The sequence below is a fragment of the Streptomyces sp. NPDC037389 genome (assembly GCF_040636475.1).
Taxonomy (GTDB): domain Bacteria; phylum Actinomycetota; class Actinomycetes; order Streptomycetales; family Streptomycetaceae; genus Streptomyces; species Streptomyces hesseae.
In genome coordinates this window covers 429,595-544,937 of record NZ_JBEZUS010000002.1, presented here as the reverse complement: position 1 = coordinate 544,937, position 115,343 = coordinate 429,595, and the positions used below count along the sequence as shown (strand labels likewise).

Sequence of the window (115,343 nt, the reverse complement as noted above, 5' to 3'; positions counted from 1 at the left end):
GCTCGCGCGGGTAAGGTCAGCCCCTGTGAGTGGACGAACGACAGCGCTGACACCGCCGGCCGACGCACGGCCTCCGGTGCGGCACCCCGAAGCCCCCGCGCCCGGAGAGATCATCGGGTCGCACTACGAACACTGCTTCGGTTGCGGCGGCGGTCAGCCGCACGGGCTGCACCTGGAGACGCGCGCCGGCGAGGGCGTGAGCGTCACCGCCGAGTTCCGCGTCAGGGAGGCCCACCAGGGCGCCCCCGGCCTGGCCCACGGCGGTGTGCTGGCCACGGCCCTGGACGAGACCCTGGGCTCGCTGGGCTGGCTGCTGCGCACCATCGCGGTGACCGGACGGCTGGAGACGGACTTCACGCGTCCGGTGCCGGTCGGCACCGTGCTGCACCTGACGGCCGAGGCCGTCGCGGTGCACGGCCGCAAGATCTACTGCACGGCCACCGGCCGCATCGGCGGCCCGGAGGGCCCGGTCGCGGTACAGGCGGACGCGGTGTTCATCGAGGTCAAGGTCGACCACTTCATCGAGAACGGCCGCAAGCAGGAGATCCAGGCCGCCCTCGCCGATCCCGACCAGGTGAAGGTCGCCCGAGCCTTTGAGGTGAACCCGTGAGCGTCGTGCCCCGTCCGCAGCTGGACGTCCTGATCCGCAGGGTCGACCCCGAGGTGCCCGTTCCCTCGTACGGGCACCCCGGTGACGCGGGCTGCGACCTCGTCACCACCGAGGCCGCCGAGCTCGCCCCCGGCGAGCGCGCGGTGCTGCCCACCGGCATCTCCATCGCGCTGCCCGACGGCTACGCGGCGTTCGTCCACCCCCGGTCGGGCCTGGCGGCCCGCTGCGGGGTGTCCATGGTCAATGCCCCGGGCACCATCGATGCCGGGTACCGTGGAGAGATCAAGGTGATTGTGGTCAATCTGGACCCGCGCGAGAGCGTCCGGTTCGAGAGGTTCGACCGCATCGCCCAATTGGTTGTCCAGCAGGTCGAGAAGGTCCGCTTCCACGAGGTGGCGGAGCTTCCCGGCTCGGCGCGGGCCGAAGGGGGCTTCGGGTCCACCGGTGGCCACGCTGCCGTGGGGAATGGATTCGCTTCGGTCGCCTGCGACCGGGAAGGACAGTGACGTGTTCGGTCGTCGCCGCAAGCGCAGCGAGGACGTTGTCGATCGTATCGACGACGTGGCCTCCGAGGAGTTGACTGAGGACTCCCGGGCCGCAGAGGCCACCGCGGCCGAGAGCCGGATCCGGCTGGAGCCGGGGCCGCGCCCCGACGGTCCGTGGGACGCCTCCGAGGCCGGGGACCCCGCCGAGGGCCGGGTGGACCTGGGCGGACTGTTCGTGCCCGGCGTCGAGGGCATGGAGCTGAGGGTCGAGGTCGCCGGTGACGCCATCGTCGCCGCGACCGTGGTGCTGCGCGACAGCGCCGTCCAGCTCCAGGCGTTCGCCGCCCCCAAGCGCGAGGGCATCTGGGGCGAGGTCCGCGATGAGATCGCGGCCGGCATCACCCAGCAGGGCGGTGTCGTGGACGAGGTCGAGGGGCCGCTCGGCTGGGAGCTGCGGGCCCAGGTGCCCGTGGCGCTGCCGGACGGCACCCAGGGCGTCCAGCTCGTCCGTTTCATCGGCTGTGACGGTCCGCGCTGGTTCCTGCGCGGTGTGATCTCCGGCCAGGGCGCGGTGCAGCCGCAGACCGCCGGGCTGCTGGAGCAGGTCTTCCGGGACACCGTCGTGGTGCGCGGGGAGTCCCCGATGGCGCCGCGCGACCCGATCGTCCTGAAGCTGCCCGACGACGCGCAGATGGTGGCCGAGGGGCTCCAGCAGCAGGAGGAGCCGGGCTCCCGCTTCGCGGGCGGCGTGGACCGCCTCCAGCGCGGCCCGGAGATCTCCGAGATCCGCTGACGCCGAGGGCTTCGTCCGGCCGCCGGGCGGCCGGAACATGCCGTTTCGCTGGGCCGGAACCCGTAATACGGGTTCCGGCCCAGTGGCGTTTCCGGAGCGTTTTCGCAGGTCCACGAGGCCTGCGTATGGATCTCGTCAAGGGGGCGCTAATGGCCGTAAGGGAGGCGTCAACGGAAGCGCTACCGGGCGGTAGTGGAGGTTTCCTCTAGAGGTCCGTTCTCCCGAACCTCTCTAGGAGCACACGATGGCCGATGTGGCCTTCGTCGTCACCACCGTCGCGGTCTTCGTGCTGGTGGCTCTCGTCGCCAAGGGGGTGACGAAGCTGTGACCGCCGAGAACATCGTCGGCCTCGTCGTGGCCGTCGCCCTGCTGGGCTACCTGATCCTCGCCCTCGTTTTCCCGGAGAGGTTCTGAGCACAGACATGAGTCCCGTCCTCTCCGGAATTCTTCAGCTCGTCGCGCTCATCGGCGCGCTGGCCCTGGTCTACGTCCCGCTCGGCGACTACATGGCCCGCGTCTACAGCTCCGAGAAGCACCTGCGCGCCGAGAAATGGATCTACCGCCTGATCGGCGCCGACCCCGACGCGGAAATGCGCTGGCCCGCCTATCTGCGCGGCATTCTCGCCTTCTCCGCGGTCAGCGTCCTCTTCCTCTACCTGCTCCAGCGGGTCCAGGGCGTACTGCCCGAGTCCCTCTCGCTGGGCTTCACCGCGATCAGCCCGGACCAGGCGTTCAACACCGCCGCTTCGTTCGTGGCCAACACCAACTGGCAGTCGTACTCCGGTGAGCAGGCCATGGGCCACGCCGTGCAGACGCTCGGCCTCGCGGTGCAGAACTTCGTCTCCGCCGCCGTCGGCATGGCCGTCGCCGTCGCCCTCGTCCGGGGCTTCGCCCGCTCCCGCACCGGCGAGCTGGGCAACTTCTGGGCCGACCTGGTGCGCGGCACGATCCGCGTCCTGATCCCCCTCTCGGTGGTCGGCGCGCTGATCCTCGTCGCGTGCGGCGCCATCCAGAACTTCGCCGGCATCCACGACATCGGGCAGCTCGCGGGCGGTACTCAGCAGGTCAACGGCGGCGCCGTGGCCTCGCAGGAGGTCATCAAGGAGCTCGGCACCAACGGCGGCGGCTACTTCAACGCCAACTCCGCCCACCCGTTCGAGAACCCCAACGCCTTCACCAACCTCTTCGAGGCGTTCCTGATCCTCATCATCCCCTTCGCGCTGACCCGCACCTTCGGCAAGCTCGTCGGCAACGTCAAGCAGGGCTACGCGATCCTGGCGACGATGGGCGTCATCTGGCTCGGCTTCACCGCGCTGATGATGTGGACCGAGTACGCGCACCACGGCGCGGCGCTCCAGGCCGCCGGCGGCGCGATGGAGGGTAAGGAGCAGCGCTTCGGCGTCGGCGCCTCCGCGATCTTCGCGACCACGACCACGCTCACCTCGACCGGTGCCGTGGACTCCTTCCACTCCTCCTTCACCGGCCTCGGCGGCGGCATCACCCTGCTGGGCATGATGCTCGGCGAGATCGCCCCCGGCGGCGTCGGCTCCGGCCTCTACGGCATGCTCGTGATGGCGATCATCGCGGTCTTCATCGCGGGCCTGATGGTGGGCCGTACGCCCGAGTACCTCGGCAAGAAGATCGGCACCCGTGAGATCAAGCTCGCCGCGTGCTACATCCTCATCACCCCGACCCTGGTCCTCGGCTTCACCGCGCTGTCCATGGCGCTGGCCTCGCCGCCGGAGTCGATCCTCAACACCGCGGGCAACTCGGTGCACAACAGCGGCGCCCACGGCTTCTCCGAGGTCCTCTACGCCTTCACCTCCGGCGCCAACAACAACGGATCCGCCTTCGCCGGCCTCAACGCGAACACGCCCTGGTACAACACCACGATCGGCCTCGCGATGCTGCTCGGGCGCTTCCTGCCGATGGTCTTCGTCCTGGCGCTGGCCGGCTCGCTCGCCGAGCAGAAGCCCGTCCCCGAGACCGCGGGAACCCTGCGCACCGAGAAGCCGCTCTTCGCGGGCCTGCTCGTCGGCGCGATCCTCATCATCACCGGCTTGACCTACTTCCCGGCCCTGGCCCTTGGCCCGATGGCGGAGGGACTCTCATGAGCACGACCACCCCTGTCCGTACCGAATCCGAGGACCCCAAGGACGTCCACCCGCACGGCGACCAGGAGGCCGGCCGGGTCTCCGGCGGGCTCTTCGACCCCGCCCAGCTGGTCAAGTCCCTGCCGGACGCCTTCCGCAAGCTCGACCCCCGGGTCATGGTCAAGTCCCCGGTCATGTTCGTGGTCGAGGTCGGCTCGGTGGTCACCACCGGCCTGGCGCTGAAGAACCCGGGCGACTGGTTCGGCTGGACGATCACGATCTGGCTGTGGCTGACCGTTCTGTTCGCCAACCTCGCCGAGGCCGTCGCCGAGGGCCGCGGCAAGGCCCAGGCCGACACCCTGCGCAAGGCCAAGACCGACACGGTCGCGCGCCGGATGACCGGCGACGGCGGCGAGGAGTCGGTGCCCGGCACCGAGCTGCGCGTGGGCGACCTGGTCGTCTGCGAGGCGGGCGACATCATCCCGGGCGACGGGGACGTCGTCGAGGGCGTGGCCTCCGTCGACGAGTCGGCCATCACCGGCGAGTCGGCCCCCGTCATCCGGGAGTCCGGCGGCGACCGCTCGGCCGTCACCGGCGGTACGAAGGTCCTCTCCGACCGCATCGTCATCAAGATCACGACCAAGCCGGGCGAGACCTTCATCGACCGGATGATCAACCTGGTCGAGGGTGCCGCCCGCCAGAAGACGCCGAACGAGATAGCCCTCAACATCCTGCTGGCCTCGCTCACCATCGTCTTCCTGCTCGCCGTCGTCACCCTCCAGCCCTTCGCGATCTACGCGGGCGCCGAGCAGACGATGATCGTGCTGGCCGCCCTGCTCGTCTGCCTCATCCCGACGACCATCGGCGCGCTGCTCTCCGCGATCGGCATCGCCGGCATGGACCGGCTCGTCCAGCGCAACGTCCTGGCGATGTCCGGGCGCGCGGTGGAGGCCGCGGGCGACGTCTCGACGCTGCTGCTCGACAAGACGGGCACCATCACCTACGGCAACCGCCAGGCCGCCGAGTTCGTGCCCGTCAAGGGCACCATGGCCGCCGAGGTGGCCGACGCCGCCCAGCTCTCCTCGCTGTCCGACGAGACGCCCGAGGGCCGCTCGATCGTCGTCCTCGCCAAGGAGAAGTACGGCCTGCGCGAGCGCCACGAGGGCGAGCTCGTCGGCGCCGAGTGGATCCCCTTCACCGCCCAGACCCGGATGTCCGGTGTGGACGTCGACGGCCGCAAGGTCCGCAAGGGCGCGACCGGTTCGGTCGTGGCCTGGGTCGAGGAACGCGGCGGCACCGTCGCCGAGGACGCCACCAAGCTCACCGACGACATCTCGCAGGCCGGCGGCACCCCGCTGCTCGTCGCGGTCGAGGACGACAAGGGCCCCCGCGTCCTGGGCGTCATCCACCTGAAGGACGTCGTCAAGGAGGGCATGCGCGAGCGGTTCGACGAGCTGCGCGCCATGGGCATCAGGACTGTCATGATCACGGGTGACAACCCGCTGACGGCGAGGGCGATCGCGGAGGAGGCGGGAGTCGACGACTTCCTGGCCGAGGCCACGCCCGAGGACAAGATGGCGCTCATCAAGCGCGAGCAGGCCGGCGGCAAGCTCGTGGCCATGACCGGCGACGGCACCAACGACGCCCCGGCGCTCGCCCAGGCCGACGTGGGCGTGGCCATGAACACCGGCACCTCCGCCGCCAAGGAGGCCGGGAACATGGTGGACCTGGACTCCAACCCGACCAAGCTCATCGAGATCGTCGAGATCGGCAAGCAGCTGCTGATCACCCGTGGCGCGCTGACCACCTTCTCCATCGCCAACGACGTGGCGAAGTACTTCGCGATCATCCCCGCGATGTTCGCCGTCGCCTACCCCGGCCTCGACAAGCTCAACATCATGAGCCTGGCGTCGCCGAAGTCCGCGATCCTGTCGGCCGTCATCTTCAACGCGCTGATCATCGTGGCCCTGGTGCCGCTCGCCCTCAAGGGCGTGCGCTACCGCCCGATGAGCGCGGACGCCATGCTCCGCCGCAACCTGCTGATCTACGGACTGGGCGGCCTGATCTCCCCGTTCATCGGCATCAAGATCATCGACCTGCTCATCTCCCTCATCCCTGGCATCGGGTGACGTCATGAACAACTCCGTACAGAACACGCTCCGGCTGGTCGGCGCCGGGCTCCGCGCCCTGCTCGTCCTCACGGTGGTCTGCGGTGTGATCTACCCGCTCGTCGTCACCGGCATCGCCCAGGCGGCCTTCAACGACAAGGCCAACGGCTCCGAGATCAAGGTCGACGGCAAGTCCGTGGGCTCCGAGCTGCTCGGCCAGAGCTTCAACCTCGCGGACAAGAAGGACAAGGACGGCAACCCCCTGCCGGACCCCAAGTACTTCCAGCCCCGCCCCTCGGCGGCCGGTCCCAACACCGAGAACACCCGGTACAAGCTGCTGGTCTCCGGCGCCTCGAACCTCGCCGCCGACAGCAAGGTACTGCTCTCCTCCGTCGAGCAGCGCCGCGCGGACGTCGCCGCCTTCAATGGCGCCTCCCCGGCCTCGGTGCCGGTGGACGCCCTGACGGCCTCCGCCTCCGGCGTCGACCCGCACATCTCCCCGGACTACGCCCGGCTCCAGGCCAAGCGCGTGGCGAAGGCCAACGGGCTGCCGGAGGCCGAGGTCGAGAAGCTGGTCGAGGACCACGTGGACGGCCGGATCCTCGGCTTCATGGGTGAGGAGCACGTCAATGTGCTCCAGCTCAACGTGGCCCTGAAGGAGCTCGCCAAGGGCTGAACCCCCTTCCGGTGAGCCGTGTCCGGCACCGACGGCCCGGCCCCCTTGTCACCTCGCGCGTCCGCGGTGACCGGGGGCCGGGCCGTTCGCCGTTCGGATGCCTGTCCGTGACGTCCCATCGGCCCAGTGGCCGTCGTCAGCCCAGTGGCTGTTATCAGCCCGGTGGCCGTCGTCAGCCCGCCACCGGCTCCGCCCGGACCCGTGCCGTGGCGACGGTCAGGCAGTCGTCGGCGAAGGTGAACTCGGCGTCGACGTAGTGTCCTTCGAGCACATCGGGCATCCAGTGCCCGGCGTCGTCCCACATGGCCCCCAGCGGCAGCGCGCGCACCGGGTACCAGGCGGGCGCGATCTCGTCGCACTCGCGCGGGGTGCCGGTGGCGGTGCCGGTGACGAAGACGGTCACCTCCTGGTCGTGCTCCGGGCGGGCCGGGAAGCGGAAGACGAGCTTCGCCGCCGGTCGCAGCGCCGACTCGGGCGCGACCAGCGAGGACTCCTCCCGCAGTTCGCGCACCGCGGCCCGTGCCGGGCTCTCCCCGGCCTCCACGTGGCCGCCGAGGCCCACGATGTTGCCCGTGCCGAAGCCCCGCTTCTTCCGGCCGAGCAGGACCTCCCGTTCACCGTCGGCGGCGGTCCGGGTCACCAGGCACAGGCACATCGGTGTCAGGGTCATGCCCCGCATCATGGCGCACTCCCGGGCGGCACGGCCCGCGTTCGCCCCATCCATACGCGGGGCCGGCCCGCGCGTCGAAGGGAAAACGCGCGGCGTCACGGGCCGCGGCAGGGCACTGTAGGGGCGTGGCTTCCTTACCTCAGCAGTCCCATGTCGCGTCGCCCGCACCGCACATGGTCGTGTGCGGTGACGACGGCCTGGCGCCCCGGCTCGCGGCGGAGCTGTCCGGTGTGCACGGCGAGCGGGTCGTCCTGGTGCTGCCGCCCGCCCGCGACGACCGGCGTCGCCCCGTGGCGGTGGCGGGGCGGGCCGCCGCGCTCTTCGGACGGGTGACGGGCGCGGTCGGACGGGGCGTGAACGGCCCCAACGGCTCGCCGGGCCCCAACGGTTCGTCCGGCGCCAACAGGGCGACCGGGTCCAGCAGGGCGACCGGCCTCAACCGGGCAGCCGGGCCCGACGGTTCGTCCGGTGGGCCGGTACGGGTCGTTGAGGCCGCCGAGCCCGACGACGAGGCGCTGACGGAGGCCGGTGTCGAACGAGCCGTCGCACTGGCGCTCGTCTATGACGACGACGAGACGAACGTCAACGCCGCGATGCGCGCCCGGCGGCTCAACCCCCGGCTGCGGCTGGTCATCCGGCTCTACAACCGCCGCCTCGGCCAGTACCTGGAGGAGCTCCTCGACCAGGCCGCCCTCATGGGCGACGCGGACGCCGGGACCACCACGGTGCTCTCCGACGCCGACACCGCCGCCCCGGCGCTGGTGGCCGCCGCCGTGACGGGCACCAGCAAGGCCATCGAGGCGGGGGACCTGCTGCTGCGGGCCGTGGAACGGCCCGCGCCGCCCTCCGGGCAGGGCGGGGACGACGCCGGGGCCGGGACGGTCACCCTCGCCCTGCTCTCGGACGGCGACGGGCCGGTGCTGCTGCCCGACGAGCGGCAGGTGGCGCGGGCCGGACGGCGGGGGCGCGTCGTGCTGGAGACCGTGCGGTACGCGGCGCCGCCGCCGCCGTCCTCGCGGTTCGCGGCGGCGCGCAGCCTGCCGCTGGGTTCGTTCTTCTCCCCGCGGCTGCGCTGGGCGCTGGTGGGGCTGGCGGCGGCCGTGTGCGGGCTGGCGGTCGCGTCGTGGCTGGTGACGGGGGAGGCGCCGGTGCACGCGGCGTATCTGTCCCTCCTGGACCTCTTCGCCATCAACGACCCGGCCATCGGGCAGCCCATGGGGCGGCAGATCCTCCAGCTGCTGTCCGGGCTGCTGGGGCTGTTGCTGCTGCCGCTGCTGGTGGCGGCGGCCCTGGAGGGCCTGGGTACGTTCCGGTCCGCCTCGGCGCTGCCGCGGCCGCCGCGTGGGCTGTCCGGGCATGTGGTGCTGCTGGGGCTCGGCAAGATCGGGGCGCGGGTGCTGGCCCGGCTGCGGGAGCTCGGCATCCCGGTGGTCTGTGTGGAGCGCGACCCACAGGCTCGGGGCGTCGCCCTGGCCCGCTCGCTCCGGGTCCCCACGATCATCGGTGACATCACCGAGGAGGGCGTCCTGGAAGCGGCCAAGATCGCCGACAGCCGCACCCTGCTGGCGCTGACCAGTAGCGACATCACAAACCTGGAAGCCGTTCTGTACGCGCGAGGCGTCAAACCCGACCTTCGAGTGGTCATGCGGCTGTACGACGACCGCTTCGCCGGCGCGGTCTACCGCACCCTGCGGGACTCCCACCCCCAGGCGCTGACCCGCAGCCGCAGCGTTTCCTCCCTGGCGGCCCCGGCCTTCGCGGGCGCGATGATGGGCCGTCGGATCCTGGGGGCGGTCCCCGTCGAGCGGAAAGTCGTACTCATCGCCGCCGTGGAGGTCGAGGGCCACGCCGCGCTCGAGGGCCGTACGGCGGGGGAGGCGTTCCGCCCCGGCGCCTGGCGGGTCCTCGCCCTGTGCGGCCCGGAGGCGACGCCGCGCTGGGACCCGCCGCCCGGGCATGTCCTGGGCCCCGGGGACCGGGTGATCGTGGCCGCGACCCGGGAGGGACTGGCGGACCTGCTGGGCCGCCGGTCCCGCTCCCGTACGGACGCCGACGGCGGCCGGACCGGCTGACCCGCCGGCTCACCACACGTCGCCCGGCCGCCAGTCGCAGACGAGCTCGCCGTCCAGATCCGGCCCCGGCGCGGCCACCGGAAGGACATAGACGCTCCCGGCCTCCTCCGGGATGCGCCGCATCCCCGACGGGGCGAGGACCGACAGCGGGCCCCGCCACTGGTGCCAGCCCCGGCCCGTGTACAGCCGAGCCGCCACCTCCGAGGCGCCGAGGGCGCCCAGCTCGTACGCGCCCCGCAGCAGCACCCCCTCCAGCGCCGCCATCACCGCCGACGCGAGGCCCTCGCGGCGGCGGTCCGCGCGCACGGCCACGGCCTCGACATAGCCCGTGCGCAGCGCGCGCCCGCCGTGCAGCAGCCGGCGCTGCACCAGCGAGCCGTGGGCGAGGAGGACGCCGTCCTCCCACACCATGGCGTGGATGCCGCCCACCGCGTGGTCCCAGTCGTCGTCCGTGAAGCGGTCGCCGAACGCGTCGTCCAGCAGGGCCCGGATCGTGGCCAGTTCGGCGGCGGTGAGGTCGGAGGTGTGCGCGGTGCGCGGCTCGGGCATGGTGGAGGCCTCCTCGCGTCGGCGGGGACGGAGCGTCGGTGTGTGGGGGTCCCCGCCGCGTCATTGTCGCCGGGCGCCGGCGGCGGCGCACCGGATTTCCCCGCCCCCGGCCGCCGCCAAGCCTCCGACCTGCGGGCGGACGGTTACGGTCCGACGCGTCAGGACTGCGTCAATACCTGCCGCCCGACCGGCTACCGCCCGAAATGTCCAAAACCCTGGTCGTAAGGTCGGGGATACGCGGCAGCCTGCACACCGCCGTGACTCGTGAAAGACAATAGGGGCCATGGGACGCGGCAACCTCCGGATCTACCTCGGCGCGGCACCGGGCGTCGGCAAGACCTACGCGATGCTCTCCGAGGCGCATCGCCGGGTGGAGCGTGGCACGGACGTCGTGGTCGGTTTCGTGGAGCACCACAACCGTCCGCGCACCGAGGTCATGCTCCACGGCCTGGAGGAGGTGCCCCGGCGCGACCTCGTCTACCGGGACTCGCGCTTCACCGAGATGGACGTGGACGCGATCCTCGCCCGCCGCCCGGCCGTCGCCCTCGTGGACGAGCTCGCCCACACCAACGTCCCCGGCTCCCGCAACACCAAGCGCTGGCAGGACGTCGAGGAGCTGCTCCAGGCCGGCATCGACGTGGTCTCCACCGTCAACATCCAGCACCTGGAGTCGCTGGGCGATGTGGTCGAGTCGATAACGGGCGTCCGTCAGCGCGAGACCGTCCCCGACGAGGTCGTGCGCCGCGCGGGCCAGATAGAGCTGGTCGACATGTCGCCGCAGGCCCTGCGCCGCCGCATGGCGCACGGCAACATCTACAAACCCGACAAGGTCGACGCGGCCCTCTCCAACTACTTCCGCCCCGGCAATCTGACCGCCCTGCGCGAGCTGGCCCTGCTGTGGACGGCCGACCGGGTCGACGAATACCTGCGGCAGTACCGCACCGAGCACGACGTCTCGACCATCTGGCACGCCCGTGAGCGCATCGTCGTCGGCCTCACCGGCGGCCCCGAGGGCCGTACGCTCATCCGCCGCGCCTCCCGCATGGCGGCCAAGGGCTCCGGCAGCGAGATCCTCGCGGTGTACATCGCCCGCAGCGACGGACTGACCTCGGCCTCCCCCAAGGAGCTGGCGGTCCAGCGCACCCTGGTCGAGGACCTGGGCGGCACCTTCCACCACGTCATAGGGGACGACGTCCCGGCCTCGCTGCTGGAGTTCGCGCGCGGGGTGAACGCCACCCAGATCGTGCTCGGCTCCAGCCGCCGCAAGACCTGGCAGTACATCTTCGGGCCCGGCGTGGGCGCGACCGTCGCCCGGGACTCCGGCCCCGACCTCGACGTCCACATCGTCACCCACGGCGAGGTCGCCAAGGGCCGCGGCCTGCCCGTGGCCCGCGGCGCCCGGCTCGGCCGGGGGCGGATCGTGGCCGGCTGGCTGGTCGGCGTGGCCGGCCCGGCACTGCTCAGCCTGCTGCTGACGCAGGTCGTCCCGGAGCTCGGGCTCGCCAACGACATGCTGCTGTTCCTGTGCACGACGGTCGGCGCGGCCCTGCTGGGAGGCATGTTCCCGGCGCTGGCGTCGGCGGCCTTCGGCTCCCTCCTGCTCAACTACTACTTCGTCCCTCCCGTCCACCGGCTGACGATCACCGACAGCAGGAACATCGTCGCCATCACGATCTTCGTCTTCGTGGCGATCTCCGTGGCGTCCGTCGTCGACGTCGCCGCCCGCCGCACCCACCAGGCCGCGCGGCTGCGCGCGGAATCGGAGATCCTCTCCTTCCTCGCCGGCAGCGTCCTGCGCGGCGAGACGAGCCTGGACGCCCTGCTGGAGCGGGTCCGCGAGACCTTCGGCATGGAGTCGGTGGCGCTGCTGGAGCGCGCCAGCGAGGTCGACCCCTGGACCTGCGCGAGCAGCGTCGTCACCAACAATGGCAAGCCCCTGCTGCGCCCCGAGGACGCCGACGTCGACATGCCCGTCGGCGACAACATGGCCCTCGCGCTCTCCGGCCGGGTGCTGCCCGCCGAGGACCGCCGGGTGCTGGCCGCCTTCGCCGCGCAGGCCGCGGTCGTCCTGGACCGGCAGCGGCTGGTGGACCGGGCGGAGGAGGCCCGGGCGCTCGCCGAGGGCAACCGCATCCGCACGGCCCTGCTGGCCGCCGTCAGCCACGACCTGCGTACCCCGCTGGCCGGCATCAAGGCGTCCGTCACCTCGCTGCGCTCCGACGACGTCGCCTGGTCGGAGGAGGACGAGGCCGAGCTGCTGGCCGGCATCGAGGACGGCGCCGACCGGCTCGACCACCTCGTCGGCAACCTCCTCGACATGTCCCGCCTCCAGACCGGCACCGTCACCCCGCTGATCAGGGAGATCGACCTCGACGAGGTGGTCCCGATGGCGCTGGGCGGCGTCCCCGAGACCAGCGTCGTCCTCGACATCCCCGAGACGCTGCCGATGGTGGCCGTCGACCCCGGCCTGCTGGAGCGCGCCGTGGCGAACATCGTGGAGAACGCGGTCAAGTACAGCCCCGACGGCTCCCGGGTCCTGGTCTCCGCCAGCGCTCTGGGGGACCGGGTCGAGGTGCGGGTCGCCGACCAGGGGCCCGGCGTCCCGGACAGCGCCAAGGACCGCATCTTCGAGCCCTTCCAGCGTTACGGCGACGCGCCGCGCGGCGCCGGCGTCGGCCTCGGTCTCGCGGTCGCCCGCGGCTTCGCCGAGTCCATGGGCGGCACACTGGCCGCCGAGGACACCCCCGGCGGCGGGATGACCATGGTCCTGACCCTGCGGGCGGCCGCCGGCCGGCCGCCCGTACGGCCGGACCTCCCGGCCCAGGCCACCTCGTGAGGCCCGGGCCGGGGCGTGGCCCCCGCAACAACCCCGACGGAATCCCGGGCTCCCATGGCGGGGCCCGCACGAACAGCAGAGGTGGTTCAGCATGAACCGGGTGCTCGTGGTGGATGACGAGCCGCAGATCGTGCGCGCGCTCGTGATCAACCTCAAGGCGCGGAAGTACGAGGTCGACGCCGCACCCGACGGCGCCACCGCACTCCAGCTCGCCGCCGCGCGCCACCCCGACGTGGTCATCCTCGACCTCGGCCTGCCCGACATGGACGGCGTCGAGGTGATCAAGGGCCTGCGCGGCTGGACCCGGGTGCCGATCCTGGTCCTCTCCGCCCGCCAGACCTCCGACGAGAAGGTCGAGGCGCTCGACGCGGGCGCCGACGACTACGTCACCAAGCCGTTCGGCATGGACGAGCTGCTGGCCCGGCTGCGGGCCGCCGTGCGGCGGGCCGAGCCGACGGGCGTGTCGGCGGCGGGCGACGACGCGATCGTCGAGACCGAGGGCTTCACGGTCGACCTCGCGGCGAAGAAGGTCAACCGAGGCGGCAAGGACGTACGCCTCACGCCGACGGAGTGGCACCTGCTGGAGGTCCTGGTGCGCAATACGGGCCGTCTCGTCAGCCAGAAGCAGCTGCTCCAGGAGGTCTGGGGGCCGTCGTACGGGACGGAGACGAACTACCTGCGGGTGTACATGGCCCAGCTCCGCCGCAAGCTGGAACTCGACCCCTCGCACCCGAAGCACTTCATCACGGAGCCGGGGATGGGGTACCGGTTCGAGGTGTGAGGGGGCCGGTTCGAGGTGTGAGGGGGGCCGCGCCGGGCCTGTCGGGACTGATCCCGTCGGCGTGGGCCCCCGGTACGCTGGGGACATGAGTGCCGTACCCCGTTCCGAGAAGCCGACCGGCCGTTTCCGCCGGATGCTCGACCGGCTGTCGTCCTCCCAGGAGGAGCTCCACCACGCCGAGCTTCAGCAGGACACGGAGGCCACGGGCTGCACCCGAATCTGCGACTGCGACGACCGTGACATCGTCAAGGTGACCGGTACGCTGCGGACGGTCACCCTCCGGCCCCGCGCCGGGGTGCCCGCCCTGGAGGCGGAGCTGTTCGACGGCTCGGCCGCGCTCGACGTGGTCTGGCTGGGCCGCCGCTCCATCGCGGGCATAGAGCCCGGCCGTAAGCTGATCGCCTCCGGGCGGATCTCCATGAGCCGCGGCCGGAGGGTGCTGTTCAATCCCCGATACGAACTCCGACCGCTCGGACAGGAGTAGCCGTTGCCGTCCTTCGACAAGCCGACGGACCAGCAGGAAGCGACGCCGGACGCGCAGGGCGCGGACTCGAGGGCGGCCACCGAGGCCGCCCTCTTCGAGGCCTTCGGCGGTGTGCGCGGCATGGTGGAGACCACCGTCCCCGGTCTGGTCTTCGTCGCGATATACACGGTCAAGCGCGACATCCACGTCGCGGCCATCGCCGCGCTGGGCCTCTCGCTCCTCCTGGGCGTCGCCCGCCTGGTCCGCAAGGACACCCTCAAGCACGCCTTCAGCGGTGTCTTCGGCGTGGCCTTCGGCGCGGTCTTCGCGATGATGTCCGGCGACGCCAAGAACTTCTACCTGCCGGGCATGCTCTACACCCTGGGCCTGGCGGTGGGATACATCGTCTCGGCCGTGGCCGGCTATCCGCTGATGGGCCTGATCCTGGGCCCGGTGTTCAAGGAGAACCTCTCCTGGCGCACCCGCAACCCCGGCCGGAAGGTCGCCTACACCAAGGCCAGCTGGGCCTGGGGGCTGATCCTGCTCGCCAAGTCGGCGGTGCTCTTCCCTCTCTACTGGTGGGGTGACGTCACCCAGCTGGGCTGGGTGAAGGTGGCCCTCGGCATCCCGCCGATGCTGCTGTCGGTCTATCTGACCTGGATCTTCCTGTCCAAGGCCCCGCCGCCGATCGACGTCTTCGCGGAGATGGAGGCGGCCGAGCTCGCGGAGCGCGAGCGCGAGGCCGAGGCGACGGCCCGCTGAGCGGCCGTACGACCGCCCTGAACGACGTGGAGGGCCCCCGGGACGATTGATTCCCGGGGGCCCTCCACGTACGCAAGGTCCGTACGGACCGGACTCAGTCGGCGGTAGCCTCGCGGCGCACCGACAGCAGGTCCTCCAGCTGCTCCTCGCGGGCCGGGGCGGCCACGAACAGCAGCTCGTCGCCGGCCTCCAGCGCGTCCTCCCGGTTGGGGGTGAGCACGCGGTTGCCGCGGATGATGGTGACCAGCGAGGTGTCCTCCGGCCAGTCCACGTCGCCGACGCGGATGCCGGCCAGCGCCGACTCCGGCGGCAGGGTGAGCTCGACGAGGTTGGCGTCGCCCTGGCTGAAGCGCAGCAGCCGCACCAGGTCGCCGACGCTCACGGCCTCCTCGACCAGCGCCGACATCAGACGCGGGGTGGAGACGGCGACGTCCACGCCCCAGGCCTCGGTGAAGAGCCACTCGTTCTTGGGGTTGTTCACCCGGGCCACGACCCGGGGCACCCCGTACTCGGTCTTGGCGAGCAGCGAGACGACCAGGTTGACCTTGTCGTCACCGGTGGCGGCGATGACCACGTTGCAGCGCTGGAGCGCCGCCTCGTCGAGCGAGGTGATCTCACAGGCGTCGGCCAGCAGCCACTCCGCCAGCGGCACCCGCTCCACGGAGATGGCCGAGGGGGCCTTGTCGATCAGCAGGACCTCGTGCCCGTTCTCCAGCAGCTCGCCCGCGATGGAACGGCCGACGGCCCCGGCACCCGCGATAGCGACCCTCATCGGTGACCCTCCTCAGGCCCCTGCGAGAAGGCCGCTTCGACCTTCTCGAGCTCGTCGGTGCGCATCATCACGTGCACCAGATCGCCCTCCTGAAGCACCGTGGAGGACGTCGGCAGCATCGCCTCGCCCAGTCGGGTGAGGAACGCCACGCGCACCCCGGTCTCCTCCTGGAGGGCGCTCACCTTGTGGCCGACCCACGCCTCGGCGATGGGGACCTCGGCGAGCTGCACACCGCCGCTGGGGTCGCGCCACAGCGGCTCCGCGCCCGACGGCAGCAGCCGCCGCAGCATCTGGTCGGCGGTCCACCGCACGGTGGCCACGGTCGGGATGCCGAGCCGCTGGTAGACCTCGGCACGGCGGGGGTCGTAGATACGGGCCGCCACGTTCTCGACGCCGAACATCTCCCGGGCCACCCGGGCCGCGATGATGTTGGAGTTGTCGCCGCTGCTCACGGCGGCGAAGGCGCCGGCCTCCTCGATGCCCGCCTCACGCAGCGTGTCCTGGTCGAAGCCGACGCCGGTCACCCGGCGTCCGCCGAACCCGGATCCCAGACGGCGGAAGGCCGTCGGGTCCTGGTCGATCACGGCGACCGTGTGGCCCTGCTGCTCAAGGGTCTGCGCGAGGGCCGAGCCCACTCGCCCGCACCCCATGATCACGATGTGCATTACGCCTGCCCCAAGCTCCGGACTACCGCGCTGACCTGCACCAACACCCTGCTCACAACTTTCTTCCTCGACTCACGGCCCCACGGGCGAGGGCCCGAGGGTACGACGCGATGTGCTCGATGGGAGTTTTGTCCGCACCGAGCGCATGCCACCACCGTATCCGCAACCCCCGGACGACCGGGCGCCAGGACCTCCGACCGGTCCTCCGACCGGGCCTGCCGCAGCCGCTGGGGCCCCTCGCGACCCCTCCCCGGATGGGGGTTCCGCACCCCTCCCGGCGCCCCTTGCCGACACCCCTCCCGGCGCCTCCGAATCGGTTCGGGACCGGTCCTGAATCGGTCCCGGACCGGCCCTGAATCGGGGTGACGTGAACCCCATCCCCTTGAAGGGACGAAAGGCATGCGCAAGCATGTTCGGGACTCGTGACGGAGATCGGACGCATGGTCATGTGCGCGGTTAGGATGATCCGCGTATTCCGCTTCTGGACGGGACGTCAGGGTGCCGACCTGTCCCTCCGACCGCAAGCCCCCTTCGTCCAAGAGGAATTGATGTCTGATCACATATTCCAGGTGGTGATCTGGTGTCTGGTCGTCGCGGTGGCCGCCGTGGCGGTCCTGCTGATCCGTCAGCGCTCGATCACCGCCGGACTGCGCAGGCGTGTCGCCCAGCTGGAGGAGAGCGTCCAGGCACGTGACGAGGAGATCGGGCATCTGGTCGGTGTCCGGCTGCCCGCGGTCGCGGACGCCGTCAACCAGGAGGTGCCGCTGCCCGGGCCGCTCGACGCGCGGCTCGCCGGCACCCTCTTCGCGCTGCGCCTCCAGGATGTGATGGACCTCTTCGCCCAGGCCGTGGAGAAGGCGCAGAGCCGGGCGGACCAGTCCGCCAAGGCCGCGCTCAAGGCGTCCATGCGCGCCCTCCAGGGGCTGGCGCACGAGCAGCAGCTGGCCATCTCGGAGATGCAGGAGCGGCACGACAACCCCGACGTCCTGCGCGACCTGCTGGAGATCGACCACGCCAACGCCCAGTTCGGCCGGCGCGCGCAGGCCATCGCCGTGCTCTGCGGCTCCTGGCCCGGCAGGCAGCGCGTCGCCTCCCCGCTGACCGACGTGGTCCGGGGCGCCACTTCCCGGATCCGCGACTACCGCCGCGTCCGGGTGCACAGCGGCCAGAACGAGCTCGCGGTCGTCAGCCGGGTCGTCGAGCCCGTCGTCCTCGCCGTCGCCGAGCTCCTCGACAACGCCGCCCGGCACTCCCAGCCCAACACCATCGTCGAGGTCAGCCTCCAGCCGGTGCACAACGGCGCGTGCGTCGTCATCGACGACGCGGGCGTGGGCATGGACGGCCGCGAGATCCAGGAAGCCGTCGCCATGCTCTCGGGCCGGCGGGCGGTGGACGTCTCCCGCCTCGGCGACCCGCCGCAGTTCGGCTTCCCCGTGATCGGCGTGCTCGCCGCGCGCTACGGCTTCAGCGTCTCGGTCGACACCCGCTCCCCGTACGGAGGTGTCCGCGCCGTCCTGTTCCTGCCCTCCGCGCTGCTCACCCAGCTGGAGCTGGACGGGCCCGGCACGACGCCCCTGCGGGAGCGCGGCCGGGACGAGGAGGCGCGGCACACCCCGACCGTGCCCGCCCCGCGCGGCCCCTCCCGGCCGCGCACCCGCCAGCCGGAGCGCACCCACGCGCCTCAGGAGCCCCCCGCGTACGGCGGAGGCGCGGACCGGCCCGCCGAGGGCACGGGCACCGCACCCTCCGCCCCCCACGCCACACCGCACCTGCCCGGTACGTCGCCCAGCGCCGGTACGTCGCACACCACTGGCACTCCGCACGCCACCGGTACCCCGCACAGCACCGGCGCATCGCCCAACACCGGCAGCCCGCACGGCACTGGTACCTCGCACAACAGCGGTGCCCCGCACAGCCCCGGCGCTCCGGATGCCACCGGCACCCCGCACCCCGCCGGCAGCCCGCACGTGACCGGCTCCACCGCCGGCGGACTGCCCAAGCGCCGCCGCAGGCAGCCCGGGCCCGGCCAGCAGCGCCACTCCCGGCCGGCCGCCCCGATGCCGCCCACCGACCTCCCCCCGGAGCGCTCGGCGGAGGAGACCGCCCGGCGCATGGGCGCGTTCGCCCGCGGCACCCGCACCGGCCGCACCGGTGAGCACCACCTCCCGCCGTTGCCCGGCGCCCCCGGCCCCGGACCGCTGCCGGAACGGCTTCCGCAGGCCGACGCCCACGCCCCCACCCCCGTAGAAGACGAAGGGAACCCGCACGCGTGAACGACCACATGAACAAAGAGCTGGGCTGGATGCTGGACGAGGTCGTCAAGATGCCGGAGGCCCGGCACGCGATCCTGCTCTCCGCCGACGGCATGCTGCGCGCCCACTCCCAGGGCATCGACCGCGACGAGGCCGAGCGCCAGGCGGCCGCCCTCTCCGGGCTCCAGTCCATCAGCCGTTCCACCACCGAGTTCTGCACCCACCCGCAGAACCAGGACAGCCCCTGGCGGCAGACGCTCATCGAGTTCGCCCACGGTTACGTCTTCCTCATCGCCGCCGGCCCCGGCGCCTACCTCGCCGTCTCGGCGAGCGAGAACGTCGACATGGAAGCCGTCACCTACCGCATGCAGAAGACCGTCGACAGGCTCGGCAAGGAACTGGTGAGCCCGCCCCGGCAGGGCACGGGCGCCTGGCAGGGCAGCCCGGGCAGCCAGGCATGACCCCGCCGGCGCCGCGACGCGACAAAGGGCTGGTCCGCCCGTATGTCGTCACCGAGGGCCGCTCCCACCCCACGCGCAACACCTTTGACCTCGTCACCCTGGTGATGGCGCATGAGGACCGGCCGCTCGGCGGCCTCAGTCCGGAGAAGCACGCCCTCATGGAGCTCTGTCTCGGCGGCGCCCTGTCCGTCGCCGAGATCGCCGGCCATCTGATGCTGCCCGTCAGCGTCGTCAAGGTGCTGCTCGGCGATCTCGTCGACAGCGGCCACCTCTCCACCCGGGCCCCCATCCCCTCGGCAGAGCTGCCCGAGGCCCAGATCCTCCAGGAGGTGCTCGATGGACTCCGCGCTCGCCTCTGACGGAGCCGTCTACCTGCCCCGTACCGTCCGGACCGCGGCGAAGATCCTCGTCGTGGGGCACTTCGCGGTCGGCAAGACCACCTTCGTCGGCTCGCTGTCGGAGATCCGGCCGCTGCGCACCGAGGAGACCATGACCCAGGCCGGCGCGTTCGTCGACGACCTGGCCGGCATCGACGGCAAGACCACCACGACCGTCGCCATGGACTTCGGCCGGCTCACCCTCAGCGAGAGCCTCGTCCTCTATCTCTTCGGCGCGCCCGGCCAGCAGCGCTTCACCCGGCTCTGGCAGGACATGACCCATGGCGCGCTCGGCGCGCTCGTCCTCGCCGACACCCGGCGGCTGGACCAGTCCTTCGAGGTCATGGGGCTGCTGGAGGAGCTCGGTCTGCCGTACGCGGTCGCCGTCAACCACTTCGACGGCGCCCCCGCGTACCCCGACGAGGAGATCCGTGAGGCCCTCGACCTGCTCCCGGAGACCCCGCTGATCACCTGTGACGCCCGTGACCGGGTCTCCTCGACCCGCGCCCTGATCACCCTCGTGGAATACCTCAGCGCCCGCATCGCCCAGGAGCACGTGTGACCTTCCGCCCGGACGCACCACCCCCCGGGTGCCCCGCGCACCAGGCGCCGCCCACGACGCCCCCCTCACAGGCGCCGCCCACGCCCAACCCCTCGCGGGAACAGCCCGCGACGTACGCCTCGCGGGCACCGGGCACCTCGTACACCGAGCCGCCCACGACGTACGGCCGGCAGGCACCGCCCGCCGCGTACCCCCAGCAGGCGCAGCCGACGACGTACACCCCGCTCTACGGGCCCGACTTCGCCGCCGACCCGCACGCCGTCTACCAGCGGCTGCGGCAGTACGGGCCCGCCGCGCCCGTGGAGCTTTCCCCCCGGGTCAAGGCCACCCTCGTCACCGACTACCGCGCCGCGCTGGAGGTCCTGCGCAGCCCCGACCGGTTCGTCAAGGACGCCCGCCACTGGCGCGCTCTCGCCGACGGCCGCGTCGAGGCGGACAACCCGGTGGTGCCGATGATGGCCTACCGGCCCAACTGCCTGTTCTCCGACGGCGACCACCACCACCGCTACCGCCAGGCCGTCGACGACAGCCTCGCCCGGATCGACCCCAACGCCCTGCGCGGCTATGTCGAGCGCAGTGCCGACAGCCTCATCGACCGCTTCACCGCGCTCGGCGAGGCCGACCTGCTCGGCAGCTACGCCAAGACCCTCCCACTGCTGGTCTTCCAGCAGCTCTTCGGCTGCCCGCCCGAGCTCGGCGACCGGCTCGTCGAGGGCTTCTCCGGCATCTTCGACGGCGTCGACGCCGAGCGCGCCGACGCCCTGATCACCAGCAGCCTCCTGGAGCTCATCGCCCTCAAGCGCCGGCAGCCCGGCGCGGACGTGATCTCCTGGCTGATGGCCCACCCCGTCCAGCTCAGCGACGAGGAGATGCTCCATCAGCTCGTCGTCCTGATCGGCGCGGGCACCGAGCCCCAGCAGAACCTGATCGCCAACGCGCTGCGGCTGCTGCTCTCCGACGACCGCTTCGCGGGCGACCTCGCCGGGGGCAGCCTGCCCGTCGACGACGCCCTCGACGAGGTCCTCTGGCTCGACCCGCCCATGGCCAACTACGCCGTCCACTACCCCCTGGCCGACGACAGCCTCGGCGACGTCCCGCTGCGCGCGGGCGAGCCCGTCGTGGTCAGCTTCGCCGCCGCCAACACCGACCCCGCCCTGCGCACCGGCCACCCGGCCGGCAGCCGGGCCGGCAACCGCGCCCACCTCGCCTGGAGCGCGGGCCCCCACCACTGCCCCGCCAAGGACCCCGCCCGGCTCATCGCGGCCGCCGCCGTCGAGCGGCTGCTGGACCGGCTCCCGGACCTGGAGCTGGCCGTGCCCGCCGACCGGCTCGTCTGGCGGCCCGGCCCGTTCCACCGCGCGCTCACCGCGCTGCCGGTGCGCTTCCCCCCGGTACCCGTCCCCGTGCCGGCGCCCCCGCCCGTACACCCCGGTATGGCCCCCCACCCTCAGCCGTCCGCGCCGACCCCGGCCGAGACCTCTGGAGACCGCCGATGGACCGCCAGCCCTGCCCCGTCACCATCGATCCCGCCGGCCGTGACATCCACGGCGAAGCCGCCCGCCTCCGCGCCCTCGGGGAAGCGGTCCCCGTGGAGCTCCCTGGGGGCGTGGCGGCGTGGGCAGTGACCAGCCAGCCGCTGCTCAAGCGGCTGCTGACCGACCCGAGGGTCTCCAAGGACCCGCACCGGCACTGGCCCGCCTGGATCAACGGCGAGATCTCCCCGGAGTGGCCGCTCTACACCTGGGTCGCGGTGACCAACATGTTCACCGCCTACGGAAGTGACCACAAGCGGCTGCGCACCCTCGTCGCCAAGGCCTTCACCGCCCGCCGCACCGCCGCCCTGCGCCCGCGGATCGAGCGGATGGCGGCCGACCTCCTCGACCGCCTCGACGCCACCCCGCCCGGCGCGGTCGTCGACCTGCGCGAGGAGTACGCCTACCCCATCCCCATCCAGGTCATCTGCGAGCTCTTCGGCGTCGAGGACGAGACCACGCGGGAGGGCCTGCGCCGCTGCGTCGACTCGATCTTCCACACCTCCGCCGACCCGGAGGAGGTCACCGCCACCTACAGCGAGCTCTACGCCCTGTTGCGCGGTCTCGTCGCCCTCAAACGGGAGACCCCCGGTGACGACATGACCAGCGTGCTGATCTCCGCCCGCGACGAGGAGGACGGGAGACTGGGCGAGCAGGAGCTCGTCGACACCCTCCTGCTGATGATCGGCGCGGGCCACGAGACCACCGTCAACCTCCTCGACAACGCCATCCACGCCCTGCTCACCCACCCCGAGCAGCTCGCCCTCGTCCGCGAGGGCAAGGCCGGCTGGGACGATGTGATCGAGGAGACCCTGCGCGTCCAGGCACCCGTCGCCAACCTCCCGCTGCGCTACGCGGTGGAGGACATCGAGCTGGACGGGGGAGTGATGCTGCGCAAGGGCGACGCCATCATCGCCGCCTACGCCGCCGCGGGCCGCGACCCCGGCCTCTACGGCGACGACGGCGATCGTTTCGATGTGATGCGTGCCACCAAGGAGCACCTCTCCTTCGGTCACGGCGTGCATTTCTGCCTCGGCGCCCCGCTGGCCCGGCTGGAGGCGGCCGTCGCGCTGCCCGCGCTCTTCGCCCGCTTCCCCGAGATGTCGCCGGCGGCGGCCCCGGACAAGCTCAGCCCGGTGGAGTCCTTCATCTCCAACGGCCATCGCGCGCTGCCGGTGAGGCTCCGACCGTAGGCCGGCTCTTGAACTGCCCTTTACCCACCGGGAGTGATCGCGTAGCGTACGTCGGATCGACTCCCGGCGGGAGGGGTGTGGGCCGCATCCATACGGAACCCGTACGATCCTCTGCGTGTCCAAACTGACCGACCTGCCGAAACGGATCCTCATCGGCCGGGCGCTGCACAGCAACAAGCTGGGAGAAACCCTTCTCCCCAAGCGCATCGCCCTTCCCGTCTTCGCCTCCGACCCGCTCTCCTCCGTGGCGTACGCGCCGGGCGAAGTGCTTCTCGTGCTGTCCGTGGCGGGTGTGTCCGCCTACCACTTCAGCCCATGGATCGCGGTGGCGGTCGTCGTGCTGATGTTCACGGTGGTCGCCTCGTACCGCCAGAACGTCCACGCCTACCCGAGCGGCGGTGGCGACTACGAGGTCGCCAACGTCAACCTCGGCCCCAGGGCGGGCCTGACCGTCGCCAGCGCCCTGCTCGTCGACTACGTCCTCACCGTCGCGGTCTCCATCGCCTCCGGCATCGAGAACCTCGGCTCCGCCATCCCCTTCGTCGTCGAGCACAAGACCGCGTGCGCCATCGCCGTGATCGTGCTGCTGACCCTGATGAACCTCCGGGGCGTCAAGGAGTCCGGCAAGCTCTTCGCGATCCCCACCTACGTCTTCGTCGGCGGCGTCTTCGTGATGATCGCCTGGGGCGCCTACCGCGGCCTGATCGCGGGCGACACCATGAAGGCCCCCACCGCCGACTACACGATCAACGCCGAGCACACGGGCCTCGCGGGCTTCGCCCTCGTCTTCCTGCTGCTCCGCGCCTTCTCGTCCGGCTGCGCCGCGCTCACCGGCGTCGAGGCGATCAGCAACGGCGTCCCCGCCTTCCGCAAGCCGAAGTCCAAGAACGCCGCCAGCACCCTGGCCCTGATGGGCGGCCTGGCCGTCACCATGTTCTGCGGCATCATCGGCCTGGCCCTGGCCACCAAGGTGCGGATGGCCGAGAACCCGGCCACCGACCTGCTGAAGAACGGCACGCCGGTCGGCGACGGCTACACCCAGAACCCGGTGATCTCGCAGGTCGCCGAGGCCGTCTTCGGCAACGGATCGTTCCTCTTCATCGTGCTGGCGGCCGCCACCGCGCTGGTGCTGTTCCTCGCGGCCAACACCGCGTACAACGGCTTCCCGCTGCTCGGCTCGATCCTCGCCCAGGACCGCTACCTGCCGCGCCAGCTCCACACCCGCGGCGACCGGCTCGCGTTCTCCAACGGCATCGTGCTGCTGGCCGGCGCCGCCGCCGTCCTGACGTACATCTACGGCGCGGACTCCACCAAGCTGATCCAGCTGTACATCGTCGGCGTCTTCGTCTCCTTCACCCTGAGCCAGACCGGCATGGTCCGGCACTGGAACCGCCTCCTGCGGTCCGAGACCGACCCGGCCAAGCGCCGCCGCATGATGCGCTCCCGCGCCATCAACACCTTCGGCGGCCTCCTCACCGGCCTGGTCCTGGTCGTCGTGCTGGTCACGAAGTTCACCCACGGCGCCTGGGTCGCCCTCCTCGGCATGGTGATCTTCTACGCCACCATGACCGCCATCCGGCGCCACTACGACCGGGTCGCCGAGGAGATCGCCGCCCCCGACGAGCCCGGCGACGAGACCGTCCGCCCCTCCCGGGTGCACTCCATCGTCCTGGTCTCCAAGATCCACAAGCCCACCCTCCGGGCTCTGGCCTACGCCAAGCTGATGCGCTCCGACACCCTGGAGGCCGTGAGCATCAGCGTCGACGCGGCCGAGACCAAGGCCCTGCGCGAAGAGTGGCAGCGGCGCGGCATAGATGTCCCGCTGAAGATCCTCGACTCGCCGTACCGTGAGATCACCCGGCCCGTCATCGACTACGTCAAGGGCCTGCGCAAGGAGAGCCCGCGCGACGCGGTCAGCGTCTACATCCCCGAGTACGTGGTCGGCCACTGGTACGAGCACCTGCTCCACAACCAGAGCGCCCTGCGCCTGAAGGGCCGCCTGCTCTTCACCGCCGGCGTGATGGTCACCTCCGTGCCGTGGCAGCTGGACTCCTCCGAAGCCGCGAAGCGGCGGGCCCGCAAGCGCGCCGAGTGGAACGCGCCGGGCGCGGTGCGCCGCGGCCCGGTCGGGGAGCCCAAGAAGGAAAAGGCCGCGACGAAGAAGTAGCGGCGCGGGGCACCGATGTCGCTGATGGGGTGCGGCGGGACGTAAACTGGACGGCTGTTGTCCAGCGTTCCCGCCGCACCCCTTTCTCTACTTTCTGGAGTCGACCAGTCATGCAGCACGAGACCGAAGCATCGCTGGTCGGCCACGAGTACGAGGTCGAGGTCGGCCCGGTGGCCCACGGAGGCCACTGTGTGGCCCGCACGGAGTCGGGCCGGGTCCTGTTCGTCCGCCACGCGCTGCCGGGCGAGCGCGTGGTGGCGAGGGTGACGGAGGGCGAGTCGACGTCCCGCTTCCTCCGCGCGGACGCGGTGGAAATCCTGGAAGCATCCAAGGACCGCGTCCCGGCCCCCTGCCCCTTCTCGGGCCCGGGCAAGTGCGGCGGCTGCGACTGGCAGCACGCCAAGCCGGGCGCGCAGCGCCGCCTCAAGGGCGAGGTCATCGCCGAGCAGCTCCAGCGCCTCGCGGGCCTCACCCCCGAGGAGGCCGGCTGGGACGGCACGGTCATGCCGGCCGAGGGCGACAAGCTCCCGGCGGGCGAGGTCCCGGCCTGGCGCACCCGCGTCCAGTACGCGATCGACGCCGAGGGCCACGCGGGCCTGCGCAAGCACCGCTCGCACGACGTCCAGGTCATCGACCACTGCATGATCGCGGCCCCGGGCGTCACCGAGCTGGGCATCGAGAAGCGCGAGTGGCCGCAGATCGCCTCGGTCGAGGCCATCGCCGCCACCGGCTCCCACGACCGCCAGGTCATCCTCACCCCCAAGCCGGGCGGCCGCCTGCCCATCGTCGAACTCGACAAGCCGGTCTCCGTCATGCGCATCGGCGAGCGCGACAAGCAGGTCCACCCCGTCCACGGCCGCGCCTTCGTCCGCGAGCGCGCCGACGACCGCACCTACCGCGTCGGCGCCGGCGGCTTCTGGCAGGTCCACCCCCAGGCCGCCGACACCCTCGTCAAGGCCGTCATGCAGGGCCTGATGCCCCGCAAGGGCGACATGGCCCTCGACCTCTACTGCGGCGTCGGCCTCTTCGCGGGCTCCCTCGCCGAGCGCGTCGGCGACAAGGGCGCCGTCCTCGGCATCGAGTCCAGCAAGCGCGCCGTCGAGGACGCCCGCCACAACCTCCGCGACCTGGACCGCGTCCGCATCGAACAGGGCAAGGTCGAGTCCGTCCTCCCGCGCACCCGCATCGACAGCGCCGACATCGTCGTCCTGGACCCGCCGCGGGCGGGTGCGGGTCGCGAGACCGTCCGCCACCTGGCGACCCTGGGCGCCCGCCGCATCGCGTACGTGGCCTGCGATCCGGCGGCCCTGGCCCGCGACCTCAAGTACTTCGCGGAGGAGGGCTACGAGCCGGTGAAGCTGCGGGCGTTCGACCTGTTCCCGATGACGCACCACGTGGAGTGCGTGGCGATCCTGAAGCCGGTGCCGACGGACGCCTGACTGTCCGCGTGTGCTCCTCGACGCGGCTGACAGAGGCGTCCCCGTCCGCCAGACAGCCCGTGCGGCCTGGCGGACGGAGCCGTCGGTCAGGCGGCCGGGTGGAGCGCCGCGCCGCCGAACGCCCAGCGGCCGAGGCGGCGGTACACCACGCGCGAGATCGCGATGGCGGCGGAGTGGTCCGCCCGGGCCCTGTTGCGGGGGCGTGGCGTCAGGGCCACCGGTAGCCCTGGCGGGCGCAGGGCGCCGTAGTTGGGTGAAGCGGCGTGTTCCGCAGGAGTGGCAGCGTTCTTCGCCATCGGTTGTGTCCCAGCCGGAGAGGTGGGGACAGTTGTCGACGAGGTGACCTACTCCGTGCATCAATGCCTCCTCGGCGAAGCCGTGGGGATGAGGTCCCGCAGGGGAGCGGGCAGGATGTCGGCGATGGGCATCCACGCGGTTCGGTCCGGTGACAGCTCGGGAGAGCCTGGCGGGGCCTCGAAGAAGTACCAGAAGCGCATCCGGTCCCTGTGCAATCCGTCCTGGGGGCCGGATCGGCGTTGTTCGATCCACAACGGTGGGGGTGGCTTTTCAAGGGCGAGCTGCAGTCCGGTCCGCTCGGTGGTGATTCTGTGGGCCGCTGCTGCCGGTGAGCCGTCCTGATGTGTCAGCGGCCCGCTGAGGAGGCGCACCAGGCCGCTGGAGTGGATGACCGAGCCGATGGTGACCGCGAGGCAGCGACGGGTGCAGGGTTCGCCGGTCGCCAGGTGGTCGCACGTGGCATGGGTGTAGCGGATGACGCCTGCCAGTCTTTCGGGGCGAGCGAGTCCGTAGCGGAAGATCTCGCGAACGATGTCCGCTCCTCCGACCGTGGATGCCGGCGGTGCCGCCTGTGAGACGTCGAACAGGCAGTGGATCTCTTTGCCCTTGAACCCACTTTGGTCGGGCGGTGGTGCCACCACTTTCCAGCACCCGTGGGTGAGTGTGTCAACCAGGGTCAGGCCACGTCCGGTTGTACGGCCCGCTCGTGCATTTCGCCTGACCGGTTTGGCGCGGCAGTTGTCGCTCACGCGTACGTGCAGGAGGTACGCCTTGCGTTCCATGGTCAGGGCGCAGCGGGCGGGCGTCCTGGACGTGATCCAGGACGTTGGCCAGCAGCTCGTTGACCACGGTTACCACGTCGTCCGCGTGTGCCGTCAAGCCCCAGTCTTGGAGTTGGGTGCGTGCGATCCGGCGCACTATGGCCAGTTCCGCCGGTCTCAGTACGAGCTCCATCGCGAGCTGCCGGTCGGAGTGCCGTGTGTGGATCGCCATGTCCCCTCCATGTCCGGGCAGGCAGAAGCCTGGGCAGGGTTGATCGACCTGCGGTCACGCATCGGATGCGATGCGTGACACAGCCGATGGTGGACCAGAGGGGAAGTGCTGGGCAACTATTTCCACGAAGGTGATGTATTCCCAGATGGATTGGCATATGACAGTGCTGAGGCGCGGGGGAGTGGGCCATCATGCACGCATGGATCAACGAAGCCTGCCGACCATGCGCAGCAAGCGGCTGGGTAGTGAGCTGCGGCGCCTTCGGGCGGACAAGGACCTCACTGTCTCCGAGGTGGCGAAGCGCCTGGGGTGCGGTCAGCCCAAGGTCTCGCAGATTGAAAACGGCAACCGGGGCATCAGGCCCGGAGACCTGTCGGCGCTCCTCGATCTGTACGAGGTGGCCGACGAGAAGTACCGTCAACGCTTGCGCAAGCTCGCTGTCGATGTGCGCAAGGTTGACTGGTGGACGTTGCAAGGGCCCTTGGTCGACGCGCTTCGTGACTACCTGATGCTGGAAGCTGACTCCGGGCTTGTTCGGGTGTACGAGCCGACTCTGGTGCCGGGAATGTTGCAGACCGAGGCGTACATGCGGCAGTTGTTTGCTTCTCGGCTTTCCGTAGAGCAAGTGGACACGCTCGTTGAAACGCGTCTCAAGCGCAAGGAACTTCTCGACGACCACTTGGGTTTCAGGCTGCGCACCGTGGTGGACGAGACTGCCCTGCACCGCATCCCGGGTTCCGGCGCCATGGCCACCGAGCAGCTTGCGTACCTGGAGCGTGTCGGGCGCCGTCCGAACGTCACCGTTCAAGTCCTCCCAGTCAAAGCGCGGTTCCCGGTCGACCAGTTCGGCCCCTTCAGCCTCTTCACGTTCCGAGGTCAGTCGTCAATCGATGTTGCATGGCTGGAGTACCTGACTGGTGGTACGTTGCTTGAACAGGAGGGCGACGTACAAGCGTACGCGCGTGCGTGGGAAGAGCTGACAGCTGCTGCACTGTCCCCTTCCGACTCCCGGCAGCTGATTCGCGCACTCATCGAGGAACACGCATTATGACTGGGGCAGTGCCCGAATGGCACAGGAGCAGCTACAGCGGCACCAACAACAACTGTCTGGAGCATGCTGTCCTCCCTGATGGCAACCACGCCATCCGCGACTCCAAAGATCCCCGGCGCCGAATAACCATCCATTTCAGCGCCACGGCGTGGCAGGCTTTCCTAGAAGGCCAGAAGAGCCCCGCTACCCCGCTGGCATCACCGACAGGGTGACCTTGTACAGCTCGGGCAGTGCCGGGCTCTCCCGCGTGCAGGCGGCCTTCCGGGCCGCCTACCACCTCCCCAGGTCGACACTGTTGCCGTAGGTACCGACGGCCCCGCCCACTTGGGCGCCCTGATCGGCGATCTGGCCGACGGGCTCAACGAGCAGGCGATCCACCAGTACCGGAGCCTTCTCCGAGAGCGGTCGCGCGGTCAGCCTGTCTGAAGCTCCGTGACGATCTGCTCCGCCATGCGGCGTGCGGGCTTCAGCCGAGGGTCATCAGGGTGCACTTCCGGCTCCAGGATCTTCGAGCACACGGAACAACGTCATCAGCTTGCCGTCCCGGCTCTCGAAGTCACGGCGCCGCTCTTGCCGGACGCGATCGGCCAGATCCGGGACAGCAACGGGGGTGCCAGTTGGACCGGCTCTCCCCCGGTGCTCAGTCGAACATCCCCTCCAGCGCCCCACCCCCGGCCAGGATTCGCCAAGCCGGTACCCGGACAGTCCGTTCCACCGGGCCGGCCTTCGCGCCGGAACCGCCGGACGGCAGGCCTGTCAGCAGGTCGCCGCGCGCGTGCGTCAGCCGCAGGTGCCGGGCCGGGTCCTGGGCGTGCGGGGTTCCGGGGTCGATGAGCACCGCGGTGTTCTGTCCGTTCATCGTGAACAGCAGATCCACGGTGTGCCCGCCGATCACCGTCGCCCGTTCCAGGTCGGTGATGCCGTGTGTGCCGAGGTGGTCCTGGAGCCGGTCCGCGAGTTCGTTGCGGAAGCCGGACGCCGGCGTTCCGGCTGGGGCCGTGTGTCCGGCGCCCTGGGTGACGTCGGGCCTGTTGCTGAGCACGGCCGACCGTTGGGCCAGCAACGCCGGAAGCCCGGCCTGCCCCTGCCAGAAGGCGTGGCTGCCCACCGTGATCAGCTGGGACTTCGCCCGGGTGATCGCGACGTTCCACAGGTTGACCTGGCTCGCCACCCAGTGTGTCGTACGTGGTGGGGTGTTGGCGGTGGCCACCGGGCTCAGGACCATGACGTCGCGCTGCCCGCCCTGGAAGGAGTGCACGGTACCGACGCGTACTCGCTCGTCGTCCGCCCAGACGCGTGCCAACGCGTCCTTTTGAGCCTTGAACGGAGTGACCACTCCGACCGTGGCGTGTTCGGGCAGCCCTGCGAGGAGCCCGTCCACTGTTTCCCGGACGGCCTCGGCTTCGGCTCCGTTGCGCCAGGACTGCCCACCGCTGCCCCGGGCTGATTCGCTGTGTGGCACGTCCACCCAGCCCAGGACCGGTGCCGGAACGGCCGCTCCGACCGGATCGAGCGCCGGAATCTGCTTGCGGACATCGGTCAGGACCTGCAACTGACCTGCATAGCAGTAACCGTTGACCACATCGGCGATGGCCGGATGGCAGCGGTAGTGCTCATCGAGCAGCAACGCGTCCTCACCGTGTTGCGCGGCCGCGTGGTACGAGGAGTACACGTGATAGGTGAGCCGGTGGTCCTCCAGCTGCGCGGCCGTCAGCCCCGCCCGTACCCGTGCCTGTCGCTCCTGCTCGGCGCTGATGCCCGGAATGTGTCCGAGCTGCATGGGATCCCCGATGATCAGCGCACGCTTCGCGCGGAACAGCAGAGGCAGCACCGACGGGATCGAGCACTGGCTCGCTTCGTCGATCACGACGAGGTCGAAGAGCTTCGGCGCCAGTTCGAGCTGGCGTACCGAGTGAGTGCTGATCGCCCACCCCTTGATGTGCGCCATCAGATTGCGCTGGCTCTTCTGGAATCCCGAACGCTGGCGCAAGGCCTGAAGACGCTGGCCCATGAGCGATCGCCCGCGCATCATGGCCTCGGTGGCCAAGGCCTGGGACAACTCTCCCGACAGCTCCGAAACGTCGGCGGCACTCTCCAGCCGCGCCCGCTTCAATCCTTCCTCGTCACGGTCAAGATGCCGCGGCGCGAGTTCCCGCACACCACGTTCCACGGCCACGGCCTCTGCGAGCGCGACGAGCAGTTCGGCCGGCACGGGCCGTTCCGAGGCCCATGCGGGCCACGAGTCGGCCGAGTCAGCAGAGTCGGCGCCCAGCGAGGCGACGAGCGCGGAGAGCGCCCGCCCCCTGCGCCACCCGCCGAGGGCAAGCCTTCCGGCGCCGGCCGCTTTCCGGGCCCGATCCTCCCAGCGCGCGAGGGCGGTCGTCCCGTCTCCCGCCCATACGGCTTCCAGCAGCGCTGGTGGCAGCCCGAGCTCGTCCGTCCGCTCCTCCCGTTCCCGGAGCAGGCCCAGCAAGTGGGCCTCTTCAGCGATCAGCTCAGCGGCTTCTGCCCGGAGTGCGGCGGACCGCGTACGCCGGTTGCGCAGTTCACCGGCGACGGTTGCCGAACCGCGTCGCGGGGCCTCGGTGGTCCCGGCGAGCAGCTGTTCCAGTTTCGCAGCCTCGCGCTCCCGTGCCGCGGAGTTGCCCGTCCGCATGAGCAGCCCCGGCGAGATCGCGTCACAACGCTCGGCGACGACGTCCACGGCCTCGTTGTTCGTGGACGCGACGAGAACGGACTGGCCGGCGGCGACGGCGGTCGTCACCACAGCGGTCACGACTTCGCTCTTCCCGGTGCCGGGCGGCCCGGTGGCGACGGTGAGCCGACGGGTCATGGCCGATGAGATCACCAGCTCCTGGCTCTCGTTGCAGGGCCCTGGGGCGACGACGACCGGTGCGTCACGGCTCGTGTCCCCGTCATCTCCTCCCGTCAGGAGCGCGTCGAGTGCCGTGCCGGGGATCTGCCCGGTACGTGCGGACATCTGCAGCAGGTTGTCCACGAGGGCTTCGGACGCGTTCCGTTCCACGCCCTTGGGCGTCAGCAGGACGGCTGTGTTGTGGGCGCCGGGCCGCAACGATTGCATCGCGGACTGCTCGCTGAGCGACGACAGATCGAGGGGCTCCAGCTCCGGGAGTCCCAGCTCCGTGAGCAGCTCGCGCACGGCACGCACCATCTGGGTGCCGTTGCCCTCCTGCCAGGTCGGCTGCCAGCGGGCGAGCAATTCGGCGGCCTCGTCGTCCTTGAGGAGTTCCGCGACGACACCCGCGTGCAAGGAGGGCACTCCGCTCGGGCGGAGCGTGTCGCGACCGTCCTCGTCAGGGGCCAGTTCCATCGGCTGGATCAGCAGGGGCGCGATCCGCACCGCGGAGCGACGCCGGCCGTCTCCGCCGCGTTCGGGGAGAGTGACCGCCGGGTACCCGTACCAGTACTCCTGCGTGTCGACGCCATCCGCCCGGCTCCCGCCGCTCTTCGGCTTCGGCAGCTGTGCGGGAGCGGGAAGGCCAGAGCCCAGGCCGGACTGGATCGTCTCCGGGCCCCGGCCCAGCAGGAAGTACGCGGAGTCACGCCCGCTGTCCCGGTCGGGCAGCGTTTCCGATGCGGCCTGCGAGCGGAGGCAGTGCGCGTAGTAGCGCAGCAGCCGCTGCGGGTCGACGCCGTCCTGCGCGTCCTGCTCGACCAGGTCTCGCGCCTTGAGCAGGGCGGGGGAGAGCTGGACGGCTTCGGAGGCCGCAGCGGCGTCGCGGGGGAGCACGGGAAGGTTCACGGACCGCGCCACGGAGCGGGCGAAGGGCAAGGAGTGCGTCGCCCGGATGGTGGACTTGGTCGGCCGTTGTTCCTCGGGGACGCCGTTGCGCACCATCTGCGCGGTCAAGTACTCGAACAGGTCGTCCGGCGTGATCCAGCCGCTGTCCTTGATCCGCCCGGTACGCAGGCCCTCCACGATCTCGCCGGTGAACCGGGAGGTGCCGAGGGAAGACTCGGCCGGAGCCATCGCCGAGGCGGCCTGAAGGGCGTCGGAGGCGGTGATGAAGTACACGCCGGTCGGCCGGAGCAGTGTGCTGGGCGATGGCGGGCCGTCACTCGGGCCCGCCGCGCCCTTCGCCGTCCACCCTTGTACGACGGAGCCGCTGGAGCAGCAGTCCAGCAACACGAGCTTGGAGGAGGCGCGGCAGGACTGCAGCATCCGCTCCAGGAACTCCGCGGGGACAGCGGTGCCGGGCAGGTCGTCCGGGTCGGTATCCCGGGTGAGGAAGTACAGCTGGTTGTCCGTCTCGCAGAACTCGCCGTGCCCACTGAAGTACAGCAGCGCCGTCTCGCTGGCCTGCCGCTCCTCCAGGAACTCCTCGATGGCGTGCAGCATTTCCGCACGGGTCGGCTCGGCGACCACCGCGCAGTCGTTGTACATGCCTATCTCGGTGCTTTCCAGTACCGCCTGCATGTAGTGCAGATCGGCGCGCACAGGCGGCAGGTCGTGGTAGTGGTCGCTGTCGTACGTGGATACGCCGATGAGCATGGCGTACCGGTCGTTGTCGCTCATTCCGCGTGCGGTCCGTCCTCGCCGTTCGCGGAGGGACCGGCTTCGTCACCTTCCCCGTTCCCCGTGCGGTCATTGAGGAAGCGCTCGATCAGTTCGTCGTCCGCACGCGCCTCCCTGCCGGTGATGCGCAGGGACGTCCCGTCGGGACGGGTGGCGACGACCGTCCGCTGCGCCACGCGGGACAGCCAGGTCTGCACAACGGCGACGACGAAGGATCCCCCGCCGAACGCGAGCCCGACCAGTTCGGTGACCGTACCGCCCTTGTCGGTGTCACCGGTGGCCCGCTGTTCGGGGACGACGAGCCTCGCGTGCGGGTCGACGTCGGCGATCTCGGCCAGCAGCTCGCGTGCCTCGCGCCGTGCGCGCAACGGGTCGTCGTCGACGATGGAGATGCGGTAGTCGGGCTCGCCCGCAGGGATGGTGCTCACGTTTACTGCCCCCTTGATCACTCCGTGTGGTGGATACACGGACCGGTAAGCCTAATGGGGTCGGCGTGTGCGCTCAGGCGAGATCCGCGAGAAGGTCCGCCAAGGCCACTTCTTCCTCGACCCGTACCCCGAGCTCGCTCAACGCCTGTGCCAGCGCAGGGTCCCAAGGGGATGCGGCCGGTGTGCCCGTCAGAGGTGGCAGCTGCGCGGCGCCGGCGGCCAGAGCGCGGTAATCAGTCGCTGTGAATCGCCAAGGGCGCCAGGGCACATGGCTCATCAGCACGTTCGCGATCCGTAATCCGCCCCAGTCGAAGTCACCGTGGTAGAGGAGCGATGTCCCATCGCCGTGCAGGTGGCGCAGGAGGGCGAGGGCGGCTGCGGATGGCTGGCCCTGGAGACAGACGAGGGGTGGGCAGCCGGCGCCGTGGGTGTCGGCCGCGGCCGCCAGGATCGCCGGGTTCTCGCAGATCCGTACCACCGGAGATGTTGCCCGGGGGCGTTGATGAGTGAGTTGCCGGAGGGTCAGGACACATGGCTCGCCGGTTTCGGCCATCCAGTCCAGGGCCGGGGTGCCGCGAAGGTTGAGGGTGAGGACGGTCGAGGACAGCTCGTCGCGCAGCAGTCCCGCCGACGCCCACGCGTCGCGTCGCCACGCGGCGCCGTTGCCGTCGGGGAAGCCGGTGAGAGCACGGATGCCGGAGAGAGTGAGTGTGGCCAGGGGTGTTCCGTCGTCCAGGGCATGCGCGCTGCCGAGTACGCGGGCGGCGAAGGCTGGTAGGGATACGGCGGGTTCGGCGGGGAGCTCCGCGAGCACTTTCGCTGTCTCGGCGGACAGCCGGCCGGCGGCTTCCGGGGTACGGGCAAGGCGCCGTACAAGGCCCTCGGTGCGTGGCCCGGTGGTCCAGTCGGCGAGGCGGGGCCGGTCTCGGGCCAGCGTCTGGAGCGGCCTGTAGGCCTCCTGCCATGCTTGGGACTCGTTCTGGCGTGCCCTGCGGAGGGGGACGACGGGACCGGTCAGGGCTTCGACAGCCGCGGCGAGACCGTCGGGGCTGATACCGGAGCGGCGCAGGACGTCGTCCACGGCGTCGAGCCGGAGGATCAGCGACCGGCCGGGGCGCGGCGCGCGGCCCAGCAGGCGTTCGACCGCCACCCTCTGTGCTTCAGTGGGGGCAGTCAGCGAGACGGCCCCGGTGAGTGGCTGCTCGCGTTCGAGACGCCGTCGCGCGCGCTCGACCAGCCATGCGAGGTCGGGGGCGCCGAGCAGCCGGCGGAGGCGGTCGAGGTCGATCCCGCCGTCAGGCCCGGGCACCTGCCCCTGCGGCGGGGCGCTCATGACCACAGCACGTCCTGGCTGTCCGTTCCCGCCCCCGCCTTCGTGGTGAACCGGTCCCGCTCGCGTGGCGGATCGTCGCGGCGCAGGCGCGCGGAGCCGTCCCACTCCCAGCGGGTGACCAGGACCGCCCCGACGTCGTCGGTCCGTGAGAGCTGCGCGATGGCGATGCCGGGCACCTGCGGGTAGCAGGCCCACTCCCGTTCGCTGGTCATCACCACATCCAGGTCGAAGGCGTGGAGCAGGCCCAGGCACTTGGCCCGCGAGTCGTCGTCGACTCCCGCGAACGCCTCGTCCAGGGTGACCAGACGTGGTGCGTGCGGGTTGCCCGCGCTCGCGTAGTGCGAGGACGCGGCGGCGAACAGGGGCACCGACACGGTGAGGACGCGTTCGCCCCCCGAGGCCGGTCCGGTGGCCGGGACCCAGCGGCCCTGCTGGTGGCGTTCGATACCGAATTCGTGCCACGTGCGGTAGTCGAGGGCGGTGGTGAGATGTTCGAGCCAGCTGCCGGCGGCGTCGCCGGACTGCTGCTGGGCGATCTGCGCCTGAAGGAACTCGCCGACCGCCGCCCGGTCCTCGGTGCTCCAGGCATCGGCGGACTGGCGCAGGCGTTCCCGCGCCCGGTCGAGCCCCGCCGGAGCCTTGCGAGAGGCCCGCCACACCAGGCGCAGCTTCATGCCGGTCGAGGTCGGGCGTTCCTCCAGCTCGGCGTTCATGGCCCGTACGTGCCGTTCCGCCGCGCCGATCAGTTCTTGCAAGGTGCCCGCCACCTCGGTGATGAGGTGGGTTTCCAGGACCTCCCGCTCATGGGCGGACAGTATGCGGGTGAGTTCACCGACCTCGGTGGCCAGCGCCTCGGCGAGTTCGGGTACGGCCCGTTCGCGGCCCTGGTAGACGATGTCGACGACCATTCCGTCCTCGATCATGCGGGCGGACGCGGTGTGTCCATGCCGGGACAGGGCGTCCTGCAGGGTCTTGAACTCTTCGCTGAGCCGCCTCTGCACCCGCTCCCAGGCCCCCTCGGAGTCATCCGTCCCGGACAGTTCGGTCTCGATGGAACGGGCCAGCGCGATGGCGGGGGTGGCCGCCCAAGGACCTTCACCGGCGGGCGGTACGGCTAGACCGGGCAGGGCCACAGCGATCAGGCCGGTGTCGGCGAACCTCTGGAGACCCGTGATCGCCTCGGCACGGGCGGAGGCCGCCTCGACGATCCCCTGTTCGAGCTGCTCGATGCGGCCTTCGGCCTTGCTGGCCCGCCGGTCCGCCTCGGTGTGCCGCTCACGGGTGCGGCGCTGCTCGGCTCCGCACTCGCGCAGGGAGTCGGTGGTCTCGGCCAGGCGGCGCTGGAGTTCGGCGACGGCCGCGCCGACCGTGGAGCGCAGGGTGTTGTGGTGCTCGGCGGCGGCGGTGGTCTCGCGGGCCGCGTCCGCGACCCGCAGTACGTGCTCTTCGGCCCGCTGCCCCGCTTGCTCGGCCTCGTCGCGTTCCTCGTCCGCCTGGCGGGCGGCTTCGGCGCGCTCGCGCAGGGCGGGCCACAGGTCGGCGAGGACGAGGGTGAGGCCGGTAAGGGCCTGGCGTACGGCGGCGAGCCCGGCCCGGTCGGAGGGCAGGCCCAGGTCGGTGGCGGTCGTGCCGAGTTCCGCCGCGGCCTGCTCGGCCTCCTGGGCCGCCTCGGTGAGATCGGCGGCCCTTTCGTCGCGCCGGGCACGGTCCCGGCGCACGACGCCGGCGGCCGCGGCCACACGGGCGTACGCCTGCCTGAGCGGCGCGTCGCCGGGTACGGCGGCCAACTCGGCGTCGAGCTGGTGGCGGCGCGCCACGACGGTCTCGGTCTCGGCCTCTGTGGCGGCCAGATCGTCTTGAAGCGAGGAGAGCTGCGCGTGCAGGGCGACCATGCGGGACCGGCGCGCTTCCTCACGGGCGCCCTCACCGATGTATTCCTCGGCGGTCTTGGCCCACCGGCCGGTGAGCGCACCGACGCGGAAACGTCCGTCAGTCGCCGCCCAGCTCTCCGCGCCGCCTTCCTCACCCAGCCCGATCGCCATGAGCAGCCGCGTCACCGTCTCCTCGCCGACCGCCGCGGCTCGCGTGTCACCGTGGTCCACGGCCGGGCGCAGCACATCGGCCAGGGACGGCCCGGTCACGGGCCCGGTCCGTGGCGCGAGCAGCACATCGTGCCCGTCGGCGTCGAGAGCCGTGCCGTCCGGGAGAACCCAGGCGTCCAGCAGGCCGGATGCCTCCAGGGCCGCTTCCAGGCCGGCGCGTCCGGTGTCTCCGAGCCCGTCCCGGAAGTCGACGAGCCGCCACAGGGGGGAGCCGGCCGCCCGCTCGCGCAGCCCCGGGGTGCGGGTGTACGGGGCCTTCGGCCCGCGCTGGCCTCCGGCTTCGAGCGCGGCCAGTTCCTGCTCCATGTCCCGCACCCGCGACTGGAGTCCGGCCTTGCGGTGCGTCAGGCCGGCCGCCTGATCGGCGAGTCGCGCCGACGTGGCCCGGTGGGCACGTGAGGCGTGGGTATGGGCCGGGCATGGCCCGTCGAGGTGCCGTGTCCACTCCTGGAGCTCGTCGAGGAGGCCGACCGGATCCGGGTACGCCAACTCGTGACACTCCTCGGCGTACCGGCGCACGGCATCCAGCAGCGCCCGGCCGGCTGCCGCCGCGGCCCCCTCCGTCTGCTGCTGTGCCTCGGTCGCGAGCGCGAGGTCGGACTCCGTCTCGTCGAGCCGTCGGGAGGCCGCTCGCCGCTCGCTCGCGGTCCGGTCGGCCTGGTCGGCGAGGCGTTCCACGTGAGTGAGGGCGCGCCGCGTGCGGTCCGTCGCCTCCTCGGCTTTCTCCCGGGTCGGTTCGTCCGGCAGGGCGACCAGGGCGTTGCCGGCCTCTTCCCGGGCCCGGGTGAGGACGGTGCCAGCCTGGCGCCGAGCCGAATCGAGCCGGTTCTCGGCCGCACCGAGCCGCTCCAGTGCCCGCTGGCGGAGGCGCGTGGTCTGCCCATGGTCGGCTTCCGCGCGTTCTTGTTCCCGCGCCGTGCGGGCCGCCTCCGTGGCCGCCTGCTCCAGCTCACGGGCGCTGCGCATCTCGGGTCCCGCGCGCAGGGCGGATTCCTGGGCCCGCAGTCGTGTCCCGGTCTCCTCCAGAACGGCGATGCGTTCCTCGGCGGCTGCCCGGTCCCCCTCCGCGCGGGCCTTGTGCGCCTGTGCTTCCGCGAGATCCCGCTGGAGGTGCTCGTACCGGGAGTGCTCGCTGCGCGGGAGGCGGGCCCGCCGACGGGAGGCGACGCGGGCGTAGCGCCGGTAGTGATCCAGGAACGCCGAGGCGGCGTGCTCGGCCTCGGCGGCGGCCCGCAGCTCCTCCTTCTCCTCGTCCAGGGAGCGGAAGGCCTCGGCCGCGTCGGCGACGACCGCCTGGTCCATGGGCGGCAGCGCTTCGGTCAGCGCCCGGGAGAGGGCGACCTCATTGGGCCGCTTCGACAGCTGGGGCTGGCGCAACTGGATGAGCAGGTCCACCAGGGCGGCGTACCGCTGCTCGCCGAGCCCGAACAACGCCTCGTCGACGGCCCTTCGGTACGCCTTGGCCTGGTCGTACACCATCCCGTGCCCGGTGATCGCCTCGGCGAGCCGGTCACGGGACAGGGCGGTGCGGGTGGCGTCGAGCAGGCTGAGGTCCTGGCCGATCCGCTGATCGGTGACCGCGTACCAGTGGCGGGCGATGCCACGCCCGGTAACAGCCTTGAGCCCGCAGGCGAGCGTACGGAAGTGGGCCTCGCCGGTCGCATCGTCCCGTCGGCCGAACTCGATCCAGGTGTAACCGAGCCGTTCGGGATGAGGGTGTTCGCCTCCGAGGAGCAGGTTCCACTCCATGCGCTTGCCCGGGTCGCCGTCGGGCTCGACGCGGCGGGGGGTGAGGTCCCCGTCCAGGAGAAAGGGCAGGGTCAGGGCGAGGACCTTGGACTTTCCGGTGCCGTTGTTGCCGCGCAGCAGCAGTCGCCCGTCGTGGAAATGGAACTCCTCCTCGTCGTAGTGGAAGAGGTCGACGAGCCCGATGCGCATCGGTTGCCAGCGGGAGCGTGTGGGGACGGGGAGGGCGGTCACTGCCGGCTCGCCTTTCGCTGCTGGGGCATGCGTGGGGTGCGGGGTTCGAGAACGACGGCCTCGCCGACGGCGTACCGGGCGAGGGCCGGGCGTGGCGCGATCTCATCGCCCCGCCGGGTGATCAGTCGCAGCGCGGTGAGCTTGGCGAGCGCCTGCTCGACCAGTTCGCCTTCCGCGCCCGGCTCCTTGGCCGACTTGGCCCAGAAACCGCCGTACGTGGAGGCGAGTTCGCGGACCTTTCGTTGGAGGTCGCCGATGGTGACAGGTCCGTCCGCTGCCGCCAGATGCTCGGTGAGCAGCAGAGTGACATGGCCGTGGGTGCCCTGTTCGGGCATGCGGACATCGGTGAGGTCGTCGTCGGGGTCGACCATGGCGATGCCCTCGGCCCGTACCTCGGCGACGAGTCCCGTCAGTTCCGTGATGCGGGCGGTGAGGAAGCCGCGTTGCCGGGTGAGGTAGGCGAGCTCCGCGTCGGTGAGCTCGTCGTAGTACAGCACCGGATCGTCGAGCAGCCGGCGGGTCAGCGCGCGGCGCATCGCACGGAATCGCAGATCATCGCTGTCCAGGGCGGTCTCGGAGACCAGCTCGATCAGACGCTCGTCGAGAGTGCCGGCACGCACGGTGGAAGGGCCTCGGCGGGTGGCGAGCAGACCGGCCAGTACACGGCGCTCGACGTCGTACAGAACGTCGCCCGCCCCGCTGACGTACGCCTCCTCGTCACCGGCGACCCGTCGCAGAACGCCGAGTCCCAGCAGGAGTCTGACGACAGCGGCAAGGTCGAGGCGCTCGTCGCGGCGGTCCAGGGTGAAGTGAATGCCGGCGGCGGTGAGGTGCGGGTCCGCCGCGTCCAGGACGACTTGATCGGCGAGGCGGCCGAGTGCTACCTGGGCCTCGCCGCGTTCCAGGGCGGCGAGGGCGAGACAGAGCAGCACGTAGCGTCGGCGGGTGAAGGGGGCGCCCGCCCGGCTGGCCTCACGAGCGGGGTGCGTCGGGTCGGCGAGAAAGCCGGGGATCTTGCACAGGCGGGCGGCTTCGGCGTCCACGTGGAGGGACCAGCCAGTATTGCGGTCGAACCACGCGCGTAATTCCGAGGCATGGCGACGGACGAGCCGGAAGTCGTCCGAGCGCGGTCCGCGAGCGAGCAGGAGCGGCTCCTTGAGCAGCGCGCGTGCGGCCCTGCGCAGCTCGGCGGCGTGTTGCCCGTCCAGGACCTCGGCGAGCGGGGTGTTCATCGCCTGTCGTCCTTCGTGGTCAGGCCGGTGATCTCGACCGTGGTCAGGTCGATGATCTCGACGGTGTGGTCGGGGCCCCGGAACGTACCCCCGGGGGTGATGATCTCGGCGGTCGTACCGTCGCCGAGCGCCGTGAGACGGATCTCCATGGAGCCGTCGTTGCTGGTGGCGGACGTGTGCGTCATACCGGGTCGCCAGGTGGCGAGGGCGTCACCGAGGAGCTGGAGGAAGAGGCCGAACGCGAGTGGGTCGAGGTCACCGAGGGCGGAGAGCCGGGTGGCGCCGTCGGTGGCGAGCCGCGCCCGCGCGGCGGTGGTCTCGGCGGCCTGCTTGGCGGCGATCTCGGCGAGGTGACGGCGCGCCTCGGAGCGGTCCTCGATCTTGCGGGGCTTGCCGCGCCGTTCGTAACTGCCCGTGCGCCGCAACTGCGGGCTGATGCGCAGCGGTTCGGCCTCGGCCCACGGGGTGGCGGCAGGCACGGGCCGGGCCGTGCGGGTGGCGAGGGTGTCGGCGTCGACGGTGAGATGACGGGCGGGGTAGAGCCCGAAAGCGGTGCGCCACAGGCGGTGCCGGGCGTCGTCGTCGGGTGCCTCGGCGAACCAGCGGGCGAGCGTACGGAAGTCGGCGGAACGGTCGGAGCGACCTGCCCTGCGCTCATTCAGTGACCGTACGACCGCCAGGAGCTGGGGAATCGCCCCGAGAGCCCGGCCGCGCAGCAGCCGCGCCTGCGATTCGCGTCCGTTCCTGCTGATGAACCAGGCGGCGAGCCCGTCCCAGCGTCCGGTCCACCGCGCGTACGCCTCCTGCTCGGCGTGTTCCGCGTCCTCCGGAGAGGCGTCGGCGGCCTCGCGAGCGGCGGCGGTCCGGAGCAGCGGTGCGATCACGCCGCCGTCCTCCAGTTCGTCGCCGTCCTCCAGTTCCAGGATCAGCTGGGCGATGCGCCCACCAAGAGTGATCAAGTCCTGGATGAACCGCTCCAGATACTGGATGAGCCGGTCCTTGTAGGCGAGGAAGACCTCCTCCTCGACGTCGTGCAGGTCGATGGTGCGCTGCAGGGAGCCCATGAAAGCCCGGGCGTTCTCGGCGAGGGCCGCGAACCGGCTGGTCAGTGCGTCGAGTGCGAGATAGGTCTTGGCCGGGTCCGGTTCTTTCTCGGCTCCCAGGACAAGGAGAGCGCGCAGGTGGGTGACGATGTCGTGCAGCGCGACCGCCTGGAGCGCGCCCCGGCGGCCGAGCGCCTCGTCGTAGGCGGAAAGCGCCTCCTCCGCTGCCTCTCCCGCCTGGGTGAGCTGGTAGACGAACCGCTTGCGGTAGAAGTCCTCGACAGCGGTGACGCGGGCCGTATCGGGATCGGCGCGCAGATTTCCCCATTCGACAAGGCTGTCGAGTGCCTTGACCACGGCGTCGAGCTCGGCCGGACGCTCGCCGGCGGGTAGGGCGGCATGCACGTCCTCGGGGCGCAGGTGTACCGCGAAGCGCTCCTTGGCGGTCAGGAACGTCCTCATCGTCCGGCGGTAGAGGGCGGAGTTGGGCGCGGTGAGATGAGCGAAGGGAGCGTATCCGGTCGGGGCTGGGGGGTTGGGTGTCGGGATCATCGCCCGGTCATTCTGTCCGATGAGTCGTGGTGTGGATGTGCAATGCCGGGAATCTCACAGATCACAGGTGACACTTGCGACGCTGGCAGTGCTTTTCCGGGCGGGGTTGACTCGTACTGCACGCCGTAACTGTTCACTTCGGCCCTCTCCGGAAGGAATGTTTCTCCACAGGGGGAAGCATGTTCGATTCGGGTGGTCCTATCGTCTGTGCTCCTTCCGACCCGATAGGGAGCGAATCATGGACGCTCTACGGCACATCGCCGCCGGCCTGGTGCTGGACCTCGCCGCTGTCTGCCTGCTGGCTTTCGCGATCTACTATCCGCGGCACTGTCGCCGTGACCTCGTACCGGCCTACCTGGCCCTGAACACTGGACTGTTCACCGTCGTCGCGGCCTTGGCGGCGGTGGGCGGCAGAGGGGCGGCCGGGCTCGGGTTCGGGCTCTTCGGGGTGTTGTCGATCGTGCGGTTGCGCTCGGACGCGGTGCAACAGGAGGACGTCGCGTACTACTTCACCACGCTCGTCCTCGGCCTCGTCTGTGGGCTGCCGGATGTGACGGTGCCGGTGAAGGCCGGGCTGAGCGCGGTGCTGTTGGTCGTGCTCTGGGTCGCTGACGGTCAGTGGCTTCTGGCCCGTTCGCGCCGCGCCGTCGTCACTCTCGACCGGGTGCACCGTGACCCCCTCGCGCTCCGGGCCGACCTCGCCGGGCGACTGGGCGAGCCGCTGCGGTGGACCGTCATGGAGGTGGACTACGTCCGCGACCTGATGGTCGTCGACGTCCGGTACCGCGAGCCCGACCCGGACGAGGGTGCGTACCGCGGCGAGGAGGTCCTGGGCACGGAGGTCCTGACCGGGCTCCGGGTCGCACCCGCCTGTGAGCCGGTGTGAGCGCCGCCATGGCAGCCTCTGCGGCAGTCCCCATGACAGCTGTACGGGCCGTCGCGCGGGTCGCCGAGGCCGCCGCGCCCATCTCCCTGGCCGAAGTGAACGAACGGGCCCAGTTGCTGACCCGTTTCGACCGCAAGTACCTCGTCCCCGCGCCGGTCTTCCTGAGCGTGACTGGCCGACTGACGGATTCCCGGTGGCCGGGTGGCCCCTTCCGGGTGCTCGCCATCGGTGGGCGTCGGGCCTTCCGCTATCACTCCGTCTATTACGACACCCCCGAACTCCGCTCCTTCCACGACCACCGTCAGGGTCGCCGGTTCCGTTTCAAGATCCGTGAGCGGGTGTACGAGGACTCGGGGGAGCGGCAATTGGAGGTCAAACTCAAGGGAGGACGTGGTGACACGGTCAAGCGCCGTCGCGCTCTGACCGGCGGGGACACCCCGCTCGACGCCCACTGCCGCGCGTATCTCGCCGAGACCCTGCGGCGGGCCCACGGCATCGACGCGCCCATGGCCCTGTGCCCTTCCATCACCACGGACTATCTGCGCACGACCCTGGTGGCCGAGGGTGAACGCGTCACCTGCGACGTGGGTCTGGTCTGTGGCGACCCGCGCACGGGACGGGCGGTACGTGGCGACGCCGCGCTCGTACTCGTCGAGACGAAGTCGGCAGGCCACCTTAGTGACGTCGACCGGTTGTTGCATGCCCATGGGGTGCGCCCGGCCGTCTTCACCAAGTACTGCGGAGCCTTGGCGGCTCTTCGTCCCGCCCTCCTCCCGGCGAACCGCTGGCGGCGGGCGGTCCGGCGGGTGTTTGGGGAGGCCGGATGACGTGGAGGGTGACGTCAGCCGTGAGGAGAGTCGGTGCTGTACGGGGCCTCTTAGGTCAGCGGTCGCGGCCGGTACGCCGTCAGCGTCACCGACAACGTGACCTCGTACGGATCCGGCAGCGCCGCGATCCGTGTCGCCAAGGTCTCGCCGTCTCGGTGCCAGGCGTTGGGGCCCATGCCGACCAACTGGGCCAGGGCGTGGTGGTCGAGCGTCATGGTCGTGGTCAGGGCGCGCGAGGTCGTGGTCGAGAAGTGCGGGGCGAGCTGGTCGGAGAGGCGTTGCTCCTTGCGCTCGTCCACGCGCATCAGACCCAGGGCGTCGATCAGCTCCTGGAGGTGGTCCGGGCGAGGGGTGACCACCAGGAGGGTGCCCTGCGGGTGGAGGACCCGGCGGAGTTCCGGGCCGTTGCGCGGGGCGAAGGTGTTGACGACGAGGGCGGCGGAGGCGTCCAGCAGCGGCAGCGACTGCCAGGCGTCGGCCACCACGGCACCGATGCGTGCGTGCGCCTTGGCGGCGCGGCGGGCGGCGAACTTCGAGATGTCGAGGAGGATCCCCTCGGCCTCGGGGAAGGCGTCCATGACATGGGACTGGTAGTAGCCCGTGCCGCCGCCGATGTCGAGCACGCACCCCGTGGCCGGAGAAACCGGAGAGACCGACGAGTCGGCCGTGTCACGTGCCAGGGCGACCAGCGCGTCGGCGATGGGGGCGTAATGGCCGGCGCCCAGGAATTCCGCGCGGGCGTCGACCATCTCCCGGGTGTCGGCGCTGTACTTGACAGCACCCGGGAGCAGGTTCACATAGCCCTGCTTCGCCACATCGAAGGAGTGACCGTTCGAGCAGGTCAGCGCGCGGTCCTTCGCGGCCAGAGGAGCCGTGCAGTGGGGGCAGCGCAGGTACCGCACAATATGGTTCAACATCGCGTACCGATCGTACCGTTATGGGTGATATGTCAGGCCCGGGGAGTCCGGGGGCGCAGCCCGGCGAGGGTCATGTCGACGAGGCTGTCGGCGAATTCGTGCGTCAGTGGCTGGCTCCGCAGCAGCCAGCGCTGGGCGAAGGGGCCGAGGATCAGCTCCGCGGCCAGGCGTGGGTCGACCTCGTCGGCGACCTGCCCCGCGTCCTGTGCGGCGCGGATCCGGTCGACGTAGGCCTGCGTGCCCGGTTCCATCACCTTGTTCGTGAAACCGGCGGAGACCTCGGAGTCGTTCACCATGGCCACGTAGAGCGCGCGGTACGGGGCCTGGAACGCGGGGTCGTTGAATTCGTCGACCGTCGCCCGCAGCACGGCCTTGAGGTCCGTCGCGAGGTCGCCGGTGTCGGGCAGCATGCCCTCGCCGGCCTCCACGGTCTCGGTGAAGGCGTCGAGCAGGACAGCCCCCTTGGACGGCCACCAGCGGTAGATCGTCTGCTTGCCGACGCCGGCGCGTGCCGCGATCCCCTCGATCGTCAGCTTGTCGTAGCCGGTCTCGCCCACGAGGGAGAGGGCGGCCTCGCAGATCGCCTGGCGTGAGCGCTGGCTGCGCCGGGCGGCGTCGGGTGCTGTCTTGTCGGGCATGACACGGGAGTGTAGCGAGTGATCGAGGCGATACGTATCGTTTCGCCGACGGCGCGCCTAAGAGCCGGCCCCTGGGCCGATCGGCCCCCTCGGAGCGCGTGTCATTGGGCCTAACGGGGGTTTTTATCCCTAGAATCGCGGGATGTACATACCCAGCACGTTCCCCGGAGGGGTGATCCGGTGAACCGGTCCGAGGCCACCGATGAGCAGTGGGAGGGGCTTGCCCAGGTCGTCCCGCTGAGGGGCCACCAGGCATGGCCGTCCTGGCCCGACCACCGGGCCCTGCCCGAGGAGGAGCCCGCGGAGAAACAGCGACGGCTCGTCGTGCTCCGGGTGCAGATTTTCGCGGACGCACGCGAGGTCGCCGAGCATCTGATCGCTCGCGTTCCGGTGCTGCTCGACCTCACGAGCGCCGACACCGATGTGGCCAAGCGCATCCTCGACTTCTCCAGTGGCGTCGTCTTCGGGCTGGGCAGTGGCATGCACCGGGTCGACACCAACGTCTTCCTGCTGGCCCCCGAAGGGACCGAGGTGGCCTCCGGGTACCCCGATCGTAGGAAAAATGATCAGATGAAACGGTTTGGCTGACGAAGTGCCGCCTACGGTCCTCAGGCATGGACGCCGCCAATCCGCACCAGCGCCCCGTCGTCACCGAACTGCGGGTTTCCGCTTTCAAGTCGCACCGTAACGCCGTCTTCGCCCTCAGCCCGCTGACCCTGTTCAGGGGCGGCAGCGGCAGCGGCAAGTCCAGCGCCCTGGAGGCGTACGAGACCCTTGCCCGGCTCGCGGGCGGTGACACCCTCGACGAGGCGCTCGCCCCGGTGGCCGGTGGCGCCCAGGCGTGCGTACCGCAGCAGGCCAGGCCCGACGCCCAGGGGAGGCGGGGCTTCCGGATCGGGTGCACGGTGGAGGGGCCGATGGGCCCGGTCCTGCTGGACGTGGCCGTCCAGGCCGAGCCCGAACTGCGCGTGGTCGGCGAACGGCTGACGGGGTCGGGGCTGACGCTGCTCTCCACGGCGCTGCGCGACCCGGGGCTGCCGAGGGTCGAGGCCGCCTGGCACACGGCGGGTTCCGTTCCCGTCACCCGCGCGCCCCTGCCCGACGACCGGCTGGGCACGGCGCTGCTGCCGCTGCGGGTCGCGGGGAAGACCGCCGGGCAGCGGATGGTCCTCGCCGCGGCCGAACAAGTGGTGATCGCCCTGCGCTCGGTCTTCCCCTGCGACCCCCGGCCCGAGCTGATGCGCGCGCCGGTCGCCGCGCGTGACGGGCGGCTGCGGGGCGCGTGCGACAACGTTGCCGCGGTCCTGGGGCGCACCCGCAACGAGTGCGTCATCCGGCATGCTCTGCTGGTCAAGGCTGCGGACGCGGGATGTCGCGGCCCGGTCGCCGGGCTGTCCGTGGAGGGGCTCGACGGCGGTTTCGTACGGGCCGTCCTGGCGCGGCAGCCGGGGGCGGCCACGCCGCTGGAGCGGCTGGGCGACGGCGAGCTGCGCTATCTGGCGCTGTGCCTGGTGCTGCTGACGGGACCAGGGGTGCTGGCTGTGGATCCGGCGACCGAGGTACTGGAGGCCCGGCAGGTACTCACGGTCCTGGCGGACGGCCTCGACCGGTGCCTCGACGCGCGGCAGGCCCGGGAACTGCTGGGGCTGGCGGCGCGGATGTGTGAGCGGGGGCACATCAGACTGGTGGGGACGGTGAGGGGAGCGGCGGCGGAAGTGGCCGACGAGGTGGCCGGGGCGTCGATGGTAGACCTGGGGACGTGAGCGAACACCCTGAACATCCTGAGAAAGACCGCCGTGGCCGCCGTGACCGCGACCCCCGTGACCGCGGCGCCCACCACGAGCCCGCCGGGGCGGCGGGACTCGACGTCCGGGCGTTGCAGGACCGGCTGGCGGCCTTCGCCGCGGCGCGCGACTGGCAGCGGTTCCACACTCCCAAGAACCTGGTCGCGGCGCTCAGCGTGGAGGCGTCCGAACTGGTCGAGATCTTCCAGTGGCTGACGCCGGAGCAGTCGGCCCAGGTGATGGAGGAGCCCTCGACGGCTGCGCGGGTCGAGGACGAGGTCGCGGACGTTCTGGCCTACCTGCTCCAGTTCTGCGAGGTGCTGGGGATCGACGCCCTGGCGGCGCTTTCGACGAAGATCGACCGAAATGAGCGGCGATTTCCGGCACGGAAGGGAGCCGGTGATGGCATCGACGATCAAGAGGGTCGTCACTCTCCGGAGTGATTGAGTTATCCACACCGCATTTGGTATCCACAGATTTCTGAATTCCCCTGGCTTTTCCGGCGGTTAGTCATCACTCTGGGTAGTGAGAGCGGGCAGACGGGAAACATGGGGGACGGTCATGGAGGCAGTGCGGCTCATCGTGGCCACTCGGCACGCCCTGGCGCAGGCCAGGGAGGTGCGGGACATTGTCGCGGAGGCATGGCAGGCGCAGGCGCTGGCCGAGGCCATCGGCAGCCACGTCGCCCTGCATGGACCCTTCGAGGCGCGCGCGGCGGCCCTCGGCCTCAGCGAGGCCGGGGCCCGGGCCTCCGGCGCACTGCGCCAGACTGCGCTGCGGTCCGGAGGCTTGCGGGCGGCGCAGCTCGCCGAAGTACGCGACCCCTGGGCGGCGTTGACGGACCTCGGCGAGCTCCTGGGTGAAGTCGGCATCGCGCTGGTGGGTGTCGCCGGCGCCTGCGAGGAGGACGCCGTCTACTGGCAGTGCATAGAGGCGATCGACGCCGCCGACGAGACCAGTGACAGGATCGGAGGGCTGCTCAGACGGCTCGCCCTGCGGACGCGAGGCGGTGCGGCATGAGGGGCCCGGGGGTGTGGAGGTCAGTCCGTGCCGGTGCCGCCCCTGGGCGAGGTGGGCTCGGCGGGCTCCTCCGGCTCGTCCTCGGCTCGTCGCTCCGACGACTGAAGGTCGGCGTCGAGCTGCGTCAGATCGGCGTTGAGCGCCGCCATCAGCTCCTCCATCTGTTGCAGCAGGCCCTTGGGTGCGCCCTGCTGTGGGGAAGCGGCCTGGGTGGGCATGGCCTCGTCGGGCGCGGCTTCCTGGGTCATGGTGGCCTCCTCGGCCCTCGCCCTCCCCGTGCGGTCGGGCGGCGTTGCGATCGTCGCCTCCGGCAGCGGACACCGGTGCGCGGGCCGGGCGGTCCGGCTCCGCCCGAGCCAACGATCAGCTGGACGCGCCGGACACTGGCGGAGGCGCCGTGGGCCGTCCGGCGCGGGGGAATTTCACCCGGCCGGAGTGAGTAGGGGAAGGCGTGAGGCGGCCTGTTGACGTCTGTTCGAGCAGGTGGGACGGAGGTGTGCGGAGGGAGGCGCGATAGTGGTGGGGAGAGGCCCGCCCAGCGCTGGAGGAGCACCCTTGATGTCCGCCTCTGATACACCGCCTGGCACGCCGTCCGACGCCTTGCCTGCCACGCCGCCTGGTGCGTCTGATGTGCCTGGTGCGTCTGGCGTGTGGGACGTGCTGCCTGTCGCACCGCTCGCGGCCGCGCTCGCTCGCGGGCCGCTCGTCCTGGACGGCGGGCTGTCCAATCAGCTGGTGGCCCAGGGCTGTGACCTGTCCGACGAGCTGTGGTCGGCGCGGCTGCTCGCCGATGAGCCCGCGCAGATCGAGGCCGCGCACACGGCCTATGTCCGGGCGGGTGCCCGAGTGGTCATCACGGCCAGCTATCAGGCGACCTTCGAGGGGTTCACGAAAAGGGGTGTGGAAAGGGAGGAGACGGCCGCGCTGCTGCGGCGGAGCGTGGAGCTGGCGCGCCGGGCGGCCGCGCGGGCTGGGCGGAAGGTCTGGGTCGCCGCGTCCGTCGGTCCGTACGGGGCGATGCTCGCGGATGGCAGCGAGTACAAGGGGCGGTACGGGCTGAGCGTCGCGGAGCTGGAGCGGTTCCATCGGCCGCGGATCGAGGCACTGGCCGGGGCCGGGCCGGATGTGCTGGCGCTGGAGACCGTGCCGGATGCGGACGAGGCGAGGGCGCTGTTGCGGGCCGTACGGGGTTGTGGGGTGCCGGTGTGGCTGTCGTACAGCATCGAGGGCGGGACCACCAGAGCGGGGCAGTCGATGGCGGAGGCGTTCGCGGTGGCCGCCGGGAACGATCAGGTGATCGCCGTCGGGGTCAACTGCTGTGCGCCGGGCGATGTGGACCGGGCGGTGGAGACCGCCGCCCGGGTGACGGGGAAGCCGGTCGTGGTCTATCCGAACAGTGGGGAGGGATGGGATGCGAGAGCAAGGGACTGGCGGGGGCGTGCGACATTCGATCCCGCGCGGGTCGCGGTCTGGCGGGCCGCAGGTGCCCGGCTCATCGGCGGCTGCTGCCGCGTCGGCCCGGAACGGATCGCGGAGCTGGCCGCGCTGCTGGAAAAGCAGTAGGAATCCGACGAGTCGGACCCGGATAATCGACCGTGTGTTCCTGACGATCAGTACTTCCGGTGATGCCGAGAACCCCGCGACCGACCTCGGATTCCTGCTGCACAAGCATCCCGACAAGGCGCAGCGGTTCTCCACCTCCCATGGCACCGCGCACGTCCTCTACCCCGAGGCCGGCGTGGAGCGCTGCACGGCGGCGCTGCTGCTTGAGGTCGATCCGGTGGCGCTCGTCCGGCGCGGCAAGGGCCGGGGCCGGGGCGGCGCTCCCGACTCGGCGCTGGCGCAGTACGTCAACGACCGGCCCTACGCGGCCTCCTCGCTGCTGGCCGTGGCGATCGGCAGCGTGTTCTCCAGCGCCGTCAAGGGACAGTGCGTGGCCCGGCCCGAACTGCCGGAGCAGGTGAGGCCGTTGCGCATCGAGATCCCGGCGTTGCCCGCCCGGGGCGGTGCCGCGCTCGTGGAGCGGCTCTTCGCGCCGCTGGGCTGGACGGTGACCGCCCGTCCGGTGGCACTGGACGAGCGGTTCCCCGAGTGGGGCGACTCGCGCTATGTGTCGCTGGTGCTGGAAGGGGAGCTGAGGCTGGTCGAGGCGCTGCGGCAGCTGTATGTGCTGCTGCCGGTGCTGGACGACGCCAAGCACTACTGGGTCGCGCCCGACGAGGTGGAGAAACTGCTGCGCTTCGGCGAGGGGTGGCTGGAAAACCACCCCGAGCAGCGACTGATCACCAGCCGCTATCTCTCCCGCCGCTGGGGCCTCACCCGTGACGCCCTCGACCGCCTGGCGCTGGCCCGGCTGGCCGAGGCCGACGACACCGAGGCCGAGGAGATGGACAACGCGGTCGACGAGACGGCGGACACCGAGGAGCGGCCCGCACCGCTGGCGGTGCAGCGCCGGGCAGCGATCCTCGACGTACTGCGCCGGTCCGGGGCGTCCCGGGTGCTCGACCTCGGCTGCGGCCAAGGACAGCTGGTGGGGGAGCTGCTGAAGGACGTCCGCTTCACCGAGATCGTGGGCGTCGACGTGTCGATACGCGCGCTGAAGGAGGCCTCGCGGCGGCTGCGCCTGGACCGGATGCCGGAGCGGCAGGCGGCCCGTGTGGCGCTGCTCCAGGGCTCCCTGGCCTATACCGACCGCAGACTCGCCGGTTATGACGCCGCCGTGCTCAGCGAGGTCGTGGAGCACCTGGACCTGCCGAGGCTGCCCGCCCTGGAGTACGCGGTGTTCGGCGCGGCCCGCCCGGCGACGGTCGTCGTGACGACGCCCAATGTGGAGTACAACGTCCGCTGGGAGACCTTGCCGGCCGGGCACGTCCGCCACGCGGACCACCGCTTCGAGTGGACCCGGAAGGAGTTCCGGGCCTGGGCCGAGCGGGTCGCCGAGCGTCATGGGTACGCCGTGGAGTTCCTGCCCGTGGGCCCCGACGACCCCGAGGTGGGGCCACCGACGCAGATGGCCGCGTTCCACAGGAACGGCGCGAGCGAGGACGCGGACGCGAAGGGCAAGAAGAACAAGGGCAAGAAGAACAACGATGTGAACGACGTGAATGGTGTGAGTGACAAGCAGCGCGGCACCGACGAGAGCGTGAAGGAGGCGAGGACCGCATGACCGAGAACCGCACAACGGAGAGCCGTACCACGGACGAGGGCACGACTGAGGAGCGAACGGCTGAGGAGCGAACGGCTGAGGAGCGAACGGCTGAAGAGCGCACAGCTGAGGACCGGGTGACCCTGGCCGTTCCCGACCTGTCGCTCGTGGTCCTCGTCGGGGCCACCGGATCCGGCAAGTCCACTTTCGCCGCACGGCACTTCAAGCCGACCGAGGTCGTCTCCAGTGACTTCTGCCGGGGCTTGGTCAGCGACGACGAGAACGACCAGAGCGCCAGCAAGGACGCCTTCGACGTCCTGCACTACATCATCGGCAAGCGCCTCGCGGCCGGCCGGCTGACCGTCGTCGACGCCACCAACGTCCAGCCCGAGGCCCGTAAGCAGCTCGTCGCCCTGGCCAGGGAGCACGATGTGCTGCCCGTCGCGATCGTCCTCGACATCCCCGAGGACGTCTGCGCCGCGCGCAATGCCACCCGGCCCGACCGGGCGGCCCTGCCCCGTCGCGTCATCCAGCGACACCAGCGCGAGCTCCGGCGCTCCCTGCGCCACCTGGAGCGCGAGGGCTTCCGCAAGGTGCACGTCCTGCGCGGCACGGCCCGGACGGACTCCGCCGAGATCGTGCGCGAACGCCGCTTCAACGACCTGCGGCACGTCACCGGCCCGTTCGACATCGTCGGTGACATCCACGGCTGCCGCTCCGAGCTGGAGAGCCTGCTGACCCGGCTGGGCTACGACCTCGTGCGCGACGACGCCGGCCGTCCCGTGGACGCCGCGCACCCCGAGGGGCGCACCGCTGTCTTCGTCGGCGACCTCGTCGACCGGGGCCCCGACAGCCCCGGTGTGCTGCGCCTGGTGATGGGCATGGTCGCCGCCGGGCACGCCCTGTGCGTCCCCGGCAACCACGAGAACAAGCTCGGCCGCTTCCTCGGCGGCCGTCAGGTCAAGGTCGCGCACGGCCTCGCCGAGACGATCGAGCAGCTCGAGCGGGAGGCGGAGCGGGACCCGGAGTTCCGGGAGCGGGTGCGGGAGTTCATCGGCGAGCTCGTCAGCCACTACGTCCTCGACGGCGGCGCGCTGGTCGTCTGCCACGCGGGGCTGCCCGAGAAGTACCACGGCCGGACCTCCGGCCGGGTCCGCTCGCACGCGCTGTACGGCGACACGACGGGAGAGACCGACGAGTTCGGCCTGCCCGTGCGCTACCCGTGGGCGGAGGACTACCGGGGCCGGGCCGCCGTGGTCTACGGCCACACCCCGACACCCACGGCCACCTGGCTCAACAACACCATCTGCCTGGACACCGGTGCCGTCTTCGGCGGAAAGCTGACCGCGCTGCGCTGGCCCGAGCGCGAGCTCGTGGACGTGCCGGCCGAGCGCGTCTGGTACGAGCCGCTGCGGCCGCTGATCAGCGAGGCGCCCGGCGGCGCCGACGGCCGCCCGCTGGACCTCGCCGACGTCACCGGCCGACGCGTCGTGGAGACCCGGCACCTGGGCCGGGTGGCGATCAAGGAGGAGAACGCGGCGGCGGCCCTGGAGGTCATGAGCCGCTTCGCGGTCGAGCCCCGCCAGCTGGTCTACCTGCCGCCGACCATGGCCCCCTGCGCCACCTCCAAGGAGGAGGGCTACCTGGAGCACCCGGCGGAGGCCTTCGCCGCCTACCGCGCCGACGGTGTGCGCCAGGTGGCGTGCGAGGAGAAGCACATGGGCTCCCGGGCCGTGGTCCTGGTCTGCCGTGACGCGGACGTGGCCCGCGAGCGCTTCGGGCTGTCCGAGGGCGTGCCCGGCGCGGTGTACACCCGCACGGGCCGGCCGTTCTTCGACGACACCGAGGTGGTCACCCGCCTCCTGGAGCGGCTGGGCCGCTGCGTGACGGGTGCCGGGCTGTGGGAGGAGCTGACCACCGACTGGCTGCTGCTGGACGCCGAGCTGATGCCCTGGTCCCTCAAGGCCCAGGGGCTGCTGCGCAACCAGTACGCGGCGGTGGGCGCGGCCTCCGGCGCGGTCTTCCCGGGCGCGCTCGCGGCCCTGGAGTCCGCCGCCGCCCGAGGGCTGGACGTCGCCGAGCTGCTCGGCCGGCAGCGTGAGCGGGCCGAGGACGCCGAGGCCTTCACGGAGGCGTACCGCCGCTACTGCTGGACCGTCGGCCCGGCCGCCGGCACCGACGGGGACGAGGGCGGGGACGGCCTGGACGGGATCCGGCTGGCGCCGTTCCAGATCCTGGCCGCCGAGGGCCGCAACCTGGCCACGGTCCCGCATGACGAGCAGCTCGCGATGATCGACCGGATCGTGGCGCAGGACGCGGACGCCTCCGCCGGGCTGCTCGCCCCCACTCGCCGCATCGTCGTCGACACCGGGGACGAGGCGTCCGTCGCCGAGGGCACCCGCTGGTGGCTCGACCTCACCGAGGCCGGTGGTGAGGGCATGGTCGTCAAGCCGCTCCAGGCGTATGTGCGCGGGGAGAACGGCCGGCTCGTCCAGCCGGGCATCAAGTGCCGGGGCCGTGAGTATCTGCGGATCATCTATGGGCCCGAGTACACCCGCCCGGAGAATCTGGCCCGGCTGCGCATACGCCACCTCGGCCACAAGCGCTCACTCGCCCTGCGCGAGTACGCGCTGGGTCTGGAGGCGCTGGACCGGCTGGCGGCCGGGGAGCCGCTGTGGCGGGTCCACGAGGCGGTCTTCGCCGTCCTCGCACTGGAGTCCGAGCCGGTGGACCCGCGGCTCTAGCGATTCGCCTCCGGCGGTTCCGCGGTCCGGGTGGTCCGGTCGCCGCGGGCCGGTGGGGGCTGGTCGCGAGTTCCCCGCGCCCCTCACGGGGCCGGGGCCGTACCGGCCCAGGCCCCCTGCGGTTTCGATCGCTTGGCACTCGGTGCCCCGGTCGCCGAGTGAACGTGGCGGGTTGGGGTCAGGATGGGGGAATGGGATTCCATGTCGATTCCGAGGCCGGGCGGCTGCGCCGCGTCATTCTGCACCGTCCCGACCTGGAGCTGAAGCGGCTCACGCCCTCCAATAAGAACGCTCTTCTCTTCGACGACGTGCTCTGGGTCCGCCGCGCCCGCGCCGAGCACGACGGCTTCGCGGACGTCCTTCGTGAGCGCGGTGTGGAGGTACATCTCTTCCAGGACCTGCTGGAGGAGAGCCTGCGGTCACCGGCGGCCCGGGCGCTGGTACTGGACCGGGTCTTCGACGAGAAGGAGTACGGCCCCCTCGCCACCGACCATCTGCGGGCAGCCTTCGACGGGATGCCGGCCGCCGAGCTGACCTCTTGGCTCGTGGGCGGGATGACCAAGCGGGAGTTCCTGGAGCGGCACGCCGAGCCCGTCTCCGTCCGCTTCCACGTCATGGACCTGGACGACTTCCTCCTCAATCCGCTGCCCAACCACCTCTTCACCCGCGACACCTCGGCCTGGATCTACGACGGGGTGAGCATCAACGCCATGCGCTGGCCCGCCCGTTGGCACGAGACCGTGCACTACGAGGCGGTCTACCGCCACCACCCGCTCTTCGCCCCGGGCGGCTTCCACGTCTGGTGCGAGGGGCAGGCTGCCTACCCCTCCACCATCGAGGGCGGCGACGTGCTGGTCATCGGCGAGGGCGCCGTCCTCATCGGGATGAGCGAGCGGACCACCCCGCAGGCCGTGGAGATGCTGGCCAGAGGCCTTTTCGCGGCCGGGTCGGCCCGTACGATCGTGGCGCTGGACATGCCCAAGCGGCGAGCGTTCATGCACCTGGACACCGTGATGACCATGGTGGACGGCGACACCTTCACCCAGTACGCGGGCCTGGGCATGCTCCGCTCGTACACGATCGAACCGGGCGTCGGCGAGAGCGAGCTCAAGGTCACCGACCACCCGCCGGAGCACATGCACCGTGCCATCGCCGCCGCCCTGGGTCTCGACTCCATCAGGGTGCTGACCGCCAGGCAGGACGTCCACGCGGCCGAGCGCGAGCAGTGGGACGACGGCTGCAACGTCCTGGCGATAGAGCCGGGCGTCGTGGTCGCCTACGAGCGCAACGCGACGACCAACACATATCTGCGCAAGCACGGTATCGAGGTCATCACCATCCCGGGCAGCGAACTGGGCCGGGGCCGGGGCGGGCCGCGCTGTATGAGCTGTCCGGTCGAGCGGGACCCGGTGCCGGGGGCCTAGCCTTCTGAACTGGGCCGTAGCCCTCTAGGCGGGCGCATAAGAATGTGGCAGGCTGTATATAGTTCCGATTTTCGCTACAGCCGCTGACGACGTAGGAGCCCATGCCATGGCGACAGACCTCAAGGGCCGCCACCTCCTCAAGGAGACGGACCTCACCGCCGGGGAGTTCCACAGCCTGATCGAACTGGCCGCGGAGCTCAAGGCCGCCAAGCGCGCGGGCACCGAGGAGCGTCGTCTCCAGGGCCGCAATATCGCGCTCGTCTTCGAGAAGACCTCCACCCGGACCCGCTGCGCCTTCGAGGTGGCCGCCGCCGATCAGGGCGCCCACACGACCTACCTCGACCCGGCGGGTTCCCAGGTCGGTCACAAGGAGTCCGTCCGGGACACCGCGCGGGTGCTCGGCAGGATGTTCGACGCCATTCAGTACCGGGGCCATGGCCAGGGCGTCGTCGAGGAGCTCGGCGCCCACGCCGGGGTGCCCGTCTACAACGGCCTCACCGACGAGTGGCACCCCACCCAGATGCTGGCCGACGTGCTCACCATGACCGAGCACACCGCCAAGCCGCTGGAGCGCGTCGCCTACGCCTACCTCGGCGACGCCCGTTACAACATGGGCAACTCCTACCTCATCACCGGCGCCCTCCTCGGCATGGACGTCCGCATCGTGGCGCCCAAGGAGCTGTGGCCCGCCCAGGAGATCATCGAGGAGGCCGGGCGGCTGGCCGCCGGCAGCGGCGCCCGGATCACGCTCACGGACGACGTCGCCGAGGGCGTGCACGGCGCGGACTTCGTCGCCACCGACGTCTGGGTGTCGATGGGCGAGCCCAAGGAGGTCTGGGACGCTCGTATCGCCCTCCTCGCGCCGTACGCGGTCACCATGGACGTCCTGCGCGCGACCGGCAACCCCGCCGTGAAGTTCCTCCACTGCCTGCCCGCCTTCCATGACCTCGGCACCTCCATCGGCCGTGAGATCCACGAGCGCCACGGCCTGACCTCCCTGGAGGTGACCGACGAGGTCTTCGAGTCCGCCCACTCGGTCGTCTTCGACGAGGCCGAGAACCGCATGCACACCATCAAGGCCCTGATGGTGGCGACCCTGGGCCGCTGACCCCGCCGACCGCCCCACCCCGTCACGAGTGCGGGACAGGGCATCGACAAGGCCTCAAGCTGCCCCAAGCCCCAAGCCCCAAGTCCCAAGTGCCCAAGGGGGGCAAGCCATATCGCGCACTCATGACGACAGTCACACAACGGTGATAGCTTCACCGGGCAGGCACCAGCCGCCCGGCTGAAGGAGGCCGTGCTCCATGAGTCCGTTCACCGGCTCCGCGTCCCGCACCGAGAAATGGCGGCACCTGCGCCTGACCCTCGACTCCGGCGTCGCCACCGTCACCCTCGACCGCCCCGACCGGCTCAACGCCCTCACCTTCGGCGCCTACGCCGACCTGCGCGACCTCCTCCCCGAGCTCGCCCGCGACGGATCCGTACGCGCCCTGGTCCTCGGCGGCGAGGGGCGCGGCTTCTGCTCCGGCGGCGACGTCGACGACATCATCGGCGCGACCCTGGCCATGGACACCGCCCGCCTCCTCGACTTCAACCGCATGACCGGCCAGACCGTCCGGGCCCTGCGCGACTGCCCCTTCCCCGTGGTCGCCGCCGTGCACGGGGTCGCGGCCGGCGCCGGCGCGGTCCTCGCGCTCGCCGCCGACTTCCGCGTCGCCGACCCGACCGCGCGCTTCGCCTTCCTCTTCACCCGCGTCGGCCTCTCCGGCGGCGACATGGGCGCGGCCTACCTCCTGCCCCGCGTCGTCGGCCTCGGCCACGCCACCCGGCTGCTGATGCTCGGCGATCCCGTCCACGCGCCCGAGGCCGAACGCATCGGCCTCATCAGCCAATTGACGGAACCCGGCGGCGCGCCCGCCGCCGCCCGCGACCTCGCCCGCCGGCTCGCCGAGGGGCCCGCCCTCGCCCACGCCCAGACCAAGGCCCTGCTCAACGCCGAACTCGACATGCCCCTCGCCGCCTCCCTCGAACTCGACGCCGCGACCCAGGCGCTCCTGATGAACAGCGCCGACTACGCCGAGTTCCACGCCGCCTTCACCGAGAAGCGGCCCCCCGTGTGGCGGGGCCGGTGACCGCCCCGGGGGCGGCCCGCGTCGCGGTCGTCGGCGGCGGCCCCGCCGGCCTCTACGCGGCCGCCCTGCTCAAACGCCAGGCGCCCGAACGCGACATCACCCTCTGGGAGCGCAACGCCCCCGACGACACCTTCGGCTTCGGCGTCGTCCTCTCCGACGAGACCCTCGACGGCATCGCGACCGCCGACCCCGTCTTCCACGCCGCCCTGCACCACGGTCTCGTCAGCTGGGAGGACGTCGACGTCGTCCACCGGGGCCGCACGGTCACCTGCGGCGGCCACGGTTTCGCCGCCCTCGGCCGCCACCGGCTCCTCGGCCTCCTCCACCGGCGCTGCCACGAGCTCGGCGTCACCGTCCGCTTCCGCGCGCAGGCGCCGCCCGCCGCCGAGCTGGCTCGCTCGTACGACCTCGTCATCGCCGCCGACGGCGCCGGCAGTCGCATCCGCGACACCCATCGCGACCACTTCCGCCCCACCGTCACCTCCCACCGCTGCCGCTATATCTGGCTCGCCACCGATTACGCCCTGGACGCGTTCCGCTTCGAGATCACCGAGACCCCGTACGGCGTCATGCAGCTCCACGCCTACCCCTTCGGGCCGGACGCCAGCACCGTCATCGTCGAGATGCGGGAGGAAGTGTGGCGCCGCACCGGCCTGGACGGCCGCGACGAGCAGGCGTCGCTCGACGCCTGTGCCGGCTGGTTCCCCAGGCTGCTGAAAGGCCACGCCCTGCGCTCCAACCGCTCCACCTGGAACGTCTTCCGCACGGTCGTCAACGAGCGCTGGTCCCACGGGCGCACGGTCCTGCTGGGGGACGCCGCCCACACCGCCCACTTCTCCATCGGTTCCGGCACCAAACTCGCCCTTGAGGACGCGGTCTCCCTCGCCGCCCATCTGGACGGCTGCGCTACGAGCGTCACCGAGGCCCTGGCGGCGTACGAGGCCGAGCGCCGCCCCGTCGTCGAGTCCCTCCAGCGGGCGGCCCGCGCCAGCATGGAGTGGATGGAGGACCTCGCCGTCCGCGTCGACGGGCCGCCCCGCCGGTTCGTCTTCGACCTCCTCACCCGCAGCCGCCGCGTCACCCACGACAACCTCCGGCTGCGCGACCCCGGTTTCGTCGCCGCCGTGGAGGAGGAGGCGGGAGTTCCGGCCGGTACCCCGCCGATGTTCACGCCCTTCCGGCTGCGCGGGCTGACCCTGCGCAATCGCGTCGTCGTCTCCCCGATGGACATGTACTCCGCCACGGACGGCACTCCGGGCGACTTCCACCTCGTCCACCTGGGCGCCCGCGCCCTCGGCGGCGCGGGGCTGGTGATGACCGAGATGGTCTGCGTCAGCGCCCAAGGGCGCATCACACCGGGATGCACGGGGATGTACGCGCCGGAGCACGAGCGGGCGTGGGAGCGTGTCGTCGGTTTCGTCCACGAGCGGGCTCCCGGCACGGCCATCGGGGTCCAGCTCGGCCACTCCGGGCGGAAGGGATCGACGCGGCTGATGTGGGAGGGCATCGACCAGCCCCTCCCCGAGGGCAACTGGCCCCTCGTCGCCCCCTCGGCCATTCCTTACCGCCCTGGGGTCAACCAGACGCCGCACGCCTTGACCGTGCCCGAACTATCGGTGATTCGGGAGGAGTTCGTACGGTCGGCGGAGGACGCGGCGCGTGCCGGGTTCGATCTGCTGGAGCTGCACTGCGCGCACGGCTATCTGCTGTCCGGCTTCCTCTCGCCGCTCACCAACCAGCGCACCGACGCCTACGGCAGCGGTCTCACCGGTCGGCTGGCCTTTCCGCTGGAGGTTTTCGATGCCGTACGCGCGGTGTGGCCGGCGGAGCGGCCGATGACCGTCCGGATCTCGGCGACGGACTGGGCCGAGGGCGGTACGACCGCGGACGACGCCGTCGTCATCGCCCGGGCCTTCGCCGAGCACGGCGCGGACGCGATCGACGTCTCCACCGGGCAGGTCGTGCCGGACGAGCGGCCCGCGTTCGGGCGCTCGTACCAGACGCCGTTCGCGGATCGTATCCGCAGGGAGGCGGGGGTGCCGGTGATCGCCGTCGGGGCGATCGCGTCCTGGGACGATGTCAATTCGCTGATCCTGGCGGGTCGGGCGGATCTTTGCGCGTTGGCGCGGCCGCATTTGTACGATCCGAACTGGACGTTGCACGCGGCGGCGGAGCAGGGGTATTCGGGGCCGGGAGCGCCGTGGCCTTTGCCCTATCGGGCGGGGAGCCGGAGGCCGCCGTCGGGGCGGAGGGCGTAGGGGGGAGGCCCCGGTCCCGCCCTTTCGCCGTTTCTTCCAGGGGCTCCGCCCCCGGACCCCCGGTCCTCGAACGCCGGACGGGCTGGGCTGTTTACGCCAGCACTGGTGTCACGAACTGTGCGCCCGCGTCCCGCAAGCGTGCGTGGAGGGCTGCGAAGACTCGGGCCGCGCGGCCGCCCGGCCAGTCGGTGGGGAGGAGGCCCGCCGGGAGGCCGGGGTCGGCGTACGGGAGGCGGCGCCAGCGGTCCAGGGCCAGCAGGTAGTCGCGGTAGGCCGCCTCCGGGGGCACCGGCTTGCGGCGGGACCAGCGGCGGAGGACCGGTTCGTGGGTGTCCAGGAACGCTTGGTGCTGCGCGGCCAGCGCGTCGAGGTCCCACCAGCGGGCGACCGACTCGGCGGTCGGCTCGAAGCCCAGGTGGCTGCCCCGGAACAGGTCGACGTAGGAGGCCAGCCCGAGTCGCTCCAGGGTGTGCCGGGTCTCCTCGTGCACATGGGCCGGGGCGATCCACACGCCGGGGGCCGCCGTGCCGAAGCCCAGCCGGGACAGCCGGGAGCGCAGCAGGTGGCGCTTGTGCCGCTCGTGCTCGGGCACCGAGAAGACGGCCAGCAGCCAGCCGTGGCCCGCGCGGGCCGAGGGGCGGCCGTAGATGCGCCGGTCGCCGTCGTCCAGCAACTGCCGTGCGTCGTCCGACAGTCCGTAGCCCGCAGCACCGGCGGTGGTGCGGCCGGCCACGAGCAGGCCGCGTCGTTTGAGCCGGGAGACGGCCGACCGTACCGAGGGCGAGTCCACGCCCACCGCGCCCAGCAGCCGGATCAGGGCCGCGATCGGCACCGGCCCGGCGGGGCCGCCGGCGTCCCCGCGCCCGTACGCGCCGTAGAAGGTGACGATGAGGGAGCGGGGGGTGTGGAGCGGTTGCTGGTCAGTCACGGGGAAACTGTAAAGCTCCGGAACGCAGGCGAAAGCGTTGCAATTTGCCTGTGGGCGTACGGGGAAGGGCGGTGAGGAACACGATCTCGCGAGGGCACTTGTACGGAACGATCTCCTTTTTGGTGAACTCTCGTATGTCCGCGATCGTTTCCGCGGTAGGCGGCACTCCCTCCCGCAGGACGACGTGAGCGACGACGATCTGCCCGCGCTGTTCGTCCGGGCGGCCGACGACGGCCGCCTCCAGGACGTCGGGATGGCGCAGCAGGGCCTCCTCGACCTCGGGGCCGGCGATGTTGTGGCCGGCCGAGACGATCATGTCGTCGGCGCGGGCCACGTAGCGGAAGTAGCCGTCCGGCTCGCGGACGTAGGTGTCGCCGGTGAGGTTCCAGCCGTCGCGTACGTATACGCGCTGCCGTTCGTCGGCGAGGTAGCGGCAGCCGGTGGGGCCGCGTACGGCCAGCAGGCCGGGGTGCCCGTCGGGCACGGGCGTGCCGTCCGGGCCGACGACGCGTGCCTCGTATCCGGGGACGGGGAGGCCGGTCGTGCCGGGGCGGATGCGGTCGTCGGCGGCGGAAATGAAGACGTGCAGCATTTCGGTGGCGCCGATGCCGTTGATCAGGCGTGATCCCGTCGCGCGCCGCCACGCGTGCCAGAGGTCGGCGGGCAGGTGCTCGCCCGCGGAGACGCACCGGCGGAGGGACGACACGTCGTAGGGGCCGAGGGCGCCCAGCATCGCGCGGTAGGCGGTCGGCGCGGTGAACAGGACGGAGACGCGGTGCCGTTGGATGTCGGCGAGCAGTCGTTCGGGGCCGCCCCAGTCGGTCAGCAGGGTGGACGCGCCGGCGTGCAGCGGGAAGACGAGGAGACCGCCGAGGCCGTAGGTGAAGCCGAGCGGTGGGCTGCCGGCGAAGACGTCGTCCGGGCGGGGGCGCAGTACACGCGCCGAGAAGGTGTCGGCGATGGCGAGGACGTCGCGGTGGAAGTGGACGCATCCCTTGGGGCGTCCGGTGGTGCCGGATGTGAAGGCGATGAGGGCGACGTCGTCGGCGGAGGTGTCCACCGCACCGTAGGATGCGGGTTTATTTGCCGAGAGCCGCAGAAGGTCGTCGGGTGCGTTTCCGCCGTACAGGGTGATGCGTAAGTCCGTTATGTTCGCCGCGTGCAGGTCCTCGGCCGACCGGGCGTCGCACAGGGCGTGCCGGACGCGGGCGATCCGGCAGACGGTGGCCAGCTCGTGCGGGCGCTGCGCGGCCAGGACGGTGACCGCCACCGCGCCCGCCTTGAGCACGGCCAGCCAGCAGGCCGCGAGCCATGGCGTGGTGGGGCCGCGCAGCAGCACCCTGTTGCCGGGTACGACGCCCAGTTCCTCGGTGATGGTGTAGGCGATCCGGTCGACGTGCTCCTTGAGCAGGCCGTACGACCACATGCCCCCGGTGCCGTCCAGGACTGCGGGCCGCTCCGGGCCCAGCCGGTCCACCGTGGCGTCCAGCAGGCGCTCGGCGCAGTTGAGACGGTCGGGGTAGCGCAGGTCCGGGGCGCCGGGGAGGCCGAAGCGGAGTTCCGGCCACTGGGCGGCGGGCGGGAGGTGGTCGCGCGGGAAGGTGTCGATATGGGCCGATGGCATGAGCTCCATCGCGGATGCGCCCCCTCGTCGGCGGAATCACCGGAGAAAACGGAGGTGAACGGGGGTCTTGCCAGCGACGCGGATCCACTGTCAGCGTATCGAGTTGGTGACGGCAGTCAATAGAGCGCGATGGCGCGATAAACCATGCGAGAGAAGGGTGGGTCGGATGGCCACACCGTTCACAGGGGAGGGGGAGCGGCGCAAGGGCTCCGTGGAGCTGCGCGCGCTCGCCGCCCGTCGCTTGCGCCCCGTCGCGGACCGGGGCGCTCCCGGCAGGGTCAACAGGCCGCTCCTCGCGACGCTCGGCGAACTCGGCCTGCTCTCCCGGGTGGTGCCCCTCGCGGGTCCCGTACGTGCCCTGGATCTCTGCCTGTTGCGCGAATCGCTGGCGTACTCCTGCACGGAGGCCGAGACGGCCCTCGCCCTGCAAGGTCTCGGCGCCCACCCTGTCGTCGCCCACGGCAACCGGGCGCAGCGGGCGCGCTGGCTGCCGGAGATCGCGGCCGGCCGGGCCGTGGCCGCGTTCGCGCTGAGCGAGCCGGGCGCGGGCTCGGACGCGGCCGCCCTGGAGCTGCGCGCGGAGCCTGCCGGGGCGGTGTCCGGGGTGGCGGCCGGGGCGGTGGGGTGGCGGCTCCACGGTGAGAAGCGCTGGATCTCCAACGCCCCCCAGGCCGACGTCTACACCGTCTTCGCGCGGACGGGCCCGGGGTCCCGGGCTGCCGGGGTCACCGCCTTCCTCGTACCCGCCGACCGCCCCGGCCTCGGCGGCGAACCGCTGGAGATGCTCGGCCCGCACCCCCTGGGCACGCTCACCTTCGACGGCGTGCCCGTGGGCCCCGGCGACGTCGTCGGGGAGGTGGGCAGGGGCTTCCGGCTGGCCATGGCCACCCTCGATCTGTTCCGCCCCAGCGTCGGGGCCTTCGCGGTCGGCATGGCCCGGGCCGCCCTGGACGCCTCGGTGGCCCACGCGGGCGAACGCCGGGCGTTCGGCGGTCCGTTGAAGGACCTCCAGGCCGTCTCCCATCTGCTCGCCGAGATGGCCACCCGCACCGAGGCGGCCGGCCTGCTCGTCCAGGCGGCCGCGACGGCCTACGACGCGGGGGAGCCGGGTGTCGCCGCGCGCTCGGCGATGGCCAAGCTCTTCGCCACCGAGACCGCCCAGTACGTCGTCGACTCCGCCGTCCAGATCCACGGCGCCCGCGCCCTGGCCCGCGGCCACCTCCTGGAGCACCTCTACCGGGAGGTGCGCGCGCCCCGGATCTACGAGGGGGCGAGCGAGGTGCAGCGCACGATCATCGCGAAGGAGCTGTACCGGTGAGCGAGGGTCCGTTGAGTGAGGAACTGTTGAGCGAGGAATCGTCCTGATGGGCCTGGAACGGATCGATCCGGCCGGGCTCGCCCCGCCCCGCGGCTTCAGCCACGCCGTCGTCGCCACCGGCGGCCGGCTGGTCCTCCTGGCCGGGCAGACCGCGCTCGACGAGGACGGGACGGTCGTGGCGGGCGGCCTGCCGGAGCAGTTCGAGCTGGCTCTGGCCAATCTCCTGGCCGCCCTCCGGGCCGCCGGGGGCGGCCCGGAGGACCTGGCCCGGGTGACGGTCTACGCGACGGACGTGGGGGCGTACCGGGCGCACGCCCGTGAACTCGGCCGGATCTGGCGGCGCTTGGCGGGCCGCGACTACCCGGCGATGGCCGTCGTCGGCGTGGTCCGGCTCTGGGACGAGGAAGCGCTGGTGGAACTGGACGGGCTGGCCGTGCTGCCCTGACGGGGGCGCCGGGTGACCGTGCCGCCCTGCCGGGGACGCCCGGCGGCCGTGCCGCTCCGGCCGGGGCGCCCGGTGTACCGTTTGCAGCGGTTCGCAGAAGCGTTCGTGGAACCGTGCCCGGGGAAGCCCTCGCGGCGCCCGTGGCCGAGCGAGAGCAGAGCCGAGTGAGAGCAAAGGCGGCGTGCCGATGGCCCCTCGTCGGAGTGCCGACCCCGAGGCCCTGACCTTCACCGAGCGGGCCCGGCGGCAGCAGATCGTCGAGTGCACCATCGACCTGATCTCCACCAAGGGCTACCCGGCCACCTCGCTCTCGGCGATCGCCGAGGCGGCCGGCATCTCCAAGGCCGCCGTCCTCTACCACTTCTCGTCGAAGGACAACCTCGCCCGGCTCACGCTCGAGCACGTGATGGAGCGGTTCGCGGCCCATGTCCAGGAGCGGGTGGAGCGCGAGACCGAGCCGTGCGCCGCGATCGTCGCGTACGTCCGCGCGATGATCTCGTACCAGCAGGCCAACCGCCGGCACGTCCGCGTCATCACCGAGATGCTCCTCGACGACGACGGTGGCACCCAGCTCAAGACGCCGGGCTCCCACGACACCCACGACCGCTGGCAGCACCTGGCCGGTCTCCTGGCCCGAGGGCAGGAGACCGGCCAGGTGCGCGCCTTCGACACACGCACCGTGGCGCTCGCCATCGGCGGGGCGATCGACAACGTGATCTCCCACTGGCTCGTCCACCCCGACTACGACCTCGACGCCGCGGCCGACGAGCTGGAGGCGTTCACGCTGAGCGCGATCCGGCGCCAGGACTGACCCCCGTACGGTCCCGGCACCGGATCGGTCCCCCTCGGCCCCCTCGTTCCCCCGTCCCCAGGCCCCGGTCAGCGCCGGGCGAAGGCGGGCACGTGCTCGGGGCGGATCCCCACCCCGCCCAGATACCCGGTCAGGGTCCGCAGCGCCGGAACGCGCCGCAGCAGCCGGAACGGCACCGGCAGCCGGCCGGGGTCGAGCGTGCCGGCGAGGGCGGGCCGCAGCAGGGTCTCGTGTTCGGCGGCCTGCGACCGCTGCACGACGGCCACCGGCAGCAGCCGGCGCTTCTGCACCCGCTCCAGGTCGTGCACGCAGACCGAGCCGTTCCGCAGCGGCTCCGCGAGGATCCGCCCGGCCGCCACGGCGTCCTGCACCGCGAGGTTGACGCCGACGCCGCCGGTCGGCGACATGAGGTGCGCCGCGTCCCCGACGCACAGCAGCCCCGGCCGGTACCAGCGCCGCAGCCGGCCCATGGTCACGTCGAGCAGTTTCACGTCGTCCCACGAGCGGATCGTGTCCGTCACCTCCTCGCCCCAGCCGAACAGGTCGCCGATCCGGGCGCGGAACCACTCGATCCCGTTGGCCCGCAGCTCCTGGTCGGTGCCCTTCTTGATGAGGTAGGAGGTCTGGTAGTACTCGCCGCGGTCCATGGTCGTCGCGAACTGGTCGCCCTTGGCGCGCATGAAGACCACGGCGTCCTTGGCGCCGTCGGCCTGTGCGGGCACCCGGACCTGCCAGACGTCCATGGGGACGTCGAAGTAGTCGGGCCGCAGCCCCGCCAGCTCGCGGACCAGCGAGTCACGGCCGTCGCAGGCGACCGTGAGGTCCGCCGTGATCTCCCCGGTGGCGCCGTCCGCGTCCTCGTAGCGCACGCCGGTGACCCGGCCGCCCTCGGTGAGCAGGCCCGTGACGGCCGTGCGCATCCGCAGGGTGAAGGACGGCTCCTCGGCGGCCGCGCTCGCGAGCAGGTCGAGGAAGTCCCACTGGGGGACCATCGCGATGTGTTTGTGCGGGCCCGGGATGCGGCGCAGGTCGCTCAGGGGCACGACGGTGTCGCCGATGTGCATCCGGACCGTGTCCAGTCGGCGGGCCGGGAGCCGTGCGAACCGTTCGCCCAGGCCGAGTTCGTCGAGCAGCCGTAGCGTCGACGGGTGGACCGTGTCGCCGCGGAAGTCCCGCAGGAAGTCCTTGTGCTTCTCCAGCACGGTCACCTCGACGCCGGCCCTGGCGAGCAGCAGCCCGAGCATCATGCCCGCGGGCCCGCCCCCCACGACACAGCAGGTCGTGCGTTCCATTTCTTTCCGCTCCCCTCACGGTGGACGACGACTGACCGTACGGTCAGAAATCTGACCGCTGGGTCAGTCAGGAGTCTACGCACGCTCGTCGGGGAGCGGCAACGACCCCTCCGGGGGAGCCCTTTCGGGTGCTTTAGGGAGGTCATCACTTGATAAAGCGGCATAAAATAGTGCTGTTCAGCTGTCGCCGGGAAGTGGGAAGCGGGAAGCGCGCATGGCGTCCGTCTCCACGCACTGGCCGCGCTACGTGCGGTTCGCCCCCGGCGCCCTGATCGCGGCCGGGCTGACCTGGGACGCGCTGGCGCCGCAGGACTACTGGGGCGATCCGATGATGGCGGCGGGCTGTGTGGTGGCGGGAGCGCTCCTGTCGCTGCGGCACACCGTGGCCGTGGGCGCCGTCATCGTCGTGGGCGTGCTGGCGCTGATCGCCAAGGATGGCTACCTGGGCCGTCCTCCGGGCTGGCTCGAACTGGCCAACACCCTCTTCGCCGCGCTGATCGGCATCGGCGTGAACCGGGTGGTCGCCCGCCACGGGCGCCGGCTGGACGTCGTCCGCTCGGTGGCGGAGGCCGCCCAGCGGGCGGTGCTGCCCGCGCCCCCGGCCCGGATCGGGCCGCTGGCCGTCGCCGCCTGCTACCGGGCCGCGCAGGTGGAGGCGCAGATCGGCGGCGACGCGTACGCCGTGCAGGCCACGCCGTACGGCACCCGGGTGCTGATCGCGGACGTCAGGGGAAAGGGGCTCGGCGCGGTGGGCGCGGTGGCGCTGCTGCTCGGCGCCTTCCGCGAGGCCGCGGCGACGGCCCCGGACCTCGGCGAGCTCGCCGACCGTCTTGAGCGCGCGGTGGTGCGCGAGGTGGGGGAGCGCGAGGAGGAGCTGCGGATGGAGGGCTTCATCACGGCGCTGCTGGGCGAGTTCGAGCCGGGCGCGGGCCGGCTCTCCCTGCTCAGCCGGGGGCACCCGGCGGCGTATCTCCTCGCCGGGGGCGTCGACGGCATGCGGGTGCGGCCGCTGGCGGCGGGGGAGCCCGGTCTGCCCCTGGGGATGGGCGCCCTGGACGCGTCCGGCCCCCGCCCCGCCCCCGACCGCTGGCCGTTCGCCATCGGCGACACCCTGCTGATGGTCACCGACGGGGTCACCGAGGCCAGGGACGGTGCGGGCGCCTTCTACGACCCACGGGAGCGGCTGCCGGGGCTCGGCCCGTTCGGCGGCCCGGGGGACGTCATCGACGCGCTGATCCGCGACGTCGAGCGCTGGACGGGCGGCCCGCGGGACGACGACATGGCGGTGCTGGCCGTCACGCGGGAGCCCGGTGCGCACGCATGAGCGTGCGCACCGGGCTCGTGGCCGGCGTAGGGCCGGCGTAGGGCCAGCGGGGGCTAGATGTCCCGGAACGTCTCGATCTGGGCTCCGATGGAGTTGAGGCGCTCGGCCAGATCCTCGTAACCGCGGTTGATGACATAGACGTTGCGCAGCACCGAGGTGCCCTCGGCGGCCATCATCGCCAGCAGCACGACCACGGCGGGGCGCAGCGCGGGCGGGCACATCATCTCGGCCGAGCGCCAGCGGGTGGGACCCTCGACCAGGACACGGTGGGGGTCGAGCAGCTTGACGTCCGCGCCGAGGCGGTTGAGGTCGGTGAGGTAGATGGCGCGGTTGTCGTAGACCCAGTCGTGGATGAGGGTCTGGCCCTGGGCGAACGCGGCGATGGCCGCGAAGAACGGCACGTTGTCGATGTTCAGGCCCGGGAACGGCATCGGGTGGATCTTGTCGATCGGCGCCCGCAGCTTGGAGGGGCGCACGGTCAGGTCGAGCAGGCGCGTACGGCCGTTGTCGGCGCGGTACTCGGGGCTGCGCTCGTGGTCGAGGCCCATCTCCTCCAGGACGGCGAGCTCGATCTCCATGAACTCCACCGGCACCCGGCGGATCGTCAGCTCCGACTCCGTCACCACGGCGGCGGCGAGCAGGCTCATGGCCTCGACCGGGTCCTCGGAGGGCGCGTAGTCCACGTCGCGGTCGATGGTGGCCACGCCGTGCACGGTGAGCGTGGTGGTGCCCACGCCCTCGACCCGTACGCCCAGCTCCTCCAGGAAGAAGCAGAGGTCCTGGACCATGTAGTTGGAGCTGGCGTTGCGGATGACGGTCACGCCGTCGTGCCGGGCGGCGGCCAGCAGGGCGTTCTCGGTGACGGTGTCCCCGCGCTCGGTCAGCACGATGGCGCGGGTGGGGGAGACGGATCGATCCACCTGGGCGTGGTACGTGCCGTCGGTCGCCGTGACCTCCAGGCCGAAGTGCCGAAGCGCCGTCATGTGCGGCTGGACGGTCCGGGTACCGAGGTCGCAGCCACCGGCGTAGGGGATCTTGAAGTGATCCATGCGGTGCAGCAGCGGACCCAGGAACATGATGACGCTACGGGTGCGGCGGGCGGCCTCGGTGTCCATCGTGCCCAGGTCGAGCTCGGCGGGCGGCACGATCTCGAGGTCGTTCCCGTCGTTGATCCACCGGTGCCGTACGCCGATGCTGGCGAGCACCTCGAGGATCCGGTAGACCTCCTCGATCCGAGCCACGCGGCGCAGGGTGGTCCGCCCGGCGTTGAGCAACGTGGCGCAGAGCAGGGCCACACAGGCGTTCTTGCTCGTCTTGACGTCGATCGAACCGGAGAGCCGGCGTCCGCCGACGACGCGCAGATGCATCGGTCCGGCGTATCCGAGGGAGACGATCTCGCTGTCGAGGGCCTCACCAATGCGGGCGATCATATCAAGACTGATGTTCTGATTTCCCCGCTCGATGCGGTTGACCGCGCTCTGGCTGGTCCCGAGCGCGTCCGCGAGCTGCGACTGGGTCCAGCCACGGTGCTGCCGGGCGTCGCGGATGAGCTTGCCGATACGGCCGAGGTAGGCGTCTGTCATGAGTCAGACGGTATCTCAGATATGAGATTTCGTTGGCATGTGCCATGGCCTCTCCACGTGTTCTGCTCCTATCCGAACAATCGGACAGGAGTGTGGAAATCAGAAGTCCGACGTGTCGAGCTCCAGGTCGAAGGGGGCGGGGAGGTGGAGGGCGGTGCCGAAGGGGTGGGGGCCGTCCGATTTTGCGTAGCCGAGGCGACTCGGCTCGCTGAAGAGCGTGCAGGTGCGCTCCTGGCGGTCCACGAGCAGGTACAGAGGGGCGTCGAACTCGGCGTAGCGGCGGCGCTTCACAACCCGGTCGGTGTCGCTGTCGAACTCCTCGGTCACTTCGACAATGAGCAGGGTCTGTTGTGGCAAGAGTGCTCCGGCGCCTGTTGCCGAGGCCTCGGGAACAACGGCCAGGTCCGGGATGTACCAGTTGCAGGAACCGGGGAGATCGAGGTCGCCGCGACCCGAGACGCAGGCCAGTCGGGCTACTGTCGCACCGATCGCGGTGCAGATGCGGTCGGTTGTCGCCTCGTGGCTCCAGCTTCGCGAAACCGGGTGGATGGTCCCTTCGATCAGCTGCGCGTGGTCCAGTTGGATGTGCTGAATGGCGTACTTCAAGGCTGCTTCGGGGCTGCCGGGGATGTAGGTGCGGGGCGATGTGCCCATGAAGCGCTCCGAGGTGGTCCAGGGGAAGAGAACGCAGGTCTACGGCAATCCGCCCCGGCGAACCGCCCGTTCGGCCCAACGCTCACCCGAACTGGTGAACCAGCCCCGGCGCCGGGCCGACCGCGCGCCCAGTGGTCGGACGCGGGCTGCCCGTTCATGGCGTCCGTACGGTGCGAGACGCGGAAGGTGCCCTCGGACCGTACGGGGAGGTGGCCGGGGCCGTAGGAGGAGCGGGCGTCGACGGTGACGCGGATGTCGTTGCCGGGCGCGGGGTAGTCCATCCGGCCCCACCCCGTGAGGCTGGAGGTGCTCGTGACCGGCGGCTCGCCCCCGGCGGGGCTCGCCGCCACCGCGGGGACGGCGGCCGGGGCGGTCAGTGCGGCGGCGAGGGCGAGGAGTGTGAGCGTGCGAGGGGCGCGTATGGACACGTGATTCTCCGGTGCTGGAGGGGGCGGATCGGGAACGCGTCCGATCCTGGCCGCCGGAGCGTTCCCGGCCGTCGCTCCCCGGGACGAGATCGCGGGCCGCCGCCTCCGCCGGGCGGGGAACCGCTGTCGGTCACCGGGCGCAGGCCCGCTCGGCGTATCCGGGCATGACCGATCGGCGGCGATGTATTAGAGTTATCTCGACATCGAGATATCTGCCGAGAGGCGTACCGCTGTCACGCGCCAGTAAGGCATACCTAACTTAGGCACACCTTAGCGGATGCGCGCGCCATCGGGGCGGCAGGATTGCCGCAGTACGCGAATTCATGCATGAAGGAGACTGTCGTGTCGGCGAACAGCTTCGACGCCCGCACCACGCTGCGCGTGGGCGACGAGTCGTACGAGATCTTCCGGCTGGACAAGGTCGAGGGCTCCGCGCGCCTTCCCTACAGCCTGAAGGTGCTCCTGGAGAACCTCCTCCGCACCGAGGACGGCGCGAACATCACCGCCGACCACATCCGCGCCCTGGGCGACTGGGACTCGCAGGCCCAGCCCAGCCAGGAGATCCAGTTCACGCCGGCCCGCGTGATCATGCAGGACTTCACCGGCGTGCCCTGCGTCGTCGACCTCGCCACCATGCGTGAGGCCGTCAAGGAGCTCGGCGGCGACCCGGCGAAGGTCAACCCGCTCTCCCCGGCCGAGCTGGTCATCGACCACTCCGTCATCGCCGACAAGTTCGGCACCAAGGACGCCTTCGGCCAGAACGTCGAGCTGGAGTACGGCCGTAACAAGGAGCGCTACCAGTTCCTGCGCTGGGGCCAGACCGCCTTCGACGACTTCAAGGTCGTCCCCCCGGGCACCGGCATCGTCCACCAGGTGAACATCGAGCACCTGGCCCGTACGGTCATGGTCCGGGGTGGCCAGGCCTACCCCGACACCCTCGTCGGCACCGACTCGCACACCACCATGGTCAACGGCCTCGGCGTGCTGGGCTGGGGCGTCGGCGGCATCGAGGCCGAGGCCGCGATGCTCGGCCAGCCGGTCTCCATGCTCATCCCGCGCGTCGTCGGCTTCAAGCTGACCGGTGAGCTCCCGGCCGGCACCACCGCCACCGACCTCGTCCTCACGATCACCGAGATGCTGCGCAAGCACGGCGTCGTCGGCAAGTTCGTCGAGTTCTACGGTGAGGGTGTGGCGGCGACGAGCCTCGCCAACCGCGCCACCATCGGCAACATGTCGCCGGAGTTCGGCTCCACCGCCGCGATCTTCCCGATCGACGGCGAGACCCTGAGCTACCTCAAGCTCACCGGCCGCTCCGAGCAGCAGGTCGCGCTCGTCGAGGCGTACGCCAAGGAGCAGGGTCTGTGGCTGGACCCGGCCGCCGAGCCCGACTTCTCCGAGAAGCTGGAGCTCGACCTCTCCACGGTCGTCCCCTCCATCGCCGGCCCGAAGCGCCCGCAGGACCGCATCGTCCTGGCCGACGCCAAGGCCCAGTTCGAGCGTGACGTCCTCAACTACGTCGCCACCGCCGACGAGGCGGGCGAGGAGTCCTTCCCGGCCTCCGACGCCCCGGCCGCCTCCAACGGCGTCCCGTCGAACCCGGTCACCGTCACCGCCCCCGACGGCACCACCTACACGATCGACCACGGCGCCGTCACCGTCGCCGCGATCACCTCCTGCACCAACACCTCGAACCCCTACGTCATGGTCGCCGCCGCGCTCGTGGCCAAGAAGGCGGTCGAGAAGGGCCTGACCCGCAAGCCGTGGGTCAAGACCACCCTCGCCCCGGGCTCCAAGGTCGTCACCGACTACTTCGACAAGGCGGGCCTGACCCCCTACCTCGACAAGGTCGGCTTCAACCTCGTCGGCTACGGCTGCACCACCTGCATCGGCAACTCCGGCCCGCTGCCGGAGGAGGTCTCCAAGGCCGTCAACGACCACGACCTCGCCGTCACCTCGGTCCTCTCGGGCAACCGCAACTTCGAGGGCCGGATCAACCCCGACGTCAAGATGAACTACCTGGCGTCCCCGCCGCTGGTCGTCGCCTACGCCCTCGCGGGCTCCATGAAGGTGGACATCACCCGCGACGCGCTCGGTACCGACACCGACGGCAACCCGGTCTTCCTCAAGGACATCTGGCCCTCCGAGGCCGAGGTCAACGAGGTCGTGGCCAACGCCATCGGCGAGGACATGTTCAACAAGTCCTACCAGGACGTCTTCGCGGGCGACGCCCAGTGGCAGGCCCTGCCGATCCCGACCGGCAACACCTTCGAGTGGGACTCCGAGTCCACCTACGTCCGCAAGCCCCCTTACTTCGAGGGCATGCAGATGGAGCCGGCCGCGGTCGTCGACATCACCGGCGCCCGCGTCCTGGCCAAGCTGGGCGACTCGGTCACCACCGACCACATCTCCCCGGCCGGCGCCATCAAGGCCGACACCCCGGCGGGCAAGTACCTCACCGAGCACGGTGTCGAGCGTCGTGACTTCAACTCCTACGGCTCCCGCCGAGGCAACCACGAGGTCATGATCCGCGGTACGTTCGCCAACATCCGCCTGCGCAACCAGATCGCGCCGGGCACCGAGGGCGGCTTCACCCGCGACTTCACCCAGGCCGACGCCCCGGTGTCGTTCATCTACGACGCCTCGCAGAACTACCAGGCCGCCGGCACCCCGCTGGTCATCCTGGGCGGCAAGGAGTACGGCTCCGGCTCGTCCCGCGACTGGGCGGCCAAGGGCACGGCGCTCCTCGGCGTCAAGGCCGTCATCACCGAGTCGTACGAGCGCATCCACCGCTCGAACCTCATCGGCATGGGCGTCCTGCCGCTCCAGTTCCCGGCCGGTCAGTCGGCCGACTCGCTCGGCCTGACCGGCGAGGAGACCTTCTCCATCGCGGGCGTCACCGAGCTCAACGAGGGCCGCACGCCGCGCACGGTCAAGGTCACCACCGACACCGGTGTCGAGTTCGACGCGATCGTCCGCATCGACACCCCCGGTGAGGCCGACTACTACCGCAACGGCGGCATCATGCAGTACGTCCTGCGCAACCTGATCCGCAACTAAGCGGTTCCTGCTGCGCGGTTGAGGGCCGCACCCCGTTCCGAACGGGGTGCGGCCCTTTCGCGTGCCCGGCTGCGTGCCCGGCCGGGCGTTCCCTCCGCCACCCTCCCGGGGGCATCTCCCAACACGACCGGGTGATGGGGGGATTGATGAAGTGTCGTGCATTCCCATGCGGGTTAGGCTCCCCGGCGGGATGGACGCGACGGCGTCGTCCCAGAGGGAGGGATGAGTCCATGGGATCCGCCGTGACCTTCGGGGAGCTCAGCCGGCTGTACGGCGAGGAGCTGCCCGCGCGGATCGCCCTGTCGAGCCTGCTGCCCACCGGAGCCGCCGCCGGCGCGGGCGCCGACCATCACCCCGTCCATCCGGCGCTCATGAGAACCGAGCACGGCACGACCGTCGCCTACGCCTGCCAGTACAAGGAGAACCCCGGCAGCCTCGGCCTCCTCGTCGCCCTGGGCCTGGCGCCCAGTACGCCCGGCTACACCATGACCTGTGTCCCGGCGGCCGTTCACAGCCGCTGACACCACACGCGTCACCGTCTCACCACCCCCAAGGACTCCGTCCCCGGCCGATCCGGCGGGGGCGGCATGCCCGGGCGCCGTACGGCGGGCCGGGCGCGGACACCAGAGAAGGGGAACGGAATGGACAACGCCATCAGCTTCGAGGAACTCGACCAGATCACGGGAGAGGTGCTGCCCGAGCGGACCGTCATGGGCGTCATCGCCACCCCGCTCAACCTCGTCGGCCCGGGCGACGGCGGCGCGGGCGCCGGTGCCGGCGCCAGCAGCTCCGCGGCCGCCTCGGGCGGCGGCGTCTTCGCCCCCGTGCCGCACGACCACGGCACCACGATGCTGTCCGCCTGCCAGACCGGTGGCCACGAGGGCACCCCGGGCCTGCTGGGCGAGGTCGTCGGCCTGGGCCGCCAGCCCGCCGCGTTCATGACCTGCGTCCCCGCGGCCGTCTCCAGCCACTGATCGCCTGACGGCTGCCCCGCGTACCCGGGAAGGGCCGGGGCCCGCTCCCGGCCCTTCCCCCACGTGACCTCGCGTGACCTCACGTCACCTGCCGCCATCTCCCGGAGGACGTCCATGTCAGCGCCCTGCGCCACACCCACCCTGGTGGCCGGCATGGAACTCGTCGGCGAGTTCGAGGGCTCCGGCTACCGTGAGCCGCCGCAACTGGTCTGCCGTCCCGACGGCCAGATCGTCCGGCTCCCGCCCCTGCTCTACCGGGTGGTGCGCGCCCTGGCCGGCCCCCTGCCCCCCGGCCCCGAGCCCGCCATGGCCCGGATCGCCGCCGACCTCTCGGAGGAGACGGGCCGGCGATTCACCGAGGAACACATCGTCTTCCTCATCGACAAGAAACTCGCCCCGCTCGGCATCACCACCTACAGCGACGGCTCACCACCGCCCCCGACGACGAAGAACGACCCGTTCCTCGCCTTCCGCTTCCGGCTGGCCGTGCTGCCGGAGCACGTCACCTGGTTCCTCTCCGGCCTCTTCGCCTGGCTGTTCCGCCCGGCGGTCGTCGTTCTCGGGCTCGGCGCGTTCGTCGCGGGCGAGGTGTGGCTGTGGACGACCCAGGACACGGGTGCCGCGCTGCGGGACGTCCTCACCTCACCGGCGGACGTCCTGCTCGTCGTCCTCCTGGCCATCGCCTCGTGCGCGTTCCACGAACTGGGCCACGGCGCGGCCTGCCGCTACGGCGGCGTCCGTCCCGGAGCGATGGGCTGCGGCATCTACCTGGTGTGGCCCGCCTTCTACACGGACATCACCAACTCCTACCGGCTGGGCCGCGCGGGCCGCATCCGCGCCGACCTCGGCGGCGTCTACTTCAACGCCGTCTTCGTCCTGGGCCTGGGCGCGCTGTACGCGACGACCGGCTTCCAGCCGCTGCTCGTCGCGATCCTCTCCGTCCACCTGGAGATGGTTCAGCAACTGCTCCCCACGCTGCGGTTCGACGGCTACTACATCGTCGCCGACCTGATCGGCATTCCCGACCTGTTCAAGTACATCGCGCCCATCCTGCGACGGGTGTTCCTCCGCCGCCCCCAGGACGACCGGCTGCGGGCCCTGAAGCGCTGGCCCCAGGTCGTGGTCGCGGTGTGGGTGCTCTTCCTGGTGCCGGTACTGTCCCTGCAACTCGGCCTGGTGCTGGTGAACTTGCCGGAGTTGCTCGTTGCTGACTGGCGGACGATCACGTCACTGATGGAGCACGCGGGCGCGTCCGGCGTGTCCGGCGCCTCCGGCGACCAGGTCCTGGCCGTGGTCGCGGCGTTCCTTCAGGCGGTGTTGCTCGTCCTGCCGCTGGCGGGGCTGGCACTGGTGGTGGGGCGGCCGGTACGGGCGCTGGTCCGGCTGGCGTGGCGGCGGCCGGGCCGCGTTCAGGCCGGCGGTGGGGCTTGACGGATGGGCCGGGCCTGCGTGAGGCGGGTGGCCTCACGCAGGCGGGGCGGTGTTCCTGGGCGGGTCGTCTACCGCGCGCATCCCAACCGGTGTGCGTGGTCGGACGTTTGCCAGAGGTGAGGATCAGAAGAAGTTGTTGTACTGGTCCCAACCGCCGCCGACGCGCACGCGGTTCTCGAAGGGGTCGTTCTGGTTGCCGTTGCCCTTGTAGAGCCACAGCACACCGGACTTGTCGCGGGCCAGCAGGTCGCTGCGACCGTCGAGGTTCACGTCACCGGAGGAGACGAGGAAGTTGTAGGTGTCCCAGCCGCCACCGATCTTCACACGGCTCGCGAAGGGGTCCTTGTAGTCGCCGGTGCCCTTGTAGAACCACAGCACGCCGGACTTGTCCCGCGCGACCATGTCGGCCTTGCCGTCGTCGTTGAAGTCGCCCCGGCCGACGATGTCGGTGTACTGGTCCCAGCCGGCGCCCACGCGGTAACGGTCGCTCAGGCTGCCGTCCGGCTTCTGGAGGTAGAGCCAGAGGACGCCGGACTTGTCGCGGGCGAGGAGGTCGGGCTCGTTCGCACCGCCGAGGTTACCGGGGGAGAGGATGCGGTCGTAGGTGTTCCAGCCGCCGCCGATCTCCTTGGGAGGCGTGTCCTTCTTGGTGTCGCCGTACCAGAGCTTGCCGTCGATCGTCCGGAAGTAGATGTGCTCCTGGAGGCCGTCCTGGTCCTGGTCGATCTGGACCGTCGAGGTGATGGCCAGCCAGTTGTCGGTCACCTTCTTGCGGTCCTTGAAGCCGCCGCGGCCGTCGGGGATGTACTGGAAGAGCTCACCGGAGCCCTTGGACGCCATCAGCGGGAAGACCGGGGACTCGGCACGGGACTCGCCGTTCCCCGCCCGGGTCGCCGTGGGGGCCTTGGCGACATCCGCGGCCGCCTGCAATGCCGCGGTGGCGGGGGTGGTGCCATCGGCGAACGCGGTGCCGGCGGTGGTGCCGAGCAGTGCGACGGCTATCGCCGTCGTGGCGAGACGAGACAGCGCCCGTCCACGCTTGCGGCCGGAAGAAGAGGCCACGTGTACTCCTGTGGTAAGAGAAAGCCGCGGTCCCCTGGCTGGGGACCGCGAGATCTTCTGGATCATTCCACAGGATCTTCACGCGGGATGGGCCGTTTCCGTCTTCGACGGCGCACGGCCCGGCCCGTGCTCAGGATCAGAAGAAGTTGTTGTACTGACCCCAGCCGCCGCCGATCTTCACGCGGCTCGCGAAGGGGTCGTTCTGGTTGCCGTTGCCCTTGTAGAACCACAGCACGCCGGTCTTGTCGCGGGCGAGCATGTCGCTGCGGCCGTCGCCGTCCAGGTCACCGGTGGAGAACAGGGTGTCGTACGTGTTCCAGCCGCTGCCGACCTTGACCCGGCTGGCGAAGGGGTCGTTGGTGTTGCCGGTGCCCTTGTAGAACCAGAGGACGCCGTTCTTGTCCTTGGCGACGATGTCGGCCTTGCCGTCACCGTTGAGGTCGCCACGGCCCACGATGTCCGTGAACTGGTCCCAGCCGGCACCGACACGGACGCGGTCGCCGAGCGAGCCGTCCGCACGGGCCGTGTAGATCCACAGCACACCCGACTTGTCACGGGCGAGGAGGTCCGACTCGGTCGAGCCGCCGAGGTTGCCCGGGGACAGAATGCGGTCGTAGATGTTCCAGCCGCCGCCGATCCGCTTGGGGTCGGTCTCCGGCTTCGCCGCCTCCGCCTCGGTCTCGGGCACGACGCTGTAGAGCAGCGAGCCGTCGACCGCCGCGCGGAAGTAGATGCCGTCCGTGAGACCGTTGCGGTTGTGATCGACCTGCACGGACGCGGTGACGTTCCGCGAGTCGGTGTCGGCCAGGAGCTCACGGTCGCCGAAGCCACCGCGGCCGTTGGGCTCGTACGTGTAGACCTCGCCGGTCGCCTTGGTCGCGAACAGACCGAAGACGGGAGCGGCGGCGCTCGGCTGCGGCGCGGCCTGTGCCTGGGCGAGGGTGCCGGCGGTGGCGCCGAGCAGGGTGACGGCTATCGCCGTCGTTGCGAGGCGGGACAGCGCCCGTCCGCGCTTGCGGCCGGAAAGAAGGGCCACGTGGTTCTCCTATTGGCAATGAGAAAGACGCGGTGTTCCCTGTGGGGTGACACCGCGAGACATCCGGGATCGTGCCAGAAGCCCCCGCCTCGGCTTGAGGCGGGGGCGGGAATCCACGTGGGTGAACGACGCGAAGCCGCTACGGGATCAGAACATCAGGGAGAATTTGCCCCAGCCGGGACCGATCTTCGTGCGGTTCTCGAAGGGGTCGTTCTGGTTGCCGTTGCCCTTGTAGAGCCACAGGACACCGGTCTTGTCGCGGGCGAGCATGTCGCTGCGGCCGTCGTGGTCGAGGTCACCGATGCCCACGAGCTTGTCGAACGTGTTCCAGCCGCCGCCGACCTTGACGCGGCTCTCGAACGGGTCCTTGTAGTCGCCGGTGCCCTTGTAGAACCAGAGGTCGCCGTTCTTGTCCTTGGCGACGATGTCGGCCTTGCCGTCGCCGTTGAGGTCGCCGCGGCCGGTGATGTCGGTGTACTGGTCCCAGCCGGGGCCGACGCGGTAGCGGTCGGTCAGGGTGCCGTCGGGACGGGCGAGGTAGATCCAGAGCACGCCGGACTTGTCGCGGGCGAGGAGGTCGGACTCGCCGGCGCCGCCGAGGTCGCCGGGGGAGAAGACGCGGTCGTAGGCGTTCCAGCCGCCGCCGATCATCTTGTTGCCGGCCTCGCCGGTGTACTCCATCTGGCCGTCGGCGTGCCGGACGTACCAGCCGTCGCTCTCGCCGTTGCGGTCGTGGTCGACCTGGGTGGCTTCCGTGAAGTTCTGCCAGCCGGAGTCGAGGAACCAGGCGTCCTTGAAGCCGCCGTTGCCGTTGGCCATGTACAGGTACACGAGGCCGTCGCGGTCGGCCGCGTAGAGGTCGAAGCGGGGAGCGGCGGCCGTGGCTTCGCCGGCGCCGGCGGCCCGCAGCAGGCCGGAACGCGGCTTGGGGGCGTTCTGGGGGGCCTTCTTGTGAGCGCCTTCGGCACGCTGGTGCGTCTTGGCGGCAGAGGTGCCTGCCGGGCCGTCGGCGGATGCGGTCGCGGAAGCGGCGCCGACCAGCGCGGTGGCTATCGCAGCGGTGACGAGACCGGAGAGCACGCGTCCACGCTTACGACCGGAGAGATTGCCCATGTACTTCTCCCTTGAAGGTGATTCAGGGGCGACGCCCGGAGCATCGCGATGCCTTGATCATTACTCCAAGGTTTACGTATATCAACTGACTTTTCAGGAGTTCGACATCACACCTGGGGCCGCACTTGTCACAAGTGCGGCCCCAGATGTACGGCTCCCGCGCGGCGCGGGCATGAAGCAGGATCAGAACAGGTTGTTGTACCGACCCCAGCCGCCGCCGATCTTCACGCGGTTCTCGAAGGGGTCGATGTCACTGTCGTTGCCCTTGTAGAGCCACAGGACGCCGGACTTGTCGCGGGCGAGCAGGTCGCTGCGGCCGTCGCCGTCGACGTCACCCGTGCTCACGAGCTTGTCGTACTGATTCCAGCCGCCGCCGATCTTGACGCGGTCGGTGAGGGGCATGTGGGACTCGCCGGTGCCCTTGTAGTACCAGAGGTCGCCGTTGCGGTCCTTGGCGACGATGTCGGCCCGGCCGTCGCCGTTGAGGCTGCCCTTGCCGACGATGTCGGTGTACTGGTCCCAGCCGGGGCCGACTCGGTACGGGTCCTCCAGGGTGCCGTCCGGACGGGCCAGGTAGAGCCACAGCACACCCGACTTGTCGCGGGCGAGGAGGTCGGACTCGAGCGAGCCGCCGAGGTCACCGGGGGAGAAGATGCGGTTGTAGACGTCCCAGCCGGGGCCGATCACCTTGTCGCCGCGGGCGCCGCGGTACTCCAGCAGGCTGTTGTCGCTGTGCTGGTGGTACCAGCCATCCATCTCGCCGTTGTGGTCGTGGTCGACGGTCGCGGTTTCCGAGACGCGCGGGGCCGAACCGTAGAAGCCGTACTCCTCGACGTCCTTGAAGCCGCCCCAGCCGTTCGGCCGGTACATGTAGATGTCCTGGGCGTCCTTGACATCCTGGGCGCGCTTCTCCGCGAACAGCGGGAACTGGGGGGCGCCGGCCGAGGGTGTCTTCGGGGCGGCCTTCGCGTCCGGCGTGGTGCCGGCGGTCGCGGTTCCGGCGGCGAGGCCGACCAGGGCGGCGGCGACCGCGGTGGTGCCGGCCAGGCCCGACAGCGCGCGCCCACGCTTACGACCGAAGAGATTCCTCATGTAATGCCCCCCATGGCTAAATATCAGGATGCTGTGTCCCGAGACGGGCCGTAGCAAGATCTCAACGATCATTCCACGAGATCTTCGGATTTCCAGGTGATTTCCGGACAGAAGGGGGCCGTACCTCCCCAGGAGGTACGGCCCCCGCATGGACACGCGCGTCAACGGCGCCGGCTCAGCCCGGCGCCCCCAGCAGCTCCACCTCCGCCAGCGTCGCCTCCTGGCCCCCCGTCACCTCCAGGCGCCAGTGCCGGTAGGCCGCCGGAGCGCGGAGGGCGAAGACGCGGGTCTGGCGGTCCCAGGTGAAGGACTCGGCGGTGCGGCGGTCGACCTCGGTCCAGGTGGTGCCGTCGGTCGAGCCGCGGAGTACCCAGCCGGTCGGGGCCTTGGCGCGGTCGGCGGAGGTGAGGGTGTAGGACGTCACGCGGGAGTCGCCCGGCGTGTCCAGCGTGACGGTGGTGAAGGACGCCGAGGTGCGGGACGTGTCGTCGGTGAGGGCCGAGCCGTCGTGGGTCGTGACGTCGGTGAGGGGGGCCGGCGCCCTGTCGTCCGTCGTGAGAGAGGTCGGGCCCGCGTCCGGGGCCGTGGCCCAGCGGGACGGGTTGGGGCCCATGGTGAAGTCCAGGGTGCCGCCCCTGGACAGCAGGGCGTGGGGGAGGGCGGTGCTGTTCCACGCGCGGCCGTTGACGCGCAGGCCCTGGACGTAGATGTTGCGGGCGCTGTTGCGCGGGGCGCGGATCACCAGGTCGCGGCCGTTCTCCAGGTGGACGGTGGCCTTGGTGAAGAGGGGCGAGCCGATCGCGTACTCGCCCTGGCCCATCACGAGCGGGTAGAAGCCGAGGGCGCTGAAGACGTACCAGGCGGACATCTCGCCGTTGTCCTCGTCGCCGGGGTATCCCTGGCCGATCTCGCTGCCGAGGTAGAGGCGGGAGAGGATCTCGCGGACCTTCTCCTGGGTCTTCCAGGGCCGGCCGGCCGCGTCGTACATGTAGGCGATGTGGTGCGAGGGCTGGTTGCTGTGGCCGTACATGCCCATGCGGACGTCCCGGGCCTCGGTCATCTCGTGGATGACGCCGCCGTACGAGCCGGCGAACTCGGGGGCTCCCGTCTCGGGGGTGGCGAAGTAGGTGTCGAGCTTCTTGGCCAGGCCCGCGCGGCCGCCGTGGAGGTTGGCCAGGCCGCGGGTGTCCTGGGGGGCGGTGAAGGCGAAGTTCCAGCCGTTGGTCTCGGTGTAGTCGTCGCCCCAGACGCGCGGGTCGTAGGAGGCGGGGGGCAGGCGCCAGGCGCCGTTCGTGTCGCGGCCCTGGAAGAAGCCGACGCGGGGGTCGAAGAGCTTGACGTAGTTCCGGGCGCGGTTGAGGAAGTAGTCGGACTCCTCGCGGTAGCGCTCCTTGTGGGTCTTCTCGTAGAGGGCGCGGGCCATCCGGCCCAGGCCGAAGTCGTTGAGGTAGCCCTCGAGCGCCCAGGACAGGCCCTCGCGGGTCCTGGTGCTGGTGTAGCCGAGGAAGACGGAGGTCTCCATGCCCTTGCGGCCGGTGCCGGGGCTGTCCGGGGCGACGGTGGCGTTCTTCAGCGCGGCCGCGTACGCCGCCTCGGCGTCGAAGGGGGCGCCCTTGACGTAGGCGTCGGCGAAGGCGACGTCGGAGCTGGTGCCCGTCATCAGGTCGGCGTAGCCGGGGGAGGACCAGCGGGAGATCCAGCCGCCGTCCTTGTACTGCTGGACGAAGCCGTCGATCAGCCTGCCCGCCTGGCGGGGCGTCAGCAGGGAGTACATGGGCCAGGTGGTGCGGTAGGTGTCCCAGAAGCCGTTGTTGACGTAGACCTCGCCGTCGACGATCTCGGCGCCGGTCGTGGTCGGGGTGTTCTCGCCGGCGGGCGGGGAGAAGGGGCTGGCGTAGCGCGGCCGGGGGTGGGTGGGGGTGCCGGTGTTCTCGAATCCGGAGTTGGGATAGAGGTAGATCCGGTAGAGGCTGGAGTAGAGGGTGGTGAGCTGGTCACGGGTCGCGCCCTCGACCTCGACGCGGCCGAGGAGGGTGTCCCAGGCGGTGCGGGCGCGGGTCATGACCTGGTCGAAGCCGGTGCTCGCCGGGATCTCCTGTTCGAGGTTGGCCCGGGCCTGGTCGGTGCCGATGAGGGAGGTCGCCACGCGCAGGGTGACCGTACGGCTCTTGCCGGGCGCGAAGCGCAGATAGCCGGTGACGGCGTCGCCGCCGGTGTCGCCCTTGAGCTTGCCGCTCGCGACGACGGGCGTGTCGAAGACACCGTGGACGAAGAGGCGCCCGGCGCCGGTGGACAGTCCGCTCCGGACGTCCGAGTAGGCGCTGAAGGAGCGGTGCTCGGGGTCGAGGGTCAGTCCGCCGCGGTCCTTGACGTTGTCGAGGAGGACGCTCGCCTGGTCCGAGGGGAAGGTGAAGCGGATCATCGCGGCGTGGTCGCCGGGGGTGATCTCCGCCTTGAGGCCGTTCTCGAAGGTGACGGCGTAGTAGTGGGGCCGGGCGGTCTCGTTCTCGTGCCGGAAGGGCAGGGCGCGGGCGGCGCGGGAGGCGGGCGGGACGCCCGGGGACGCCGAGGGCATGAGCTGGAAGGTCTGCCGGTCGCCCATCCAGGGGCTGGGCTGATGGCTGGCGGAGAAGGCCTGGAGGGTGGGGAGGTTGTCGGCGTTGTTGGTCGCCGCGTACTGGTAGAGCCAGTCCGTGACGCCCGCGTTGGTGACGGGCGTCCAGAAGTTGAAGCCGTGGGGGACGGCGGTGGCCGGGAAGGTGTTGCCCCGGGAGAAGTTCGAGCTGGAGTGGGTGCCCCGGGTGGTGACGGCCCGGTCCGCCGGATGGGCGACGGGCGGCTCCTGGGGGGCCGGGGCGAGGGAGATGTCGTCGACCCAGCCGCGGAACTTCGCCGGGCCCACGGGCGAGTCGTACGCGATCAGCACCCGCTCCACGGTCTTCCCGGAGGCGACGGCACCGATGCGCGACTCCTTGTTGTTCCACTGGTTGACGTAGAGCGTCCTGGAGGCGGCCTGGCCCTGCGGGGTCAGCCGTGCGCCGTGTTGGTCGACCGCGCCGAGCTCGCTGAGGTAGGTGCCGTCGGTGAAGGCGAGGTCGACGGCGACATGGGTGGCGGGGTAGCGGGCGTCCGGCTCGGGGAGGGCGGGGAAGATCTTGTAGGAGAGCAGGGTCCTCGGGGTGACGCGCAGCCGGGTCCGGAAGATCTTGTTGTACGAGTAGGCGTGGCCGGTGGCCTGGTGCATGCCCCCGTAGCGCAGCGCGTGGGTGCCGGTGAAGCCGGCGCGGGCCTTGGCGGTGGGGGAGCCGGTGGGGCCGCGGTCGACGTGGCTGCGCATGTCGGCGGGCGGCGGGGTGCCGGTGTCGCCCGCCGCCAGCTGGAACTCGGCGAGCTGGGTGACGGGCTCGCCGTTGTTGCGGGTTATCTCCAGCCGGTACTGGCGGTAGGGACGGTTCCCGGAGAAGGAGAACTCGCGGGTCTGGAGCCGCTTTTCGAAGGCCTCGCCCTGGCGGGCGTCGAGCACCTGCCAGCCGCTTCCGTCGTCGGAACCCTTGAGCACCCAGTCCCGGGGGTCGCGGCCGGGGGCGTCGTTCGCGGAGGTCAGGGCGTAGCGCACGGCCGTGACGGGCCGGTCCAGCTCGAATTCCAGCCAGGCGGTGCGTTCGAAGGCGAGCCATTTCGTCGCGCTCTCGCCGTCGACCAGGTTCTCCTTGACCTCGCCCGCCTCGGCGTGCTCGCCGCTGGCGCGGACGGCGGTGACCCGGTCGGTGACATTGCCGGGGATGCCGCTGGTGTCGTCGCCGTCGACCCCGGCGGCGCGCGGGCGGCCGTCGCGGCCGGTCTCGACGGCGTCGGTCCAGTCGGGCCGTGGGTCGCCCGGCTCGAAGGAGGAGGCGAAGCGCTCGTCGGCGGCTACGTCGGCCCGGGGCGGCGACGCCCCGACGATCTGACCCTGCGTGACCTGAGCCCCCGTCATCAGTACGGTGGCCACCAGGAGCGCCGTGGGACGGGCGAGCGTACGCCATCTGCGGTACCCGGTTCCCGTTCGCATCCCTTTGCCTCTCCGCTGAACCCGGCACGGACGGCCGGACGACTCAGACAACGTTGTCACCCATGACGCGCAGTGTTAAGTAGTGCGTGAGACACCAGTGGTGTCAAGGGTCTCGGGGCTGGTGTCGCCGGGCGGGTCCCAGGGGGATCCCGGGGGGCTCCGAGGGGCGGACGGAGAGGTCTCAACTCGGGAAAGACTGACGGTCAAAGCCGCTTTCGATCTTGCCCAGTTGATCGGAGTGGACTATACCTGTCGAACAGTCCGGGCGGCCGTGGCCGCCGTCGGGCCAGGGGGAGAGCGGCGCACGAGCACGCCGTGGGGGATTCTTCCCGGAGCGCACCCAGCACCAAGCTTCAACTGACCCGCGGTGTCGGGCCCTTCGGCGGTGACGAGTTCGCAAGGGGAGACCGGTGCACCGCCTGAGTCCTGGAGAAGGCGAGGACTTGAGCATGGGAACCACCCCGGAATTCAGCCGGCGCGACCTGATCAAACGAGCCGCGGCGATAGGCCTGATCGCGGTGCCGACGATGAGCGTGCTGAGCGCCTGCGCCAGCGGGGACAGCGGCGGCGGGAACCAGGTCGACAAGGGCGAGAAGAGCGACAGGAACCCGCTCGCGGTCAATGCGGGCGCCGCCCTGGACGTCGTCATCTTCGACGGCGGTTTCGGCCAGCAGTACGCCAAGGACGCCGAGGCCGAATACCAGAAGGCCTTCCCGAAGGCCCAGGTGAAGCACTCCGCCACCCAGGAGATCCAGACCCAGCTCCAGCCCCGTTTCAACGGCGGTACCCCGCCGGATCTCATCGACAACTCCGGTGCCAAACAGATGGACATGGGCACTCTTGTCGCCAAGAAGCAGCTGACCGATCTCAACGCCCTGCTGGACGCACCCTCTTATGACGACCCGTCGAAGAAGGTACGCGACACCCTGCGCCCCGGCGTCGTGGAAATGGGACAGTTCGACAGTGGCGAGACCTGGGTCCTGTACTACGCCTACACGGTCTACGGCGTCTGGTACTCGAAGACGAACCTGGCGAAGCTCGACGCCCAGTATCCCGAGACCTGGGACGACATGCTCAAGGTCTGCGAGGCGGCGAAGAAGAAGGGCATCGCAGGCTGGACGTACGCGGGCAAGTACCCGTACTACCTGCCGTTCAGCCTCTACCCGTTCATCGCCAAGATCGGCGGTGTCGAGGTGCTCAAGAGAATCGACAACCTGGAGCCCAACGCCTGGAAGGACCCGGCCGTCAAGGCCGCCTTCGACGCCTATTACGAGCTCTACAGGAAGGGCTACATCCTCCAGGGCACCCCGGGCCTGACCCATATCGAGTCGCAGACGGCGTGGAACGAGGGGAAGGCGTTGTTCCTCCCCAATGGCTCCTGGGTCGAGAACGAGTCGAAGAAGACCACGCCAGCAGATTTCCGGATGGCTGTGGGCGCGCCCTCCGGCCTCGACAAGAGCGACAAGCTGCCGTTCGGCACCCTGTGGGCCTCCGGCGGTGAGCCCTTCATCGTGCCGAAGAACGCCAGGAACCCCCAGGGCGGCATGGAGTTGCTGCGGCTCATGCTGGGCAAGAAGTCCTCCCAGAATTTCATCAAGTCCGTCTCCTCGCTCACCTCCCTCAACGGCGGAACCGAGGGCCTGACCCTCCCGTCGGGCCTCGCCTCCTCCCAGGAGGCGCTCACCAAGGCCGGGAAGAACGTGGTCAACCCGCGCCTCGGCGACTGGTACGTGGCCCTCCAGAAGGAGAAGATCGGCGTGGGGGCGCTCGGCGAGATGATGGCCGGCCGGCTGACCCCCGACGAGGCGATCACCAAGATCCAGCGCTTCGCCGACGAGACCGCGAAGGACGACTCCGTCAAGAAGTACCGGCACAAGTGAGCGGCGGCCATGCAGCACGGTAAGTACCGCTTCATCGCGGGTTTTCTGATCCTGCCCCTGGCGCTCTACGGCATCTTCGTCATCTCGCCGTTCGTCCAGGCCATCTACTACTCCTTCACGGACTGGACCGGACTGAGCCCCGACTTCCGGATGACGGGGCTCAAGAACTACCAACGGCTCTGGAACGACGACGTGTTCTGGAAGGCCGTCTGGCACAACGTCCTGCTGTTGCTCGTACTGCCGGTGGTGACGCTCGGGCTCGGGCTGTTCTTCGCCTTCATGCTCAACGTCGGCGGCCGTCGCAGGAAGAACGCGGCGGTCGCCGGGGTGCGCGGCTCGGGCCTCTACAAGGTCGTCTACTTCTTCCCCCAGGTGCTGTCGATCGCCATCGTCGCCCTGCTGTTCCAGTTCGCCTACAACCCCAACAGCGGCGCCCTGAACTCCTTTCTGAGCGCCGTCGGCCTGGATTCCGTACGGCCGGAATGGCTGGGCGATCCCCGGCTCGCGCTGTGGTGCGTGACGGCGGTGATGGTGTGGAGCAACGTCGGCTTCTACGTGGTGCTGTTCTCGGCGGGGATGAGCGCCATTCCCCGGGACTTCTACGAGGCCGCCCTGCTCGACGGCGCCAATCGCCTCCAGACCTTCTTCCGGGTCACGCTCCCGCTGCTGTGGGACACCGTGCAGACCGGCTGGGTCTATATGGGCATCATGGCGCTCGACTCGTTCGCCGTCGTACAGATCATGACCGTGGGCCCGGGCGGACCGGACTACTCCACGGAAGTGCTGTCCTTCTACCTCTACACCAAGGCGTTCCGTGACGGGCAGGCCGGATACGCCACGACGGTCGGTGTCGCCCTGCTCATCGTCACCATGATCTTCGCGGGCGTCGTGCTGAAGCTCGGCCGGCGCGAAAGGCTGGAGTACTGATGGCCGTGACGGCGGAACCCACCGAGGGGAGCGGCGCCGCGACACCGGGGGCCGGGAAGGCAGCCCGCGCCGGGGCGCCCCGGCAGGGCGTGGGCCGCGAGGGCGGCGTCCTCAATGTCTTCTCCCACGGCGTGCTCTTCATCTGGGGCCTGATGGTCACCCTGCCCCTGCTGTGGGCGGTGATGAGCGCCTTCAAGACCGACAAGGAGATCTTCACCTCCCCCTGGGCGCTGCCCAAGGGGCTGCACTTCGACGCCTGGAGCCGGGCCTGGTCCCAGGCGCACATGAGCGAGTACTTCCTCAATTCCGTCATCGTCGTGGCCGGTTCGCTCGCCGGCACCATGCTGCTCGGGTCGATGGCCGCCTATGTCCTGGCCCGCTTCGAATTCCCCGGCAACCGCTTCATCTACTTCCTCTTCGTCGGCGGGATGAGCTTCCCGATCATCCTGGCGCTCGTGCCGCTGTTCTTCGTGATGAAGAACATGCAACTGCTCGACACCTACCACGGGCTGATCCTGGTCTACATCGCCTATTCACTGCCGTTCACGATCTTCTTCCTCAGCGGGTTCTTCCGGACTCTGCCGACCTCCGTCGCCGAGGCGGCGCTGATCGACGGGGCCTCGCACACCCGGACCTTCTTCCAGGTGATGCTGCCCATGGCGAAGCCGGGCCTGATCAGCGTCGGCATCTTCAATTTCCTGGGCCAGTGGAACCAGTACCTCCTGCCCACGGTGCTCAATGTGGGGGACGACGACAAGAAGCTGCTGCCCCAGGGGCTGGTCGCCCTCGCGGTCAGCCAGGGGTACAAGGGGGACTGGTCGGGGCTCTTCGCGGGCCTGGTCATGGCGATGCTGCCGGTGCTGGCCGCGTACGTCGTCTTCCAGCGGCAGGTCCAGGCGGGGCTGACGGCCGGGGCCCTGAAGTAACCGACCGCTCCGGCCGGGCTCGGGTCCGTCGGCCTCGGGTCCGATGCCTCGGGCCGGGTGGCCGGAAATGGCCCCCCGGCCCGCCCGGCCCTTACGCTGTGGCGTCGGACCCTTGACGGGACGGAAGTCCGACGGCTGAGCTTAGGGTTCATATGTTGTAGGGATGGCCGGGCTCCAGAGCCGTAGTCCGGCCTCGGGGCGGCGGTCGGGCCGGCCCGGTGAGGCGGGAGTGGATGGGCGTGGAGACTCCGGGGTCGCAGTCGTCGCTGCACCGGGCCAACCTGGAGCGGGTCGTACGCGCGGTGCGCATGGCGGGCTCGCTCACCCAGGCGGAGATCGCCCGGACCACCGGGCTGTCCGCCGCCACCGTCTCCAATATCGTCCGGGAGCTGAAGGACGGCGGGACGGTCGAGGTGACCCCCACCTCCTCCGGCGGCCGGCGCGCCCGCAGCGTCTCGCTCTCCGGTGACGCCGGGATCGTCGTGGGTGTGGACTTCGGCCATACCCACCTGAGGGTCGCCGTCGGTAACCTCGCCCACCAGGTGCTGGCCGAGGACGCCGAGCCGCTCGATGTGGACGCCTCCGCGGAGCAGGGGTTGCAGCGGGCCGAATACCTGGTCAGGACCCTGATCACCAAGGCGGGGATCAACCCGGGCAAGATCGTCGGGGTGGGGCTGGGCGTCCCCGGCCCGATCGACGCGGAGTCCGGGGTGCTGGGCTCGACCGCGATCCTGCCCGGCTGGGCCGGCACCAACCCCCGCGACGACCTCGCCGCCCGCCTCGGCGTCCCCGTCCACGTCGACAACGACGCCAACCTCGGCGCCCTCGGCGAGCTGGTGTGGGGCGCGGGCCGGGGCGCCACGGACCTGGCGTACATCAAGGTCGCCAGTGGCGTGGGCGCGGGCCTGGTGATCAACGGCAAGATCTACCGGGGCCCGGGCGGCACCGCCGGCGAGATCGGCCACATCACCCTGGACGAGTCCGGCCCGGTCTGCCGCTGCGGCAACCGCGGCTGCCTGGAGACCTTCACCGCCGCCCGTTACATCCTGCCGCTCCTCCATTCGGCCCACGGCACCGATCTGACCGTGCCGCGCGTGGTGGAGCTCGCCCGCGAGGGCGACCCGGGCTGCCGCCGGGTGATCTCGGACGTCGGCCGGCACATCGGCAGCGGCGTGGCCAACCTCTGCAATCTCCTCAACCCCAGCCGGGTCGTCCTCGGCGGCGACCTCGCCGACTCGGGCGAGCTGGTGCTCGCGCCCATCCGCGAGTCCGTCTCGCGGTACGCGATCCCCAGCGCCGCCCGCCGGCTGGAGGTCGTGCCGGGGGCCCTGGGCGGCCGCTCCGAGGTGCTGGGCGCGCTGGCGCTCGTCCTCAGCGAGATGGGCGACTCGACCCTGCTGGACCCGGCCGGCCCGCCGCGTTCCGCGATACCGGCCTGACGGCCCTTCCGGACCACGCGCGGGGCGCGCACAGTGCTTTCGCGCGCTCCGGAATGGATCCGGAAGAGATCCGGAGAAGACACGCCGACGCAGCGATGCGTCACCTCTTGAGTTCACACAGATAACGAATGGCATCGTTGCCATCTCGTTAAGAATTTACTTCTTGACGCTCCTTTGGCGGCCGAGTTGACTTCCGGTCACCTCGGCCGCAAAGGCGCGGCCTCGTCAGGGAGGTAACTGCGAGTGAATGCTCATCTGCGTCGCGCGGCCGTGGCCTTGGCCGCCGCCTCGATGGCCGCCGGACTGGCGGCCTGTGGCAGTGCCAAGGAAGCGGGCGGCGGTACCGCGAAGAAGGACAAGAAGGGCCCGCTGACCATCGGTCTGCTGCTGCCGGAGAACCAGACCGCCCGCTACGAGCGGTTCGACCGGCCGCTGATCGAGAAGAAACTCAAGGAACTCGCGGGCGCCGACACCGTCATCCTCTACGACAACGCCAAGCAGGACGCCTCCGTCCAGCAGCAGCAGGTCGACACGATGATCACCAAGAAGGTCGACGCCCTGATCCTCGACGCGGTGGACGCCAAGTCGATAGCGAGCTCGGTCAAGAAGGCCAACGACAAGGGAATCCCCGTCGTCGCCTACGACCGCCTCGCCGAGGGCCCGGTCAAGGCATACACCTCCGTCGACAACGAGCGCGTGGGCAGGATCCAGGGCGAATCCCTGCTCAAGGAGCTCGGCGACAACGCCTCGAAGGGCCAGATCGTGATGATGAACGGCGCGATCACCGACCCCAACGCCAAGATGTACAAGGCCGGCGCCCATTCCGTGCTCGACGGCAAGGTGAAGATCGGAAGGGAGTACGACACCAAGGAATGGAAGCCGGAGAACGCCAACGAGAATATGAAGGGCGCCATCTCCTCCCTCGGCAAGGACAACATCATCGGCGTCTACTCCGCCAACGACGGCATGGCCGGCGGCATCATCACGGCCCTGCGCAGCGCCGGTTTCGACAAGCTCCCGCCGGTCACCGGCCAGGACGCCGAGCTCTCGGCCGTCCAGCGGATCCTCGCGGGCGAGCAGTTCATGAGTGTCTACAAGCCCTACAGGCCCGAGGCGGACGCGGCCGCCGAACTGGCCGTCGCCCTCGCCCGGGGCAAGGACCTCGGAGACATCGCCAAGGCCACCGTCACCAGCGGCACCACCAAGAAGATCCCCGCCGTCATCGTCACGCCCTTCGCCCTCACCAAGGCGGACATCGCGAAGTACGTCGGCCAGGAGGGCTTCTTCACCAAGGACGAGATCTGCACCGCCAAGTACCGGGCGCAGTGCGACGCGTCCGGGCTGAAGTGAGGGGATGACGCACATGTCCGCTCCGCCCGTGCTGGCGCTGCGAGGGATCTCCAAGCGCTTCGGGGCCGTCCAGGCGCTCACCGACGTGGAACTGGAGATCCACGCCGGTGAGGTGGTCGCCCTCGTAGGCGACAACGGCGCCGGCAAGTCCACCCTGGTCAAGACCATCGCGGGCGTCGGCCCGGCCGACGACGGCGTCATCGAGTGGCAGGGTCGGCCCGTCACCGTGGACCGGCCGCACACCGCCCAGGGACTGGGCATCGCGACCGTCTACCAGGACCTCGCCCTCTGCGACAACATCGACGTCGTCGGCAACCTCTTCCTCGGCCGGGAGATCGCCCGCGCCGGGGTGCTGGACGAGGTCGAGATGGAACGCCGCTCCCGGGAGCTCCTGGCCACCCTGTCCATCCGCATCCCCAGCGTCCGGATCCCCGTCGCCTCGCTCTCGGGCGGGCAGCGGCAGACCGTCGCCATCGCCCGCTCGCTGCTGGGCGAGCCCAAGGTCGTCATCCTCGACGAGCCCACCGCCGCCCTGGGCGTGGAGCAGACCGCCCAGGTCCTCGACCTGGTCGAGCGGCTGCGCGAGCGCGGCCTGGGCGTGATCCTCGTCAGCCACAACATGGCGGACGTGAAGGCCGTCGCCGACCGGGTCGCGGTGCTGCGCCTCGGCCGCAACAACGGCACCTTCGAGGTGCGGACGACCTCCCAGGAGGAGATCATCTCGGCCATCACCGGCGCGACCGACAACGCTGTCACCCGCCGTAGGGCCCGTACGACCGGGGAGGGGGCGTCGTGACCGCCGATCTGTCAAAGGAACCGCAGGACACCCCGCCGCCCGCCGAGGCCGCGGCCCCGCCCGTCGACCCCCGGCTGCTGGTCCGCGAGGAGGGCTTCGCCGGTTACTGGAGCGAATTCCGCCGGAAGCTGCGCAGCGGTGAGCTGGGGTCGCTGCCCGTGGTGGTCGGGCTGATCGTCATCGGCCTGGTCTTCCAGCTGCGGGACTCGGCCTTCCTGGGCGCCGAGAACCTCTCCAACCTGTTCGTCACCGCCGCGGGCACCGGCCTGATCGCGGTCGGCATCGTCTTCGTGCTGATCCTCGGCGAGATCGATCTGTCGGTGGGCTCGGTCAGTGGCCTGGCCGCAGCCGTCCTCGCCGTGCTCAACGTCCACCACGGCGTGCCCGAGTGGCTCGCCCTGGTGATCGCCCTGGTCACCGGGGCCCTCGCCGGGGTGCTGCACGGGTTCTTCTTCGCCCGGATCGGCGTACCCGCCTTCGTCGTCACCCTGGCCGGCCTGCTCGGCTGGAACGGCCTGATGCTCCAGGTGCTCGGCTCCAACGGCACCATCAACCTCGACGACTCCGGGCTGGTCGCCGATCTGACCAATCACTACTTCACCGACATCTCCGCCGCCTACGGGCTGGCCACGCTCGGTGCGACGGTGTTCTTCCTGGCCTCCTGGCGCGACAGCAGGCGGCGCGAGGCGGCCGGCGTCCCCAGCCGCCCGCTCAGCGAGATCGTCCTGCGCACGGCCGTCCTCGCGGTGCCCGCCTATGCGGTGGCCTGGCTCCTCAACCAGTACAAGGGCCTGCCGCTGGCCTTGGTGATCTTCCTCGGGGTGGTGGTCGCGCTGGACTTCGTGCTGCGCCGCACCTCCTACGGGCGCAAGATCTTCGCCCTCGGCGGCAGCGTCGAGGCGGCCCGCAGGGCCGGCGTCAACGTCACGGCGGTGCGGATCTCGGTCTTCGCGCTGTCCGGCACGATGGCGGCGCTCGGGGGCATGTTCCTGGCCTCCCAGATCAACGCCGCCAACCAGTCCTCGGGCGCCGGCAGCCTGCTGATGAACGCCATCGCGGCGGCCGTCATCGGCGGCACCAGCCTCTTCGGCGGCCGGGGCTCGACCTGGTCGGCGCTGCTGGGCGTGCTGGTGATCCAGTCCATCGCCTCCGGGATGGCCCTGCTGGGCATCGCCTCGGCGGTCCAGTACATGATCACGGGCGCGGTGCTGCTGGCCGCCGTGGTGATCGACTCCCTCTCCCGCCGGACCCAGAAGACGGCCGGCCGGGTGTAGCGGGCGCGGGCGGACGTACGGGCGAGGGGCCCGGGCCGGATGGCCGGTCCGGGCCCCTCGCCGTGCGCGTCCGCCCGGCCTTTCATAGGGTGTGTGATCTCGCTCCACCGAACGCGTGAGATAGCTCGCATCACCCGTTCACCGCCATTGCAGGCGGACCAGGGGCGGAACATTAGACTCGACGGACCGGCGAGCTCGACCAGGCTCGACAGCTCGAACAAGGAGGCACGGGTGGCGCTGCTGACCCGCATCAGGGAACCGCGCGATCTGGACCGGCTCACCCCGGAGCAGCTCGACCGGCTGGCCGCGGAGATCCGCACCTTCCTCGTCGACGCCGTCTCCAAGACCGGCGGACACCTCGGGCCCAACCTCGGCGTCGTCGAGCTCACCATCGCCATGCACCGGGTCTTCGACTCGCCCAGGGACAAGGTGCTCTTCGACACCGGTCACCAGGCGTACGTCCACAAGCTGCTCACCGGCCGCCAGGACTTCTCGCAGCTCCGCGCCAAGGGCGGTCTGTCCGGCTACCCCTCGCGCGCCGAGTCCGAGCACGACGTGATCGAGAACAGCCACGCCTCGACCGTCCTCGGCTGGGCCGACGGCCTCGCCAAGGCCAACCAGATCCTGGGGAAGAAGGACCACGTCGTCGCCGTCATCGGTGACGGCGCGCTCACCGGCGGCATGGCCTGGGAGGCGCTGAACAACATCGCCGTCGCCAAGGACCGCCCGCTCGTCATCGTCGTCAACGACAACGAGCGCTCCTACGAGCCCACCATCGGCGGCCTCGCCAACCACCTGGCCACCCTGCGCACCACCGATGGCTACGAGCGCTTCCTCGCCCGCGGCAAGGACCTCCTGGAGCGCACCCCGGTCCTCGGCAAGCCCCTCTACGAGACGCTCCACGGCGCCAAGAAGGGCCTGAAGGACTTCATCGCCCCGCAGGGCATGTTCGAGGACCTCGGCCTGAAGTACGTCGGCCCGATCGACGGCCACGACATCGAGGCCCTGGAGTCCGCGCTCCAGCGCGCCAAGCGCTTCGGCGGCCCCGTCCTCGTGCACTGCCTCACCCAGAAGGGCCGCGGCTACAAGCACGCCGAGCAGAACGAGGCCGACCGCTTCCACGGCATCGGCGCCATCCACCCCGACACGGGCCTGCCCGTCTCCTCCGGCGGCGCCAGCTGGACCTCCGTCTTCGCCGACGAGATGGTCAAGCTCGGCCAGGAGCGGGACGACATCGTGGCCATCACCGCCGCGATGATGCAGCCCGTCGGCCTCGGCAAGTTCGCCAAGGCCTTCCCCGAGCGCGTCTACGACGTCGGCATCGCCGAGCAGCACGCCGCCACCTCCGCGGCGGGCCTGGCCACCGGCGGCGTCCACCCGGTCTTCGCCGTCTACGCCACGTTCCTCAACCGCGCCTTCGACCAGGTCCTGATGGACGTCGCCCTGCACAAGTGCGGCGTCACCTTCGTCCTGGACCGGGCCGGCGTCACCGGCGACGACGGCGCCTCCCACAACGGCATGTGGGACATGTCCATCCTCCAGGTCGTCCCCGGCCTGCGGATCGCCGCCCCCCGCGACGCCGACCAGGTCCGCGCCCAGCTGCGAGAGGCCGTCGAGGTCAAGGACGCGCCCACCGTCGTCCGCTACTCCAAGGGCACCGTCGGCCCCGCCGTCGAGGCCGTCTGCCGCATCGGCGGCATGGACGTGCTGCGCCGCCCCGCCGACGCCACCGAGAAGCCGGACGTCCTCATCGTCTCCGTCGGCGCGCTCGCCCCGATGTGCCTGGAGATCGCCGACCTCCTCGACAAGCAGGGCATCTCCGCGACCGTCGTCGACCCGCGCTGGGTCAAGCCCGTCGACGAGGCCCTGCCGGGCCTGGCCGCCGAGCACCGCGTCGTCGTCACCGTCGAGGACAACGGCCGCGTCGGCGGTGTCGGCTCGGCGGTCGCGCAGGCGCTGCGCGACGCCGGGGTGGACCTGCCGCTGCGCGACTTCGGCATCCCGCCGCGCTTCCTCGACCATGCCTCCCGCAAGGAGGTCATGGCGGAGATCGGGCTCACCGCCCCCGACATCGCCCGCCAGGTCACCGGCCTCGTCGCCAAGCTCGACGGGCGCCTCGACGGCGCCGACGAGACCGTGGAGGCCGTGGAGGCGCTGAAGGCCGCCGGGGCCACCGGCTCCATCGAGTCCTCCGAGGCGGGGGAGACCGCCGAGGCCGTCCGCGACTGACGGGCCCATCGCTGTCCCGAAGGGCCGGCCGCACCACCCGCACGGGTGGTCCGGTCGGCCCTTCCGCATGGGTGCGTCTGTCCTCCATCGGGTGAATCCTGGGGGTGGGTGGCTGTGGCCGCCCGCATCACGCCCCGATCATCGCGGACACTCGCTCAGTTCGGGCAGGGCGAGCGACGCCGAGCAGGTGGAGGTGAGCCGATGAGCGCAGAGCGACCCGTCCGGAGCGGCCGCGGCAGAAGCGGCATGTTCCGGACCAAGACGGTGGAGCAGTCCATCCAGGACACCGAGGAGCCGGAACACTCCCTCCGGAGGGACCTGTCCGCCCTCGACCTCACCGTGTTCGGCGTCGGCGTCGTCATCGGCACCGGCATCTTCGTCCTCACCGGAAAGGTCGCCAAGGAGAACGCCGGGCCCGCCGTGGCCCTCGCCTTCGTCCTCGCCGGTATCGTGTGCGGGCTCGCGGCGCTGTGCTACGCCGAGTTCGCCTCCACCGTGCCGGTGGCCGGGTCCGCGTACACCTTCTCGTACGCGACGCTCGGCGAGCTCCCCGCGTGGATCATCGGCTGGGACCTGATCCTGGAGCTGGCGCTGGGCTGCGCCGTGGTGGCCGTCGGCTGGTCCGGCTACATCCAGTCGCTGCTGGCCAACGCCGGCTGGCATCTGCCGGGGCCGCTGACCGGCGCCCATGCCGGCAGCTTCGGCTTCGACCTCCTCGCCGCCGTCCTCGTCCTGGTGCTGACGGCCATTCTGGTCGCCGGGATGAAGCTGTCCTCGCGGGTGACGGCCGTCGTGGTCGGGGTGAAGGTCACCGTGGTGCTCATCGTCATCATCGTGGGCGCCTTCTTCATCAACGGGTCCAACTACGAGCCCTTCATCCCGCCCTCGAAGGGCACCGCGGGCGGCAACGGGCTCGCCGCGCCACTGGTCCAGCTGATGTTCGGCTTCACCCCCTCCAACTTCGGCGTCATGGGCATCTTCTCCGCGGCCGCCGTGGTCTTCTTCGCCTTCATCGGCTTCGACATCGTGGCCACCGCCGCCGAGGAGACCCGCAACCCCCAGCGCGACCTGCCGCGCGGCATCCTGGGCTCCCTCGTCATCTGCACCGTGCTCTACGTGGCCGTGTCCGTCGTCGTCACCGGCATGCAGAAGTACGACAAGCTCTCCACGAAGGCGCCGCTCGCCGACGCCTTCAAGGACGCCGGGCACCCCTTCTGGGGCGGGCTGATCAGCTTCGGCGCGGCCGTCGGCCTCACCTCCGTCTGCATGATCCTGCTCCTCGGGCAGAGCCGGGTGTTCTTCGCCATGAGCCGTGACGGGCTCCTGCCCCGCTTCTTCTCGACCGTCCACCCGCGCTTCGGCACGCCCTACCGCTCCACGGTCCTTCTGGGCGTCGTCGTCGCGGTCGTCGCGGGCTTCACCTCGATCGACGTCCTCGCCGAACTCGTCAACATCGGCACGCTGTTCGCCTTCGTCGTCGTCGCGGCGGGCGTGGTCGTCCTGCGCCGCAGCCGCCCCGACCTGCCGCGCGCCTTCCGCACGCCGTTCGTTCCCTACGTCCCCGTGCTGTCGGTGCTCGCGTCGCTGTGGCTGATGCTCAATCTGCCGGCGGAGACCTGGGTGCGGTTCGCCGTGTGGATGGTCATCGGCGTCGTCGTCTACTTCGTCTACGGGAGGAGGATGAGCCGGGTGAGCCAGGCGCAGCGGAGCGTGCCCACCGTCTGACCCGGACCCGGGGCCGCGGACTACGGGCGTACCGCCCGCGGCCCCACCACCTCGGCGCCCAGCGCCCTCACCCGCTCGCGCAGTTCCCGGTCCGCCGTGACGACCACACAGCGCCGCCCCGGCGCCCGCGCGGCGACCAGCTCCACGATCCGGTCGTCGCCGTTGCCGCCGGCCGCCTCGACGCCCACCCCGGGCACCGGCGCGGTGCCGCGCGCCGCGCCCTCCACCACCAGCACGATCTCCGGAGGGCCGGCCGGCGGCGGCTCCACCGCCCCTTCGGGAAGACCCTCCCGCGCGTAGCCCGCCAGCAGGTCCCGCAGCCGCTCGGCCGCCCCTCGCCGGTCACGCCACCAGCCGTCCGGCACCGAACCGACGACGTTGGCGGCGTCCACGACAAGAAGAGCGGAATCGGGGGTTCTGGGGGATTCCGGAGCCTGTGCGGTCATGGCGTTCAGCTTGGCACGCCGTCAGTGGGCGGAATCCGCAGTGTTAATGTCGAGGATCGACAAAATCGGTAAAGGCTTTCCAAGAGAGGCTGGTCAGCGAGTCATGGCAGTGCGCACGGCCACCACCGGCTGGTTGCTGCGGGGTAACGACGGCCGGCTGACGGCCTACGCCCCGGTCCCGGGCGGTCTCCTCCGCTGGACCGAGGCCCGCCCCGGCGGCCCCGAATGGACGGGCCCCGAGCGGCTGGACGTGCCGGGGCTGGAGCCGCACCTCTCCATAACCCGGAGCGCCGAGGGCTATGTGTACCTCGCCGGGCTCCGCCGCCGCGCCCACGAGGACGGCCGCGCCGAGACCGACGTGGTCTACGCGACGCAGTTCCAGTCGGGCCGCGCCCTCACCCAGTGGCGGTCCATCGGCACGCCCCACGGCGGCGACTGGGAGAAGGCCGGACGGATCGGCTTCCCCGTGGCCGCCGTCGACGGCGTCGGCCTCCACCTCTACTTCCGCAACGCCGGCCGCGGCATAAGCGGACGCCGCCAGGACGCCCGGGGCGTCTGGGGCCCGTGGCTGGACCTCGCCGGCAACAAGGTCGTCGAGTCGGGGTCCGCGGCCGTCTCCGCCGCCGGGCACGTCGAGCTCGTCGTGCCCGCGCCGGACCACGTCCTGCGGTGGCGCCAGGAGGAGCCGGGCGGGCCGCTGAAGCGGATGCCCGACACGGCGGTGAAGTCGCTGCCGGGGTCTTTCTCGTCCGCCTCGGCCGGAGCCGACGCGGACGTCGCCCACTACTGGCGTACGGAAGGGGACTCGGTCCTGCACACCCAGCGCGCGGGTGTGTCGCGGGCCCTGCCGTCGCTGGGAGGTGACGGGAGCGAGCCGGTGGCGGCCCTGGGCGACGTGCTGGTGCAGCGATCGGATGCCGGCCGGGTCCTCGTCGCGGTGGGCGAGGACGGATCATGGACCGACACGGCGCAGGAGTGCGTGGGGGCGCCGGCGGTGGCGCTCGATGCGGCGGGACGGGTTGTCGTGGCCGTCATCGGTGCCGATGGCGCGTTGCGGGTCGCGCGGCAGCGCGGGGATGCGGCCGGGCTCGACCTCGGGCCGTGGGCGCGGGTGTAGTTCGGCCCAGCCCCGCCCTTTCACCGTTTCCCGGGGCTCCGCCCCGGACCCCGGTCCTCAAGCGCTGGACGGGCTGACTTTGCCAGCCCGTCCAGCGCTTGAGGACACTACAAACGCGTCGCGCTGCGCAACCCCGTCGCGTAGAAGCCGTTTCCGTCGAGGCGGGCCGTGCCGCCCTTGTCGCCGAAGGTGGGGCCGTTGGCCTCCTCGCGGCTGGAGATGAAGCGGGGCTTGCCGTCGGTGTCGAGGCCCAGGTAGACGCCGACGTGGTCGAGGCGTTCGCCGGTGCGCTTGTCGATGTCGAAGAAGACCAGGTCGCCCGGCTGGAGCTTGTCGATGGCCACCGGGCGCTTGCCCGTCAGTTCCAGGACCGGCACGCCCGGGGCGAGGCGGGCCATGCCGTTGGCCGTGCGCGGCAGGCCGTCGCCCTTGATGTCCTTGCCCAGCAGGGGGTAGCGGGCGCGGTAGCCGAAGACCGTGCGGACGAAGCCGGAGCAGTCCATCGCGCGGAAGCGCTGCGCCTCGGGCTTCTCCACCGTGCCGTCGCGGAAGGTGTAGGGGATGCCCAGGTAGTCGTAGAAGTCGGACTGTTCCAGGCGCATGTCCCCGGCCTCGGAGCCTTGGGGGTTCAGCGGGCCGAACTGGGCGTCGCCCGCGTAGGGGATGCCGTGGGCGTCCTTCTTCTGCGGGGCTCCTTCGAGGTACTCCATGGAGAACGCGAAGATGTCCGGCTCATGGCTGCCGAGCTGGGTGGCGAACCACTCCTTGAACCAGGGGGCCTTCTCCGCGCCCTCCGTCCACTTCTCCGGCAGCAGCCGCACCCAGCTGTCGGTGGTGACCTTCGCCGAGGTGTAGTTGGGCTCGGTGAAGGTCCGGCTGGGGCCGGTGAGCACGGCGGTGCGGGCGCTGTCGGTGAAGGTGGCGAGCACCGAGCCGTCGGCGGAGCGCACGACCGTACGGGCCGGGGAGGCGAGGCGTTCGAAGCGGCGCTCGCCCGTGGCGGTGGTCCTGCCCGCGACCTTGCTCGCCGGGCCGATGGTGCGTACCGGCGGGGCCGGGTCGTCCTGCCGGTCGCGCAGCTCCACCGTGAGGTAGGCGCTGGTGCCGAGCAGCCCCAGGAGGACCAGGGCGTGGAGGGCGCGCCTGCCGTTCGGGCCGCCGCCCTTGCGGCGGGTGCTGTGCTTCCGGGACATGAAGATGAGCTCCGTGGTCAGACGGTGGGCATGAAGCCGAGCAGGAGCCCGGCGGTCAGGACGACGTAGTTGGCGAGCGACACCGTCGCTGTCGCCAGCAGGGTCGCGCCGCGCGGCTGGCGGACCAGCTGATAGGCGATCAGGCCGGGGACGATGAAGCCCAGGGTCTGGTTCGCGTACATCAGGGGAAACTGCTGCTGGAGGATGATGTGGAGCGTCGCCTGGAGCACCACGCCGGTCAGCACGACGGCGGCGAAGAGCCGCTTGCCGTAGAGGATGACGTGACGCTGGAGCAGCAGCGTGCCCAGATAGGTCAGGACGGTGATGCCGACGACCATCGCGGCGCGCTGGAGGTCCTCGACCAGGGTCAGGGCCAGCCAGCCGGGGGTGATCATGCCACCGGGGGAGAGGTTGGTGGTGAGGTAGCAGACCAGCGAGAACAGCAGCCCCAGGGCGATCCCGATGGCGGCGATCTCCGGAGTGAGGACGGCGGGGATCAACGGAAGTCTCCTGTGTGCTGCGGCTGCGATGGGTCTCCCCCAGCTACCGCTGGGAGGTGCCCCCAGTCGGGGGGTGCGGAATCGTCGTCCGGAAGCCCGGCCGGTAGGGCGGCCAGGCGTTCGAGGAGCAGTTCGCCCTGGCCGTGGATGTTGCCGATGGCGATGAGCGAGGCGCCGGGGCCGAGCCGGGCCAGGATCTCCCGCTCCAGCTCGGCCGGGTCGCGGCGGTCGCCGCCCAGGTCGACGATGCGTGATCGCCACTCGGCGGGGATCGCGTCGGCGGCGCTCTTCGTCGGGTGGCCGATCAGGAAGACCGACTCCGGGGCGAGCCGGGGGATCAGCTCGCCCATCTGGCCGTTGCGCTCGACGCGGTCGGGACGGCAGTTGATCAGTACGTGCAGGGGGCGGTCGATGGCGCCGAGGCCCAGCAGCTGCTCGACGTTCATCAGCGTCGACTCGGGGTCGTTGGCCGCGAAGATGTTGGCGAAGCGGAACGGCATGCCCTCGGGGGTGCGGTAGCGCTCCACGGACAGCACACCGGGGTCCGGCGGCGCGTCGTACATGCCCCGCAGGGCGGTGGCCCGGTCGACGCCGAGGAGCTCGGCGACGGTGAGCGCGATGGCCACGTTCTCCTTGAACGTGAACCAGCTGAAGCCGCGCAGCTCCTCGTCGGTGACCGTCTCCGGGTCCACGGCGATCAGCCGGCAGTCGCGCCTGTCGGCCTCCTCGCGCAGGATGTGCAGCCGGTCGCGCTCGGCGGTGACGCAGATTCCGCCGACCGGCATGGACCGGCTCAGGGAGCGGGCCACGTCGTCGAGGGTCGGGCCCATCTCGGCGAGGTGGTCCTCGCGGACGTTGCACAGCACACCGATGGTGGAGCGGATCAGCTTGGTCTGGTTGACCTCCTGAAGCGCCGGCATCACGGCCATGCACTCGATGACCAGGGCGTGCGGGCGGTAGGCGGCGGCCCGGCGCACGATGCCGATCTGCTCGACGACGTTGGCGATGCCGAACTTGCGGTAGACGGGCTCCTCGGTGGCGTCCGGGTGGATGAAGCGGGCCGCGGTGCCGGTGGTCTTGGCGACCGTGACCAGCCCGCCGCCGCGCAGCGCGCCCGCGCACAGCCGGGTGATGGAGCTCTTCCCCCGGATGCCGTTGATCAGCACCCGGGTGGGGATCGTGTCGAGGTTGGTGAAGTGCCGGCGCTGCTCGATCACGCCCGCGACCAGGAGGATCGCGCAGCAGATCACCAGGACCGTATAGAGGAAGAGCACGCGTCAGGTCCTTCCGGAGGGGCGCGTCAGCTGCTGCCGGATCAGTTCGAGGTTGCGGACGACCGCGCCCGTCTCGTCGTGGTGCTGGGGGAACAGGACCGTCCTGCGGTCGCCGCCGGCCAGCGCCTCCGCCTGGTCGGCGAGCTTGCGCAGCGGGCGGATCACGATGATGTGCAGCCAGCCCAGGCAGGCCACGGCGGCGGTCACGCCGAGGAGCCCGGCGAGCATGGTGCGCCGCTGGGCGCGGTACTCGGGCAGCTCCAGCCAGGACGTCGGCTGGGAGCTGACGACCTGCCAGCCGAGGTCCTTGACCGCGCCGCCGCCGGTGAAGGGGGCGGCGGCCGCGATGTCGGAGGTGCCCTTGCCGCGGTGGAGGACGGCGGTGCCGGAGGTCTTGCCGGGGTGCTTCGCGGCGGTGACCGCGAGGTCGTCGAGGTGGCCCGAGGGCAGCTTCGCGAAGGCCCGGAAGCCGTGGGCGCGGTCGGCGGCGACGATCCGGTGGGACTTGTCGATCAGCCAGACCTGGCCGAGGCCGGGCCGGGTGACCATCGAGACGAGGAACTGCGGGTCGTACTCGCCGACCACCGCGCGGCCCTTGCCGCCGGGCACGGCCGCGTAGGCGGCGATCAGCGGCTCCTTGCCGGAGGCGTTGAGCTGGACGACGGAGTCGTCGTGGGGCGCCTTGCCGGCCGGGTGGTGCGGGGCGGCTCCGGCGCGCGTGAGGACCTTGCCCGCGCCGTCGACGACGTAGACCGCGCGGTAGCGGCCGTGTTCGCGCAGCGTCTTGTCGAGGACGGCCTTGTCGGTGGCCTCCGACGCCTCGCGGTCGTCCGCGCCGAGGGCCTGGGCCACGGAGGCGACGTCGGCCCAGCCCTCGTTGAGCGCCTTGCGCACCCTGTCGGAGGCGGTGTCTGTACGGCGGCGCTGGTCCTCCACCAGCTGCTGGGGCACGGTCACGCCACCGCCCGCGCGGTTGACGAGCAGCAGCAGCGGCGCGGCCCAGGCGAGCAGGACCACGGCGCACACGATCACGGAGCCGCGGGTGCCGAAGCCGCCGCGCGCCCGGCCGGCGCGCGTGGGCCGTCCGCCGAGCAGCTGGCCGCGCAGGCTCTCAAGGGCGGCGCCGACACGGGCCGGCTCACGGCCCTTGAAGCGGCGGACGGGCCGCTCCAGTTCGCCCCGGGCGAGCCGGCGGCTCTCCAGGTACAGCTGGAGCAGCGGCCGCTGGACGGTGGTCAGCAGCACCCAGCCCACGATCAGGGCGAGGACGAGCAGGACGCCGGCGGCGACGAGCCCGAAGGCCTGGGTGCGTACGGCGGACGGGTCCTCGGTGGCCTCGACGGAGGTGACGACGGACAGGCCGAGGGCGCCCGCGGGGCTCGTCTCGCCGGGGGCGCGCCCGGCGGCCGCGTAGCCCACGGCCATCCGGGTGTCGCCGCGCCCGGTGCCCATGAGGTGGCCGCTCGCGCCGGGGTGACCGCCGGGCTCGGGGGTCTTCGAGAACTCGGCGGCGGCCTTCTTGCGGGCGCTCTTCGCCCACGCCTTGCGGGCGACGGACGGGCCGTCGCTGGCCAGGACCGTGCCGGCGGAGTCGACGACCAGCAGCGAGCGGTCCTCGCCGGAGGAGATGCCGGGAACGTTGAGGGTGCCGGAGGCGACGAGCAGCCGGGGACGTTCGCCGCGCAGGGCCGCCATGACGAGCATCCGGGTCTCGCCGGAGGGAAGCCGCACCAGCTGCGGGCCGAGCGGGGCGGTGCCTCCGGCCCCGGCGTCACCGGACTTGGCATCCTTCGTGCCCGGCTGCCCGGCCCTGCCGCCGAGGACGGTCGCCAGGGGGATGTTCTCGCCGCGCGCGGCGAGGAGGGTGCCGCTGCCAGGGTCGACGACGGCGGTGCCGCGCCACTTGCCGTAGACCTTGCCGAGCTGGTCCATCAGGGCGTCGGGGGCGCCCGCCTTCTCACCGCCGAACTGGGCGGCGGCGCGCTGGATGTCGGTGACGCTCTCGTCGAGGGAGGCCCGCAGCGACAGGGCGCCGTCCTCGGCCACATGCTGCTGGGAGGTCAGCACGGCCCGGTCGACGAGGGCCCGGTCGCGGTCGCCGAGCACCAGGGCCGTCGTGCCCGCCACCGCCAGGAGCAGCGCCAGGAGGGCGGCGATCGGCGGGCGGGCGCCGCCCAGCAGGGGCATGTCGGCGCGACGGCGCGTCTTGCGCCGACGTGAGCCGCGCGAAGCGGGCAACGGTGTTCCTCTCGGTGGTGAGCGCGCGGGGCATGCTCACCGGAACCGTGAGGTCCTGGCCCTAACTGTCTGCCGCACTGCGTTTTGGAGCATGAATCGTCCGGATTCTAGGCAGACTTTAAAGAATTGACCAAGTCGATTGTATGGGCATGATCAACTCTGCCCTTTTTGTCGTGGCCATTCCGTGATGGTCAGCGGACGCAGACCGTCCTTCTCCGCGCCCCGGTTGAGCACCGTGCCCCGGGTCCGCTCGAAGGCCGTCCGGTAGCGCGAGCGCTGCTGCGCCGTCAGGCCCCCGCCCTTCAGCGCCGCCCCCACGTCCACCAGCCGGATCCTCGGCTCCAGCTCCACCAGGGTCGGGACGAACCGGGCGTCGGACACCGACCACGAGCCCTTCCGCTTGGTGAAGGAGAACCAGCCCAGCACGCCCTCCTCGGTGACGCCCAGCGGCTGAGCATGCCGGGCCACCTGATTGCCCAGACCATAGGCGAACCAGGTGCTCCCCACCTTTTCGAAGGGCTGCACCACATGCGCGTGATGGCCGACGACCAGATCGATGCCGGTCTCCTCGGCGATCCGCTCGGCCAGCCGTGTCTGCGCCCTGCTCGCCTCGGCCCGCCCCTCGCGCCCCCAGTGGACGCTCGCGAAGACCACCTCGGCGCCCGCCGCCCGGGCCCGCTTCTCGTCCTCCGCCATCCGCCGCACATCGGTGACGTTGACCAGCCAGGGCTTGTCCTTCGGCACGGTCGTGTCATTGAGCCCGTACGCGTAGGACAGCTGCGCCACCTTCACGCCCTTGACGTCCAGGACGAGGGGCGTGGCGGCCTCCCGCGCGTCGCGCGCCGACCCGGTGTGCCGCAGCCCGGCGGCGTCGAGGGTGTCCAGCGTCCGTCGTACGCCCTCGGGGCCGTGGTCGAGGGTGTGATTGGAGGCCGTCGAGCAGGCGTCGTAGCCGAGGTCCTTGAGCGTGCCGGCGATCTGCGGCGGCACGCTGAACTTCCGGTAGCCGAGGAAGGGCCCCTTCGGCTCGGCCATGGCGGTCTCCATATGGCAGACCGCGAGGTCCGCCTTGGCGACGACCGGCTTGATCCCGGCCATGACGGCACCGAAGTCCGGCCCCGGCCGGCCCGCCTCCCGGGCGTCCTTGACGGCCTGCTCCGTGATCTCCGGATGGATGAGCACGTCCCCGCCCGCTGCGAGCGTGAACGACGCCTCCACCCCGCCCGGTTCCGCTCGGGCGTACAGATAGCCCGCCGTCGAGCCGCCGACGAGGAGCGCCAGGGCTGTGGAGAGGACGACGGGGCGACGGAGGAAACGTTTCACCGGGGTATTTTTACCGCCATGAGGCTCAAGCCCGAAATCTCCTCGCCCTTGGCGTCCGTGCTGCTCGGCGCGCTGACGCTGACGGCGCTCACCGGGCTGACCGGCTGTGCCGACCCCTCCGGCCGCGCCCGCCAGGGCACCGCCGGCGCGGAGCCGCCGGACGCGGCGGGCTCGGTCGACCTCGGCGCCCGGATCACGGTCTTCACCGACCGCATCACCCAGAACGGGCACTACCGCGTCCCGGCCGACAGCGACCGGCGGGCCGTCACCGACGGCGTCCGCCACCTCCTCGACGGGGACCACGCCGCCGCCGAACGGTCGCTGGCCGGGGTCGGCTACGCCCTGCGCACCCTCGCCGACCGCCAGGACGGCCGCCGCTACGCCGAGATCGCCGACGCCACACCGGAGGGCGAGACCACCCGGGGCTGGGGCCGCGTCTACCTCGACCTCCACGGCCCGGCGCGCTGGTCCGTACAGGTGCCGCACCCCAGCGCCGACCAGCGCACCGAACAACTCGGCATCGGGCTGCTGCGCGGAGCGCCGGGCGGGGTGCTGATCCTCGCGGGGGCGCACCGCAACGCGGCGGCGAATGGTGACGCGGCGGCCAACGGTGACGGTGCGGACGCGGACGCCGCCGATGTCGCCCACCGCGCGGACTCCGTCTTCGCCGCGGTCGCCGCCGTGCTCGCCGACCGGGGACTGCCCGCCGTACAGGTGCACGGCTTCGCCGACAGCAGCCTCCCTGACCGCGACGTGGTCGTCTCGCCGGGCAAGGGCGACGCCGGTCTGCCCGCCGGGCGTCGGCTGTCGGCGGCGCTGGGCCGCGAGGGGTTGAGGGTGTGCGAGGTGTGGCGGCGCTACTGCGGCCGGCTCGAAGGCCGGACGAACGTCGAGGGCGACCACGCGGACGCGGTACGGGTGCCGTTCCTCCACGTCGAACACAGCCGGACGGTACGGATGGACGACGGCCTTGTCGCGAAGGCGGTCCGGGCGCTGACGGAGGTCGTCCGGCGGTGGAGTGCGGGGCGCGGGTAGGCGGTGGGTTGTCCCCGATCCCGCCCTTTCACCGTTTCCCGGGGCTCCGCCCCGGACCCCGGACGCGGCTGCGCCGCGTGTCCTCAAACGCCGGACGGGCCGGATGAATCCGGCCCGTCCGGTGAGAGGTACCGCTACGCCGGGACGCTCGCCACGCCCTGCGGCAGGAAGCGACGGCCGATGACGCGCTCGGAGACGCCCTCGCGGTCCAGGTACGGCGTGACGCCGCCCAGGTGGAAGGGCCAGCCGGCACCGGTGATCAGGCACAGGTCGATGTCCTGCGCCTCGGCGACGACGCCCTCGTCCAGCATCAGGCCGATCTCCTGGGCGATGGCCTCCAGGACGCGCGCCCGGACCTGCTCCTCCGTCAGGACGGTGTCGCCCTGCACCAGAAGGGCGGCGACCTCCGGGTCCAGCTCCGGCTTGCCGGAGTCGTAGACGTAGAAGCCGCGCTTGCCGGCCTTGACCACGGCGGCCAGGTTCGGCGAGACCTTGAAGCGGTCGGGGAAGGCGGCGGCCAGCGTCTCGGAGACGTGCAGACCGATCGCCGGGCCGACCAGCTCCAGCAGCACCAGCGGCGACATCGGCAGACCGAGCGGCTCGACGGCCTTCTCCGCCACCGCGACCGGCGTGCCCTCGTCGATGACGTTCTGGATCTCGCCCATGAAGCGGACCAGGATGCGGTTGACGACGAACGCCGGGGCGTCCTTCACCAGGACCGCCGTCTTCTTCAGCTTCTTGGCGACACCGAACGCCGTGGCCAGCGCCCCGTCGTCGGTCCGCTCGCCGCGCACGATCTCCAGCAGCGGGAGGATCGCGACCGGGTTGAAGAAGTGGAAGCCGACGACTCGCTCGGGGTGCTTCAGCTTCGACGCCATCTCGGTGACCGAGAGGGAGGAGGTGTTGGTCGCGAGGATCGCGTGCTCGGGCACGACGGCCTCAAGCTCGGCGAACACCTGCTGCTTGACGCCCATCTCCTCGAAGACGGCCTCGATGACGAAGTCCGCGTCGCCGAAGGCGGCGGCCTTGTCCAGCGAGCCGGTCACCGAGGCCTTCAGGCGGTTGGCCTTGTCCTGGTTGATACGGCCCTTGAGCAGCAGTTTGTCGATCTCGCCGTGGACGTAGCCCACGCCCTTGTCCACGCGCTCCTGGTCGATGTCGGTCAGCACGACCGGCACCTCCAGACGGCGGACGAACAGCAGCGCCAGCTGGGACGCCATCAGACCGGCGCCCACGACGCCGACCTTGTTCACCGGGCGCGCGAGCGACCTGTCCGGCGCGCCGGCCGGGCGCTTGCCGCGCTTCTGCACCAGGTTGAAGGCGTAGATGCCGCTGCGCAGCTCGCCACCCATGATCAGGTCCGCGAGGGCCTGGTCCTCGGCGTCGAAGCCCTGACGCAGGTCGCCGTTCTTGGCTGCGGCCATGATGTCCAGCGCCCGGTAGGCGGCCGGGGCGGCGCCGTGCACCTTGGAGTCGGCGAAGGCGCGGCCGCGCTCGATGGCCTGGTCCCAGGCCTCGCCGCGGTCGACCTCGGGCCGGACGACCTCGGTCTCGCCCTTGAGGACGGAGGCCGTCCACAGCAGCGACTGCTCCAGGAAGTCCGCGCCCTCGAAGAGGGCGTCGGCGATGCCCAGGTCGAAGACCTGCTTGCCGCGCAGCTGCTTGTTCTGGTTCAGCGAGTTCTCGATGATCACCGAGACCGCGCGGTCCGCGCCGATGAGGTTCGGCAGCAGGGCGCAGCCGCCCCAGCCGGGCACCAGGCCGAGGAAGACCTCGGGCAGCGAGAAGGCCGGGATGGCCTTGGATACCGTGCGGTAGGTGCAGTGCAGACCGACCTCGACGCCGCCGCCCATCGCCGCGCCGTTGTAGTACGCGAAGGTCGGGACCGCCAGCGCCGACAGCCGCTTGAAGACGTCGTGGCCGCCCTTGCCGATGGCCAGGGCCTCCTCGTGCTTCTTCAGCAGCTCGACGCCCTTGAGGTCGGCGCCGACGGCGAAGATGAACGGCTTGCCGGTGATGCCGACGCCGGTGATCTCGCCGGCCCCGGCCTCCGCCTCGACCTGGTCGATCGCCTTGTCGAGGTTGGCGAGGGACTGCGGGCCGAACGTGGTCGGCTTGGTGTGGTCCAGGCCGTTGTCCAGCGTGATGAGCGCGAAGCGCCCCGCGCCGGGCAGGTCGAGGTGGCGCACGTGCGCCTGGGTCACGACCTCGTCGGGGAACAGCTCGGCCGCGCCCTTCAGGAGCTCAGTGGTGGTGCTCACTTGTTGCCTCCGTCGAAGTGCGGGTTCTCCCAGATGACCGTTCCGCCCATGCCGAAGCCGACGCACATCGAGGTGATGCCGTAGCGGACGTGCGGCTGCTCCTCGAACTGCCGGGCCAGCTGCGTCATCAACCGGACGCCGGAGGAGGCCAGCGGGTGACCGAAGGCGATGGCGCCGCCGTACTGGTTGACGCGCGGGTCGTCGTCCGCGATGCCGTAGTGGTCCAGAAGCGAGAGCACCTGGACGGCGAAGGCCTCGTTGATCTCGAACAGACCGATGTCGTCGATCGTCAGACCGGCCTTGGCCAGCGCCTTCTCGGTCGCCGGGACCGGGCCGATGCCCATGACCTCGGGCTCCACACCGGCGAAGGCGTAGGAGACCAGGCGCATCTTGACCGGCAGGCCCAGCTCGCGCGCCACGTCCTCGGCGGCGATCAGCGAGGCGGTGGCACCGTCGTTGAGACCGGCCGCGTTGCCCGCGGTGACCCGGCCGTGCGGACGGAACGGCGTCTTCAGGCCCGCCAGGTTCTCCAGCGTGGTGCCCGGGCGCATCGGCTCGTCGGCGGTGGCCAGGCCCCAGCCGGTCTCCCCGCCCTCGGGCGAGGTACGGCGGATGGAGATCGGCACCAGGTCGGCCTGGATCTTGCCGTCGGCGTACGCCTTGGCGGCCTTCTCCTGGCTGCGCACGGCGTATTCGTCGGCGCGCTGCTTGGTGATGTGCGGCAGACGGTCGTGGAGGTTCTCCGCCGTCATGCCCATGAAGAGGGCCGACTCGTCGACCAGCTTCTCCGACACGAAGCGGGGGTTGGGGTCGACGCCCTCGCCCATGGGGTGACGGCCCATGTGCTCGACGCCGCCGGCCAGGGCGATGTCGTAGGCGCCGAGGGCGACACCGCCGGCGAGGGCGGTCACGGCGGTCATGGCGCCGGCGCACATGCGGTCGATGGAGTAGCCCGGCACGGACTGCGGGAGGCCCGCGAGGATGCCGGCCGTACGACCGAGCGTCAGCCCCTGGTCGCCGATCTGCGTGGTCGCGGCGATGGCGACCTCGTCGATACGGGCGGGGTCGAGGTCCGGGTTGCGGCGCAGCAGCTCCCGGATGCACTTGACGACCAGGTCGTCGGCGCGGGTCTCGTGGTAGATGCCCTTCGGGCCCGCCTTGCCGAACGGGGTGCGGACGCCGTCGACGAAGACGACGTCCCTAGCGGTACGAGGCACGTTGGCTCTCCTCCAGGTGCGGATCGCTGCGCGCGGGCATGCCTAGACGGCTCCGCCGCGGTGCGGGCTGACACCGTCATGCTACTTGCGGGTAACCATGCTGCCCAGACCCCTGGGCGGGAGCGGCGAAGGTCACATTCCGTCCCGGGGCCCGGCCCCGGACCCCGGTCCTGAAAACGACGGAAGGGCTGGATGGATCCAGCCCTTCCGTGGGTGTGTGCGGCCTTTAGGCCGTCGCCTCCGTCAGCGCCTTGACCAGCGCCGTCGTCACCTGGTCCACCTGCCAGGCGCGCGCGCCGTGGGCCGTGAGGGCCTCGGCGACGGACTCCACGGTGGGGTGCCTCGGCGGCTCCCAGCACAGCCGGCGCACCGTGTCCGGGGTGATCAGGTTCTCCTGGGGCATGGTGAGCCGCTCGGCGATCTCGGACACGGCGGAGCGCGCCGCGGTCAGCCGGGCGGCGGCCAGCGGGTCCTTGTCCGCCCAGGCGCGCGGCGGGGGCGGGCCGGTCAGCGGCTGGCCGGGCTGCGGGAGCTCGGCGTCCGGGACGGCCTTGGCCCGGTCGATCGCGGACTGCCACTGCTCGAGCTGCTTGCGGCTCATCCGGTGCCCGAAGCCGGGCAGCGCGGCGAGCGCGTGGGTGTTGGGCGGGATGTTGAGCGCGGCCTCGATGATCGCGCCGTCGCCGAGCACCTTGCCGGGGGAGACGTCGCGTCGCTGGGCCACGTTGTCGCGGGTGGTCCACAGCTCCCGCACCACGGCCATCTGCCGGCGGCGGCGGACCTTGTGCATCCCGGACGTGCGCCGCCAGGGGTCCTTGCGCGGCGGCGGGGGCGGGGCGGAGGCGATGGCGTCGAACTCCTCGTGGGCCCACTCCAGCTTCCCCTGCCGGGACAGCTCCGTCTCCAGCGCGTCGCGGAGGTCGACCAGGAGCTCCACGTCCAGCGCGGCGTAGCGCAGCCAGGGCTCGGGCAGCGGGCGGGTGGACCAGTCGACGGCGGAGTGGCCCTTCTCCAGGGCGTACCCGAGGACGTTCTCGACCATCGCGCCGAGCCCGACCCGGGCGAAGCCGGCGAGCCGGCCCGCCAGCTCGGTGTCGAAGAGCCGCGACGGGGCCATCCCTATCTCGCGCAGGCACGGCAGGTCCTGGGTGGCGGCGTGCAGCACCCATTCGGCGTCGCCGATGGCCTCGCCGAGGGCGGACAGGTCGGGGCAGCCGACCGGGTCGATCAGCGCCGTGCCGGCGCCCTCGCGGCGCAGCTGGACGAGGTAGGCGCGCTGACCGTAGCGGTAGCCGGAGGCCCGCTCGGCGTCCACGGCGACGGGCCCGGTGCCCGCGGCGAAGGCCGCGACGACCCGGGCCAGGGCGTCGGCGTCGGCGACGACCGGGGGCATGCCTTCCCGTGGCTCCAGCAGGGGGATCGGCGCCGAATCGACGTCGTCCGGGGGGCCGCCCCCGGTGGTTCGCAGTGTCGTGTCTTCTGCGGTCTCTTGGGCGTCGGTCACCGGTCAAGGGTATCTGTGTATGGCAAGCGCCCGTCGCCGGAACGTTCCGGCGACGGGCGCGGCGGGGATTTCGGGGGGCGCTCAGTGGATGATGCCGGTGCGCAGCGCGACGGCCACCATCCCGGCGCGGTCCCCGGTGCCGAGTTTGCGGGCGATCCGGGCGAGGTGGCTCTTGACGGTGAGCGCCGAGAGCCCCATCGAGACGCCGATGGCCTTGTTGGACTGGCCCTCCGCAACCAGCCGCAGCACCTCCACCTCGCGTCCGGACAGCTCGCGGTAGCCACCCGGGTGACCGGGGGCGCCGGGGGGCCGGCGCTGCATCCGGGCGGCGGCGGAGCCGATGGGGGCGGCCCCGGGGCGACCGGGGATGCCGAGGTTCGTACGGGTTCCGGTGACGACATAGCCCTTGACGCCGCCGGCGAGGGCGTTGCGCACGGCGCCGATGTCATCGGCGGCGGACAGGGCCAGACCGTTGGGCCAGCCCGCGGCGCGGGTCTCGGAGAGCAGTGTCAGGCCGGAGCCGTCCGGGAGGTGGACGTCGGCCACGCAGATGTCGCGTGGGTTGCCGATGCGCGGCCGGGCCTCCGCGATGGACGAGGCCTCGATCACGTCGCGCACGCCCAGCGCCCACAGATGCCGGGTGACGGTGGAGCGGACCCGGGGGTCGGCGACGACGACCATGGCCGTGGGTTTGTTCGGGCGGTAGGCGAGGCTAGCGGGTTGCTCGAGGAGAACGGACACCAGGCCTCCAGTGGGGGGAGTGGCGGGACGGGTGCCGACTTTGGGGATAAGCCGGGGCGATCCGTATGGGAAGGGTCACAAGGTCCTTCGGCAATGAAAGGGCCCGGCTTTAGGGAATGATCACGAATTGATGAGTAACAATTCGGGCAATTGAGACGATTGCCCGATCGATTCGACTGTTTCCCCGGTCGGAATCATGACCGGATAACCCACCACCCTTGACCGAAAACCGCCGGTCAAGGGTGGTTCGTCAGGAGTCGGCCACCGGTCGGCGGCCCCCGTCAGCGGCTGCTGTGCGGCCCCCGGCGCTGCGGCAGCGACACGATGCCCGCCTCGGGCGCGCCCCCCGGCGGCAGCCCCGCGATCTGGCACAGCAGGTCGCACCACGCCGACAGATGCGCCGCCGTGTCCGGCACCGCCCGCTCGGCCCCCGCCGGCCCCTTCGCGGGGGCCGGCGACCACGACGCCCGGATCTCGATCCGCGTCGACGGCTCCCGCTCCCGCAGCCCCCCGAAGTAGTGGGAGCCGGCGCGCGTCACCGTGCCGCTGATCGCCGCGTACGGCACCCGGCGCGCCTCCAGCGCCCCCGTCAGCCAGGACCAGCACACCTCCGGCAGCAGCGGGTCCGCCGCCATCTCCGGCTCCAGCTCCGCGTGCACCAGCGTCACCAGCCGGAACGTGCCGCCCCAGGCGTCGTGTCCCGCCGGATCGTGCAGCAGGATCAGCCGCCCGTCCGCCAGCTCCTGGTCGTCCACGACGACCGCCGCCTCCAGCGCGTACGAGTACGGGGCGAGCCGCTGGGGCGGTGGTGTCGCGTCCAGCTCGATCTCCGGCCGCAGGCGTACCCCTTGCAGCCCGGCGACCGCCTGCCGGAAGACGGACGGGGTGCCCTCCCCATCCGCGTCGTCCGGACCGTCCGAGAGGTGTCCCTGCGCCGCAGCCATGCCCGGAAGACTAGGCGGAAGGACCCGCTGTTCCGGGTAGGGACACCCACACGGGCGGGTCACTCGTTCGGCCCGTGCGAAGATTTGGGGCATGAGTGAGCGCAGCCAGCAGCAGACCGGCCGCACCGCGGCACACGATTCGGCGTTCCTGAAGGCGTGCCGCCGTGAGCCCGTGCCGCACACGCCCGTGTGGTTCATGCGACAGGCGGGCCGCTCGCTCCCCGAGTACCGCAAGGTGCGCGAGGGCATCCCCATGCTCGAGTCCTGCATGCGGCCCGACCTCGTCACCGAGATCACCCTCCAGCCGGTGCGCCGGCACGGCGTCGACGCCGCGATCTTCTTCAGCGACATCGTGGTGCCGCTGAAGGCCATCGGCGTCGACCTCGACATCAAGCCCGGCGTCGGCCCGGTCGTCGCCGAGCCCGTCCGCACCCGCGCCGACCTGGACCGGCTGCGCGCCCTCGACCCCTCCGACGTCCCCTACGTCACCGAGGCCATCGGCATGCTCACCGCCGAGCTGGGCACCACCCCCCTCATCGGCTTCGCCGGCGCGCCCTTCACCCTGGCCAGCTACCTCATCGAGGGCGGCCCGTCGCGCACGTACGAGAACACCAAGGCCATGATGTACGGCGACCCGGAGCTGTGGGCCGACCTGGTCGACCGCCTCGCGGACATCACCGCCGCCTTCCTGCGCGTCCAGATCGAGGCCGGCGCGAGCGCGATCCAGCTCTTCGACTCCTGGGCGGGCGCCCTCGCCCCCGCCGACTACCGGCGCTACGTCATGCCCGCCTCCCGCAAGGTCTTCGACGCCGTCGCCGGCTACGACGTGCCGCGCATCCACTTCGGTGTGGGCACGGGTGAGCTGCTCGGCCTGATGGGCGAGGCCGGCGCGGACGTCGTCGGCGTCGACTGGCGCGTCTCCCTGGACGAGGCCGTCCGGCGCGTGGGCCCCGGCAAGGCGCTCCAGGGCAACCTGGACCCGGCGGTGCTCTTCGCGCCGCGCGAGGCGGTCGAGGCGAAGACGGACGAGGTGCTGGCCGCCGCGCGTGGCCTTGAGGGCCACGTCTTCAACCTCGGGCACGGCGTCATGCCCACGATGGATCCGGACGCGCTCACGCACCTGGTGGAGTACGTGCACGAGCGCACGGCGCGCTGAGCCGACCGGGGGCTCCGCCCCCCGGACCCTCGGTCCTCAAACGCCGGACGGGCTGGAAACGGCGAAGTCGAGGAACACCGTCTCGGCCTCGCCCCGCAGCCGCACGTCGAAGCGGTACGTCCGATGCCCGCCCGGATCGGGCGCGGCCAACAGCGTCGCCCGCCGCTCCGGCGACAGCGCGCCCAGCAGCGGGTCCCCGTCCGGCTCCCGGAAATAGATCCGCGTGAAGAGATTCCGCGGCAGCCCCCGGACGAAGAGGCACAGCGCCAGATACGGCACCCCCTCCGCCGGCGGCAGCGTCCGCAGCGCGTAGTGGCCGTCGCCGCCCGTGGGAACGCGGGCGAAGCCCGTGAAGCGTGCCCCGTCGCGGTGGAGGCTGCCCGGGGACCCGGTGAGGGAACCGTCCGGGGACGCCTGCCAGAACTCCAGGAGCGCGTCCGGCACCGGCATGCCCTCACCGTCGAGGACCCGGCCGTGGATGGTGATCGCGCCGGGATGGCCGGCGGGGGCGGCGTCCGGGCCGCCCGGGAAGGGCAGAGCCGTGCCGTAGAAGGGCCCGATGGTCTGCGAGGGCGTGGCGCGCGACGACGACGGCATCAGTGACGGCCCTCCTCGGACCGGATGGCGGCGGGACCGTCCAGGACGATGTCCCAGCGGTAGCCGAGCGTGGACGCCGCCGGGTCGTTCAGCCCGGGGTCGTAGGCGGCGATCAGCCGTCGCCGGGCGGCCGGGCCGGCGACGGAGTGCCACACCCCGTCGTGGGGGAGGAGCGGGTCGCCGGGGAAGTACATCTGGGTGACCAGGCGCTGGGTGAAGGCCGTGCCGAAGAGCGAGAAGTGCACGTGCGGCGGGCGCCAGACGTTCGCGTCCGGGAAGACCGGATAGGCGCCGGGCCGGATCGTGGTGAAGCGGTAGCGGCCCTCGTCGTCGGTCAGGCAGCGGCCGGTGCCGGTGAAGTTCGGGTCGAGCGGCGCCGGATGGCGGTCGAGCCGGTGGGTGTAGCGGCCGGCGGCGTTGGCCTGCCACACCTCCACCAGCTGGCCCCGTACGGGGCGCCCCCGGCCGTCCACGACCCGGCCGGAGACCGTGATGCGCTCGCCGATCGGCTCACCCGGGTGCTGCCGCGTCAGATCGGCGTCCAGCGGGCTCACATCTGCCGCCCCGAACACGGGCCCGGTCAGCTCGACGGCGCCGGGGGACAGCGCGAGCGGTACGAGCGGCTGCCGGGGGTGGCGTTCGGCGGGGCCCAGATAGGGCTCGGGGGCGGGTGCCCCGGTCCGGTCACGCCGGTCACGTTCCTGTTCGCGTATCGCTTCGGGCGCTGCCATGGCCATGGCCTACCCCGGTCCGGCGGCGGTGATCCCCGCCGGACCGGCGATTGTCGGTCAGCCTCCGGGGGCTTGTCAGCGTTCGAGGACCAGCGCCTGCCCCTGGCCGACGCCGACGCACAGCGCCGCCAGCCCCGTCCCCGACCCGGCCGCCGCGAGGGCGTGGGCGACCGAGCCCGTCAGCCGGGCGCCCGAGCAGCCCAGCGGATGGCCGACGGCGATCGCCCCGCCGCGCCGGTTGACGACGGCGGGGTCCAGCTCGGGCCACTCCGCCAGGCATCCCAGGGCCTGGGCGGCGAACGCCTCGTTCAGCTCGAAGTCCGTCACGTCCGCGAACGTGCGGCCCGCCTTCGTGAGGGCCCGCCGCACCGCCTCGACGGGGCCGAGGCCGTAGAGGTCCGGTTCGATGCCGGTGACCGCCGTCGCCCGGATCCGCGCCAGCGGCTCGCGGCCGGTCGTGCGCAGTCCCTCCTCGTCGCAGAGCAGCAGCGCCGCCGCGCCGTCGTTGAGCGGGGAGGAGTTGCCCGCGGTGACCGTGCCGCCGGACTTCCGGAAGGCGGGCTTCAGCGCCGCGAGCGCCTCCGTCGACGTGCTGTCGCGGATCGACTCGTCCCGGGCGAGGGCCACCCCGTCCAGGGGCACGACCTCGGCGTCGT

The 115,343-nt window shown here is 71.2% G+C and carries 93 protein-coding genes and 3 pseudogenes (1 of these 96 running past the window's edge); 55 read left to right on the top strand and 41 right to left on the bottom strand.

Annotated features, from left to right (window positions below; all coding sequences use genetic code 11):
• Positions 1 to 25: 25 nt before the first annotated feature.
• The 7 genes from AB0E98_RS06030 (at position 26) to kdpC (ending at position 6,765) form a co-directional block, all read left to right on the top strand.
• Positions 26 to 610 carry a PaaI family thioesterase gene (locus AB0E98_RS06030; RefSeq protein ID WP_361699034.1) on the top strand — a complete coding sequence of 195 codons (585 nt, stop codon included), beginning with the start codon at positions 26 to 28 and terminating at the stop codon, positions 608 to 610.
• A 5-nt stretch (positions 611 to 615) separates the two neighbouring features.
• Positions 616 to 1,116, top strand: coding sequence for a dUTP diphosphatase (gene dut, locus AB0E98_RS06025; RefSeq protein ID WP_126918263.1), 501 nt, complete (start codon positions 616 to 618; stop codon positions 1,114 to 1,116).
• A 1-nt stretch (position 1,117) separates the two neighbouring features.
• Entirely contained in the window at positions 1,118 to 1,888 is a 771-nt protein-coding gene (locus tag AB0E98_RS06020; protein ID WP_361699032.1) for a DUF3710 domain-containing protein, read from the top strand.
• A 324-nt stretch (positions 1,889 to 2,212) separates the two neighbouring features.
• Complete coding sequence (kdpF, locus tag AB0E98_RS06015; protein ID WP_043188605.1) at positions 2,213 to 2,302, top strand: K(+)-transporting ATPase subunit F; 90 nt, start codon at positions 2,213 to 2,215, stop codon at positions 2,300 to 2,302.
• Positions 2,303 to 2,310: 8 nt separating this feature from the next.
• A complete protein-coding gene (gene kdpA / locus AB0E98_RS06010; protein WP_361699030.1) occupies positions 2,311 to 4,002 on the top strand; it encodes a potassium-transporting ATPase subunit KdpA in 1,692 nt (563 codons plus the stop codon).
• Entirely contained in the window at positions 3,999 to 6,110 is a 2,112-nt protein-coding gene (kdpB, locus tag AB0E98_RS06005) for a potassium-transporting ATPase subunit KdpB (protein WP_361699028.1), read from the top strand. Before kdpA ends, kdpB begins: the two co-directional genes overlap by 4 nt.
• A gap of 4 nt (positions 6,111 to 6,114) precedes the next feature.
• Entirely contained in the window at positions 6,115 to 6,765 is a 651-nt protein-coding gene (gene kdpC / locus AB0E98_RS06000) for a potassium-transporting ATPase subunit KdpC (protein WP_361699026.1), read from the top strand.
• Between the two features lie 172 nt (positions 6,766 to 6,937).
• Here the strand turns inward: kdpC and AB0E98_RS05995 are convergent, their stop codons facing one another.
• Positions 6,938 to 7,435, bottom strand: a complete 498-nt coding sequence (locus tag AB0E98_RS05995; RefSeq protein WP_361699024.1) for an NUDIX domain-containing protein — start codon at positions 7,433 to 7,435, stop codon at positions 6,938 to 6,940.
• A gap of 173 nt (positions 7,436 to 7,608) precedes the next feature.
• On the opposite strand from AB0E98_RS05995, the gene AB0E98_RS05990 reads away from it, so the two are divergent.
• The gene (locus tag AB0E98_RS05990) at positions 7,609 to 9,507 is read left to right on the top strand and encodes an NAD-binding protein (protein WP_361699370.1); all 1,899 of its coding nucleotides are present in this window, start codon (positions 7,609 to 7,611) and stop codon (positions 9,505 to 9,507) included.
• Between the two features lie 9 nt (positions 9,508 to 9,516).
• On the opposite strand, the gene AB0E98_RS05985 is transcribed toward AB0E98_RS05990, so the two are convergent.
• Entirely contained in the window at positions 9,517 to 10,056 is a 540-nt protein-coding gene (locus AB0E98_RS05985) for a GNAT family N-acetyltransferase (RefSeq protein ID WP_361699022.1), read from the bottom strand.
• A 283-nt stretch (positions 10,057 to 10,339) separates the two neighbouring features.
• Between AB0E98_RS05985 and AB0E98_RS05980 the strand changes: the two genes are divergently transcribed.
• The 4 genes from AB0E98_RS05980 (at position 10,340) to AB0E98_RS05965 (ending at position 14,898) form a co-directional block, all read left to right on the top strand.
• Positions 10,340 to 12,892 (top strand): sensor histidine kinase KdpD, encoded by a 2,553-nt coding sequence (locus AB0E98_RS05980; RefSeq protein WP_361699020.1) that lies wholly within the window; start codon positions 10,340 to 10,342, stop codon positions 12,890 to 12,892.
• 91 nt (positions 12,893 to 12,983) lie between these two features.
• Positions 12,984 to 13,673: a response regulator gene (locus AB0E98_RS05975; RefSeq protein ID WP_311610898.1), complete on the top strand. Its 690-nt coding sequence runs from the start codon at positions 12,984 to 12,986 to the stop codon at positions 13,671 to 13,673.
• Between the two features lie 85 nt (positions 13,674 to 13,758).
• Positions 13,759 to 14,157: an OB-fold nucleic acid binding domain-containing protein gene (locus AB0E98_RS05970; RefSeq protein ID WP_229358002.1), complete on the top strand. Its 399-nt coding sequence runs from the start codon at positions 13,759 to 13,761 to the stop codon at positions 14,155 to 14,157.
• A gap of 3 nt (positions 14,158 to 14,160) precedes the next feature.
• Complete coding sequence (locus tag AB0E98_RS05965) at positions 14,161 to 14,898, top strand: DUF3159 domain-containing protein (RefSeq protein ID WP_361699018.1); 738 nt, start codon at positions 14,161 to 14,163, stop codon at positions 14,896 to 14,898.
• A 94-nt stretch (positions 14,899 to 14,992) separates the two neighbouring features.
• Here the strand turns inward: AB0E98_RS05965 and AB0E98_RS05960 are convergent, their stop codons facing one another.
• Complete coding sequence (locus AB0E98_RS05960) at positions 14,993 to 15,670, bottom strand: TrkA family potassium uptake protein (protein ID WP_361699016.1); 678 nt, start codon at positions 15,668 to 15,670, stop codon at positions 14,993 to 14,995.
• The gene (locus tag AB0E98_RS05955) at positions 15,667 to 16,335 is read right to left on the bottom strand and encodes a TrkA family potassium uptake protein (protein ID WP_361699014.1); all 669 of its coding nucleotides are present in this window, start codon (positions 16,333 to 16,335) and stop codon (positions 15,667 to 15,669) included. Before AB0E98_RS05955 ends, AB0E98_RS05960 begins: the two co-directional genes overlap by 4 nt.
• A gap of 548 nt (positions 16,336 to 16,883) precedes the next feature.
• Between AB0E98_RS05955 and AB0E98_RS05950 the strand changes: the two genes are divergently transcribed.
• The 8 genes from AB0E98_RS05950 (at position 16,884) to AB0E98_RS05915 (ending at position 26,318) form a co-directional block, all read left to right on the top strand.
• Positions 16,884 to 18,608, top strand: a complete 1,725-nt coding sequence (locus AB0E98_RS05950; protein ID WP_361699012.1) for an ATP-binding protein — start codon at positions 16,884 to 16,886, stop codon at positions 18,606 to 18,608.
• Positions 18,605 to 19,048: a roadblock/LC7 domain-containing protein gene (locus tag AB0E98_RS05945; protein ID WP_361699010.1), complete on the top strand. Its 444-nt coding sequence runs from the start codon at positions 18,605 to 18,607 to the stop codon at positions 19,046 to 19,048. Before AB0E98_RS05950 ends, AB0E98_RS05945 begins: the two co-directional genes overlap by 4 nt.
• Complete coding sequence (locus AB0E98_RS05940) at positions 19,045 to 19,407, top strand: DUF742 domain-containing protein (protein ID WP_311610888.1); 363 nt, start codon at positions 19,045 to 19,047, stop codon at positions 19,405 to 19,407. Before AB0E98_RS05945 ends, AB0E98_RS05940 begins: the two co-directional genes overlap by 4 nt.
• Positions 19,385 to 19,987, top strand: a complete 603-nt coding sequence (locus AB0E98_RS05935) for an ATP/GTP-binding protein (RefSeq protein WP_311610886.1) — start codon at positions 19,385 to 19,387, stop codon at positions 19,985 to 19,987. Before AB0E98_RS05940 ends, AB0E98_RS05935 begins: the two co-directional genes overlap by 23 nt.
• Positions 19,988 to 20,259: 272 nt before the next feature.
• Complete coding sequence (locus AB0E98_RS05930; RefSeq protein WP_361699368.1) at positions 20,260 to 21,612, top strand: cytochrome P450; 1,353 nt, start codon at positions 20,260 to 20,262, stop codon at positions 21,610 to 21,612.
• On the top strand, positions 21,576 to 22,712 hold the full coding sequence (locus tag AB0E98_RS05925) for a cytochrome P450 (protein ID WP_361699008.1): 1,137 nt from the start codon (positions 21,576 to 21,578) through the stop codon (positions 22,710 to 22,712). Before AB0E98_RS05930 ends, AB0E98_RS05925 begins: the two co-directional genes overlap by 37 nt.
• A 115-nt stretch (positions 22,713 to 22,827) precedes the next feature.
• Entirely contained in the window at positions 22,828 to 24,879 is a 2,052-nt protein-coding gene (locus tag AB0E98_RS05920; protein ID WP_361699006.1) for an APC family permease, read from the top strand.
• A gap of 110 nt (positions 24,880 to 24,989) precedes the next feature.
• Complete coding sequence (locus AB0E98_RS05915; protein ID WP_361699004.1) at positions 24,990 to 26,318, top strand: class I SAM-dependent RNA methyltransferase; 1,329 nt, start codon at positions 24,990 to 24,992, stop codon at positions 26,316 to 26,318.
• 86 nt (positions 26,319 to 26,404) lie between these two features.
• On the opposite strand, the gene AB0E98_RS05910 is transcribed toward AB0E98_RS05915, so the two are convergent.
• The 3 genes and pseudogenes from AB0E98_RS05910 to AB0E98_RS05900 form a co-directional block, all read right to left on the bottom strand.
• Positions 26,405 to 26,614: a DUF6255 family natural product biosynthesis protein gene (locus tag AB0E98_RS05910; RefSeq protein ID WP_361699002.1), complete on the bottom strand. Its 210-nt coding sequence runs from the start codon at positions 26,612 to 26,614 to the stop codon at positions 26,405 to 26,407.
• Positions 26,610 to 26,675 (bottom strand): annotated as a pseudogene (locus tag AB0E98_RS05905) (hypothetical protein); the annotation flags it as partial. The pseudogene AB0E98_RS05905 and the gene AB0E98_RS05910, both read right to left, overlap by 5 nt.
• Entirely contained in the window at positions 26,675 to 27,397 is a 723-nt protein-coding gene (locus AB0E98_RS05900; protein WP_361699000.1) for a hypothetical protein, read from the bottom strand. The gene AB0E98_RS05900 and the pseudogene AB0E98_RS05905, both read right to left, overlap by 1 nt.
• Before the next feature lie 410 nt (positions 27,398 to 27,807).
• Between AB0E98_RS05900 and AB0E98_RS05895 the strand changes: the two genes are divergently transcribed.
• Together AB0E98_RS05895 and AB0E98_RS05890 are read left to right on the top strand one after the other, a co-directional pair.
• On the top strand, positions 27,808 to 28,659 hold the full coding sequence (locus AB0E98_RS05895; RefSeq protein WP_361698998.1) for a helix-turn-helix transcriptional regulator: 852 nt from the start codon (positions 27,808 to 27,810) through the stop codon (positions 28,657 to 28,659).
• Positions 28,656 to 28,871 (top strand): DUF397 domain-containing protein, encoded by a 216-nt coding sequence (locus AB0E98_RS05890; protein ID WP_361698996.1) that lies wholly within the window; start codon positions 28,656 to 28,658, stop codon positions 28,869 to 28,871. The genes AB0E98_RS05895 and AB0E98_RS05890 overlap by 4 nt, the downstream gene beginning before the upstream one ends.
• A 201-nt stretch (positions 28,872 to 29,072) precedes the next feature.
• On the opposite strand, the pseudogene AB0E98_RS05885 reads toward AB0E98_RS05890, so the two are convergent.
• The 7 genes and pseudogenes from AB0E98_RS05885 to AB0E98_RS05855 all read right to left on the bottom strand — a co-directional run.
• Positions 29,073 to 29,271: pseudogene (locus tag AB0E98_RS05885) on the bottom strand (hypothetical protein); the annotation flags it as partial.
• A 28-nt stretch (positions 29,272 to 29,299) separates the two neighbouring features.
• A complete protein-coding gene (locus tag AB0E98_RS05880) occupies positions 29,300 to 33,196 on the bottom strand; it encodes an AAA domain-containing protein (protein ID WP_361698994.1) in 3,897 nt (1,298 codons plus the stop codon).
• Positions 33,193 to 33,624 carry a hypothetical protein gene (locus tag AB0E98_RS05875; protein WP_361698993.1) on the bottom strand — a complete coding sequence of 144 codons (432 nt, stop codon included), beginning with the start codon at positions 33,622 to 33,624 and terminating at the stop codon, positions 33,193 to 33,195. Before AB0E98_RS05875 ends, AB0E98_RS05880 begins: the two co-directional genes overlap by 4 nt.
• Positions 33,625 to 33,697: 73 nt before the next feature.
• Entirely contained in the window at positions 33,698 to 34,957 is a 1,260-nt protein-coding gene (locus AB0E98_RS05870) for a TIGR02679 family protein (RefSeq protein WP_361698991.1), read from the bottom strand.
• Positions 34,954 to 39,039 (bottom strand): TIGR02680 family protein, encoded by a 4,086-nt coding sequence (locus AB0E98_RS05865; protein ID WP_361698989.1) that lies wholly within the window; start codon positions 39,037 to 39,039, stop codon positions 34,954 to 34,956. Before AB0E98_RS05865 ends, AB0E98_RS05870 begins: the two co-directional genes overlap by 4 nt.
• Positions 39,036 to 40,271: a TIGR02678 family protein gene (locus AB0E98_RS05860; RefSeq protein WP_361698987.1), complete on the bottom strand. Its 1,236-nt coding sequence runs from the start codon at positions 40,269 to 40,271 to the stop codon at positions 39,036 to 39,038. Before AB0E98_RS05860 ends, AB0E98_RS05865 begins: the two co-directional genes overlap by 4 nt.
• Complete coding sequence (locus tag AB0E98_RS05855) at positions 40,268 to 41,866, bottom strand: TIGR02677 family protein (protein ID WP_361698985.1); 1,599 nt, start codon at positions 41,864 to 41,866, stop codon at positions 40,268 to 40,270. Before AB0E98_RS05855 ends, AB0E98_RS05860 begins: the two co-directional genes overlap by 4 nt.
• Positions 41,867 to 42,104: 238 nt before the next feature.
• Between AB0E98_RS05855 and AB0E98_RS05850 the strand changes: the two genes are divergently transcribed.
• Both AB0E98_RS05850 and AB0E98_RS05845 read left to right on the top strand, forming a co-directional pair.
• Positions 42,105 to 42,752: a DUF4956 domain-containing protein gene (locus tag AB0E98_RS05850; RefSeq protein ID WP_361698983.1), complete on the top strand. Its 648-nt coding sequence runs from the start codon at positions 42,105 to 42,107 to the stop codon at positions 42,750 to 42,752.
• A 32-nt stretch (positions 42,753 to 42,784) separates the two neighbouring features.
• Complete coding sequence (locus AB0E98_RS05845; RefSeq protein ID WP_361698981.1) at positions 42,785 to 43,579, top strand: polyphosphate polymerase domain-containing protein; 795 nt, start codon at positions 42,785 to 42,787, stop codon at positions 43,577 to 43,579.
• 50 nt (positions 43,580 to 43,629) lie between these two features.
• On the opposite strand, the gene AB0E98_RS05840 is transcribed toward AB0E98_RS05845, so the two are convergent.
• Together AB0E98_RS05840 and AB0E98_RS05835 are read right to left on the bottom strand one after the other, a co-directional pair.
• Complete coding sequence (locus tag AB0E98_RS05840) at positions 43,630 to 44,496, bottom strand: putative RNA methyltransferase (protein WP_361698979.1); 867 nt, start codon at positions 44,494 to 44,496, stop codon at positions 43,630 to 43,632.
• 32 nt (positions 44,497 to 44,528) lie between these two features.
• Positions 44,529 to 45,134 carry a TetR/AcrR family transcriptional regulator gene (locus AB0E98_RS05835; protein ID WP_361698977.1) on the bottom strand — a complete coding sequence of 202 codons (606 nt, stop codon included), beginning with the start codon at positions 45,132 to 45,134 and terminating at the stop codon, positions 44,529 to 44,531.
• A gap of 180 nt (positions 45,135 to 45,314) precedes the next feature.
• On the opposite strand from AB0E98_RS05835, the gene AB0E98_RS05830 reads away from it, so the two are divergent.
• The 4 genes from AB0E98_RS05830 (at position 45,315) to AB0E98_RS05815 (ending at position 47,938) form a co-directional block, all read left to right on the top strand.
• Complete coding sequence (locus AB0E98_RS05830; protein ID WP_361698975.1) at positions 45,315 to 45,722, top strand: cell division protein SepF; 408 nt, start codon at positions 45,315 to 45,317, stop codon at positions 45,720 to 45,722.
• A gap of 26 nt (positions 45,723 to 45,748) precedes the next feature.
• Positions 45,749 to 46,897: an ATP-binding protein gene (locus tag AB0E98_RS05825; protein ID WP_361698973.1), complete on the top strand. Its 1,149-nt coding sequence runs from the start codon at positions 45,749 to 45,751 to the stop codon at positions 46,895 to 46,897.
• A gap of 113 nt (positions 46,898 to 47,010) precedes the next feature.
• Positions 47,011 to 47,361: a nucleotide pyrophosphohydrolase gene (locus tag AB0E98_RS05820; protein ID WP_361699366.1), complete on the top strand. Its 351-nt coding sequence runs from the start codon at positions 47,011 to 47,013 to the stop codon at positions 47,359 to 47,361.
• Positions 47,362 to 47,479: 118 nt separating this feature from the next.
• Positions 47,480 to 47,938: a DUF6099 family protein gene (locus AB0E98_RS05815; protein WP_311610853.1), complete on the top strand. Its 459-nt coding sequence runs from the start codon at positions 47,480 to 47,482 to the stop codon at positions 47,936 to 47,938.
• A gap of 20 nt (positions 47,939 to 47,958) precedes the next feature.
• On the opposite strand, the gene AB0E98_RS05810 is transcribed toward AB0E98_RS05815, so the two are convergent.
• Entirely contained in the window at positions 47,959 to 48,156 is a 198-nt protein-coding gene (locus AB0E98_RS05810; protein ID WP_361699364.1) for a hypothetical protein, read from the bottom strand.
• 439 nt (positions 48,157 to 48,595) lie between these two features.
• Between AB0E98_RS05810 and mmuM the strand changes: the two genes are divergently transcribed.
• The 7 genes from mmuM to AB0E98_RS05775 all read left to right on the top strand — a co-directional run bounded on the left by mmuM (position 48,596) and on the right by AB0E98_RS05775 (position 59,641).
• A complete protein-coding gene (gene mmuM, locus AB0E98_RS05805; RefSeq protein WP_361698971.1) occupies positions 48,596 to 49,501 on the top strand; it encodes a homocysteine S-methyltransferase in 906 nt (301 codons plus the stop codon).
• Between the two features lie 34 nt (positions 49,502 to 49,535).
• Positions 49,536 to 51,104 carry a 3' terminal RNA ribose 2'-O-methyltransferase Hen1 gene (locus tag AB0E98_RS05800; RefSeq protein WP_361698969.1) on the top strand — a complete coding sequence of 523 codons (1,569 nt, stop codon included), beginning with the start codon at positions 49,536 to 49,538 and terminating at the stop codon, positions 51,102 to 51,104.
• Positions 51,101 to 53,827 carry a polynucleotide kinase-phosphatase gene (locus AB0E98_RS05795; protein WP_361698967.1) on the top strand — a complete coding sequence of 909 codons (2,727 nt, stop codon included), beginning with the start codon at positions 51,101 to 51,103 and terminating at the stop codon, positions 53,825 to 53,827. Before AB0E98_RS05800 ends, AB0E98_RS05795 begins: the two co-directional genes overlap by 4 nt.
• A 191-nt stretch (positions 53,828 to 54,018) precedes the next feature.
• Positions 54,019 to 55,251, top strand: coding sequence for an arginine deiminase (locus AB0E98_RS05790; RefSeq protein WP_361698965.1), 1,233 nt, complete (start codon positions 54,019 to 54,021; stop codon positions 55,249 to 55,251).
• Between the two features lie 106 nt (positions 55,252 to 55,357).
• Positions 55,358 to 56,359, top strand: coding sequence for an ornithine carbamoyltransferase (argF, locus tag AB0E98_RS05785; RefSeq protein WP_361698963.1), 1,002 nt, complete (start codon positions 55,358 to 55,360; stop codon positions 56,357 to 56,359).
• Positions 56,360 to 56,555: 196 nt separating this feature from the next.
• On the top strand, positions 56,556 to 57,383 hold the full coding sequence (locus tag AB0E98_RS05780) for an enoyl-CoA hydratase family protein (protein ID WP_361698961.1): 828 nt from the start codon (positions 56,556 to 56,558) through the stop codon (positions 57,381 to 57,383).
• Positions 57,368 to 59,641: a bifunctional salicylyl-CoA 5-hydroxylase/oxidoreductase gene (locus tag AB0E98_RS05775; RefSeq protein ID WP_361698959.1), complete on the top strand. Its 2,274-nt coding sequence runs from the start codon at positions 57,368 to 57,370 to the stop codon at positions 59,639 to 59,641. Before AB0E98_RS05780 ends, AB0E98_RS05775 begins: the two co-directional genes overlap by 16 nt.
• 91 nt (positions 59,642 to 59,732) lie before the next feature.
• On the opposite strand, the gene AB0E98_RS05770 is transcribed toward AB0E98_RS05775, so the two are convergent.
• Together AB0E98_RS05770 and AB0E98_RS05765 are read right to left on the bottom strand one after the other, a co-directional pair.
• Entirely contained in the window at positions 59,733 to 60,569 is an 837-nt protein-coding gene (locus AB0E98_RS05770; protein ID WP_361698957.1) for a PaaX family transcriptional regulator C-terminal domain-containing protein, read from the bottom strand.
• On the bottom strand, positions 60,562 to 62,202 hold the full coding sequence (locus AB0E98_RS05765; protein WP_361698955.1) for an AMP-binding protein: 1,641 nt from the start codon (positions 62,200 to 62,202) through the stop codon (positions 60,562 to 60,564). Before AB0E98_RS05765 ends, AB0E98_RS05770 begins: the two co-directional genes overlap by 8 nt.
• 157 nt (positions 62,203 to 62,359) lie before the next feature.
• Between AB0E98_RS05765 and AB0E98_RS05760 the strand changes: the two genes are divergently transcribed.
• From AB0E98_RS05760 to AB0E98_RS05750, 3 genes are all read left to right on the top strand, one after another.
• A complete protein-coding gene (locus AB0E98_RS05760; protein ID WP_361698953.1) occupies positions 62,360 to 63,511 on the top strand; it encodes an acyl-CoA dehydrogenase family protein in 1,152 nt (383 codons plus the stop codon).
• A 46-nt stretch (positions 63,512 to 63,557) separates the two neighbouring features.
• Positions 63,558 to 63,956 (top strand): RidA family protein, encoded by a 399-nt coding sequence (locus AB0E98_RS05755; RefSeq protein WP_361698951.1) that lies wholly within the window; start codon positions 63,558 to 63,560, stop codon positions 63,954 to 63,956.
• Positions 63,957 to 64,143: 187 nt separating this feature from the next.
• Positions 64,144 to 64,767 carry a TetR/AcrR family transcriptional regulator gene (locus AB0E98_RS05750; protein WP_361698949.1) on the top strand — a complete coding sequence of 208 codons (624 nt, stop codon included), beginning with the start codon at positions 64,144 to 64,146 and terminating at the stop codon, positions 64,765 to 64,767.
• Between the two features lie 68 nt (positions 64,768 to 64,835).
• On the opposite strand, the gene AB0E98_RS05745 is transcribed toward AB0E98_RS05750, so the two are convergent.
• On the bottom strand, positions 64,836 to 66,059 hold the full coding sequence (locus tag AB0E98_RS05745; protein ID WP_361698947.1) for an FAD-dependent oxidoreductase: 1,224 nt from the start codon (positions 66,057 to 66,059) through the stop codon (positions 64,836 to 64,838).
• Between the two features lie 214 nt (positions 66,060 to 66,273).
• Here AB0E98_RS05745 and AB0E98_RS05740 point away from each other — a divergent pair, with 214 nt between their 5' ends.
• Positions 66,274 to 67,383, top strand: a complete 1,110-nt coding sequence (locus AB0E98_RS05740) for a PP2C family protein-serine/threonine phosphatase (protein ID WP_361698945.1) — start codon at positions 66,274 to 66,276, stop codon at positions 67,381 to 67,383.
• A 53-nt stretch (positions 67,384 to 67,436) separates the two neighbouring features.
• On the opposite strand, the gene AB0E98_RS05735 is transcribed toward AB0E98_RS05740, so the two are convergent.
• Both AB0E98_RS05735 and AB0E98_RS05730 read right to left on the bottom strand, forming a co-directional pair.
• Positions 67,437 to 68,966 carry a UDP-N-acetylglucosamine 1-carboxyvinyltransferase gene (locus AB0E98_RS05735; RefSeq protein ID WP_361698943.1) on the bottom strand — a complete coding sequence of 510 codons (1,530 nt, stop codon included), beginning with the start codon at positions 68,964 to 68,966 and terminating at the stop codon, positions 67,437 to 67,439.
• A gap of 99 nt (positions 68,967 to 69,065) precedes the next feature.
• Positions 69,066 to 69,620: a Uma2 family endonuclease gene (locus AB0E98_RS05730; RefSeq protein WP_361698941.1), complete on the bottom strand. Its 555-nt coding sequence runs from the start codon at positions 69,618 to 69,620 to the stop codon at positions 69,066 to 69,068.
• A gap of 770 nt (positions 69,621 to 70,390) precedes the next feature.
• On the opposite strand from AB0E98_RS05730, the gene acnA reads away from it, so the two are divergent.
• The 4 genes from acnA (at position 70,391) to AB0E98_RS05710 (ending at position 75,510) form a co-directional block, all read left to right on the top strand.
• Positions 70,391 to 73,105, top strand: a complete 2,715-nt coding sequence (gene acnA, locus AB0E98_RS05725; RefSeq protein WP_361698939.1) for an aconitate hydratase AcnA — start codon at positions 70,391 to 70,393, stop codon at positions 73,103 to 73,105.
• 230 nt (positions 73,106 to 73,335) lie between these two features.
• The gene (locus AB0E98_RS05720; protein ID WP_361698937.1) at positions 73,336 to 73,626 is read left to right on the top strand and encodes a hypothetical protein; all 291 of its coding nucleotides are present in this window, start codon (positions 73,336 to 73,338) and stop codon (positions 73,624 to 73,626) included.
• A gap of 120 nt (positions 73,627 to 73,746) precedes the next feature.
• A complete protein-coding gene (locus tag AB0E98_RS05715; RefSeq protein WP_361698935.1) occupies positions 73,747 to 74,079 on the top strand; it encodes a hypothetical protein in 333 nt (110 codons plus the stop codon).
• Between the two features lie 114 nt (positions 74,080 to 74,193).
• Complete coding sequence (locus AB0E98_RS05710; RefSeq protein ID WP_361698933.1) at positions 74,194 to 75,510, top strand: hypothetical protein; 1,317 nt, start codon at positions 74,194 to 74,196, stop codon at positions 75,508 to 75,510.
• 123 nt (positions 75,511 to 75,633) lie between these two features.
• Here AB0E98_RS05710 and AB0E98_RS05705 read toward each other — a convergent pair whose 3' ends face one another.
• From AB0E98_RS05705 to AB0E98_RS05685, 5 genes are all read right to left on the bottom strand, one after another.
• On the bottom strand, positions 75,634 to 76,572 hold the full coding sequence (locus AB0E98_RS05705; RefSeq protein WP_361698931.1) for a VCBS repeat-containing protein: 939 nt from the start codon (positions 76,570 to 76,572) through the stop codon (positions 75,634 to 75,636).
• Between the two features lie 136 nt (positions 76,573 to 76,708).
• Positions 76,709 to 77,608 carry a VCBS repeat-containing protein gene (locus AB0E98_RS05700; protein ID WP_361698929.1) on the bottom strand — a complete coding sequence of 300 codons (900 nt, stop codon included), beginning with the start codon at positions 77,606 to 77,608 and terminating at the stop codon, positions 76,709 to 76,711.
• Between the two features lie 147 nt (positions 77,609 to 77,755).
• Positions 77,756 to 78,721: a VCBS repeat-containing protein gene (locus AB0E98_RS05695; RefSeq protein ID WP_361698927.1), complete on the bottom strand. Its 966-nt coding sequence runs from the start codon at positions 78,719 to 78,721 to the stop codon at positions 77,756 to 77,758.
• Positions 78,722 to 78,904: 183 nt separating this feature from the next.
• Positions 78,905 to 79,813: a VCBS repeat-containing protein gene (locus tag AB0E98_RS05690; RefSeq protein WP_361698925.1), complete on the bottom strand. Its 909-nt coding sequence runs from the start codon at positions 79,811 to 79,813 to the stop codon at positions 78,905 to 78,907.
• Between the two features lie 175 nt (positions 79,814 to 79,988).
• Complete coding sequence (locus AB0E98_RS05685) at positions 79,989 to 83,864, bottom strand: GH92 family glycosyl hydrolase (RefSeq protein ID WP_361698923.1); 3,876 nt, start codon at positions 83,862 to 83,864, stop codon at positions 79,989 to 79,991.
• A gap of 449 nt (positions 83,865 to 84,313) precedes the next feature.
• Between AB0E98_RS05685 and ngcE the strand changes: the two genes are divergently transcribed.
• The 9 genes from ngcE to AB0E98_RS05640 all read left to right on the top strand — a co-directional run bounded on the left by ngcE (position 84,314) and on the right by AB0E98_RS05640 (position 96,410).
• A complete protein-coding gene (gene ngcE / locus AB0E98_RS05680) occupies positions 84,314 to 85,744 on the top strand; it encodes an N-acetylglucosamine/diacetylchitobiose ABC transporter substrate-binding protein (protein WP_361698921.1) in 1,431 nt (476 codons plus the stop codon).
• A 9-nt stretch (positions 85,745 to 85,753) separates the two neighbouring features.
• Positions 85,754 to 86,671, top strand: a complete 918-nt coding sequence (locus AB0E98_RS05675) for a sugar ABC transporter permease (protein ID WP_361698919.1) — start codon at positions 85,754 to 85,756, stop codon at positions 86,669 to 86,671.
• Positions 86,671 to 87,597 carry a carbohydrate ABC transporter permease gene (locus AB0E98_RS05670; RefSeq protein ID WP_361698917.1) on the top strand — a complete coding sequence of 309 codons (927 nt, stop codon included), beginning with the start codon at positions 86,671 to 86,673 and terminating at the stop codon, positions 87,595 to 87,597. Before AB0E98_RS05675 ends, AB0E98_RS05670 begins: the two co-directional genes overlap by 1 nt.
• Before the next feature lie 239 nt (positions 87,598 to 87,836).
• Complete coding sequence (locus tag AB0E98_RS05665; RefSeq protein WP_361699362.1) at positions 87,837 to 89,036, top strand: ROK family transcriptional regulator; 1,200 nt, start codon at positions 87,837 to 87,839, stop codon at positions 89,034 to 89,036.
• A 243-nt stretch (positions 89,037 to 89,279) separates the two neighbouring features.
• Complete coding sequence (locus AB0E98_RS05660) at positions 89,280 to 90,386, top strand: substrate-binding domain-containing protein (RefSeq protein WP_361698915.1); 1,107 nt, start codon at positions 89,280 to 89,282, stop codon at positions 90,384 to 90,386.
• Positions 90,387 to 90,390: 4 nt separating this feature from the next.
• On the top strand, positions 90,391 to 91,182 hold the full coding sequence (locus tag AB0E98_RS05655; RefSeq protein ID WP_361698913.1) for an ATP-binding cassette domain-containing protein: 792 nt from the start codon (positions 90,391 to 90,393) through the stop codon (positions 91,180 to 91,182).
• A gap of 8 nt (positions 91,183 to 91,190) precedes the next feature.
• Complete coding sequence (locus AB0E98_RS05650; RefSeq protein ID WP_361699360.1) at positions 91,191 to 92,456, top strand: sugar ABC transporter permease; 1,266 nt, start codon at positions 91,191 to 91,193, stop codon at positions 92,454 to 92,456.
• 231 nt (positions 92,457 to 92,687) lie between these two features.
• Positions 92,688 to 94,685, top strand: coding sequence for a 1-deoxy-D-xylulose-5-phosphate synthase (dxs, locus tag AB0E98_RS05645; protein ID WP_361698911.1), 1,998 nt, complete (start codon positions 92,688 to 92,690; stop codon positions 94,683 to 94,685).
• A gap of 201 nt (positions 94,686 to 94,886) precedes the next feature.
• Positions 94,887 to 96,410, top strand: a complete 1,524-nt coding sequence (locus tag AB0E98_RS05640) for an amino acid permease (protein WP_361698909.1) — start codon at positions 94,887 to 94,889, stop codon at positions 96,408 to 96,410.
• A gap of 20 nt (positions 96,411 to 96,430) precedes the next feature.
• Here AB0E98_RS05640 and AB0E98_RS05635 read toward each other — a convergent pair whose 3' ends face one another.
• Positions 96,431 to 96,856, bottom strand: coding sequence for an NTP pyrophosphohydrolase (locus tag AB0E98_RS05635; protein WP_361698907.1), 426 nt, complete (start codon positions 96,854 to 96,856; stop codon positions 96,431 to 96,433).
• Positions 96,857 to 96,959: 103 nt separating this feature from the next.
• Here AB0E98_RS05635 and AB0E98_RS05630 point away from each other — a divergent pair, with 103 nt between their 5' ends.
• Positions 96,960 to 97,973 (top strand): hypothetical protein, encoded by a 1,014-nt coding sequence (locus AB0E98_RS05630; protein WP_361698905.1) that lies wholly within the window; start codon positions 96,960 to 96,962, stop codon positions 97,971 to 97,973.
• 107 nt (positions 97,974 to 98,080) lie between these two features.
• On the opposite strand, the gene AB0E98_RS05625 is transcribed toward AB0E98_RS05630, so the two are convergent.
• From AB0E98_RS05625 to AB0E98_RS05605, 5 genes and pseudogenes are all read right to left on the bottom strand, one after another.
• Positions 98,081 to 99,166, bottom strand: a complete 1,086-nt coding sequence (locus AB0E98_RS05625) for an NlpC/P60 family protein (RefSeq protein ID WP_361698903.1) — start codon at positions 99,164 to 99,166, stop codon at positions 98,081 to 98,083.
• 17 nt (positions 99,167 to 99,183) lie between these two features.
• Entirely contained in the window at positions 99,184 to 99,666 is a 483-nt protein-coding gene (locus tag AB0E98_RS05620) for a poly-gamma-glutamate biosynthesis protein PgsC/CapC (RefSeq protein ID WP_361698901.1), read from the bottom strand.
• A gap of 98 nt (positions 99,667 to 99,764) precedes the next feature.
• Positions 99,765 to 100,940 (bottom strand): annotated as a pseudogene (gene pgsB / locus AB0E98_RS05615) (poly-gamma-glutamate synthase PgsB); the annotation flags it as partial.
• Between the two features lie 3 nt (positions 100,941 to 100,943).
• Entirely contained in the window at positions 100,944 to 103,178 is a 2,235-nt protein-coding gene (locus tag AB0E98_RS05610; protein ID WP_361698899.1) for a cache and HAMP domain-containing protein, read from the bottom strand.
• Between the two features lie 153 nt (positions 103,179 to 103,331).
• Positions 103,332 to 104,501 carry a CapA family protein gene (locus AB0E98_RS05605; RefSeq protein WP_361698897.1) on the bottom strand — a complete coding sequence of 390 codons (1,170 nt, stop codon included), beginning with the start codon at positions 104,499 to 104,501 and terminating at the stop codon, positions 103,332 to 103,334.
• A gap of 18 nt (positions 104,502 to 104,519) precedes the next feature.
• Between AB0E98_RS05605 and AB0E98_RS05600 the strand changes: the two genes are divergently transcribed.
• Positions 104,520 to 105,536, top strand: coding sequence for a hypothetical protein (locus tag AB0E98_RS05600; RefSeq protein WP_361698895.1), 1,017 nt, complete (start codon positions 104,520 to 104,522; stop codon positions 105,534 to 105,536).
• A gap of 134 nt (positions 105,537 to 105,670) precedes the next feature.
• On the opposite strand, the gene AB0E98_RS05595 is transcribed toward AB0E98_RS05600, so the two are convergent.
• From AB0E98_RS05595 to AB0E98_RS05575, 5 genes are all read right to left on the bottom strand, one after another.
• Positions 105,671 to 107,797 (bottom strand): 3-hydroxyacyl-CoA dehydrogenase NAD-binding domain-containing protein, encoded by a 2,127-nt coding sequence (locus AB0E98_RS05595; protein WP_361698893.1) that lies wholly within the window; start codon positions 107,795 to 107,797, stop codon positions 105,671 to 105,673.
• A complete protein-coding gene (locus AB0E98_RS05590) occupies positions 107,794 to 109,014 on the bottom strand; it encodes an acetyl-CoA C-acyltransferase (protein ID WP_361698891.1) in 1,221 nt (406 codons plus the stop codon). The genes AB0E98_RS05595 and AB0E98_RS05590 overlap by 4 nt, the downstream gene beginning before the upstream one ends.
• A gap of 226 nt (positions 109,015 to 109,240) precedes the next feature.
• Positions 109,241 to 110,518: a ribonuclease D gene (locus AB0E98_RS05585; RefSeq protein ID WP_361698889.1), complete on the bottom strand. Its 1,278-nt coding sequence runs from the start codon at positions 110,516 to 110,518 to the stop codon at positions 109,241 to 109,243.
• Between the two features lie 81 nt (positions 110,519 to 110,599).
• Positions 110,600 to 111,259 carry a response regulator transcription factor gene (locus AB0E98_RS05580; protein ID WP_126916532.1) on the bottom strand — a complete coding sequence of 220 codons (660 nt, stop codon included), beginning with the start codon at positions 111,257 to 111,259 and terminating at the stop codon, positions 110,600 to 110,602.
• Between the two features lie 281 nt (positions 111,260 to 111,540).
• The gene (locus AB0E98_RS05575; RefSeq protein WP_361698887.1) at positions 111,541 to 112,203 is read right to left on the bottom strand and encodes a DUF3000 domain-containing protein; all 663 of its coding nucleotides are present in this window, start codon (positions 112,201 to 112,203) and stop codon (positions 111,541 to 111,543) included.
• A 91-nt stretch (positions 112,204 to 112,294) separates the two neighbouring features.
• Here AB0E98_RS05575 and hemE point away from each other — a divergent pair, with 91 nt between their 5' ends.
• Positions 112,295 to 113,359, top strand: a complete 1,065-nt coding sequence (gene hemE / locus AB0E98_RS05570; protein ID WP_361698885.1) for a uroporphyrinogen decarboxylase — start codon at positions 112,295 to 112,297, stop codon at positions 113,357 to 113,359.
• A 36-nt stretch (positions 113,360 to 113,395) separates the two neighbouring features.
• Here hemE and pcaG read toward each other — a convergent pair whose 3' ends face one another.
• The 3 genes from pcaG to AB0E98_RS05555 form a co-directional block, all read right to left on the bottom strand.
• Positions 113,396 to 113,956, bottom strand: a complete 561-nt coding sequence (gene pcaG / locus AB0E98_RS05565; RefSeq protein ID WP_361698883.1) for a protocatechuate 3,4-dioxygenase subunit alpha — start codon at positions 113,954 to 113,956, stop codon at positions 113,396 to 113,398.
• Complete coding sequence (pcaH, locus tag AB0E98_RS05560; RefSeq protein WP_361698881.1) at positions 113,956 to 114,687, bottom strand: protocatechuate 3,4-dioxygenase subunit beta; 732 nt, start codon at positions 114,685 to 114,687, stop codon at positions 113,956 to 113,958. Before pcaH ends, pcaG begins: the two co-directional genes overlap by 1 nt.
• Before the next feature lie 75 nt (positions 114,688 to 114,762).
• Positions 114,763 to 115,343 carry the 3' portion of a thiolase family protein gene (locus AB0E98_RS05555; protein ID WP_361698879.1) on the bottom strand. The gene runs 613 nt beyond the window's last position, so only the last 581 of its 1,194 coding nucleotides appear in the window; its start codon lies beyond the right edge, outside the window; the stop codon is at positions 114,763 to 114,765.

Bases quoted from the DNA above. Each gene is read 5' to 3' on its own strand.
- kdpA (WP_361699030.1), top strand. From the start codon at position 2,311: ATGAGTCCCGTCCTCTCCGGAATTCTTCAGCTCGTCGCGCTCATCGGC.
- kdpB (WP_361699028.1), top strand. From the start codon at position 3,999: ATGAGCACGACCACCCCTGTCCGTACCGAATCCGAGGACCCCAAGGAC.
- kdpC (WP_361699026.1), top strand. From the start codon at position 6,115: ATGAACAACTCCGTACAGAACACGCTCCGGCTGGTCGGCGCCGGGCTC.
- AB0E98_RS05995 (WP_361699024.1), bottom strand. From the start codon at position 7,435: ATGACCCTGACACCGATGTGCCTGTGCCTGGTGACCCGGACCGCCGCC.
- AB0E98_RS05990 (WP_361699370.1), top strand. From the start codon at position 7,609: ATGGTCGTGTGCGGTGACGACGGCCTGGCGCCCCGGCTCGCGGCGGAG.
- AB0E98_RS05985 (WP_361699022.1), bottom strand. From the start codon at position 10,056: ATGCCCGAGCCGCGCACCGCGCACACCTCCGACCTCACCGCCGCCGAA.
- AB0E98_RS05980 (WP_361699020.1), top strand. From the start codon at position 10,340: ATGGGACGCGGCAACCTCCGGATCTACCTCGGCGCGGCACCGGGCGTC.
- AB0E98_RS05975 (WP_311610898.1), top strand. From the start codon at position 12,984: ATGAACCGGGTGCTCGTGGTGGATGACGAGCCGCAGATCGTGCGCGCG.
- AB0E98_RS05970 (WP_229358002.1), top strand. From the start codon at position 13,759: ATGAGTGCCGTACCCCGTTCCGAGAAGCCGACCGGCCGTTTCCGCCGG.
- AB0E98_RS05960 (WP_361699016.1), bottom strand. From the start codon at position 15,670: ATGAGGGTCGCTATCGCGGGTGCCGGGGCCGTCGGCCGTTCCATCGCG.
- AB0E98_RS05955 (WP_361699014.1), bottom strand. From the start codon at position 16,335: ATGCACATCGTGATCATGGGGTGCGGGCGAGTGGGCTCGGCCCTCGCG.
- AB0E98_RS05950 (WP_361699012.1), top strand. From the start codon at position 16,884: ATGTCTGATCACATATTCCAGGTGGTGATCTGGTGTCTGGTCGTCGCG.
- AB0E98_RS05940 (WP_311610888.1), top strand. From the start codon at position 19,045: ATGACCCCGCCGGCGCCGCGACGCGACAAAGGGCTGGTCCGCCCGTAT.
- AB0E98_RS05935 (WP_311610886.1), top strand. From the start codon at position 19,385: ATGGACTCCGCGCTCGCCTCTGACGGAGCCGTCTACCTGCCCCGTACC.
- AB0E98_RS05915 (WP_361699004.1), top strand. From the start codon at position 24,990: ATGCAGCACGAGACCGAAGCATCGCTGGTCGGCCACGAGTACGAGGTC.
- AB0E98_RS05910 (WP_361699002.1), bottom strand. From the start codon at position 26,614: ATGGCGAAGAACGCTGCCACTCCTGCGGAACACGCCGCTTCACCCAAC.
- AB0E98_RS05900 (WP_361699000.1), bottom strand. From the start codon at position 27,397: ATGGAACGCAAGGCGTACCTCCTGCACGTACGCGTGAGCGACAACTGC.
- AB0E98_RS05895 (WP_361698998.1), top strand. From the start codon at position 27,808: ATGGATCAACGAAGCCTGCCGACCATGCGCAGCAAGCGGCTGGGTAGT.
- AB0E98_RS05890 (WP_361698996.1), top strand. From the start codon at position 28,656: ATGACTGGGGCAGTGCCCGAATGGCACAGGAGCAGCTACAGCGGCACC.
- AB0E98_RS05880 (WP_361698994.1), bottom strand. From the start codon at position 33,196: ATGAGCGACAACGACCGGTACGCCATGCTCATCGGCGTATCCACGTAC.
- AB0E98_RS05870 (WP_361698991.1), bottom strand. From the start codon at position 34,957: ATGAGCGCCCCGCCGCAGGGGCAGGTGCCCGGGCCTGACGGCGGGATC.
- AB0E98_RS05860 (WP_361698987.1), bottom strand. From the start codon at position 40,271: ATGAACACCCCGCTCGCCGAGGTCCTGGACGGGCAACACGCCGCCGAG.
- AB0E98_RS05855 (WP_361698985.1), bottom strand. From the start codon at position 41,866: ATGATCCCGACACCCAACCCCCCAGCCCCGACCGGATACGCTCCCTTC.
- AB0E98_RS05850 (WP_361698983.1), top strand. From the start codon at position 42,105: ATGGACGCTCTACGGCACATCGCCGCCGGCCTGGTGCTGGACCTCGCC.
- AB0E98_RS05845 (WP_361698981.1), top strand. From the start codon at position 42,785: ATGACAGCTGTACGGGCCGTCGCGCGGGTCGCCGAGGCCGCCGCGCCC.
- AB0E98_RS05840 (WP_361698979.1), bottom strand. From the start codon at position 44,496: ATGTTGAACCATATTGTGCGGTACCTGCGCTGCCCCCACTGCACGGCT.
- AB0E98_RS05835 (WP_361698977.1), bottom strand. From the start codon at position 45,134: ATGCCCGACAAGACAGCACCCGACGCCGCCCGGCGCAGCCAGCGCTCA.
- AB0E98_RS05825 (WP_361698973.1), top strand. From the start codon at position 45,749: ATGGACGCCGCCAATCCGCACCAGCGCCCCGTCGTCACCGAACTGCGG.
- AB0E98_RS05815 (WP_311610853.1), top strand. From the start codon at position 47,480: ATGGAGGCAGTGCGGCTCATCGTGGCCACTCGGCACGCCCTGGCGCAG.
- AB0E98_RS05810 (WP_361699364.1), bottom strand. From the start codon at position 48,156: ATGCCCACCCAGGCCGCTTCCCCACAGCAGGGCGCACCCAAGGGCCTG.
- AB0E98_RS05795 (WP_361698967.1), top strand. From the start codon at position 51,101: ATGACCGAGAACCGCACAACGGAGAGCCGTACCACGGACGAGGGCACG.
- AB0E98_RS05790 (WP_361698965.1), top strand. From the start codon at position 54,019: ATGGGATTCCATGTCGATTCCGAGGCCGGGCGGCTGCGCCGCGTCATT.
- argF (WP_361698963.1), top strand. From the start codon at position 55,358: ATGGCGACAGACCTCAAGGGCCGCCACCTCCTCAAGGAGACGGACCTC.
- AB0E98_RS05780 (WP_361698961.1), top strand. From the start codon at position 56,556: ATGAGTCCGTTCACCGGCTCCGCGTCCCGCACCGAGAAATGGCGGCAC.
- AB0E98_RS05765 (WP_361698955.1), bottom strand. From the start codon at position 62,202: ATGGAGCTCATGCCATCGGCCCATATCGACACCTTCCCGCGCGACCAC.
- AB0E98_RS05760 (WP_361698953.1), top strand. From the start codon at position 62,360: ATGGCCACACCGTTCACAGGGGAGGGGGAGCGGCGCAAGGGCTCCGTG.
- AB0E98_RS05755 (WP_361698951.1), top strand. From the start codon at position 63,558: ATGGGCCTGGAACGGATCGATCCGGCCGGGCTCGCCCCGCCCCGCGGC.
- AB0E98_RS05750 (WP_361698949.1), top strand. From the start codon at position 64,144: ATGGCCCCTCGTCGGAGTGCCGACCCCGAGGCCCTGACCTTCACCGAG.
- AB0E98_RS05745 (WP_361698947.1), bottom strand. From the start codon at position 66,059: ATGGAACGCACGACCTGCTGTGTCGTGGGGGGCGGGCCCGCGGGCATG.
- AB0E98_RS05740 (WP_361698945.1), top strand. From the start codon at position 66,274: ATGGCGTCCGTCTCCACGCACTGGCCGCGCTACGTGCGGTTCGCCCCC.
- AB0E98_RS05735 (WP_361698943.1), bottom strand. From the start codon at position 68,966: ATGACAGACGCCTACCTCGGCCGTATCGGCAAGCTCATCCGCGACGCC.
- AB0E98_RS05730 (WP_361698941.1), bottom strand. From the start codon at position 69,620: ATGGGCACATCGCCCCGCACCTACATCCCCGGCAGCCCCGAAGCAGCC.
- AB0E98_RS05720 (WP_361698937.1), top strand. From the start codon at position 73,336: ATGGGATCCGCCGTGACCTTCGGGGAGCTCAGCCGGCTGTACGGCGAG.
- AB0E98_RS05715 (WP_361698935.1), top strand. From the start codon at position 73,747: ATGGACAACGCCATCAGCTTCGAGGAACTCGACCAGATCACGGGAGAG.
- AB0E98_RS05710 (WP_361698933.1), top strand. From the start codon at position 74,194: ATGTCAGCGCCCTGCGCCACACCCACCCTGGTGGCCGGCATGGAACTC.
- AB0E98_RS05695 (WP_361698927.1), bottom strand. From the start codon at position 78,721: ATGGGCAATCTCTCCGGTCGTAAGCGTGGACGCGTGCTCTCCGGTCTC.
- AB0E98_RS05690 (WP_361698925.1), bottom strand. From the start codon at position 79,813: ATGAGGAATCTCTTCGGTCGTAAGCGTGGGCGCGCGCTGTCGGGCCTG.
- AB0E98_RS05685 (WP_361698923.1), bottom strand. From the start codon at position 83,864: ATGCGAACGGGAACCGGGTACCGCAGATGGCGTACGCTCGCCCGTCCC.
- ngcE (WP_361698921.1), top strand. From the start codon at position 84,314: ATGGGAACCACCCCGGAATTCAGCCGGCGCGACCTGATCAAACGAGCC.
- AB0E98_RS05675 (WP_361698919.1), top strand. From the start codon at position 85,754: ATGCAGCACGGTAAGTACCGCTTCATCGCGGGTTTTCTGATCCTGCCC.
- AB0E98_RS05670 (WP_361698917.1), top strand. From the start codon at position 86,671: ATGGCCGTGACGGCGGAACCCACCGAGGGGAGCGGCGCCGCGACACCG.
- AB0E98_RS05655 (WP_361698913.1), top strand. From the start codon at position 90,391: ATGACGCACATGTCCGCTCCGCCCGTGCTGGCGCTGCGAGGGATCTCC.
- AB0E98_RS05640 (WP_361698909.1), top strand. From the start codon at position 94,887: ATGAGCGCAGAGCGACCCGTCCGGAGCGGCCGCGGCAGAAGCGGCATG.
- AB0E98_RS05635 (WP_361698907.1), bottom strand. From the start codon at position 96,856: ATGACCGCACAGGCTCCGGAATCCCCCAGAACCCCCGATTCCGCTCTT.
- AB0E98_RS05630 (WP_361698905.1), top strand. From the start codon at position 96,960: ATGGCAGTGCGCACGGCCACCACCGGCTGGTTGCTGCGGGGTAACGAC.
- AB0E98_RS05625 (WP_361698903.1), bottom strand. From the start codon at position 99,166: ATGTCCCGGAAGCACAGCACCCGCCGCAAGGGCGGCGGCCCGAACGGC.
- AB0E98_RS05600 (WP_361698895.1), top strand. From the start codon at position 104,520: ATGAGGCTCAAGCCCGAAATCTCCTCGCCCTTGGCGTCCGTGCTGCTC.
- AB0E98_RS05575 (WP_361698887.1), bottom strand. From the start codon at position 112,203: ATGGCTGCGGCGCAGGGACACCTCTCGGACGGTCCGGACGACGCGGAT.
- hemE (WP_361698885.1), top strand. From the start codon at position 112,295: ATGAGTGAGCGCAGCCAGCAGCAGACCGGCCGCACCGCGGCACACGAT.
- pcaG (WP_361698883.1), bottom strand. From the start codon at position 113,956: ATGCCGTCGTCGTCGCGCGCCACGCCCTCGCAGACCATCGGGCCCTTC.
- pcaH (WP_361698881.1), bottom strand. From the start codon at position 114,687: ATGGCAGCGCCCGAAGCGATACGCGAACAGGAACGTGACCGGCGTGAC.